This window comes from [Lactobacillus] timonensis, assembly GCF_900240275.1.
Taxonomy (GTDB): Bacteria; Bacillota; Bacilli; order Lactobacillales; family Lactobacillaceae; genus Limosilactobacillus; species Limosilactobacillus timonensis.
In genome coordinates this window covers 1217106-1332448 of sequence record NZ_LT964761.1, presented here as the reverse complement: position 1 = coordinate 1332448, position 115343 = coordinate 1217106, and the positions used below count along the sequence as shown (strand labels likewise).

The window sequence follows — 115343 nt, the reverse complement described above, 5'->3', positions numbered from 1 at the left end:
AGCTTCTATCGAAAGGATGATTCAGGATGACTCCTAATAATGATTCTATCTGTTTTGCACTAGGAATGAAAGACTCCAATCTGATTTGGATGGATTATTTCTATGCCTTTATCAATTTGGCTAAGGGCACTCGCAAAAAGCTTTATCCCGATATTCGTAAATGTCGGATTTACGAATTTAAACTGCGCAATCAGCTAATCTCTTGCCCCAACTGTCATCACCGCCGCCTGGTAAAGTTTGGGTATTCTACGGTACAAACTGTTTTTACCACCGATGACGCCAGTCATCCGGTGTTTCTACGAATCCATAAGCAGCGCCTGCGTTGTAAAGATTGTCGACGAATTTTTATGGCTCAATCGAATGTGGTCCGTAAATACTGCCATATCGCTAATAAGGTCACCATGAGTTTTCAAGACGATCGCTCGCTAGAAAGTATTGCCCGTGACAATACGATCTCTCCAAGCACGGTCCTGCGTTATTTAGACGCAAGTCGCTCCATCGCTCCCTTATACCAACGCCAGTTGCCTACTAACCTCGCGATGGACGAATTTCGCGGTGTTCATCGTCAACTGCACTTTATCTGTATTGACAACGATCACCATCGCATTCAAACGATCCTGCCGGATCGCTTTAAGCGGACGATTGAGAACTATTTTCTAAGCTTCACTCCTGCGGAAAGATCCCGGGTAAAGACCATTTCAGTGGACTTAAACAGTTACTACCAAGACATCGCTCGTCGCTTGTTTCCCCACGCCGAAATTATCATCGATCGTTTTCATATTATTGCCATGATGACTCGTGCTTTCAATCAGTATCGGGCCCAAGCCATGAAACAATTCCCGAAAACCAGTCGCCAGTACCGACTGTTAAAGTTTAGCTGGCAACTTTATCTCAAATCTGCGACGAATCTTTCTTACGAGCATGAATATTATGATCGTCACCTTCGTCAGAAGGTTACCAGTGGTGAGCGCGTGGATTTAGGGTTGGCTATTGATGATCGCTTACGAGCCGACTACCAGTTTCTACAAAATGTTATGCAAAACCTCAAACAACGCAATCTCGATCAACTGACCGAAAGCCTCTATCCGGGTACCAAGCTTAGTCCGCAGATGACCGCTGTTTTACACACCCTCAGACATAATCTCATGTACGTCCTTAACGCCTCACGATTTGACTACAGTAACGGGACCATTGAGGGGATCAATCGGATGATTAAACAAATTCAACGCACTGCTTTTGGTTTCAGAAATTACAATCACTTGGTCTATCGCATTCATTTCCGCCAAATGGCACAAAAAAAGAATCAAGCCGCTTAAGCTTGATTCTTACCTGTCAACAGGATTTGACAAAGAGCCCTTTTTTATAGCCAACGAGCAAAGGGTACTACGTATTTCGAATTTACGTAGTACCCTTTGCTCGTTATTTATTCAGGTTCATTAAATCCAAGACACTTTTGCTAAGCACTTCGGCTTTATCAGTATCTAAGTTATTTAGTAATTTAAGAAGCTTAGATTGAGAGAGTGTCAAGAATGTTGTGTAAAAAAGGAAACTTCGCCCGCGTGAATTGGCAATTCTAAAACATCGAATCAAGCGTGTCGTGACAATCTTTGAATCCCCGATGTGCTCGATTCTCAAATTTATCGTTGTACTCCATTACTTGCGTCATGATAAAGCGATCGAGGGCCCCTTCGTTTGGGAACTGCTCTTTACGTCGGACCATTTTCTTCAGGCTCTTATTGAACGACTCAATTAGGTTCGTCGAGTAGATGGTCTGACGGATCGCAGTTGGAAAACTGAAGAACGTGAATAGCTCCTCCATTTGGACTAGATTCTTGATTCGACGCTTATNTCGGACCATCTTCTTCAGGCTCTTATTGAACGACTCAATTAGGTTCGTCGAGTAGATGGTCTGACGGATCGCAGTTGGAAAACTGAAGAACGTGAATAGCTCCTCCATTTGGACTAGATTCTTGATTCGACGCTTATAACTGGACTCCCACTTAGCACTGAAAGCCGCCAATCGTTCTTTGGCGGCTTGTAGGTTCTCTGCTTGCCGAATAGCCTTAAAGTCGGTGATAATCTCCCTGCGATCGTTTTTGCGAACGTACCCTAAAAGGTTGCGCTCTGCGTGGACCCAGCACCGTTGAAACTTCGCCTGTGGGTAGTTAGCCTCAATCGCAGATTGAAGTCCAACTAAACCGTCGGCGATGAACAACTGAATATCTTTAATCCCCCGTGCGCGTAATCCCTGGAGTAGTTCAGACCAAGCGGCTCCGTTCTCGGTCGGTGCGATACTGTAGTCAAGAACTTCCTTACCGCCGTCACTTCGAATTCCGATCGCTACGTTAACGGCTTCTCGTTCAACGGTACCACGGCGTAACGGAATGTAAGTAGCATCGAGGAACACACAGACGTACTGTGAGTACTTGAATTTGCGCTCGTGGAACTCTTCAACCAGGTGTTCCGTCCGCTTAGTGATGTTTGAAACCGTGGTTGGTGAGTAGTAGTGGCCGTACATTCTCTCAACCATATCAGCGATTTCACGAGTTGTGACGCCCTTGGAGTACATCTTGATGACCATTTCCTCCAGTCCATCAGTCCGACGCACGTAAGGAGGGAAGAGGGCGTTTTGAAACTTGTTTAACCGGTCCCGTGGGATCGTCAGATTGATTTCACCGTACTCAGTGTCGATCGTGCGGGTGTACGTCCCGTTCCGGTAGTTCACGTCGTCTTTTGATCGGTCAATCCGAGTATGTGGTTCGTAGCCTAGCACCGCAGTCAGTTCATTTTGAAGGAACTGATTAGCGGCCACTTCGATTTGACGACGTAAGACTTCATTCAGGGTAATATCTTTGTCGGAAGATAGCGCTGCGATAATATCTTTGTTAAACTGGTTCATGGGGAAAGTCTCCGTATTCTGATTGGTTTTTAGCGATTTCAATCATACGGGGAAGGCTTTCCCTTTTTCAATACCCTCAAGGTATCAATTTACACAAAATATTTTACACTCCCTTAAAGCGTGTTGGAGAAGTTGTGTTGCTTTATCAAAATGAAGAAATAAATCTTCTGCTCTTTGTTGCGTCAGGATTGTCACTCCTCACCTAATTTGTAGTACGAAATAAGTTTATCATGTTCAACTGCAAATTCAAGCAGCGACCTACTGGCCCGCAAAACTAAAGTGGTAGTTATCTGCTTAATCTAACGATGATAAATTACGGTAAATTGCCTTTCTCATCTGTTGTTCTGCCTGCCGACAATTTTGCTGCTCAACCTGAAAGCAGCGATACTGGCAAATTAGGACTGCGCTAATAAAGGTCATCGTTAACAGCGTCGTGAAGATCACCTCACCTTTGTGCCGGCAATCCGTCCGCCACCGGGGAAAAACAAAGTGTCGCCTCTTGAAGATCTTGTCCACGCTTTTTCACCTGCACTTTCACTCGTTGTCCATCTAGTTTGGCTAGTCTCAAACCACCACTATCAACCGGCCCATAGAGTGGTAAGTAACCCTTCGCGCTCGTTGGCGTTTTCATCTTTCGCAGATAAATCATCCCCGAGCCACTGACTAATAGTTGATAAGTCTCACCACTAGTTTGACTCACTAATTTCATCCTACGACCACTCGGTTCCACTGCCAACAAAGAAAATTGCCAATGCTCACTTTCTAGCTTATTTAAGAATTGATACCAACTCACTGGTTGTTCAACCTGTTGATAGCTAATCCTGTTAGCAGAGCTAGCCAAAAGATAGCAACCCGTCATCACCAGGGCAATAACTAATAAGCCAATTACACATTCCACCAAGGTGAAAGCATTGTCCCGTCGCTTCATGGGCACCTAACCTCATAAATTGTTTGCCCTGCTTGTTTTACGACAACCTGTCGTCGGCTTACCGTTGCCACCATATGGTGGTTAGTTGTCGTGACACCATGGTGGCTTGCTGCCGCTAGGTCAGTAGCTTCCTTCGCTAACCTCGCTGCGCGTAAACTAGTCCTCATTTTTTCCCGCTGAATTTTTAGTTGCTGCTCACATAATCCCAACCAAACGCTTGCCATAATAATTAAAGTGGCGGCAATAACCCCGTTGGCAAGGATAAATGCTGGCCTTTTACCACCCATTGATTTTTTCAACCCGATAACCTCCCCACCCCATTTGAATTTTTACCACGTACCGACTGCGATCAACCTTAGAATAAAACACCCTCGTATGAGGCGATGTAAAGCCATCATCGTAAACATTAAGCACTGCAAAGTCGGGCGCCGAAAGGGTTGCCGGCATTTTAACTACTTTATTACCAATAATCATTTGCTGATCGTTCGTAAAAATGCTCATCCGTCGGTGCTCATTTCGAGCCCGATTTGTTTCCAATTCCCAGCATGATTTAAGACGAGTAAAAAACTGCCTCTCCGCTGCCGACTGACGGCTACGAGTCAATGACGGACTGGTTAATGTTATTACTAATAACACAATAGCAAAAACAATTACCGTTTCAACAAGGGTAAATGAGCTTCTTTTCATTTTTGCTGTGCCTGACCATTATTCACGGCAATGTGTTCTTCATGTGCCTTCTTAACCTGTGCTGCCGTCAGATAGTGTTCATTAACTAGTTGATCATAGCTGGTCGCCTTCTTTCCCGTATCATTTTCAAAAAGATCCAACTGGGTTTGAACAACCGTTACCATTGTCTTGCCATGCATTTTCACCGCTCGTTTACGTTGCGATGCCAAGTTAGGTAAAACGATTAAAATCAACAAACTGATGATAAACATCACAATAGCCATTTCGATTAAAGTAAAGCCTTCGCGTTTTTTCACCTCAATATACCCCCTGCAGTGAATGATAAATTGGCAATAAGATACTTAAATACATGCCGACAATCAAAACCGCTACCAAGACAAACAACAACGGTTGGACAAAGACTAACAATCTCTCAGTCATTGAGAGTAATTGCTGAAACAGGAGCTCATGATAAGCGGACAATTCTGCAGCAAGTTGTGACGTTGTTAATCCCCGCGCAAAAAACAAAGATAACTCTCGTGGCAAATAACAACAGTGCTGCACCTCCTCAAGAATGTTTCCACCATCACTACCAATTTGTGAGATCTTTTTGCCCCACCATGACAATAATGATTGTTGATCCAACTGTGCTGCTACTTGGCAACATTCTTTTAAAGAAAGGCCGTGGTCTAGCATCACTGCCAAATTACTGACTAGGTAATAGCTATAATACAGGTGAAACATCCTACCCACTACTGGCAGGTGGCAAAGACGACCCGCACGTCCGTTGGCATCAAGCTTTCGCCAGCGACCAACTTCACAGACCACAATTACTCCCATAATAGTTAGTAGCAAACTAACGATTAAACGCCAAGGAATCAACTGCCACCATCCCATTGTCGTCGTTGACTGCCACGATTTTATTTCTGGGAAAACAAATATTTTGAGCGCCACCATCAAACCTACCAGCATTATCAACAGGAGGAGTGGATACTGTAGCAAAGTCATGAGTTTTTGTCGCTGTTGCTGCTGCACGGTCAAGAAACGGCCAATCTCGTCTAAAGTCTCCCCGAGGTTTCCATGTTGCTCTGCTAACAAAAGTTGTGTTTTCAAGTCAACACTCACAAAGGATTCAACCGCATTGGAAAAAGAACAGCCACTTTTTAACCGCTTTTCCACGATTAATAGCTGTTCACGACTATCTGGGAACACCCTTGTCGTAAAGGTCACTGCTTGTTGCAACGAAAACCCCACTTTCATCAACTGGCCTAATAAACTCAACCAACGTGCAAGCTGGCGTGGTTTCAATTGACGATGATCATTAACCGTAGAGGAATTGCTGTTTCGTTTTCGTTGAAATAATCTTAGCCACTGACAACGTTTCCAAGTCTTGCCGCCATTGTGCACTAACCGCACCCCCATCCTCACTTGAATTAGTTTTTCTTTGCCGACCTACCAACAGATCAAAGAGCACTGCTAGCTTTCCGTTGATCGTTGGCAATAATCGCTGATAAGCAACAGCGCTTATCGCTTGGCTAATAACGTAATCGTCTACTCCTAGCTGGTACAGCCTCGCTATCACCCCAGTAGCACTCCGTGCGTGAATTGTCGCCATTACTAGGTGACCACTCAGTGATGCCTGAACTGCCATCATTGCTGTTTGCTTGTCACGAATTTCACCAATAATAAAAACTTGTGGCCGGTGACGAAGACCTACTTTTAATAGTTCTTGGTAACCCATCCCTGCTACTTCATTTACCTGTAACTGTAAAAATGATGGTTCTTCAATTTCTACCGGGTCCTCAATGGTCATAATAACTTGGCTATCTAACCGACGAGCCAACCGGTACATCGTGGTGGTCTTGCCTGACCCCGTGGGGCCAGCAAATAACATCAAGCCTCGTTTTTTTGCCGCTGCAGTAAGCTTTATCCATTGATCCGGAATCAATAGTGAGTACGCTTGATCAGTCAAACGGTAAATAAAACGCAGCACCAACGATTCACGACCACAGTAATCCCCAACCGTTGAGAGTCTGACATCAACCGTTGTGGTCCCAACATTCAACCGAATTGCTCCTGCCTGTGGACGCCGGTGTTCCGTAACAGACATATTCGCACGATATTTAAGGTGACTAATCCATCGGCTAGCGATCACCGTTGGCATCTTCTTAATGGCTACCCGCTTGCCATTGACGTTCGCTAAGATACGAACCCCTTCTCGCTGAGGCAAAAAATAAAGGTCAGCTGCTTGTTGATGGACTAATTGGGCTAATAGTCGTTCCAGTTCTGGGTCCATTTGACACCTCCTAATTAGGAGATACGACAATCACCGCCTAATTAAATGTTGCAAAATAAAAAGACCGTGGAATTTAATCCACGGTCTTGGTGATTCGCTTAAAAATTATTCATCTGTGTCGTCAGCCGGATCAATAAATCCTGCTTCATAGACGTCCGCAACATCGTCGTTGGCATCAAGTTCATCGATAAGGTGTTTGTATTGCTTAACCTTGTCAGCAGGAACTTTCGTCTTGTTTTCTGGAATCATCGTTACTTCAGCAGTTTCCAGATCGTAACCATCTTTTTGAAGGGCGTCACGAACGCTAGTCATGTTGTTTGGCGCAGTGAAAATGCGGAACAGATCGTCCGTTGATTTCATATCATCAGCACCAGCATCAAGAGCATCCATCAGAACGTCATCTTCACTCTTGTCTAGACCCTCGCGTTCGATTTCAATGAGTCCCTGACGGTTGAACATGTATGACACTGAACCGTTAGCACCCAACGAACCGCCAGCATGGGTAAATGCTGACCGAACTGCAGCAGCCGTCCGGTTCTTATTGTCGGTTAAGGCAAAGACCATCACAGCCACACCACCCGGTGCGTAACCCTCGTAGGTAATTTCTTCGAAGTTAGCGCCACCAGCACCAGTTGCCTTGTCGATCGCCCGTTGAACGTTTTGCTTTGGCATGTTAGCTGCACGAGCCTTTTCCATGACCAAACGCAGTTGAGGATTGTTCGCTGGGTCAGGATCACCTGCTTTAGCGGCTTGGTACAAGTCACGTGAAATCTTTTGGAAAATCTTGCCACGCTTGGCATCTTGGGCGTTCTTCCGCCCCTGAATGTTATGCCATTTTGAATGTCCTGACATTGCTTACTCCTCTTTTCTTAATGATTTAATAACAAACACGGAAAATTTTATCAGATTGTTTGCCAAAATTCAAGGCTTAGCCGCGACTTCCGTGCCGACGAGCCACGACAATCCGCGCAACCCAACATGCAGCGGCTAGGGCAACCGTTAAAATGACGAGATGCCAGCCAAACTGGGCAACATCACTCCACACAGAAATGATCGAACTACTAAAGTCAGGCACCGCTCGTGAAACCTGTTTAGCCACACTGCCAGAAACCATAATGAAACCAACCGCCAGGAGACTAACAAACGAAAGTGCCCAGCTGATAATTGGCATTAAATTGCGCTTTAGTAATGCGGACACCAGTAAGACAATCGTCAATATCCCGCTAATTGCCAAGGCTGCCATGTCGACGATCTTAGCAATATGAAGTTGTTTGGTAAAGGTCTTAACCTGTTGAGTATTAAGTCGTTGGTTAACAGCACTATTGAGCTGGTTGGTCAAAGCATTCAGTGAACTACCAGCGATGCTGCTAACATCCACCCCGTAATTGCCGGTAAGGCTACTTACTGATGATTCGAGACGATCAGTAACCGTCGACATATCAAGGTTAATCGCCTGGTTATCATAAACATCCTTTACCGCCTGCCGAGCCAATTTAACTGATTCCCGCTTAGTTAACACTGAACGAGGAACCGCGTAGTTTGCCAACACATTATCCACTTCCTGGTTAAGTTGGTCGGCAACAACCGTTTGTTTGACCTCTTCGGCAGCAAACTCCTTACTCAGAATGGTTCGGTATATCCAAAACGACACCAGCAACACCCACAAACACACTGCAAGGCTAATCACTGTCTTCCAATGAGACTGGTGTGGGGTAATTGGCTCCTCATAACTTTGTTGATTTTCGGCAGCAAATTGCTGCTGTCGATACTCTTCACGTGAAGTCACGTGGCATCACCTACCGAGTTGATTGACGTTTGATGAAGCCGTGATCAAGAAGAATTTCCTTTTGTTCGCTAACGTCCTCATCATTATCCATCAGTTTTGTTAATAGCCGCATTGAAACTGCACCAACGTCATACATTGGTTGTGTAACCGTCGACAGCATTGGCCGCGTCATAAGCGTTTCTTTTGTATCATTACCAGAAATAATGGCAAAGTCAGCCGGCACCTCAACACCCTTATCAGTCAAACCATTTAGCAGCCCTGCTGCCATTTCGTCATCAGTAACGAAGATTCCCTTCATTCCACTGCGGATCACTGCATCTGCCATCTTGTAAGCCTCATCATAGGAGTTGTGCGCCACATAAACCAGGTCCTCACTAAATGACTTACCTTGTTCTTGCATGGCTTCCTTATAACCAGCTAGCCAATGGTCATGGTAAATGGTTGTTTCGTTATTGCCAACCATCATTCCCACTGTCCCGTTAGTCTGACTAGCCAACTTTTCAATGGCTTCCTTCGTTGCCTCTTTGAAGTTGATCCGCACAGTTGGCAGCTCAGGATCGTTAGTCACAGAGCCAGCAACTACCACCGGGATTGTGGAGTTCCGGAATTCCTTAGCCAACTCTTCGGAGACATCTTGTCCCATGTAGATCATCCCGTCAACCTGCTTGGCAAACAGGCCACGAACTACTTGGATCGGTTTTTCGCCAGAAACGTTGGCATTAGCCAACAAGATATTGTACTTGTACATCGTCGCAATATCATCTATTCCCTGAGCCAACTGTGCATAATACGAGTTGGTAATTTCTGGAATAACGACACCCACTGTCGTCGTTTTCTTACTTGCTAAACCACGGGCAACAGCATTAGGGCGGTAGTGCAGTTTTTTAATTACCGCCATTACCTTGTCGCGTGTTTCTGGTTTAACGTTTGGGTTGCCGTTCACAACCCGGGAGACCGTAGCCATGGAGACCCGGGCTTCACGAGCAACCGTGTAAATGGTTACTGCTTGTTTTTCCATTATGATAAGCCCTTTCTTTGTTGATCTGAATTGTTTTCAGAGTGTTTTCAATTCCAGGGCCTAATATAACAAACATTTTTAGAAAGCGCAATCTTTTAAGAAAAAAGGAGAGGAACAAGCCAAAACCTTTCGTGTTTCGATGTTCCTCATTAATTAGAATGTTAGTTTGTGCGATCGTCATCGTGATCCATGTCAATAACGATATCATCTTGACCTTCACCACTGTCCTTGGCATTGGATAATGCATCACGAATTTCAGCAGTTTCTTCGTCGAAATCTTCGTTTGAGAAGTGATCGGCCACCCGATCCGCTTGTTGCTTAACCTGTGCCTTAGCTGATGCCCACTTTTCATTGGCAGCTAATTGGCAGTCAGCGGCAACACCATCTGCCCAATCAAGAAAATCCATGGCATAGTTGGTAGCAGCATCCATCGTTTCATCCCAGCCACGCTGAAGTTGTGAACTTAAACGCTGCTTTTTTTCGCGACTTAAGCTTTTCCATGTAAGCAAGGCGGTTGCCCCGCCAATGAGGAGTCCAGTTGCAAATTTCTTGCCCATAATATCATCCTCCATTTTAATTCTTGCGTTTATTACCGCGACGATTGAACAACCGACTAGCTAAACTCAGCGCGGCCATCTTTGAAACGCTCTTAATCATTCGTTCTGCTTTACTTGTATTCTGCCGTTGTTCAGCAGCCTTTTTGGCCAGACCACGGGCGGCTTCGTTAACGTCACTGACGCTCTGACCAACATCAGCAATTGCCTTCACTGCTGGTTCTAATTCAGCCGACTTGTCGTTAAGGTCAGATAACAGTTCATCGGTATTAACAACCACTTTTTCCACGTTCTTACTTAACGAGTCAGCATCCTTGGTCAGTTGGTCCAGACTTTGGGTTGCCTGCCGAACTGTTTGTCCCAAATGCTTGAGAAAAACGCCGATAAAGCACACTAGAATTAAAAACGCAATGGCCGCAATTAAAGCAGCCGTTTCACCAATCGTCATCTTCAGATTGCCTCCTTCATCCTTGTTAACAGCATAGCATGAACGGCTCTTAGATTTCAAACTAGCGGCTAGTCACTGGCCAACTTTCTTGTGATGACATTTTTCGTTATAATAACCACAATTATTATCTGGAGGAATTGTCATGTTTTTGGGTGTCAGTCTGCAGTTGAGTAAACAAGCAGACCAAATTAGTAACTACTTAACTAACCTGAGTTGGAGAGAGATTGGCCGGCGTCTGGCGAACCGTTGTCTTTCTTTTGTCTTAATTACACTGGCCTTCCTTTTTATTCTTTGGCTGGGTAAGAAATTAATTGACTACTCTTTTCGTCACTCCAAACGTTTTCGGGGATTAAACGTTCACCGCTTAGCCACTTTTCATTCATTAACCAACAATATCTTTCGTTATACCTGTTTCTTTTTCTACCTTTATGCTGTCCTAGAACTCCTGGGAATCCCTGTGGGCACCCTGGTTGCTGGTGCAGGGATCTTCAGTATTGCACTAGGTCTTGGTGCCCAGGGCTTTGTCTCTGACGTGGTCAACGGAATCTTCATCCTCACCGAACAGCAAATCGACGTCGGGGATACAGTTGAAATCGGGACAATTAAGGGGACGGTCACGGCATTGGGGCTCCGAACTACCCAGGTTACCAGCTCTAACGGCACACTTAACTTTATTCCCAACAGGAATATCAGTATTGTTCGCAACTTTTCCCGCAATAACATGGTGGCTACCGTCGATCTCAACCTCCCCACTGGCGCGCCGCTCGAAAAGATCACCCAGCTGATCCAGCAAGAAAACGACCAATTGGTTAAGCAACAGCCCAACTTATTAGAACCCCCACAAATTGTCGGTCCGGTGACAATCAACGGTCAATTGGTCTTCCGTGTTCTGCTAACTGCCAAAAACGGCACGCAAAACAAACTTGCTAGTCATGTCCTAGCGAATTACCTTGAAGTATTGAGACAAAATAAGGTAACACTCTAACCGCACAACGCCACCAAAGAAGGAATCTCATTGACTTTTTATACATACCAATACCTAAGCAATCACCAACAAATTAACTCCGTCATTAACTATGCCGTGATTTTGACCTTACTTTGCTTACTAATTGCCACCTTCATTTACTACCTCCGTCACCGTTTACAAACAAAATACCGCGACATCGGTATCATTATCCTAATTCTGCTAATGATTTTTTGCGGCCTCCAAGTGGGTAACATGGAAGAAAACTATACTCAGCAATCCGAGGCCACCCAGATGAAACCTTTCATTGAGGCAGTCGCACGGGACCATGGTCTAAAAAACAGCCAAGTGGTGGTGAACTCAACAAACTTGAAGGATGGTATTATTGTCCGTTTTCACAAAAAAGACTACCGTGTGAACTTTAGCCCTAACGGCGACAACTACACCCTAACGCGAACTCACGTCGTTGATCATCACGTATACCTTCAAAAGTAAGGAGTCGTTGAAAATGAACTACGGATTAATTGCCATTAAGTTTGTTCTCGGAATGTTGTGCCTGATTTTTCAAATCAACATTTTTGGCAAAAGTAACCTTGCACCAACGTCAGCTCTCGATCAACTACAAAACTATGTTCTTGGGGGAATTATTGGCGGCATCATCTACAACAGCGATATCACAATTCTCCAATTTGTGATGGTCCTCTTGATTTGGACACTGATTGTTTTCGTAATTAAATTTGCTAAAGAGCACAATTACTGGGTCAAAAAAATCGTTGACGGCCAGCCCAAGCTCTTAATTAAAAACGGCCACGTTCTCGTTGATGCCTGTATCCAGGCCGGAATTTCTGCCAATGACTTAATGTTTAAGTTACGTAGCCAGGGAATTTACGAAATTGCTAAGGTTAAAAGTGGTGTTCTGGAACAAAACGGCCAGATTACGGTCATCGAAAATGACGAAGCAAATATCCGTTTTCCATTAATTAATGACGGGCAAATCAACCAGGACGTCCTGGAATTGATTCACCACGATGAGGACTGGGTGATCGGCCAAGTTCACCGTGCTGGTTATGCTGACGTTCATGATATTTACCTTGGTGAATATGTTCATAGCAATGTCCGGTTGGTACCATATCCACGTCACTAATAACAAATTAATAGGGGAGCAACAATAGGCCTCTAGCGTTCGATTTTACCAGAACGTTAGAGGCCATTGTTGTACCGCCTGTTAACTTTTAGTGTGAATAGGAGGGATTATGTCACAACCCCTTTTGAAAAGACTAATATTTAGCTAAAACGCGTCCCATCAATAGCACTTATTTAGTACGCGTCGTCACAACAAACTAAAACAAGTGTTCATTTAGTGGAGAGTATGCATTACGTAATTGAGGGCATCCATCAACTTTCGTCGGGTAACAATTCCACAAAATTCCCCGTGCGAACCCACTACTGGGATAAAGGAACGGTCCATTAATAACCGATAATTGTACTCAAAATTATCAGGATCGTTAGTCACTGCTTTATCTTCTTCCATCGCGTCAGCCACCGTCAATTGATCAAGCAGGTTCACGTCAATCTTATCCGTCTTAATTATTTTTTCAGTGATCATGGATAGCGATAATTGACCACAATAGTGGCCTTCATTATCTACGACCACAATCTTGGAAAAGTGATCAGCAGTCAGTACTAAGAAGGCGTGATTTAACGGATTATCCACGTTGACAGTAGCAACACCCGATGCTGGGACCATGTATTTACCTGGCCAATGATCCAGCTGGCGTTGCATTGCGGGATTAATCAAACTGCGTCCCTCCTTTGGACTCTATAACTCAGGAACTTTAATCAGCATTCCACCACTGATCAAAGTGTTGTTCCAATTTCTTCATTGCCCGTGCACGGTGACTAATTCGGTTTTTCTCGGCATCACTCAAAAACCCCATTGACGTCTGCAATTCATCAACATAAAAGAGCGGATCATAACCGAAACCGTTCTCTCCTTCAAGCTGGTGAAGAATGTGCCCCCGAACTTCCCCATCAACAACCAGCTTGGCACCAATCGGTTTCAAGCAAACAATAGTGGTGTGAAAATGGGCCGTCCGCTTTTCGTCTGGAACATTTTTCATCTGCTGAAGCAGTTTGGCATTATTGGCTACAAAGTCATGATCACCAGCATAACGGGCCGAATGGACTCCTGGTGCCCCGTCAAGAGCGTCAACACAAATTCCTGAATCATCGGCTAACACTGGTAAATGAAGGTGGTCAACCGCTGCTTGCGCTTTAATCATCGCATTTTCTTCAAAAGTCGCCCCGTTTTCGTCAATGGGAAAGGCAGGAAAGTCAACCAACGTTTTGATAGTAATCCCCAGTGGTTCAAATAACTCAGCATATTCACGAGCTTTTCCCTGGTTTTTAGTCGCAATTATTAATGTCTTCATAGTATATCCCCTTTACTGAATGCCTTCATCCAGCGTCAAGTGATGACCAAACAGAGTCGAGTCATGCAGCCAAACTCGCGCACCCTGCATTAAATGATCGGCAGAACCCGTTGAAAATAGCCGAACGCGTCCCCGTTGGTTGGCGTCAGCCAATAACTTATGAGCTTGTAAATAATGATGTACCTGCTTAACAGTTTCGACCGCTGGGTCAATCAAAGTCACGTCACCGCCTAACGTTCGCCGAAACTCCGTCCTCAAAAACGGGAAATGGGTGCACCCCATAATCAAAGAGTCCAAATGTTGACCAACTAATGGGGAAAGCTGCCGGTTAACCAGCTGCTGAGCCCCCGGCGTTCCAGTCTGGCGGTGCTCCACAATTGACACTAATGGCTGCGTGGCTAGTGAAAAAACGGTAATGTCAGGTGATAGTTGGTGAAGCGTCCGGGGATAAATATCTGTTTTTGTCGTCGCCGTGGTAGCAATTACACCAACCCGTTGGTGGTTTTTAACGGCGATAGCTGCCTGAGCCCCAGGCTGAACCACCCCAAAGACAGGAATTGGCAGTTTAACCTGCAACAGTGGCAGGGCTTCCGCTGTCGCCGTATTGCAAGCTACCACCATCATCTTAACGTGATGGTGGACTAAAAAGTGGCCAATATTCAGCGCAAAACGGCGAATGTCAGTTGCACTCTTTGTCCCATAAGGAAAGTGCCCCTGGTCACCGACAAAAATCAGTGATTCATGCGGCATCTGCTGCCGCATTATTCTCATCACTGACAGCCCTCCTAGGCCGGAATCCATGACCCCGATTGGTCTGTTATCCATTGATGCCCACTCCTTCTTATTTCATTCATTTTTGTTTAAACTCTGAAACTTCATTATCATGTTTTTCGTTTTTTTTTTCAAGTTCTGCCTAATCCAGACTAGCGCAAAAAACTTCGAACAGTTATTATTAGAAGTGTTGAAACAAAGGAGCCAACCATGAGTCAAAAAATATACGATCGTTTAATTAACAGTCACCGGGGATTACAAAGTGGTGTAATCCGTGATGTTCTCCTCCCTGCCATTCTTGGGGACGAAACTGATGGCATTAGCTACTGGATCGGCAAAGACCTTGCTCGGGCCTTCCCGGTATCTTCTACCGAAGAGTTATGTCTCTTAACTGAACAACTGGGTCTCGCTCATCTGACCATGAAGAAAAGCGACCACCATCAGCACCTTTACCTACTTGACGGACCACTTGTGGCCGAAAGAATTGCCGCCGACCACGAAGAAACATCTTTCCAATTAGAAGCGGGTTTCCTAGCGATGGAAACTGAATTTCAGGTTGGTGCTGCTGCTGAAGCAGAAGTGGTTGGGCGGCGGAGAAAAAGTGTGGAAGTAATGGTTCAAAACGACCCTGTTGATCCGGATCATCCTGGTGAACAAGCTGAATTTATCCACCTCACAGCCAAAAAATAGTTTTTCCTGCAACCCCATAATAAATAAACGTCTGGTGTCCAATCACCAGACGTTTTTGTTACCGTAAAATATCAATTAAGTTCTTATTGGCAGCTTGACGGGCCGGCAGAATCCCAAAAATTAAACCAACGGATGCCGAAGTTCCAAAAGCAAGCAAAAACGAACCAATAGTGACGTGTGCATGCAAATGAACACCATTACCAATAGCGTGTGCCATCAACGGAGCAATCAAGTGAGCTAACCCTGCCCCACAAAGAAAGCCGAGTAATCCCCCCGTCACGGTAAGCACAACTGCTTCAATTAAAAACTGCATCATAATATTTCCTGGTGTCGCCCCAACAGCCAGTCGAATACCGATTTCTTGGGTTCGTTCTGACACCGAAATATACATCATGTTCATAACACCAATCCCGGCAATAAACAGCGAAATAGCAGCAATAAAGCTGATGAAGCTGGTAATGATCTTCATTTGAAAAGCAAATTGCTTTAGTTCCTTTTCCATGTCTTCATACTGGTAAAGACCCTTGCTGGCTGCCGAACCGTTCTTCTTTAAGTACTTTGCGACCCGGGATGAAACCTTGCTGGCGTGCTGCCCCTGGTCAAAGATCAGCTTAATCGTGTTACCACTAGTTGCCGACGATCCCTGGTAATACAGTTGTTTGGGCAGGAGGAGGTCCACCCCAAACTTATTTGCCCCACCTTCTAGGGTGTAAGCAGCCTGGTTGTGATAAACACCAACCACACGGTAAGTCGTTTTGCCCACTTCAACTGTTGTGCCCAGTGCATTTTGTGCTGTCCCATATTGCTTTTTAGCGACAGCCTCCTTCATCATTGCGACCGGTTTGCCCGCAGAATACTGTGCCCTGGTGGGCTGGTGACCAGCCACCAGCTTAATATCTTTAGTCGGCGACCTAAGCAGACTAACACTTATCCGTTTGTTCGTCATCCCCACCATTGCTGTTTGATTGAGGTTGGCCGTTTCATGTTCAATCCTGACGCTTTTAAACTGGCCCGCGAACTGCCGCTTAAGGTTGTCAATATCTTCCTGGTTGAATCCATTGACAGTCGAGTCATTGGTTGAAGCGAAGAAAATCTCGGTCGTCTGTTCACCAGTTTTAGAATGGTTACCAAACTGATCATACATTGTTTTGGTAATCCCGTTGCCAATCCCCAAAATGGTAATCACAGCTGCAATCCCGATTAGGATCCCGATAATGGTAAGAAAACTGCGCTTCCTATTAGCACGTAACGAACGAAACGCCGTCCGCAAGAGCTCACTGATCCCCATGGTTGTCCTCCTTCCTGCCAGAGTCACTGACAATCCGACCATCAATGATCTTCACAACCCGTTCACACTGCGCAGCTACTCGCGGGTCGTGAGTCACCATGATAATTGTCGTTCCCGCTTGGTTCAATTTTTTAAAGAGATTCATGATCTCTTGACTGGTTTCACTATCCAACGCCCCCGTTGGTTCATCGGCAATCAGAAAATGCGGATTAGCGACAATTGCCCGGGCAATAGAGACTCGCTGCTGCTGCCCGCCGGACATATTTTGTGGCAGCTGGTCTTCATAACCTGCTAACCCAACCTTTTGTAACACCTCAGTAACGCGATCTCGAACCTTACGGTGTGAATAACCTGCATAAAGCAACGGCAACTCAACGTTTTCAGCCACACTCGCATCGCGAATTAGCTTAAAGTTTTGGAAAACAAAGCCGACGTTCTTGTTCCGTAAACGGGAAAATTGGGATCGAGTCATTGAATGGATAGGTTGACCTTGATAAAAGTATTCACCGCTAAAGTCTTCGTCTAAAAAACCAACGATATTAATCAACGTTGACTTTCCGGAACCAGACTCGCCGATAATCGCCAGTAATTCCCCTTGATCAACGGCGAGCGCAATATCATGAAGGACGTGGTAAGAATTTTGCCCGTTATGGTAATACTTATTAACCTTGTTTAACTCGATCATCATTTAACATCAGTCCTTGTCCCGTTTTTAAGGTGACGATCTGGGTTAACAACCACCTGGTCACCATCATCAACCCCGTTGCTAACGATAAAGAAGGAATTTTCAGCATGACCGCTAACTCTAACTTTGCGGTAGTGATTACCATCCTTAATAAAAACGTGGTGGTCGATAACAGCAGATTTAGGAATCTGAACCCCGTCCTGGAAAAGTGCCGCCTTGGCGGTTTGACCGTCAATGAACTTTTTCTCGTCAACATTGGCGGTTAGTTCATATTGCGAATTATTGCCACTGGCTTTTGCCGGCACTCGAGAGATAAATGTGATTGGTGCCTTTTGTGAATGATGCGTTGCCAGTGCCCGCACCTTTAACGTTTCACCCTGATGAACTTTTGCGTAGTCATATTCAGAAACTTTACCGGCAAACTGCAAGGTATCAGAATAAATAGTGACTACTGGTTCGCTTGACTTGCTGGTGTCTACTGTGACGTACCCATCGTAAGGAGCCACCAGTGTTTGCTGAGCCTGGTTATTAGCCTCATTTAACCGGCTTTGTGATAGCGATAGGCTAGATTGCGCTTCCTGGTAAGCAGCTCGTGCTTGCGACAGCTGACTTTGCAAGTCAGCATAACCATCGTCGGTACTATTCATTTGTCCCAGTTGCTGGTTCAACTGGTTAATTGTTTGCTGCTGGTTTTGCAAGTCTTGTTGACTTTTGCTAACGTCACCCTGAATAGAGAGCGCATTATCTTTGCTCTCCTGGTTAGTCACCGTTAACAACGCCTGACCACGAGTAACATGGTCACCATTTTTAACACTCAAACTCTGTAGTTTGCCATCGGGTAAAGTTAACACCTGAGTCTGGGTGGGTTGAATTTTACCGCTAATGTTGAAAGAACCCTGTGCCACTGCCCTACTCGTTCGGTAGCGTGGTTTCTGGTGATCGCTAGCCTGTCGTTTGCCAACCACATAAGTCACCAGTCCCACCACTACCAGGATTTCAATAGCTAAGTACCACCAGCGATGACGGCTATGGGTCAGACGACGCAGACGCTGCGACCGTCCCTTATTGTCTTTTTCCTTCATTACAAATTCCCCCAATTCTGTCGGCAGTTAGTTAGTGATGTAGCTAACTATATCAGGCATTCAGCTCACTGTCAACGCGGCAAACAAAAACACCGCACCAGTGGTGATGCGGTGTTACTGACTTACTTGCTAATCAAGGTATGGTTTGAGGACCTGCATAAGCTGTTCCTTACTGTGGTAGCCAACAATAGTGTCTACTACCTCGCCGTTCTTTTGTACCAGTAAAGTTGGGATGCTCATTACCTGAAACCGACGAGCAGTTTCCTGGTTTTGGTCAACATCCAACTTATTAAATGTAACCTTCCCTGCCAAATCTTCAGACAGCGCTTCAACTACTGGGCTTTGCATCCGGCAAGGACCACACCAAGGGGCCCAAAAATCGGTAACTACCAAGCCCTTACTTGTATCAGCATCAAAAGTTTGATCGGTTGTAACTGCAACTGACATCTTCATTCCTCCAGTCATTAGCTTCATTCATTTACTATCATTAGTTTACCAGGAGCCGACTGATGGCTGCAAACCATTTGCTTATCTTTTGTAAGAAAACTACTGTTGTCACTAAAAGTAAACAATGGTTGCCCCGTCGCCCCCAGCATTAGGCGCGGCGTAATTAAAGGATTTCACCCGGGGATTACCAGCCAGGTACTGTTGTGTCCCTTTGCGAAGTGCCCCCGTTCCTTTACCGTGAATGATCGTCACTGGAGAGAGGTTGTTCAGTAACGCGTGATCAATAAAGTTAGCCAGTTCATTCATTGCTTGTTCATACCGCTTACCCCGCAAGTCTAAACGGGCAGTTGTATGCCGTGTTTGCGTCGTGTGCACGGCACGTTTGGAGGCCTGTTGCCCTTGCTTACTTTGCTGTGCCCGTAACTCCTTGACTGATATTTTTTCTAGTTGTCGCTCGTCGATCTCCATTTTTAGGATTCCAATTGCGACTTCCCACTTGTGTTGACCACGTTTAGCAACGAGACTCCCCTGCTGACCATAAGACTTAACCAGCACCTGGTCACCCACGTGAAAGTCGTGACGTTTCTTCGCTTTTTGCAAGACCTTATTGTTCTTCAAACGGGGATCATCACGGTGAAGGGCGTTGAGCTTGCCCTGCGCGTCAATCAATTCATTTTCCTTAACTACTCTGCCCTTGGTTTCTAGCTGCCGGAGTCGGTGAATAATCCTATTGGCCTCGCGCTTGGCACTGGCAACCTGGTGATTTGCTTCCCGTCTGGCATCATTCATTAACTTCTCACGGTTCTCAGCAAAACGATTAAGCTTTTCGTCCAATTCTGCCTGTTCTGACTGCTGCTTGGCAAGTCGGGATTGCAACTCTTCATTCCGCTCCCGGGCTTGACGCCGCTGGTCAACCAGGTCACCAATCATTTCGTTAAGGTCCTGACTGTCATCACCAATAAAAGACTGCGCTTCGTTAATCACATCATCAGAGATTCCTAAACGCTGTGCAATCTGGATCCCATTTGACTGGCCCGGTATTCCCAGCAACAGTTTATATGTCGGCTTGAGCGTCTCGTTATTAAATTCCATGGAAGCATTGATCGTCTGGGACCTGTTAAAACCATAAACTTTCAGTTCAGGATAATGAGTGGTGATAACCACCTTGGCACCAATAGTACCCAACTTATCCAGGATGGCCATTGCCAAAGCGGCTCCTTCTTTCGGGTCGGTTCCGGCACCCAGTTCATCCAGCAGAACCAAGCTCTGGCCACTCACCTGCTCCAGGATCGCCTTGACGTTGTCCATGTGTCCAGAAAAGGTTGACAGGTTCTGTTCAAGCGACTGCTCATCCCCGATATCAGCGAAGACATTATCAAAAACCCCGATTGTTGAGTTTTCGTTGGCTGGGATAAAAAGCCCCGCCTGACCCATCAGCTGAATTAAGCCGAGTGTTTTGAGAGTAATCGTCTTCCCACCAGTGTTGGGGCCAGTGATAACGATGGTTGAGTAATCACCGCCTAGTTTGATATCATTGGCAACCACTTTTTGCGGGTCAATTAACGGGTGGCGTGCCTGCCGCAAGGCTACCTGGTTATTGCAACTGATCTGTGGCAAACTAGCCTGCTGTTTAACCGCCAGCTTGGCCTTGGCATTCACAAAGTCGAGGTGTCCCAGAATAATGGCATTGTTGGCAATGTCATGGCGGTAAGGGGTGATCAACCGGGATAATTCTGCTAACACCCGAATCATTTCCTGCCGTTCCTCAATCTGTGCTTGTTTAAGACGATTGTTAGCATTAACAACGTCACCAGGCTCGATGTAAAGCGTTTGGCCACTTGCCGATTGGTCGTGAACCACCCCACCAAACTGGTTGCGGTAACGAGATTGCACCGGAAGGACGTACCGGTCGTTTCGCATCGTCACGGTCGGGTTAGAGAGGTACTTGGCTTTCTTCCCGTGAGTATAGGAACTCATTTGAGAGTGAATTTCATTTTCTGTCTTCACCATTAACTGCCGAATACCATGGAGCCTGCTGGAGGCCTCATCGTTAATCCGCCCATCTGGGTCAATCGACTGAATGAGCCGCTTAGTGATTGTCGGAATAGTCACTAACTGTTCAACCTGCTGGGGAAGTGATCGCAACTCAATCCCCTCTTCCAGCAAGTCATCAAAGAAGTTCTTGGTTGCTGCGCTCGCTCGCAGCACCTGGGTGATTTGCGCCAACTCGGTCCCGTTTAGCCGTGCCTTCACCTGCAGCCGCTTGAGTGGTTCCGTAATATCAACAAGTTTCGGGAGGGGAATGCCGTTTTTGATACGGAGCAAATCTGCACCGTCAGTTGTTTCAACTAACCGTGAGGCCACCTCGTTGGCGTCGGTCGATGGCAAAAGTGCCAGTGCCTCTTTTTTTCCGGCTGCAGTCACCATGAAAGGCAGTAATTGTTTAACTACTTGTGGAAATTCTAATGTTGTCAGTATTTTATTGTTCATGATTATTTCTCCTTAACCTAGCCAGCTAACGAACAGCGATGCCAGCTGAGGAGTATTGTTAACTATCCATTGTGCCACTTCAGACTGTGAAAACTGGTATTGCCACCAGCCATTAGGCCATAGTTGAAAAATTAGCAGTAAGACGTAAACCATTAGGTAGGTAATCGTCCCGGCGACAACCGCGCCAGCTAAACCATTGAGGCTGCCAAGAAGGGGCAAGCGCCGCAACCAGTTGAACTGCCGAGATGCCCAGTGAAGAATAAAACTAACGATGACAAAAATAACGGTAAAGGCCAGCCCATTATAAAAGAAAACGGTCGCGTTAGTGTGCGCCAGAAGAGCGTTCGTATAGCTCGTGGGACTACTTAATTCTGGACGGCCAGCAGCTAAAATTCCCCCAACCACCGGTGCCGTCGCCCGGGAAACCACCAGACTTAATAAGTAAATTCCCAACGATACAACCACTGCTAATAGTCCGCGGTGCCAACCATGAACTATCCCGGCCACGAGGATAATCAAAATTGCCGTTGATAAAATCATTTCTTCACGTTCCTCTTCATTAATCTAGGTCGTATTCTAGCATTCAATACATAGTTTTGCTAACCTTATGGGTAACAAAGGAGTATAAGCATGCAAAAAGTAATTACTGTCGATCCCGCAACCTTCACGAAGATGAAAAAAATTTACGTAACCAACACGACCCTCCCTGCAGGTGCTGCCTTTCGGATGAAAGGGAGCCGGGTAACTGTCACTGGCTACACCAAGTCGAAAAAGGTAATGTTTCAAGGAGCTGCAGCTGACGAGGAGGCTCAACGATGGGACCAGGAGAAGTCCCTTAGTAAGAAGAGCACCGTCACCCATCATCCTGACCTGCCAGCTGGATTTTCTTCGTGGAGCGTGCTTGGCAGTGACGAGGTTGGCACGGGATCTTACTTTGGACCGTTAACTGTGGCTGCCGTTTATGTTGCCGCTGACCAGGTGGACACCATTGCTGAACTGGGGGTCCGCGATTCCAAAACGCTGACCGATCCGGAAATTATCAAGTTGGCCAAAAAAATCACCAAGTCCTGTCCCTACCACATTGTCAACCTCAACCCCCGTGTATACAACGATAAAATCAAGGGGCGCTCTCAGGCAGCCTTAAAAGCGCTTTGTCATAACCTAGCTCTCAGCAAGGTCCTGACCAAGATGAAGCCGCAAGTTCCGGATGCAATCTTGATCGACCAATTTGAACAGCCGCGAACTTACTTTCGTCACCTGCATGGACAACAAACCTTGATCCGCGATCATGTTTACTTTCGAATCAAGGGTGAACAAGCCCACGTAGCTGTTGCGGCCGCTTCCGTCGTTGCTCGTGCTTATTCGCTAAAAATGATGGACCAGTTATCAGCGCAGGCTGGCATAACACTACCAATCGGTGCTAATCATCTCGTCGACGAAGTGGCAGCCAAACTTATTCGGCGGGGATATGATCTCCGTGATTTTGCTAAACTCCACTTTGCCAATACGCAAAAAGCCCAGCAGCTAGCTAAACATTAAACAATGATAAAAGCCCCTGACAAATGTCAGGAGCTTTTTCTTAAGCGTTGAAGTTGCCATCATCGTCAATGAAGGTATTGATAACCTCCTGCACCATTTCCCATTCAGCATCGTTGTCGATTGGCAACAGGTCAATGTCATCACCGTCGCCATTATCCTGAAACGAGAACGCTTGCAGGCTGACCTCATCGCTATTTTCCTCATCCAGCGGGTACAAGACAATGTACCACTTATGATTAGTATCCGCTTGAAAACGGAGTGCTTCCTTATACAGCTCCTCGTTTCCTTTTTCATCGACGAGTGTAAAAACCTCGCCATCGTAGTTTGAAGATTGTTCCTTACTCATATCTTACCTCAGTTTTTCAGTCAACTTCCCATGTCGGTCTAGGTAGTTTTGCAAAATCAAGCTAGCCGCCAATTCGTCAATCACTTTTTTTTGCTTAGCTCGCGAAATATCAGCCTCTTCGACTAACATTCGGTGTGCCTCAACGGTTGTTAGCCGTTCATCTTGAAAGTCTACGGGGATCTGCGGAAAACTTTTTTTCAGCAATTCACCGTAGTGTTTGGAGGCGTCCACCCGTGGTCCCTCAGTATTGTTCATATTCTTCGGTAGACCAACCACAAAGCCGGCCACCTGTTCACGGTCAACCAGCTCTGCCACCCGGTCGATTCCAAAGACCTCCTGGTCCTCATCGATCGGAATAATTTCTTCTGCTTGTGCTGTCCAGCCAAGTGGGTCAGAAAAAGCAACCCCGACAGTCTTCGAACCAACATCCAATCCCATCAAACGCATTATTTACTCTCCCCGTTTTCATTCAGGTAAAAACGGACAAGCTCTTCAATAATTTCGTCACGCTCGTGTTCCCGGATCAGGTTACGGGCATTATTGAGCCGCGGAATATATGCCGGATCTCCTGACAAGAGGTAGCCGACAATTTGGTTGATCGGGTTGTACCCTTTTTCCTGGAGCGCCTCATACACTGTCTTCAGGGTTTGTTGGATTGTTTTTTCATGTTCCTTGCCAAAGTCAAAAAACATGGTTTCATCATTATTAACTGACATTTTGATTGCACCTCCCGTGGCATTGATACCAACGCTCATTGTACTATACCGTCTGGCAAACAACAATCAATCTGGCTGCTTGTAATCAGCATTTAATATTAACCCAACTGCTCCCAGAGATCCTGCTTATAGCCTTCCAGGACAGTCGATCGCCGTCTTACCTTTGAAATATAAAACAATGGTTGCTGTTCATCCAATAATGGAATAAACACAACATCAGGATTAATGTGAGCCGCGAGCGACGTCAAAAAAGCAATCCCGATGTTTTCGGCAACTAAGGCCGCTAAAACGTGAACGTCTGCAGTCCGGTAAATAACCTGCGGGCGAAGGTGTGCTGCCCGTGACACTTGGTGGAATGCCTGGTTATGAATAAAACGCTCATTCAAGCCGACAAATAACTGTCCCGCTAAGTCTTTGAAGAAAACTCCTTGCTTTTTTTGAGCCAGCGGGTTCTTCGGTGACACTAGGATTCCAAAAGGCGACGTAGCAATTGTCGAAGCCACTAACCGCTGGTAAGTTAACGGTGCTAGTGATCCCAACAGTGCGATTTCCACGTCCCCTTGCTGAAGTTGGCGCAATACCTCGTTAGAGCCCTGTTCCACAATTTGCAGTCGGGTTAAAAGCTGATGCTGGAGCAGTTGCGAAACTAGTGATGGAAAGTAGTAACTGCCAATGATTGGTGGAAGCCCGAAGCGAACTTGCTCCTGACACTCATATTGTGCCTCCTTACTTGCCAGTTTGAGTTCATGAAGAATGGCAGCAACGTGATGGTCAAACTGTCGGCCAAAACTAGTTAGTTCTAATGCCTGGTGTGAGCGATCCCTAATAATGAGTGGCACACCATAATCGTTTTCCAACCGCTTAATGGCCATCGTAATTGTTGGCTGACTAACGTGAAAGCTGTCGGCGACTTGTGAAAAATTTTGCTGGCGTGCTAGCCGATGAAAGTATTTCAAATCCTTGATGTTCATCTCATTACCGTCCTAATAGCATTTCTAATTGTCATATAAATATATTTTATCACTTACTAGCCATTTGACTATTTTTTTGGCTGCTTGTTATACTGACCGCGAAATTTGAAAGGAAGGTAATCATAATGACGAAAGCAATGGATATATTAAACAACCCCTACCTCAATAAAGGAACTGCCTTTACTGAAAATGAACGTCAGCGATTGGGACTAGTTGGCAGTCTTCCTGCTAAGGTTCAAACGCTTCAGGAACAAGCGGATCAAACATACGCTCAGTTCAAGACCAAACCGGCTGGACTGCCGCAACGCCAGTTCTTAATGGAAATCTTTAATACTAACCGAACCCTCTTCTTTTATTTGATGGGTCAACACATTGTGGAATTTATGCCTATCGTCTACGACCCAGTAATTGCCGACTCAATTGAAAATTACAGTGATATTTTCGTCCAACCTCAACAAGCCGCTTTCCTCTCGGTAGACCACATCGACCAGGTTGAAAAAGGCCTCAAAAATGCTGCCGACGGCCGCGACATCCGTTTAATCGTCGTTACTGACGGTGAAGGGATTCTCGGAATCGGTGACTGGGGCGTGAATGGGACCGACATCTCAGTCGGCAAGCTGATGGTGTACACTGCGGCCGCCGGGATTGACCCATCGCAAGTACTTGCCGTTTCACTCGACGCCGGGACCAATAATCAGCAACTGCTGGCTGATCCGTCATACCTTGGCGAAAAGCACCAGCGAGTTACCGGTGACCCGTACTACCAGTTAGTGGACGCCTTCGTTCAAGCTGCCCGTAAGCTCTTTCCACAGGCCCTCCTTCACTTTGAAGACTTTGGTCGGGATAACGCCACCGTAATCTTAAACAAGTACAAGGATGATATGCCGGTCTTCAATGATGATGTTCAAGGTACGGGAATCATTGCTTTGGCCGGGGTGCTGGGCGCACTAAATATCAGTAAGGAAAAACTAGCTGACCAGAAGTTTCTGACCTTTGGTGCCGGAACTGCCGGCATGGGAATTGCCAAGATGCTCTACGACGAAATGGTCAGGCAAGGTGTTGAGCCGTCAGAAGCGAAGAAACACTTCTACCTGGTTGATGTCCAGGGACTACTCTTTGACGATACTGAAGAACTAACACCCGAACAGCAGCAATTCACCCGTTCCCGGAATGAATTTGCCAATGCCGACGAATTAACAGACCTGCTGAACGTCGTCAAAACAGTTCAGCCAACCGTCATGATTGGAACTTCTAAACAGCCAGGCGCTTTTACGGAAGAAGTGGTCAAGGAAATGGCTGCGCACACTGACCGGCCAATCATTTTCCCTATTTCTAACCCTACCAAGCTGATTGAAGCAATGCCAGCTGACCTGCTGAAGTGGACTGATGGCCGTGTCCTCACCGCCACGGGAATTCCGGTTGACGATGTTGAATACAAGGACACGACCTACACCATCGGTCAAGCCAACAACGCTCTGGTTTACCCAGGTGTTGGTTTTGGGGCGATCGCTGTCCATGCCAAGATTGTGAACGAGCAAATGCTGGCTGCTGCCGCCCACGCTCTGGGAGGAATTGTTGATCCTGATCAACCAGGCGCCACTGTCTTGCCACCAGTAGAAAAGCTGGAGGAATTTTCCACCAAGGTAGCTGAGGTCGTTGCCCAGTCCGCTATTGACCAGGGGCTGGCTGGTGATGGCATCACTGATGCCAAGCAGGCTGTCGCCGACCTGAAGTGGGTTCCCCGTTACTAATCACAACTTAAAGGAGCTGTTAACCACATGACTGTTTTTCTGACTTCTGTTTCAAGCGTTGTTGAAATTGTCTTGATCATGGCACTAGGTTATATTCTCCGCCGCAACGGCTGGTTTGGTGATACTTTTGGAGCCAACATTGCCTCTTTAATCACGAAGATTGCCCTGCCCGCTTCGATTTTTATGAGTGTCATGAAATATTTGACCCGTGATAAGTTGGCTAGCTTAGGAATTGGCATTATTTTTCCAGCACTGGCGGTGATCATTAGTTACCTCTTTGCTTTTGCGGCGGTTAAAATTTTTCGTATTCGCCGTGGCCGTCGGGGAATCTTTATCAACGCCGTTGCCAACGCCAATACCATTTTCATCGGAATGCCATTAAATAACGCACTCTTTGGTTCCAAAGCGATGTCTTACTTTCTGATCTACTACATCGTTAACACGGTTTCAACCTGGGCCTTCGGAGTTTTCCTGATCCAAAATGACGACCCGACCAGTAATGGGCAGAGCGAAAAACGCGAATTTAATTGGAAAAAATTACTACCAATGTGAAGTGCCCTAGAATTGTTAGACACGAATCTAACAATTCTGGGGTATTTTTATGTCTAAATATTCATATCAATTTAAAGTTAGAGCAGTTCAAGACTACTTGAACAAAAGTCATGACTATTCATTAGTTTGTCANTTTGAAGTGCCCTAGAATTGTTAGACACGAATCTAACAATTCTGGGGTATTTTTATGTCTAAATATTCATATCAATTTAAAGTTAGAGCAGTTCAAGACTACTTGAACAAAAGTCATGACTATTCATTAGTTTGTCAGAAATATGGCATTTCTTCCAACCATAGCTTAATGGCATGGGTACAGGATGTTCAAGCATGTGGTTATGAGAGTTTGGCTCCCAAGAGGAGCCATCGTATTTATTCACTTGATTATAAACTTCAGGTAATCACTTACTACCGTACTCACGAGTTAAGCATAGATAAAGTAGCTGCGAAATTTAATTTGAATCGCACACAAGTTTATTCATGGTATCGTAAATATAAAAATGAAGGGATCGTCGGCCTTCGGTCAAAGCCTAAGGGTCGACCAGCTAAAACTATGAACAAACATAAAACGATTAACAAATATAAAATCAAGCCTACTAAAGAAGAACAATATAGGCAAAAAATTGCCGATCTGGAAGCTAAGATCGCCGATCAAGAAATGGAGATCGACATCTTAAAAAAATTACAAGCCCTAAGACAGCAGCGCGGAAAGAACAAGCACTAGCGATCCAAGATCTTAGGGCTAAGTACCCATTATCTAAGTTGTTAACATATTTTGGTATTCCACGATCCACCTTCTATGAACGTCTTAAAGCCGCAAAGCGTATCGATAAGTATCATCAGGTAAAGCAGGAAATTGCGAAGCAATTTAAACGTAGTCAGGAAACCTACGGTTATCGCCGAATTTGGTATTGTCTCATCAAGAAAGGCTTCACATATTGTCAAGAAACAGTGCGTCGATTAATGACTAGCATGGGATTAAAGGTAACTGTGTACTCAGCCAAGAGTCACTATCATTCATATCGTGGTCATGTGGGCAAGGTTGCCCCTAATTACTTACATCAGCAATTTAATGCACAAAAAGCATATCAAGTTCTACATACAGATATCACACAAATTTCTATTAATGAACAGGTCAAAGGCTATTTATCACCAGTCATTGATGAGGCCAGTGGTGCCGTGGTCGCTTACGCGACCTCAACTCATCCTAATATGAAATTAGTTAGCACTATGTTGGCAAGTTTATTTAATAAACTGCCACAACGTAGTAACTCCATCATGCATTCAGATCAAGGATGGCAGTATCAACACCACTTGTATCAAATTTTATTACGTCAACACGGAATTACTCAGTCGATGTCCCGTAAAGGAAATTGCTTAGATAACTCACCAGCCGAAAGCTTTTTTAACTTGTTAAAACGTGAGTGTTTGAATCGGATAAAGATCACTTCATTTCAGCAATTTAAAACTGTCATTGAGCAATACATCTATTGGTACAACAACGTACGAATTTCAGCAAATAAAAAAGGAATGACACCGAATCAATATATTCGATATCATTCCAATCTTTAAAAGTTAGTAAAGTGTCCAACTTTTTTATAGCACTTCAATGCCGCTAGTCGGTTTTATTTTCTCCATCATTTGGCTGCTATTAGGCATCCCGGTACCAAACTTCCTGGGCCAGACGCTTGGTTACGTCGGTAGTTTGGTAACACCACTCTCACTGCTCTATATTGGGATCGTCCTGTGCGATGCCGGGTTAAATAACTTTCACTTCGAACGGGACTCGGTCCTCGCATTGATTGGTCGGTTTATCATTTCACCCCTGGTATTGATCATTTTGATCAAACTGGGAGCAGGTTCGTTGGGTATCACTCTGCCGAGCCTGATGCGTCAAACCCTGGTTGTTCAGTCTGCTACTCCAATGCTGGCCGTCTTGCCCATCCTAGGTGCCGAAGCCCACGGTGATGTTAAGTACGCCACCGACGTCGTTGTCATGAGTACCGTCTTATTCGTCGTTGTCGTACCAATTTTGATGGCGGTCCTGCAATTTGTTTAATTAACTTTCTGAAGGGAGCGTGACAAACCGTGAAACAGAAATCAGAATGATTTCGTTTTTGAACGGTTCTAACGCGGAAGTCATTTATGACTTCGTCGTCACGACGCGCAGCTAGGCTATCCGCCGCCTCTGCGAACAACAATGGCTCCTAGCGTTCGGCTTTGCCAGAACGTCAGGAGCCATTGTTGTACCGCTTGTTAACTTTTAGTATAGATAAGGGTATTGTGTCACATCCTCTTTTATTTTCGAACTATTTTATAACTATTTGATTTTTTAGGCTACAAATTACGAACTAACTATTGAATTTTCCTCTTAATTGTGCGACTATTGATAACAATTTGAGAGGGGAAGATTAACTATGCAGAAGATCAGTAGCTGGCTTGACCACCAATTTCAACTAAGCACTCAACAAACATCAATCCGTCGGGAAGCCGTTGCCGGATTAACCACCTTTGTGTCGATGGCCTACATTCTCTTTGTCAACCCGTCAGTCTTGGGCACCGCCGGGATGAATAAGGGGGCCGTTTTTACCGCAACGGCCCTCGCCTCAATCATCGGCTGCCTGCTCATGGCATTCTTGGCCAACTACCCGATGGCAATCGCTCCGGGTCTTGCCGATAACGCCTTTTTTACCTATTCGGTTGTCCTGTCGTTAGGTATTCCCTGGCAGAAAGCCATGACCGGGGTTTTTGTGGCCTCAGTTCTCTTTACCATCCTGTCATTCATGAAGGTTCGTGAAATTGTCATTAACGCTATCCCCCACGACCTGAAATTAGCAATGGCCTCTGGTATTGGCCTTTTCATCGCTTTTGTTGGTCTCAAGGAAGGTGGCTTAGTCGTCGCCAGCAAGGCCTCGCTCGTAACGTTAGGTAGTTTAGCCGTTCCCACCACCTGGCTTACCATCTGTGGGATCTTCGTCATCGGTATCCTCATGGCTCGCCAGGTCCCTGGTGCCATCTTCTACGGGATGCTGTCGACGATGATTATCGGCCTGATCACCGGCCTCATTAAGCTGCCATCACGTCTCATCAGTGTGGCTCCCAGCCTCAAGCCAACTTTTGCGGTGGGAATTCGCTACCTCCCCACGATGAGTGATCCGCAGATGTGGGCCGTTGTTCTCATCTTTTTACTGGTAGCTTTTTTTGATACTGCGGGAACCCTCGTTGGTCTTGCCCAGCAGGCAGGGCTAATGAAAAATGACCAGCTTCCGCGGATTGGCCAGGCCCTGATGGCCGACTCCTTATCAATGCTTGCGGGCTCCGTCCTGGGGACGACCCCTACCTCCTGTTACGTTGAATCATCAGCCGGCATTGCGGTTGGTGGCCGTACCGGATTAACCTCCTTCGTGGTAGCCATCCTGTTTGCCTTCAGTATGCTCTTCTCGCCACTATTAACCGTGGTGACTGACCAGGTAACCGCCCCGGCGCTGATCATTGTCGGCGTTCTCATGGTCTCAGCAATGAAGGATATCCACTGGGATCGCTTTGAAGTTGCTCTGCCGTGTTTTCTGACAATCATTGGGATGCCGCTAACCTACAACATTTCTTACGGATTGGCGTTTGGCTTTCTGACCTCGCCACTGATGCTGATCGCGGCGGGAAAGAGAAAAGAAGTCAACGGGGTGATGTGGGGGCTGTTCATTGTCTTTATTATCATGCTTTATATTCTGAACGTCCTGCCAACCACAAAATAAGTTTTGCCCATCAAAAGGGGGCTGCGGAATTACCGCAGCCCCCTTTTTGAGCATTCCCTTTACTTGTTTAAAATTTCTGCAGCCTGCTGAATTGCTTCATCAATTCCGGCAGGGTTGGATCCACCGGCCTGAGCCATTGTTGGCCGACCACCACCGCCACCGTTAATGGCTGGTGCTAGTTGCTTAATAATATCGCCAGCCTTTAAACCATTCTTCACGCCTTGGTCGCTAACAGCCACTAACATGTTAGCCTTTTCACCATTTGGCGTGGCCAAAACAAGCACGTCAGATAAGTTCTTGTTGCGCCATTCATCAGCTAACTTCCGCAACTGTCCCATACCAGCTACCTTAACAGCCGCTGCAATTAAGGTTCCGGCTGCAGTTTGTTGAACGTTACTGAAGACATTGGCAGCCTGTTGAGCAGCCATCTTAGCTTCAAGACTTTCTACCTTATTGTTGGCTGCCTTGAGTTGTTCGCTCAACTCGCTAACCCGGTGTGGTACTTCCTTCAGTTGGGCTACCTTGAGATCGGCAGCAACGTTTGTGAGAAGGTCAACCCGTTTTTGCATAAACTGGTAGGCATCGCTGGCCGTGACAGCTTCGATTCGCCGGATGCCAGCGCCAACCCCACCTTCTGAAACAATCTTGAATAACCCTAATTCGTTGGTATTCTTGACGTGGTCACCACCGCAAAATTCGGTGTTATAGTCGCCAATCTTTACAACTCGAACCCGGTCACCGTATTTTTCGGAGAAGAGAGCAATCGCACCCATTTCCTTAGCAGAATCAATATCAGTTTCAACAGTTTCTACTGGAATTTCCTTCCAGATCTGCTCGTTAACCATTTGTTCCACGGCTTGGAGGTCCTTGGCAGTTACCTGGCCAAAATGGTTGAAGTCAAAACGTAAGTAATGTTCCTCAACCAATGAACCAGCCTGCTGGGTGTGCCCGCCAAGAACGTTCCGCAGTGCCTGGTCAAGCAGGTGGGTTGCCGTATGATTCTTTTCAATCTTCAAGTGTCGTTGCCGGTCCACTACCAACCGGTAACGGGCATTGAGCTTGAGCGGTTCAGTCAGCTGTACCTCATGAAGATTTTGCTGGTGCGGAGCATGTTGGACGTCAACTACCCGGCCAACTGTCTTCCCGTAATTATCGATAATGTCACCAGTATCAGCGACCTGACCACCCATTTCAGCATAAAATGGCGTTTGATCAAAGATAACTTCCACATGAGAGTTATCAGCCGGTTGAGCTTCCTCAACGTGCTCACCATCCTGGACAAGACCGATCACCTTCGCATCATCAATCGTCAGCTGGTGATAGCCAACGTACTTGCTTGGTTCGGTAAATTCGGTCCAAACGTCTTTTTGGACCCCCATTCCGTTATCCATGTTGCGGGCATTACGGGCACGGTTCTGCTGTTCCGTCATGGCAGCATCAAAGCCTTCTTCATCTACCGTCAGCCCCTCATCGTTGGCATACTCGCGTGTTAGTTCGATTGGGAAGCCATAAGTGTCGTAGAGTTTGAAAGCTGTCCGCCCGTCAATCTGGTTAGTCCCATCAGCCTTAGCCTGAGCAATCACCTCGTTGAGCAAGTTTAACCCGCCGTTGAGAGTCGATGAGAACCGTTCTTCTTCGGACTTAATAACCTTTTGAATGTAGTCCGCATTTTCCAGGACATCCGGATAGTAGGACTTCATGATCTGACCCACAGTCGGGACCATCTTGTAGAGGAAGTTGTCGTTAATGCCGAGCTTCTTTCCAGCTACGACCGCCCGCCGCAGTAGCCGCCGAATAACGTAGCCTCTGCCCATGTTGGAAGGCAGTGCGCCATCGCCGATAGCAAAGGTGATCGTCCGGATATGGTCGGCGATAATCTTAAACTGAACATCGTCATCGTCGTCCTGGTGGTACTTCTTAGTACTGTAGCTTTCAGTCTGTTTGATCAATGGCAAGAAGAGGTCGGTTTCAAAGTTAGTTGGGGCGTTTTCAAAAATTGAAACAACCCGTTCCAACCCCATTCCGGTATCAATGTTCTTGTGTGGGAGTGGTTCATAAGTGTTTTCCGGCGTGTGATTAAACTGCGAGAAGACAATGTTCCAAATTTCCAGATAACGCTGGTTCTCCCCACCCGGGTAGTTTTCCACATCGTCCGCTGGAATGTCGTTAAACTCTTGTCCCCGGTCATAGTACATTTCAGTATCAGGACCAGATGGACCCTGACCAATATCCCAGAAATTGTCCTTATCTTGAACCAGGTGATCTTCAGCTACCCCCACTTGTCGCCACAAATCATGAGTTTCAGTGTCTTTCGGGTAGTAAGTGATGTAAATCCGGTCAGGATCAAAGGCAAACCACTTGTCACCAGTGAGCAGTTCCCAGGCCCACGGAATTACTTCTTTTTTAAAGTAGTCACCAACTGAAAAGTTCCCCAACATTTCAAACATTGTGTGGTGACGAGCTGTCTTCCCAACGTTCTCAATATCGTTAGTCCGGATACTCTTCTGTGAGGAGGTCATCCGGGGATTCTTCGGGACAACCTTGCCATCAAAGTACTTCTTCATGGTTGCAACACCAGAGTTGATCCACAACAGCGTCGGATCGTTGACGGGCACTAGTGAAGCACTCGGCATAATTGTGTGACCATGCTCCTTAAAAAATTCCAGGAACATTGCGCGAACCTGGCTACTGTCCAGGTGCTTTAATTCTTTCATTGTCTCTCCCTCCCGAGGAAAAGAAAAAGTCACCATTGCGATGCAGGGACGCCTATGACGCGGTACCACTCTGCTTGCAACGATGACTTATCGTTAGCCTCTTTAGCGGTCAATTGACCAATTAATTTTCTTTCCAATCTGGGGAGCACCATCCACGGTTCATCGTTTTTCCCATCAACCAAAACGTTTCTGCAAATTGCCGTCAGATGACATATCCCAAACACCAGTAATTATAACCACCATACTAACGAAAATCAATCCTGGTTTTCTTGTTGACGCCGTAATTCTCGTTCACGACGGTGTTTACGCTGACGTTGACGACGAGCGTGTCGTTCTTCGTGTTGTTTCTGTTTTCGCCACTTATATTCACGGTCATCGGCAATGGCCTTGCGAATGCGCTTCTTGTAACCCGGCTTGACCTTTTTCTTGGTCTTTTTAACAAAGCCAATCATGGTTGGGTCCAGTTGTTCGTGCTTTCGCTTACGGTTATTTCTGCGATTACGGTCATAACTGTCGACAACTCGTCCCCCACGAATTGCCTTCGGATGGAAGTGAATTCCCCGTTTTTCTAGTTGTTCAATCAGTTGGTCTTCAGCCGGCTGGTAAAGGGTAATCGCCGTCCCGTGCATCCCCTTACGGCCAGTTCGTCCTACCCGGTGAACAAAGTATTCCAGATCTTCCGGCAGATCGTCATTGATGACTAGCGAAACACCATCAATATCAATCCCACGAGCTGCTAAGTCAGTTGCCACTACGTACTGATAGTCCAGGTGGTGCACCTGACGCATCACCCGTTTCCGTTGACGCGGCTGGAGACCCCCATGAATCAGGGCCACGTCAAGTCCTTGTTCATGCAAGTAGCGAGCTAATTCGTTAGCCCGCTCGCGAGTATTCGCAAAGACTAGTGCCAAGTATGGTTCTCCCATCGTCAACAACTGGTAAATCAACTGGTTACGGTCACGACCCTTAGTATTAATCAACCAGTTATCGACGTTCGGGTTAATCACCGTTGCAACCGGAATCTTTTCCACGACCGGGTTAGCCATGTACTTCTTCAAAAATGGTTGGAGCTTTTTTGGAATAGTTGCCGAAAAGACCATCATTTGCAAGTCCTGTGGTAGTCGGCCGGCAATCTGATCAACGGTTGGCAAAAAGCCCATATCCAGTGTCATATCAGCTTCATCAATAACCAGCTGAGTAGCAGTATGGATGTCCAATGATCCTGAACTGACCATGTCCAAAATACGGCCCGGGGTCCCAATGACAACTTGCGGCTGTGCTTTAGCCAGCTGTTCAATTTGTCGTTGTCGATCAGCGCCACCGACGTAGTTATGAATCAAGAACTTCTCGGGAGCAAAACTATTAATCTGTTTGGCAGCACCATAGATCTGGTAAGCCAGTTCCCGACTTGGCGTCGCAATCACTACTTGGACTTTTTTTTCAGTTGCTTTCAATTGGTTAAAAATTGGCAGGAGGAAAGCGTGAGTCTTTCCGCTCCCCGTTGCTGATTGGCCGACCACCGATTTGCCAGCAAGAACTACTGGGATCACTTTTTGTTGAACCGGGGTTGGTTGGTCAAAACCAAGATCGGCAATTGCCTCATTGATAAATGGCTGGAACTGAAATGCGGCAAACTTTTTTTCTGTCGTCATCATTACTCCTTACTTCAGCTGCTGGCTAACTAGTTGATCCAGCTCGCTGACAATCTGTTGAGTCTCTGCTTTATTGGCAGCCTTAGCACCACTGGCCATTGGGTGCCCACCGCCGTGATGCTTCTTGGCCACACCGTTAATGGAAGGACCCTTAGAACGTAAACGAACCCGGAAACGGCCGTCTTCTTGTTGGACAAAGATCACCCAGGCCACCACATTAGCAATTTTGCCTGGCAGGGGAACCACTGCGGAAGTTTCTGCTTCAGTGAGTTGTAACTGGTTCAGCGTTTCTTTATCCAGGGTCACATAAGCGATACCGTGATCCGTAATCGCCAAGTGTTGGTAGACGAATGCTGACAACTTTGCTAGCGGCAACGTGATTTCGTCTTCTCGCCGGCAAATAGCTGCAGCGTCAGCCCCGGCAGCCATCAAGGCCCCCGCAACTAACATTGTTTGCGGTGTTGTTGCCGGGTACATAAAACGTCCAGTGTCACCGACAATTCCAGCAAATAATGCATTGGCTGCCTGCTGTGGCAGTTTGAGCTGCTTGGCAAAACGTTGATAGAAACGGTAAATCATCTCCGAACACGAAGAAGCCTGGTCATCAACCCATGACAAGTCACCATAAGGTTCATCATCCGGATGGTGGTCAATCTTAATCAGCATGTCCCCCATATTAAAACGCCGGTCATCAACTCGCGGCGCATTAGCCGTATCTGTGACAACCACCAAGGCATCGTCATATAGTGAGTTATCAATCTCATCCATTTGACCAATCCAGTCAAACTCAGGGATATCTTTGCCCACCACAAAAATTTCCTTGTAAGGGAATGACGACCGTAAGATTTCTGCCAACCCCACCTGTGAACCGATAGCATCCGGATCAGGACGTTGGTGTCGGTGGATGATGATCCGGCTGTATTTTTTGATTGCGTTCATTATGCTATTATAATTTTCCATCATCTACTCCTCCGTTCATTCATACTACTAGTATAACAAGTTGATAAAAAGAGTGCCGCTTGAAACCACTATGGCTCCAGGGGCACTCTTTGGTCATCTGAATGATGAACAACCAGCTTAGGACTTGGCCTCATCATTTTTGTCTTCTTTTTCTTCTTTAGCTTCATCGTTTGCCGAAGCAGCCTTTTCGTCGTCAGTTGAAGCCGCTGCCGGCTTTTCAGCAACGTGTTGTTCCTGCTCTTCACTAGTAGACTGGGCAGTCACCCGCATGATAGCTCCTAAATCAAAGGTCAGGTAAATGCCATCACAATCCAGCGTAACAGTCTTCTTTGCTTCGTTAAGGTCGTAGACGACACCATGGAGACGGCTGATCGTCACCACGTGGTCACCTTTCTTGAGCTTGCTCATCATTGACTGGTGAGCCTTCCGTTGCTTTTGTTGCGGCCGGATCATGAAAAAGTACATGAAGATAACCATCAGGACGATTAGGCCCAAACTTGATAAAGTGTTGTTATTCAAAACGTGACATCCTCTCAAAAATAAAGATTAATCAATACTAACGATGAATATTTTAACAGAAAATGCAGCGTAAAAACAGTTATCTCCCTAATTTAACCAGCAGAGTTAATGCTTATCCTCTGGTAATGGTAAGTGGAGGTGCTCATAAGCTGCCTTCGTCACTACCCGCCCGCGCGGCGTCCGGCTGAGGTAACCAATTTGTAACAAGTACGGTTCATACATTTCTTCAATCGTGTTGGTTTCCTCACCAATGTTTGCAGCAATCGTCTTGAGACCCACCGGCCCGCCATGGTAGTAGTTAATCATTGTCGTTAACATCTTACGGTCAGTCCCATCTAAGCCGCGGGAGTCAACCCGCAATAACTGTAAAGCCTGTTTAACGCTTGCCGTATCGATTGTGGACTTTCCCGCAACCTGAGCAAAATCACGAACCCGTTTCAGCAAACGATTTGCAATCCGGGGCGTCCCACGCGAACGCAGTGCTAACTCGTGGGCACCATCTTCATCAATTGTTGTCTTAAAAATTTTGGCTGAACGAAAGACAATCTGCTGTAATTCATTTTCCGTGTAATAGTTCATGTGCATGACAATACCAAAGCGGTCCCTCAACGGAGCCGATAAAATTCCTGCACGGGTTGTCGCCCCAATGAGGGTAAATGGCGGTAGTGGGAAGTGGATCGGGTGAGCAGTCGGCCCCTCACCAACCACGATATCAATATAGTAATCCTCCATCGCCGAATACAACATTTCCTCGACAACCTTCGGCAAGCGGTGAATTTCATCAATGAAAAGAACGTCCCCCGGTTGTAATTCGTTTAACAGGGCAACTAGGTCTCCCGTCTTCTCAATAGCTGGTCCACTCGTCGTTTTAATATTGACTCCCATTTCATGGGCAATCACCATCGCTAAAGTGGTTTTCCCCAGTCCTGGTGGTCCGTAAAGCAAAACGTGGTCCAGCGCCTCATCTCGTTCCCGCGCCGCCTTAATATAAATTTCCAGCTCGTGTTTCAACTGATTTTGGCCAATATATTCAGCCAGTGTTTGTGGTCGCAGTTGGGGCTCAAACTGCTCTTCTTGTGTGTCTTCTGTATCACCTGACAGAAGCTGGTGCTGCTTGTTTTCTGCCATCTGCGTCCTCCTTCTTCATTATCCTAATTCAGCAAGTGAAGTCCTTCCCGGAGGTATTCATCGGTAGTCTTGCCGGGTTCCTGAGCCAATTGCTTTTTCAGTTTGCCAATTACCCGTTCCTGATACCCTAGTGCCTTTAATGCTGCTAATGCATCGTCAAGCGCTGGATCAGTTTGCAAATCAGCCGGCGTAGTTGTTATCTGTTCAGTTAGCGATAACTGCCGCACCTTTCCTTGTAAGTCGAGGATGATCTGGCCAGCAGTCTTTTTACCAATTCCCGGGAACTTAGTTAAGTACGAAACGTCATTGTTGGCAATGGCATCAATCAGTCCCTGATGGTCTGGAATAGCCAAAATAGCCAGCGCACTTTTGGGCCCAATACCTGAAACAGCTAACAACTGCAAAAATAGCTGTTTTTCTGCTTCATCCACCAAACCATACAGTGAGATATCACTATCACTGACTGCCTGATAAATATAAACAGTGACAGGGTGCTGCCGGTCCACTTGGTAGTGGTAAGGGTTAGGACAGTGAACTTGATAGCCGACCCCCTGAACATCAATGACAATGTAATTCGGCTTAACTGCGGTAATCAAACCGGTTAAATATTCGTACATGTTCTCACTACTTCCTCGTTTAAGCTATTAATTAGTTTAACATAAAACGCTTGTTCCCCACCATCAAACAATTAAGCGGGCTGGTTATACCAACCCGCTTAAAAATTAATCATTGCCGTGCTCATCAAATTCATCGGCGTATGGAACGTGTGAATCCTGAATTCGTTTAAACATTTTTTCGAGGTCGTTATCCGTGAAGTGAATTGTTACCGGTCGTCCGTGTGGACAGTTAAATGGGTTCTGACATTGACGCAAATGAGCCAAGAGCGCGCGGGCCTGTTGTTCATCCAGGTGGTGATTGGCCTTGATTGCCCGTTTACAGCTCATCATGGCTGCCGTCTTAATACGAAACTGCTCTAAATTCAACTTCTCGCCACGTAGTACCCAGGAAATCATCTCCCGAGCAGTCGCCTCTTCCTGTCCTTCCACAAACCAAGTCGGGTGGGCAGCGAGCATGAAGCTATTTTGACCAAACTGTTCTAATTGCAACCCCACCTGGTGCAGGAGTGGCAGGCGGTCAATAATCTTGAGTGCCTCCGCCGTGGGATAAGTTAGCACCAGCGGTGTCAGAAAGGTTTGTTGATCAGCACTAACGTCAGCGATTTCCTTGCGATAACGTTCGAAATTAATTCGTTCCTGCGCCGCGTGCTGGTCGACAATGTAGAGACCATCAGATGCTTGTGCTAGCAAAAAGGTGCCTTGAAGTTGACCAATGTATTCCAACTGTGGAAAACGGTCACTGGTCTCGTCACCCTGATCGCTAATCCCCAGCGATTGCTGCTCAGCCTTCGCTGGTGAAACATGGGGGGCAGGCTGACTAACGCTATTATCGCCAAAAATACCGGAAAGATGCTCATACTGATAACGCTTATCAAACTCTTTGACATCGGCATTTTCAAGATCCTTTTGCTGGTGGATGACGACCGGATTGTCTACAAAGCTATCCGTTGCATCAGCATTGGCCGGATTAGTTGCTGACTGCTGACGGTGAGTTGACACTACCGGTGTTGCATTAAACCGTGGTTGCTCTTCACTAACCTTACTCTCGTCTTTCGACAGCAAGTTTGTTGCTTCTTCACCCACATCAGGAACCAGGTTAACTTGACTGAGAGAACGGTTGACGCCCGCTTCAATCAGTGCCGTTAACTGCTCCTCCTTACTAAGCCGAACTTCGCGCTTTGCCGGGTGAACATTCACGTCTACCAGTCGTGGATCAAGGTCAACGTTGATCACGGCTACCGGGTAACGCCCCACCATCAACTTAGAACGATAACCGGCTGTTACCGCTTTAGTCAGCGCAAAATTACGAACGTAACGGTGGTTAATGGTTAAGGTAATGTACTGACGACTAGCCCGGGTTAAATCCGGGAGTGAAATGTAGCCACTCACTTGAAAATCATCATCGGCGGCCTTGAGCGGGATCATCTCTCTCCCCACTTTTACACCGTAAATGGCCGCGATTACCTGGGGGAGGTTGCCGTTACCAGCCGACCGGAATAATTCTCTTTGGTCGTGAGTAAAGCTAATCGCCACTTCGGGATGTGCCAGCGCTAGGCGGTTGACAATATCAACAATTCGACTTAGTTCCGTATGCGGTGTTTTTAAATACTTCAAACGCGCAGGGGTATTGTAGAACAAGTCACGAACAGTAATATCCGTTCCCCGGCGAGCACCTGCAGGTCTTTTGCTAAGCTCTTCGCCACCACGCAAATGATAATCGACACCGGCCTGGTGTTCAACCGCGGTTACCATCTCAACATCTGCAACCGAGGCAATGCTGGGGAGCGCCTCACCACGAAATCCCATCGTGGAAACGGCAAACAGGTCCTGACGTGAACTGATTTTCGAGGTAGCATGACGCAAGAACGCTCGCGGCACATCATCCGCGGCAATACCGACACCATTATCAATCACCCGGATACTCTTTAACCCTGCATTAGCCGCAATCACATCGATCCGCGTACTATGGGCATCCAGTGAGTTTTCGACCAGCTCCTTAACGATGGATGCCGGCCGTTCAATCACCTCACCAGCGGAAATCTGGTCAGCGAGGACTGGGGTTAACTGGTGAATAATTCCCATCATTAATCACCTCACTTTAGTTGCTGCTGCCACTGGTAAATTTTATTCATCACGTCCATCGGTGTCATCGACATTAAGTTCAGGTCCCTCAGTTGTTCAATGATCTTCTGGTCAGGGCCTTCTGGCTTTTTTGTTGCCAGCTTAAACAACTCTAACTGTCCATTGTCTTCGGCTGATAAGGACGCTTGCTCGTCTCCTTGACCCGCCTCTTTGGTTTTTGGTTGTTCACTTTGCGCTGCTCCGGCGGCGACAATTGCTGAATCTGTCGTTCCCCGTTGCTCTAGCTGGCTCAAGATTGCAGTCGCCCGCTTCAGCAAGTCTTCAGGCATGCCTGCGAGTTTGGCAACGTGAATCCCGTAAGACTTATCAGCAGGGCCATCTTGAATCTGGTGTAAGAAGACCAGCTCGCCATTTTCTTCAGTGGCGCCCACGTGGATATTCCTTAGCTGCGGCAATGTTTGGTCGAGGGCTGTTAACTCGTGATAGTGAGTTGAGAAAAGCGTTTTCGCATGGACTCTGTTATGAACGTACTCAATAATTGCTTGCGCCAGGGCCATCCCGTCATAAGTTGCCGTTCCCCGACCAATTTCGTCGAACAAAATCAACGAGTTAGCTGTCGCGTGTTCAAGAGCGTGGTTGGCTTCCATCATTTCCACCATGAAGGTACTTTCACCGGAAATAAGGTCATCAGCAGCCCCGATCCGGGTAAAAATCTGGTCAAAAATTGGTAACAAAGCCTTTGTTGCCGGAACAAAACACCCCATCTGGGCCATGACGACGGTTAAAGCAATTTGCCGCATATAGGTACTTTTCCCCGACATGTTAGGTCCCGTAATGAGGAGAATTTCCGTTTGGGGATTCATCTTCACGTCGTTTGGTACGTATTCTTGGTGGCCAAGCACCTTTTCAACGACCGGGTGCCGGCCGTCTACAACGTCGATACTGCGCTCTTTAGTAAAGGTGGGCCGGACAAAGTGGTACTTTTCACTGACGACCGCAAAACTCTGCAAAACGTCTAATTCTGAGACCGCCTTCGCTAGTTTTTGCAAACGCGGAATTTGTTGTTTGATCTGGTCACGAACCTTAACAAACAAGTCGTACTCTAACGCAACCGACTTTTCCTGGGCACCTAAAATCAGTGATTCTTTTTCTTTTAGTTCCGGAGTTGCAAAACGTTCTGAATTAACCAAAGTTTGCTTCCGTTCATAACGGTCTGCTGGTAACTTGGCCAAGTTGGCCTTTGTCACTTCAATGTAGTAACCAAAAACGTGGTTATAACCGATCTTCAAGTTACTAATCCCGGTTGCCTGACGTTCCTTGGCCTGTAAATCAGCAATCCATTGTTTACCGTTAGCCATTGCATCACGGTACTGGTCAAGTTGATTGTTATAACCATCCTTAATCACCCCGCCTTCCGTAACAGCAATTGGCGGCTCATCCTTGATGGCCGTATCAATTAACTGGGTAACATCATTCAGGGGGTCCAGTTGACGGTTAAGGTCGTCGAATGCTGGTGAATCCAGTGTTTCCAAAACATACTTAATCTTGGGAATTTGTTGCAGCGATGTTTTAAGCTGAACCAAGTCACGACCGTTGACACTCCCGTAAGCAATCCGCCCCGCTAATCGTTCGAGGTCATAAACTTCGGTCAGTTCATCCTGTAAGTTGTTTCGTTCAAAATAATGGTCTAGTAGCTCTGCAACTTTGTCCTGACGGCGGCTAATCTGGTCAACATTCATCAGCGGCCGATCAAGCCACCGTTTTAGCAGCCGGCTCCCCATAGCGGTCTTTGTTTCGTCCAATAGCCAGGCCAGGGTCCCGCGGTGCTTGCCACTACGCATGTTAGTAATTAATTCAAGGTTGGTTTTCGAATAATGATCGAGTTTAAGGTAGGCACTGGGGCGGTAAGCAACCGCCTGCTGAAGGTGATCAAGCGACCGTTTTTGCGTGGTAATCAGGTAACTAATTAACAATTCCACAACGTATTGCTGGTGTTCATCCGGAATAAGCTGTACCAGGTGACTCATGTCATGGTACTCATCCACCTTAGCCTGGTGTGAAATCATCACGTTTAACCTAGTTAACTGTGTCTGTACCTTTTGTGCGAGTGAATCATCAGTCACCACTTCACGGCTCTGCAAGTTAATTAATTCATCCATTACACTTGCCTGATCGTCAACGGTCGTCACCTTAATTTCGCCCGTTGACAGGTCGGTATAAGCCAGATCAAAGTGTGACCCGCGTTGAACAACGGCTGCTAAGTAGTTATTATTTTTCGCAGCATCGCCTGTGAGATCCATCTGGGTGCCGGGAGTGACTAAACGAGTAACCGCCCGTTTTACCATCCCCTTAGCTTGCCGGGGATCTTCCATTTGGTCACAAATAGCCACCTTGTAGCCCTTGTCAATTAATATATCGATATAATTTTCAACCGCTTTATGCGGAACCCCACACATCGGCGTTGGGTGGGCTACCGCCTTGCTCCGGTGTGTCAGGGTCAGCTCCAGCAGTTGTGAGCCCTTAATCGCATCATCATTAAACAGCTCGTAAAAGTCCCCAATCCGGTAAAACAAGAAAGCATCCGGATACTGATCCTTAATCTGCTGATACTGTTTCATCATCGGTGTCAGTTTTGCCAAAAATCTCTCTCCCATCTAAAAAGCATAAAAAGGGTCGTGATGAGTGATCACGATCCCCTTTTCAGAAACTTTCCCGCTACTTTGCATAGTCAGTGGCCCGCACTTCACGGATAACCGTGACCTTAATATGGCCAGGATACTCAAGTTGTTGTTCAATCTCGTGCTTAATGTCATGCGACAAGGCCACCGCTTGGAGGTCCGAAACCTTCTTAGGTTTAACAATGACCCGTACTTCGCGGCCAGCCTGGATAGCATAACTATGATCAACACCGTGATGACGGTTGGCAATCTCTTCCAGCTTTTTCAGTCGCTGAATGTATTGTTCCAAAGATTCACTTCGTGCTCCTGGTCGAGCACCAGAAATAGCATCCGCAGCTTGTACCAGCACCGCAATAACCGACTTTGCTGGTTCATCTCCATGGTGAGAAGCAATCGTATTGATAACCACTGGGTCTTCCTTGTACTTACGAGTTAGCTCAACACCAAGTTCCACATGAGAACCATCAACTTCGTGATCAATAGCCTTGCCAATATCGTGAAGTAAGCCAGCGCGCTTGGCCATAGTGACGTCCTCACCGAGTTCGGCAGCCATAATGCCTGCCAGCTTAGCCACTTCGATTGAGTGCGTAAGTACATTTTGTCCGTAAGAGGTCCGGTACTTCATCCGACCAACCGTCTTAATAAGGTCCGGGTGCATAGAATGCAATCCCAGGTCAAAGATGGCTTCTTCACCCACTTCGCGGAGTTTGGCATCCATTTCGTCACGCGCTTTTTCAACGGCATCCTCAATCCTGGCAGGATGAATCCGCCCATCGGCAATCAACTTTTCAAGTGCCATCTTGGCAATTTCGCGACGAACAGGGTCGAAACCAGACAACACAACCGCTTGGGGCGTATCGTCAATAATCAAGTCGATCCCGGTAAGGGTTTCAAGCGTTCTAATATTACGCCCTTCACGACCGATAATCCGCCCCTTCATTTCTTCATTCGGTAAGTTAACAACCGAGACGGTGGCTTCGGTGACCGTATCAGCAGCGGAACGTTGAATAGCCTGCACAATCAAGCTCTTTGCCTGACGATCAGCAGTTAGCTGTGCTTCCTGTTCGCTATCCCTAATCATCACAGCCCGTTCAGTCGTCAGCTGGTCCTTGAGCTGGTTAAGCAAGAGTTCCTTTGCTTGCTCTTGAGTCATCTTGGCAACTTGTTGTAACTCCTCAGCCCGTTGCTGAACTAACTCGTCAGCCTTTTTCTGGGATAACCGTAATTTTTCTTCCCGCCGATCTAAGCGGTGTTCGCGGTCTGTGACCGTATTTTCTCGATTTTCAAGGGAACTATCCTTACGATCAAGAGACGTCTCTCGTTGTAGCAGCCGCTCCTCTTGCTTCTGCACTTCGTCACGACGACTCTTTAGTTCGCTTTCTACCTGTTCACGATACTGGTGAGCTTCATCCTTTGCTTCCACAATCGCTTCTTTTTTGGCAGCAGCGGCGTCTCTTTTCGCTTGGTTAATGATTCCCTCGGCACTATTTTGTGCATTTTCAATGTTGTGTTGGTGCACAGCATTGAAAATGGCATAACCAACAACGACGCCGATAATCAACGCCGCAATGCCTATCAGGATGCCGACAGAATTCATTATGACACCTCCATCATTGCTATTTTTTTAATAAATTATTGCTAAATTGGCGATTTTACTTTTAAAACCACACTGGTTAATTTTAAGCGCGTCTTCGTGGAGTGTCAATCAACAAAGATTAGCTGCAAAAGAAAAAACGATTGCCAGCGGCAATCGTTTGGTGTCACTACTTGTTTTTAGATGCTTGTTCCAGTGTCTCTTGCTGTGGTTCGCCGGTACCCTTTTTATCATCACCAGCACCCGGCGCTGGTTGCATACCATAGGCCACGCGCACCTTATTAAGTAGTTCACTGTATGACTCGGGATGATCGGCCAGCCATTTCTTAGCGTTCTCGCGCCCTTGACCAATTCGTTCCTTACCATATGAATACCATGCACCGGACTTTTTAACCATGTCCTTTTCAACAGCCATATCCAACAACTCACCGGTCTTGGAAATGCCCTTACCGTACATGATATCAACTTCAGCCCGCTTAAAAGGCGGCGCCACCTTGTTCTTAACAACCTTGATTTTAGCCCGGTTCCCAATCAAATTGGACCCATTTTTCAGCTGCTCACCACGCCGAATTTCCAAGCGGATTGTGGAGTAAAACTTAAGGGCACGACCACCAGGTGTTGTTTCAGGGTTCCCAAACATTACGCCAACCTTTTCACGGATCTGATTGATGAAGACGGCAATCGTCTTGGTCTTATTGATTTCACCAGAAAGCTTCCGCAGGGCTTGGGACATTAACCGTGCTTGCAGACCAACATGAGTGTCTCCCATTTCACCATCAATTTCCGCTTGGGGAACTAAAGCAGCAACAGAATCAATTACGACAATATCAATTGCACCTGATGCGATTAACGCGTCGGCAATTTCCAAGCCTTCTTCACCAGTATCTGGTTGTGATAACAAAAGGTCATCAATATTAACTCCCAGGGCTTGTGCATACTGTGGATCAAGGGCGTTTTCGGCGTCAATGTATGCAGCAGTGCCCCCTTCGCACTGAACCTCAGCCACCGCATGCAGCGCCACTGTCGTCTTCCCGGAACTTTCTGGGCCATACATTTCAATAATTCGACCGCGGGGGTAACCACCAACACCTAATGCTTCATCAATTGCTAATGAGCCGCTAGAAACGGTCGCAATTCTCGTATCGGCCGCGTCACCCATTCGCATAATGGAACCTTTACCAAAGTTCTTTTCGATTTTACGCAGGGCAGCATCAAGGGCCGCTTTTCGTTGATCAGCCAACTTGTCTCCTCCTTTATTTGACAGTTTCTCCTTAAATAATGATATCAGTTCTTATCTAAATTACAAGCGGGCTGCGAACAATTGTTCGTTTATTTTTGCAGATGATCATACAGCATCATTAGTGCTAACTGGGCACTATTTAACCTGATAGCTTGCCGGCCACTATGCGCGTCTAAGTGAAGACACCTTGTTCTCGTTGGTTCTCCCTTGATAGATAATCCCAGCCAGACGGTTCCTGCAGGTTGACCGTCTAATTCGTCAGGTCCGGCCACTCCAGTCAGTCCTAGTCCAAAATCAGCCCCCACCTTCTGACGGCAGCCATCCGCCATCGCTCCGGCAGTTTCTGAACTGACAACACCATACTTATCAATCACTTCTGCTTGAATCCCAAGCATTGCCGCTTTTTGGGCCGGTGCATACGTTACAAACCCACCATCAAAGACGGCCGAAGCACCCGGTACTGAACAAATCAGACTCTGGACAAGGCCGCCGGTAAGGCTCTCAGCGGCCGTCACGTGAAGATGTCTTTGTTTTAACAAACTAACAACTTCTCCAGCTAATGTAATTTGACCATCACCAAAGTATCCTTCCGGTTGCGCCGCTAAAATTGTCTGCCTGGTTGTCTGAAGTCGTGCATCAGCTTCTTGCTGGCTAGCTGCTGTCGTTGTCAACCGAACCTGGATCTCCCCCGGTTGAACATAAGAGGTTGCCACTACTGCTGAATTTTTCGCTAGTGCAGCATTAATCGTCGTCATTAGTTGTGATTCAGGAACGCCAACATAGTGCATGATTAAGTCAGCTACCAGCTGCTGACCTGGTATTAGTTGCCGAAGTCGTGGCAGTACCTCCTGATCAACCATTGCTCGAAATTCACGTGGCGGTCCTGGTAAGACAACCACCGTTTTCTCCCCCTGTTGCCACCAGCTTCCAACCGCTAAGCCGACTGGGTTTGTCAGTGAAGCCCCTCCCGCGAGAAAGCAGGCTTGGACAATATTGCTTTTCACCATCTTCTGGTGGCGGTTTTTAAACTCCTGCTTAATCCACCGCCAATGCCGTTCATCGATTGCCAGGTGGGTTCCCAGGGCGGCAGCCGTGGCGGACAAAGTATTATCATCTGTCGTCGGCCCCAAACCACCGCAAACAAAGACCGTCTTAACACGCGATAATGCATTCTGAACTGCAGTACAAATATGTTGTGGGGCGTCATCCGTCGTTGTTTGCCAGCGAGCAACGATTCCCTGTTGACGCATTCGATCCGCTAAAAAGCGAGCGTTGGTGTTATCAATTTCCCCCAAAATGATTTCCTCACCCACGGTGATTATCTCTGCTTCCATCAATGACTCCCCCTAATTCATATATACGCAAAATTCATCCTCGAACTACTATTCAAAATAAAAAAGCGGTGAAACCCGCCTGCTCTTATTCCTTCGGTGTTCCATCGTTGTTAAATAATGGCAAGTGCGCCAAGTAAGTAATGTCATTGCGAACCGCGGTCGGTCCTTCGGCAATTATTGCCAGTCGAGAAACGACTGTCGCTCCAGCGTGTTTCAAAGCCAGCTCACTCGCTGCCATGGTACTACCAGTATTGATAACATCATCAACGAGCATTATTTTCTTGCCCTTTACTCGTTGTGCGTCGCGCCCATCCAGGACCAGTTTTTTACCACTAGTGATAATGGAACTAACTGGTACTGCCAGCGGGTTTGTCATGTAGTCTTTTACTTCCTTACGAATGACAATTGAGCGGGAACGGTCCGCCAAAAGACTCAAGTCATGAGCCAATGGAACCCCATTGCTTTCTACTGTTGCAATGTAGTCAAAGTTGTGTAAATCAATTTTTTTGGCAAGCATCCGTGCCGCCGTGCGAGCCATTTGATCATCACCCAGCAGCATAAAATTAGCAATCATTGTGTCTTTATTAAGTTTGACCAGCGAAAGTTGTCGAGTTAATGCACCAACCTTTAACGTATAAAACCTTTTCATCATCAGGACACCCTTCCTGCTTAACAAGACACCAACACTATATCTTTTTTATTATGAACAAAAAGCCCGAGAATTGCAAGAGACTCCCGGGCTAAAAAGGCGATGCTAGTGCATCCCCAAAATGAATTATTCAGTTATTACTTAAACCCATCGCTAAAAACATCGCGGCCCTGGTAAAAGTAATCAATTCCGGAGTAGACCGTAAAGAACAGGCAAATATAAAGCATGATCTCGCCAAACGGAATATGAACGAGGGCAAAGAACGCGTTGTGGAGCAGCAAGAAAATAATCGCAATGAACTGCGTCGTGGTTTTAATCTTGCCAGGCATCTTTGCCGCCAAAACAATCCCATCCTGTTCGACAAGCAAAAGACGCAATCCTGTTACCGCCAATTCCCGCCAGAGAATAATAGCTGTAACCCAGGCTGGAACCGTCCCGTCAGCAGTAAGGACAACAAATGCCGTCATCACTAACAGTTTGTCAGCCAGCGGATCGGCAAACTTACCAAAGTTGGTTACAAGATGCTGGCTGCGGGCAATTCGGCCATCCAGGTTATCAGTAATAGTAGCAGCGATAAAGAGGATAGTGGCTATTAAGCGAGCGACGGTGACCGTCGCGCCACCAAAGGAAACAGTCCCCCACCCTGCTAATGGCAAAACCATTAAGCAAAGAAAAAAGGGAATAATAATTAACCGTACCACGGTGAGCTTATTAGGTAAATTCACTGTCATTCCTCCTATTGCTGATTGCCTTGCTGGCGATTGTCGGTAACAGTTTGCTGATTACTGTTATTTGGCCGCGTGGTCGTTTGTTGCTGGTTATTATTGTTGTTAGCCGTTGTTGTCCGACTAGTCGTTTGGCTGTTATTACTGTTGTTAGACGTCCGTGTTGACGAGCTCATGGACTGCCGATTATTTGTGGCCATGCTAGTGTTCCTTGCAGACGATTGGTGAGCATTACCAAAGTTAATCGTTACCGTCCGTGTTGACGGGTAACGACCGTTAGCAGTGATGTTGATCTTCTTACCACCGATCTTAACAGTTGTTTGAGATGCGTTACCAAGTCTGATAACGACACTCGACACTGTCTTGGCAATTACGACGTTGTCCTTATCACCAGCGTTCATCGTCTTCCCCAAACGTTGCGTGCCATCAACAGTGACGCTATTCCATGCCCGCGCGTTGGTGCTAATCTGTAAATTAGTACCCTTCTTTAAGGACTTGGTACTATAAACCACGCCGCTAGCATTTCGAGACGTTTCAGTCAACTTGATAGCTGCAGTCTTCTTTGTCTTCTTAGACGATGATGAAGCCTTCTTTTGGGACTTGTGGCTGGACTCTCCAGAGACAGAAACCCGTGATCGGTCAATCTTCGTTGAATTGTCATGGTGTTGGACAATAGCAACTACCCAAATAACAAGTAAAATGGCCAGGACGATCACCGCAATGATAATTGTTGGCAAGTATTTGCGGCGAGCATTCTCCATTTTCTCTGCCGTCCGGTGGTGACTGCTCCTCGTCTCGACTGCCTGAGTGATGTGTTTAGAATACTCATCCGCCTTCGTTTCTGGCAGTTCGTCTTCGTAATCTTTCAGTAGTTCGTTGCCATCCAAACCTACAGTATCAGCATACTGCTTAACAAAGGCCCGAACGTAAAAATCACCCGGAAGAGCCTTGAAGTTTTGGTCTTCAATCGCAATTAAATAACGTTTTTGAATTTTGGTGATCTGCTGGAGATCATCTAAAGTGTAGCCCTTTTGTTCACGAGCCGCACGCAGCTTTTTTCCGATATTGGCATGCCGCTTGCCGCTATCTTTTTGAGGCTGTTCATCAATTTGTGGTTGTTTATTTTCACTCATGGTTAATTCCCCATTTTATTCTGAAATCGTTAATCAATAGTATATCATACGCAACAGCCCCGGGCCGTCGTTGACTTCAGCCAACACTAACACCCGTAATACTGATCACGACTTGATATTTTAACACTATTGCTCGAAACTTGCTTGTCACTTTCATAAACAAGTTAGTTCGAAGGTAAAATCTGGCAAGTAGTCCATTGCTCTGGTTCGATCAGCGAATTAATAATCAGCTGTAAGTCATCAATAGTCAGTGAACGCAACGTTGTCACTTCATCGGTTATTAACCAGTCCCCGTTAGCCGTTTCAGCAAAACGGTCGGCCACTGCTTCAGGCGAGTCCATCATGCCAATTAAGCGTCCCAGCAGGGAGTGCTTGACGGTGTTAAACTGCCCAGCCGCTGCGGATAATTGGCGCTTACTATCACGCAGAATTTGATGAATTTCACTGATAAAACGGTCGGGAACATCAGTAACTGTTCCCAAACAAGCATAGTCAAACTGGTTAGCTACTTCTAACTCGTAACCGAACGAATCGTCGATAATCCCAGCATTATACAATCGTAGAAAGTTATCAGACGACTCATCAAATAACAATGAGAAGAACAATTCGCCAGCTAACTGGTATTTAAGTCGGTCCGTTGCTGGCCAGTTGTGTTTCCCCCGTAACCCAATCATCACCCGGGGACGTTGAACGGCCATTTTCTTCTGCCAGTTTGAAACAACCTGCCCTGCTGAATTGATAATCATTGACGTTGGGCGCTGATAATGGGATGAAAATTGTTTCCCTTCCTGATTTTCCTGCACCCACTCCAACACCGTTTGAGGATCAAAGCCGCCTACTACCAATAAGGTCATATTGGCTGGCTGATAGAAATTATCATAAAGTGTTTGAAGATCTTGTGGTTGAATTTGCTGAATTGAGGTCAGCGAACCGGCAATATCTTCTGCCAGCGGTGTGTGCGGATACAGGCTGGCCACCATCGCATCATACAGCCTCATCCCCGGCTGATCATCATACATCTTGATCTCTTCGCCAATAATTCCCCGTTCTTTATCAACCTTTTTCTGGGTGAAGTATGGCTGTTGAACAAAATTAAGCAACGTCTCCAGGCACTCCCTTAGCCGACCTGTCGTCGAAAACAAATAGGAAGTTTCGCACAGGTCAGTAAAAGCATTCGAATCGGCACCCAACCGGCCAAAAAGCTCGAAGGCATCATAATCTTTTTTTTCGAAAAGCTTGTGTTCTAAATAATGGGCTGTCCCAGCGGGTACCGTAATTAAGCCGTGATTTGCTGGCTGAAACCGGGTATCTACGGATCCAACGTTGACATTAATCATTGCATAGGTTTGGTGAAAACCGGGCATTGGTAACAGCTTAACTGTTATTCCATTGGCTAACTGGTAGTCAAGTACCTTTGCTTGATACAAGTCACTCATCAACATCACCACCTAGGTAATAAACTGCTTGTAATTTCAACTGTTTTGCTACCGCGACGACTTCCTGCTTGGTCACCAGACCCACCGCCTCTGGCACATTAAACAACTCCGGATGGCCACTCAACTCGTTGACCAAACGGTGTTCAATAATATTCAACGGGTTATCTAAACCCACCCGATAACTAGTAATTAGTGATTGCTTCACCTCTTCCAGTTGTTCGCTGGTAAACTGTCCGGCTTGTAGTTGCCTAATCTGCTGCTCGATTAGTGATCTAACGCGTTGGTAATTGTTGGCAGAAATACCAGTTTCGATAACGACATGACCACTGAAAGCACGAAGCTGGCTATCAGCATAATAAGCAAGACTTTCTTTTTCACGGACGTTTAAAAACAACTTGGAATAGGGGGTGCCACCGAGTAATCCGTTCATTACCAGACCCGGATAATAACCAGGGTCACGGTAGTAAACGGGCAAATGATAAGCTAAGTCCAGTTTTGCCTGTTCAATGTCATCACTATCCAGTTGTTGCCTTAGTCGGTGGTGAAATGATTGGTGGTAATCCGCAATAGCCGCTAGTGGTTGCCGGTCGCGAAAAGGCCACTTGGCAAAAGCCTGCCGAACTTTTTTAGTATTGACTTCTCCTAAGACAAAAATATCAACCTGATCTTCATCACGTAATGAACGATACGCTGACACCAAGCTGCCACCATTTAATGAGTCCAAATCACTGCTTGTCCCATAGCTGGGATAATACATCGGACTGGTTTGGTCATAAAACAATTGTGCTAAACGCTGGTAGGCTACAAACTGCTTGTCATCATTAATCGCCGCAAGTGAGCCTGCCAAACTCTTCTTTTGTACCGCAACGGTTGCGGCATCAAACCCCTTTTCATTCATCAATGGCCTAAAAACCAGCTCACGCAAAAGGTTAATTAATGGCATCAGGAGGGCTGTCTGGGCCTGACGGTCATTAACAACTTGCGCCCTCATTCGCAACGTATGAATCTGGCCAACCCGTGCCACGTTAGCGCTAACAACCGCGCCAAACAAGGCATCCAGCCGCCGAGCGAGTAATGTTTGGGTTGGGTACTTTTGACAACTTGTTTCTAAAACATTGGCTAGTAGATGCCGGGCCGTCGCATTATTAGTCGTTTGCATCGCTGAAAAATTAATCACAATATTAGTCAGTCGAAACTGTGATGATGGAATAATGTGTAGTTTTACACCCTTAGCAAGTTGATAATCCATAACACACGCTCCTTTTCAATCCTTGATCATCATAACGTTGCTTAATGCCAATAACAAGCCCACGCATGGCATTAGAGAAAAGATAAAGCCTCCTAGCGCGTTGCCACGCCGGAGACTTTAACCAATAATTCAAACGAGATATCCGCTTTTTATATTGTTAAGCATTACGCACGGCGCCGTTTACTCAACGCCCAGTGATAAATCCGGCTGACTGGCCAGAAAAAGATCACAAAATAAACCAGGTTAAGCGCCAGCGTTGGTGCCAGGCTATCAACCAAAAAATCGCCGAATCCCTGGTGGATAACGCCGATAATTCTGTAAGCCAGGTAATTCAATGACTCAAAAACTACTAAGTCAATAAAGAAAATCAAAATCATGTTTAAAAAGTTTCGATCCAGTAAACGATCAAGGGCCCGCGTTAATAAGATAATCAACGGGTACAGAAAAATAAAGAGCCCTAAAATGCCTGAGTAGTACAAGTCCGCCACAGCTCCAGCCAAGACAGCAAACCACACCAGCGGAATGTGAATGTTTTCTTCCAAGAAGAATGATAGTACTAGCCAGAGCATCACCAACTGACTACTCATTGAATATGGATAGGAAAACATGAGGGGCGCAAAAATTTTACTAAAGCTACCGTCTAAAAAAAGAGCAACAAACAGTCCCAACGGGAAGACGTATTTCAAACGTGAAAGTCTGTACATAGTCACTACTCCCCGCTATCTAACTCGGCCACCGTCACAATGTTGATGTCGTTAAAGTTAGTTGCCGGCTTGATATACAACTTTTGACTCAAACCGTAATCGTCCTTGCCGACACCGGCGACTTTCCCCACATAAAGTCCCTTAGGGGTAATGCCACCCATTCCACTAGTGGTAACTTTGGTTCCTTTTTTAACCTTTGCTTTCGTCGTGACTTGGCCCATTTCCAAGAGGTTCGCCGATGAATCGTAACCGGTAATCACGCCGTTAACCATCTTCCCGTTTTCGCCTTCAATACTAATGGCAAAACGGTTGGCAGATTCACTAGTATCACTTAGCAATTCAACCTTAGAATTAGTTTTGTTCACTTCTGCAACCCGACCAATGAGTCCAGCACCAGACATTACAGGCATATTCTTCTTAACACCACTGGTCTGACCCTTATTAATTATTAGCTGCTGTTGCCAGGTTGAAGGTGTTCTAGCCATTACCGAAGCAGTGATTGTCCGGTAATCAGTCAAGGAGCGATTCAACTTCAGTTCACGTTTCAATTGGCGGTTTTCTTTTGCCAGCGTCTGATCTCTGACCTTGGTCTGTGCCAATTCGTTAACCTGCTGCTTTAATTCACGGTTTTCCTGGTAAGTGTTAACTAGTTCGGAGACAGAATCCATCCCGCCCTGCACTGCATTGACTGGATAGGCGACTACCGCATCAGCAAAACCAACCACGTCGTTACCAAATTGTTGGATTAACGGCGGCGTATTTCGGCGATTTCGTAAAACCACGGACCCGGCCATTAACCCAAAACAGACTATCAGGATGACGACGGTAATCACCAGTCGGCGATTCGAAAAAAACTTGTGCATCCCTTTACCTCCAACTTAAAAACTTAAGATATTGAAACGGGGCTGGACAAAACAAAGCGTTTTGCAACCAGCCCCGCCCATCATTACCGGCTCACTGAGCAAACTGCTCAACCTCGCCTACTTTTTCTTCATAACATCAATGCTCTTGAGTGATTCACCAGTCCCAATTGCCACACAGTCAAGCGGGTCGTTAGCAATAAAGACCGGCACCTTCGTTGCATCGGCAATGACTTCGGGTAAATGTTTCAGTAAAGCACCGCCACCAGTCAGAACGATCCCGTGGTCAATCACGTCCGCCGCAATTTCCGGTGAAGTTTCTTCTAGCGTCCCTTTAATTGCTGCAATAATTTGTTCAACAACATCCTGCAGTGCCTTTGAGACGTCGACCGCTGAAACTTCCATCGTCTTTGGTAAACCAGTGACCAGGTCACGGCCACGCACTTCAGTGGTTCCCATTTCAGCAGCTGCCTCAGGAGAAGCAGAACCAATGTCCCACTTCAATTTTTCGGCAGTCCTTTCACCAATCAACAGGTTTTTCTCGTTGCGAACAAACTGGGCGATGGCATCATTCATCTTATCGCCAGCCATTCGAATGGAACGGCTGGAAACAATCCCGCCAAGAGAAATTGTCGCCACATCAGTCGTTCCACCACCGATGTCAACAACCATGCTCCCCGTTGGATCCATTACCGGAAGACCAGCACCGATTGCAGCCGCAAATGGTTCTTCAATGACGTAGGCGTCACGCGCACCAGCAACACGAGTAGCATCAATAACGGCCCGCTTTTCTACTTCGGTAATGCCAGTCGGAACACAGACCATCACATAAGGCTTGCCAGCATTCTTTCCCAGCGCCTTGTTCATGTAGTACTGCATCATGGCAACCGTCGTGTCATAATCGGCGATTACCCCATCCTTCATTGGCCGAATGGCGGTAATGCTGGCAGGTGTCCGCCCGATCATATCTCGTGCTTCTTCACCCACGGCAATCACTTCGTTAGTCTTGGTGTTGCGAGCAACCACGGATGGTTCGCGCAGCACAATTCCCTTACCTTCGATGTAAACAATTGTATTAGCAGTACCGAGGTCAATGCCAATATTTTTATTTCCCATTCCTAGCAATGTGTTTCTTCCCTTCGTTAACTATTCATGGTTTAGTAGTCAGATCAATATCTTTGTCATTATAACATAGGCATTTAGCCAATTAACAGTCATACTATACAACTTTCTCTCCGAAAGCTCACTGCTTATTGCGGAAGGTAAGCAAATCTTAAACTATCCAGCTACGCAACTGTTACTTTCCGTTTCACGCATCGAATAGTAGTCTTCTCGTCCTGTAATTAAACAATCAAGTAATTGCAAGCCGACAATGGAACAAGCTGATTGAAGTCGTTTCATCAATTTGAGGTCGCAACCAGATGGTGTGGGCTTACCGCTCGGGTGATTGTGTATCATAATCAAGCCGTGCGCACCATTCTTTAACGCATAACGAAGAATTTCCTCCGGGTAAACATGACATTCCGCCTGTCCACCCTTGAAAAGGGTCTCAAGAGCAATAATTTCATTGTGAACATCAGTACAAGCAATCACTACCATCTCACAAGCCTCACTAGCCAACCTGTCTACCATTGCCTCTCCTAAGGCACTGCTGGAATAAGCCGTTCCGTATGTAATTGGTTGACTAGTCAGCGTCAACTGGCCAAGCCGCATTGCGGCCAACAACGGTCCTAGCTGTCCGCGTGATTCCACCAGCAAGTCGTTTTCCTCATCTAAACTCAACCGCTTGAAATCTCCTGGTGTTGGACAAGATTTGATAAACAGTTCTCTCAATCGATCAGCGTTATCAGCGTATTGGAGTGATGCAGTCAGCAATTGGTCAAACGTGGTCGTTTCTTTGTTCATTAAATAAAACCTCCCTGCCAATTAAGTACGGGAGGTCCAATCGTTTCTAACTAATCCATCATCAGGTGACGAACGTCAGAGATAAAGTAAAGTGAGCCGGTAATAATAAACACATCATCTGTTGAAAGCCGGTGCGCAATGTCAACAAAAGCGGTTTGCCAATTATCAACCTCTTGGGCCGGATAATGGGTCCGTAACTGCGCTAAAGTGGCAGTTAAATCTGCACTGGGCCGCTTCTTGCCCGGACCAGCGAATCGTGTCACAGTTAAATGAACATTAGGTAACGCAGCCAGTTCGCCCAGCATGGCCTCATACTGCTTATCAGCCAGAATAGCTACCAGCAAGTAAACATCCCGGTCGGCAAAATCATCAGCGATCGTTTGACAAAGTGCTTGAATACCAGGAAGGTTATGGGCACCGTCTAAAATAACAGCTGGCGATGAATTCACTAATTCCATCCGCCCTGGCCAGTGCGTGGTCGTTAAGCCTTGAATGATCGCACGTTTATCAACCGGGACGCCAATCTTTGACAAAGCGAGGAGGGCTAGGGTAACTGCTACCCCAGCATTTTCCACCTGGTATTCACCGGCCAGCGATAAGGTTACCTTGGAAAGCGTTAGATCATCACTCTGGTAGTTGATCATCGGAAAAAGCGCACCATCCTGAAGACTCTTGACAGCAAAATCCGCTCCCGACAGTAGTAACTGCACATGGTGGTCGCCAGCAGCTTTTCTGACGACTGTCATTGCAGTTGCTGGTAGTTTGCCAACCACCATTGGCCGGCCGTCTTTCATAATCCCCGCTTTTTGCTGGGCAATGTCTGCAAGCGTCGGCCCCAAGTACTTCATGTGGTCATAACCCACACTAGTGATCGCCGTTGCCAACGGGTTAGTGATGACATTGGTCGAATCGTAAGTTCCGCCAATCCCCACTTCTAAAATGACCACATCGGGTTGGATTTCAGCAAAGTAACAAAACATAATCGCAGTGTCAATTTCAAACTCTGTTGGTCCCCCGCTAGCTAGCTGCTGGTCCAATGTGTCCACCACCGCAGCAACGCGGGACGTAATCCTCACGAGGTCGTCATCTGCAATTGGTTTACCATCAATGGCAATCCGCTCGTTAAAACGAGTAATGAAGGGCGAGGTAAATGTTCCTACACTCAAGCCGTGAGCCATCAAAATTTCCCTCATCATTGCTACAACTGATCCTTTGCCGTTCGTCCCGGTAACGTGCAGATAACGAAGACTAGTCTGCGGATTACCAAGCATCTTTAAAAATAGCCGCATCCGGTCCAGTGTTGGCACCTTTTTAAACTTGGTTCGTCCGTGAATAAAAGCAAGCGCCTGTTGATAGTTATTAATTGTCGTCATCTCAAACACCTCACTGGTATTATCGCGGTCAGAATCTGTCGACTCAAGTTTTTTAAGGAATTCTCATCATTTTTTAATTTTGCTATTGACGACCACCGGCTTTTACGTTATTATTTCAGCAATCAATTTCGTCGAAGTAGTAACGAGTGTTAAGCGTAAGAGAGTCAGCGGCTGGTGAAAGCTGATCAGGCGCCCGCTACGAAATACCGTGACGATCATGTTGATTCGGTTATGATCGGGCCCGTTATCTTCCGGTAAGAGTTGGCGGCTTAGCCGTCAGTCGGGTGGTACCACGGTATTCATCGTCCCGTCAGTCGCGTTGCGATTGACGGTTTTTTTATTGCGAGGAGGAAGGAAAATGAAAAAAATTGGTTTTACCGAAGCCATAATTGTCCTGTTACTGATGCTGATTATTTTGGGAACGTCCGTTATCCATCTTGGCCTCAGCCCACAAATCCCAGTTCTTTTCACGGTTGGTTTAATTGTCTTCTGGGCTAAAATCCGGGGAGCCAGTTGGGACGATATCCATGATGGGATCAAAGAAGGAATTGGTACAGCGATTATTCCTATCTTTATTTTCCTGTTAATCGGGGCGCTAATCGCCGTGTGGATTAAAGCTGGAATCATTCCCAGCATCATGGTTCTGGGTTTTAAACTGATCAGCGGAAGCTTCTTCGTCCCATCTGTGTTCATCGTTTGCTCATTAATCGGGGTTTCCATCGGGAGTGGGTTTACCACTATTTCTACTATTGGCATTGCCTTACTAGGAATGGGGATCACCATGCACGTCAATGATGCGCTTATTGCGGGGGCCATCCTGTCGGGAGCCATCTTTGGCGATAAAATGTCGCCACTTTCTGACTCAACTAACCTCGCTTCAGCAGTTGCCGGCAGTGACCTCTTCAAGCACATCAAAAACATGATGTGGACAACAATTCCTGCCTGGATCATCTCACTAATACTTTTCTGGATTCTCGGTGGTCACCATGAATCACTGGCCGCGAACCACGTTGCTAAAACGGTTGCTGTCTTAAACCATTCCTTTACTATCAGCTGGTGGGCTGCGCTACCGATCATCTTAATGTTTGCCTGTGCCTGGTTAAAGATTCCTGCTATTCCCACGTTATTTATTAACATCTTCACGGCTGTTATCATGATCTTCTGCAGTCAGCCGCACTACTCACTGAAGGCACTTGTTAACTTGATTACCGACGGGTTTGTGGCCCACACTAGCGACCAGTCAGTTAATGCTCTCCTCAGCCGTGGTGGAATTTCTAGCATGATGGGAACTGTCAGCCTAATTGTTATGACCCTTTCACTGGGCGGGGTACTAATGAAGTTCCACGTCATTCAAACGGCACTCAACCCGTTAATTAAACACCTGATGAACCCAGGCCGGTTAATCACCGCGACCATTTTATCTGGAATTGGCGTGAACGTCTTCATTGGTGAACAATACCTATCAGTTATCCTCCCTGGTCGGGCCTTCAAGGAACCGTTCTTCAAACTAGGGTTGGATCCACTGGCGCTATCACGGGTACTCGAGGACGGGGGCTCAGTAATTAACTACTTGATTCCCTGGGGTGTCGCCGGTTCTTTTGCCGCAGCAACACTCAACGTTCCAGTTTTACACTTCCTGCCCTTTACTTTCTTTAGCCTTCTGTCACCGCTGTTTTCTATTGCCAGTGGTTGGACCGGCATTGGCCTTAAGTGGGCTCAGCATTCAAATAAATAATTATGAAGTATTAAAAGCCGTCAGCAGTTTGAAGTGCCCTAGAATTGTTAGACACGAATCTAACAATTCTGGGGTATTTTTATGTCTAAATATTCATATCAATTTAAAGTTAGAGCAGTTCAAGACTACTTGAACAAAAGTCATGACTATTCATTAGTTTGTCAGNTTGAAGTGCCCTAGAATTGTTAGACACGAATCTAACAATTCTGGGGTATTTTTATGTCTAAATATTCATATCAATTTAAAGTTAGAGCAGTTCAAGACTACTTGAACAAAAGTCATGACTATTCATTAGTTTGTCAGAAATATGGCATTTCTTCCAACCATAGCTTAATGGCATGGGTACAGGATGTTCAAGCATGTGGTTATGAGAGTTTGGCTCCCAAGAGGAGCCATCGTATTTATTCACTTGATTATAAACTTCAGGTAATCACTTACTACCGTACTCACGAGTTAAGCATAGATAAAGTAGCTGCGAAATTTAATTTGAATCGCACACAAGTTTATTCATGGTATCGTAAATATAAAAATGAAGGGATCGTCGGCCTTCGGTCAAAGCCTAAGGGTCGACCAGCTAAAACTATGAACAAACATAAAACGATTAACAAATATAAAATCAAGCCTACTAAAGAAGAACAATATAGGCAAAAAATTGCCGATCTGGAAGCTAAGATCGCCGATCAAGAAATGGAGATCGACATCTTAAAAAAATTACAAGCCCTAAGACAGCAGCGCGGAAAGAACAAGCACTAGCGATCCAAGATCTTAGGGCTAAGTACCCATTATCTAAGTTGTTAACATATTTTGGTATTCCACGATCCACCTTCTATGAACGTCTTAAAGCCGCAAAGCGTATCGATAAGTATCATCAGGTAAAGCAGGAAATTGCGAAGCAATTTAAACGTAGTCAGGAAACCTACGGTTATCGCCGAATTTGGTATTGTCTCATCAAGAAAGGCTTCACATATTGTCAAGAAACAGTGCGTCGATTAATGACTAGCATGGGATTAAAGGTAACTGTGTACTCAGCCAAGAGTCACTATCATTCATATCGTGGTCATGTGGGCAAGGTTGCCCCTAATTACTTACATCAGCAATTTAATGCACAAAAAGCATATCAAGTTCTACATACAGATATCACACAAATTTCTATTAATGAACAGGTCAAAGGCTATTTATCACCAGTCATTGATGAGGCCAGTGGTGCCGTGGTCGCTTACGCGACCTCAACTCATCCTAATATGAAATTAGTTAGCACTATGTTGGCAAGTTTATTTAATAAACTGCCACAACGTAGTAACTCCATCATGCATTCAGATCAAGGATGGCAGTATCAACACCACTTGTATCAAATTTTATTACGTCAACACGGAATTACTCAGTCGATGTCCCGTAAAGGAAATTGCTTAGATAACTCACCAGCCGAAAGCTTTTTTAACTTGGCAGATTGTAAAATTTAAGTTGAACATTTAAGTGGACAGAAAAACCCATCAAGGTCTTTAATGGTGTTACCACACAATCCATTAGAAAGAAGGGCCTTGATGAGCACCACTATTTTATCATTCCAGAACCGTGTTGTCATTGAAACGCTTCATAATGAAGGACGTTCCTTGCGATACATCGCTAACTACTTAGGCTTTAGTAAGACCACCATCTTTAACGAACTTCACCGGCTAAATAGTGGGTATCAAGCTGAACTAGCGCAAACTGACTTTGAACGCAAGGTTAGTCAACGGGGGCGGAAGTCTTCGCTTACTAAAAGCCTTAAGCACTTGATTGAGGAAAAGATTCAAGTCCAGAAGTGGTCCCCTGAACAAGTTGCCCATGTAGTTGGTATTGCCTACAAGACGGTCTATAACTGGATTGATCAAGGATGGCTTGATGTACAGTTACCCGATTTGCCTGATCATGGAATTCGTCGTCATCGTGCTAAAGAAAAGCGTGGTACGTTCAGTCACGGCCGCTCCATTGAGGAGCGTCCTCATAAAGTCGAAACTCGCCAAGAATTCGGCCACTTTGAAGCTGATACCGTACTTTCTGGCAAACGTAAAGGTCAAGCTGTGGCGACTTTTGTGGAGCGTAAGAGTCGCCTGACAATTGTTAAACGGCTCCATGGTCGCGACAGTCAGTCCATGACTCAAGCCGTACTTGAACTAGCTAGTCAACTTCAAGACAAGCTCAAGACGCTTACCGTGGATCATGGGAAAGAGTTCGCTAACTATCAGGCAATTGAACAGCTAACGGGTACTCAGGTTTACTTTGCCCATGCCTATTCACCGCACGAACGCGGTAGTAATGAGAACCGTAATCGAGTTTTGCGACGGTTTATTCCCAAGGGACAAGCCATTGAAGAGCTGAGCGATCGCCAGCTGGTTCAAATCAATTGGTATCTGAATTCCCGACCACTTAAATGTCTTAACTGGCACACACCAATCGATATCTTCTTGCTTAATCTACGTCACTAAATTCGTTCAAGTTATTTCTTGCAATCTGCCACTTGTTAAAACGCGAGTGTTTGAATCGGATAAAGATCACTTCATTTCAGCAATTTAAAACTGTCATTGAGCAATACATCTATTGGTACAACAACGTACGAATTTCAGCAAATAAAAAAGGAATGACACCGAATCAATATATTCGATATCATTCCAATCTTTAAAAGTTAGTAAAGTGTCCAACTTTTTTATAGCACTTCAGTTTGTGCTGACGGCTTTTAATACTGAGAAATGGTCCCATCCGGGTTCGAACCGGAATCGACCGCTTAGGAGGCGGATGCACTATCCAGTTATGCTATGGGACCAAATCTCAAATATTATCGCATTGATGCCCGCTAATGTAAAGTTCAACAATCTCAATTATGAACGTTGCTGAGTTTCTTGCGCCTTTCGACGGTGCTTAAACCGCATTCCCTTATTCTTGAAATGACGATTTTTTTTGTGCTTTTTTCGTTTCTTCTCTGGGGTATTCCGCCGTCCAACCTTTCGCTGCTTGGCAGAAGAAACATGTTGACCCGATTCTTTTTGCTGGCGGCGAACCGTTGTTGTTCCTTCATTAGAAAAAGACCATTTTGTCAGCTGGTAATCAGTTGTGACCAGGGTCTTCCGTAAGTCACGAAAATCATGATCATCCCCCAGGTTATAAACACTCCCGGGTTGTCCCTGACGCCCCGTTCTCCCAACACGGTGAATATACTGGTCAGCGTGAGTTGGCAAGTCAAAGTTAATGACCGCCGGTAGTTTAACGATGTCCAACCCCCGGGCAGCAACATCTGTCGTCAACAGGAGTTTAACCTGGTGCTTTTTAAACCTACGGAGGGCCGCCTGTCGTTGTACCTGCCGTTGACGACCACCTAATGTCTCTACCGCAAAGTGACTGTGCACAAGACGGTTATAAGCATATTCCAGTGTTCGTTGACTGTTAAAGAACACTAATCCATAAAATCCAGGCTCCGCACTCAGTCTTTTTAAAACAGCAGTTTTTTGGGCGTTCGTACGAGCAACTACGGTATAGTGTTTAACATCGCCGCGAGACTTGTCCGTTTTGCGAACGTCGCACACTACCAATTGACGATGGAAAGTGTCAGAAAGCTCCTCCCTATCCTGCCCCGTGGTGGCACTAAAGAATGATAACTGGCAATCGCGTGGTGCCGCTTTAACCAAGTTCACCACCACTACCTTGGAGTGGTCATTGAGCAAATCATCCGCTTCATCGATGACAATGGACTTGATCCCACCTAATGACAGGTGATGGCGGTTTAATAAGTCATAAATACGGCCGGGAGTACCCACCAGTACCTCACTATGGTCACGAAGCTTTTCTATTTGCCGACGGACGTTAGCCCCGCCAGTCAGTGATTGAACGTGCAACCCCACCAGCGATGCCCATTCGCGCATAACGCGCGTTGTCTGCATCGCCAGTTCTTGTGACGGCTCCAATACCAGTAGCTGGCTACCACTGCCTGACGTTATCTGCGATAATAAGGGCCAAGTAAAGGCCAGTGTCTTTCCGGAACCAGTGGGAGCGATGCCGACAACGGACTGCCCACTGGCTAGCGGTTTAGCGACCGCCGTTTGGATCGCAGTTAATTGGGTAAAACCCTTTTCCTTAAAATGAGTCTCAAACTCTGTTTTCACAACATACTCCTAATAATTAGTGTCAGCCGGGAAAGTCAAATCGCAAGACTGCCTGAGATCATAAGTCACCTGGTTGACATCCTCAGCCAGTTGTAACCATTTTTGGTACCGGGCTTCATTGTCCGCATCCTTTAAGTTGTTCATAATCTCAGCAAAATCCTGTAGTTCGTAAATCATGTCGTTGTTTGCCACTTTGACGTCAAACGGGTGGGCTTGCTTGTCATCATCGTAGTAAATTCCCCGGCGCAGGTTAATGGCATTGTCAAGCCAAACAGTGTCACGACCACCGTAAAATTCAGTACCCAAGTAATTATTGCTAGTCTTGCCCACAACGATATTGACACTCTTACTGCCATAAGTTAAGGTTGCGACACCGTTACCATCAACCCCCGTTGGCAACATCATTGGTAGATAGTTGACACTATCAGGCTTGCCATAAAGAGCGACTATCATATTAATGCCATAAACACCAAGGTCTTCAATGGCCCCGCCAGCAAACTCAGGATTAAATATATTTGGCACTGGCTTGGTACCTTCATAAACTTTATCAATCCGTGAAGAGTACTTCATGATGTTCAAGGTGGCGCCGCCAAACTTCATTTGCTTGATTTTCTTTTGAACAGCCTTAAACAATGGCGTGTGGATATTACGAGCCGCTTCAAAGAGGCGGGCCTTCGGGTGAGCCGCCAGTAGCCTGGTAACTTCCTTAAATTCGTGAGGGTTAACAAACGCTGGTTTTTCTACTATAACGAACTTGTCATTTTCAATTGCCAACCGAACTTGCTCATAGTGAATACTATTGGGTGAAGCAATGTAAACAACGTCAAAATCGCCATTGGCGAAAAATTCTTCCAGCGAGTCGTAAAATCCCGTTGCTCCATACTGTTTACCAAACTCTTCCGCTCTTGCCATATGGCGCGAGTAAACTGTTGTCAGTCGGTATTCACCAGACTGTTTAGCAGCTGCCAGTAGCCGGTCGGTAATAATATGAGTGCCAATAATGCCCAACTTTAACATTTTCAGACCACCTTTGTTTTTATCCCCTTTATCTTAACAAGTGCTTCAACACTTTACCAATCACTACTGATTACTTGCCATCAGAGTTGTTGCCGTCTCGTGGATAGTCGTCAGTAAGAATGGCTCTCTGACGGCACCACGATTCCTAGTAATTAGTATCAGCCGGGAAGATCAAGTCACATGACTGACGCAGGTCATAGATGACCTTGTTGACATCTTCAGCCAACTGCAGCCAACGCTGGTATTGTGCTTCTTTATCAGCATCTTTCAGGTTGTTAATAATTTCAGCAAAGTCCTGCAGTTCATAAATCATATCATTATCGGCAACTTCCACGTCAAACTTGTGCCCCTGCTTCTGGTCATCATAGTAAATCCCCTGTCGTAAGTTAAAGGCACTGTCTAACCAGACCGTATCACGACCACCATAAAATTCAGTTCCCAGGTAATTGTTGCTGGTCTTACCAACTACGATCGTTACACTCCTCTCACCATAAGTCAGCGTTGCGACCCCGTTGCCATCAACACCTGTTTTTAACATTGTTGGCAGGTAGTTCACACTATCAGGCTTACCGTAGAGGGCAACTGCCAAGTAAACTCCGTAGACGCCCAGGTCTTCCAGTGCTCCGCCGGCAAATTCGGGATTAAAAATGTTAGGGATTGGTTGGACATCCTCGTAAACTTTATCAATTCGTGAAGAGTATTTCATAATATTCATTGTTGCCCCGCCAAACTTCATCTGACTAATCTTCTTGACAACGGCCTTAAACAGCGGCGTGTGAATATTGCGTGCCGCTTCAAACAGTCGCGCCTTCGGGTGAGCCGTCAGTAGCTTATTAATTTCCTGAAATTCATGCGGGTTCACCAGGGCTGGCTTTTCCAAAATGACAAACTTATCATTTTCAATTGCTAACCGCACCTGCTGGTAGTGAATACTATTAGGAGAAGCAATGTAGACAACATCAAAATCGCCTTCACTGAAAAACTTTTCCAGCGAGTCATAAAAAGCTGTTGCCCCGTATGGCTTGCCGAATTCTTCAGCCCGCTTCATATTGCGTGAGTAAACTGTTGTCAGCTGGTACTGACCACTCTTGTTAGCAGCGTCCAGTAGCTGATCAGTAATAATGTGAGTACCAATGATTCCCAACTTCAACATTCTCAATACTCCTTTAATTTAAATCCCCCTTATTCTAACAATTATTTCAATGTTTTAACAGAATTGAAACTTTCCCCTAATATTAACTGTGTATAATAAAGTTACATAAGCTGATAAGGTGAAATAAATAATCATGAGTACGATAAATAAATTGATAAGGAGAATGAAATCAATGCGGAAACAGGGAACATTGCTTTTTGGTGCGGGATTAATTGCGGGGATCAGCAGTACCCTGGGTTTTAATCATGCCAAAAAACAGCCTGCCCGTTCACTCCCCCTCTTCTACGCTGGTTCATGGCAATATTATGACCGGCAACGTAATCGTACTCACCGGCTGACAATTACGCCAGACCTCAAAATGAGTATTGACAGTCAGCTCTTTCCGGCAACGGTTCAACACGTCGACAGTCAAGAACTAGTTTACCTCGACCGCTTTGGTTACCACATCACAATTAAGGCTGATGGCGATCAACCGACAACGTTCATCGACGAGGCAGACGACCAGACATATTCAATTAAACCATTTTAACTACTTTAGTCCCCACACAGCTGGAGACTTTTTTCTATGCTCTGCTATAAGAAAAATCCATGATACAATAACTTTATCACTTGGATAAGGAACGTGTCTGTAATGATTAGATCACTAACAGTTTACTGCGGGGCTAACATGGGTAGTGACCCACAGCTTGTGGTAGCAGCAAAAGAATTTGGCCAGCAGTTGGCTCAACATGATATTAGCCTTGTTTACGGTGGCGGTCGCTTTGGCATCATGGGAACCATTGCCCGGGCGGTTATGGATAATGGCGGCACCGTTCACGGTGTCATTACAACCGAACTCCGTGACCGTGGAGCAGCGCTCGACAACCTGACCACCCTCGAAGTTGTCCCAACCATGGACATTCGCAAACAACAAATGATGAAGCTGGGTGACGGGATGGTTGCCCTCCCCGGCGGAGTTGGTACCCTCGAAGAAATTAGTGAAGCTGCTTCCTGGACAACCATCGGCGATAATCATAAACCGGCCGCTTTCTACAACGTTGATGGTTACTATGACCCGCTGAAAGCAATGTTTTACAAGATGCACGAAAAGGGTTTCTTAGAACAAAGTTACCTGGATAGCCTGTACTTCACTGACAGCTTGAATCAGCTCCTTAACTTCATGAACAATTACCACGCCCCGGATTATCGTCACTATCATGGCTAAAAAGAATGGTTCTACACTATTCGGTACTGATGGACTTTTCCATCGGTACCGTTTTTCGTTTATGATGACAATAAAAAAACGGACAATCACCCCAAAGCCTAAATCGTGGTGATTGTCCTCCAGAAAGGAAATTAATCCTCATGACTAATGATATCAACTTTTTAACCGGAATCCAAGACCCAGGGCTTCAGCTGGATAAAGAAGGGGCTGAGACTATTGATGACCAAACCAAAATCATTCATTTGGTCAAGACTGGTGAATGTCGTTGTCCTGTTTGTGGACGCCCGATGTTGAAGAATGGTTTTCGTCATCGCCCAGTAGTCATTACCGCCCTGTCGGTCGCTGGTGTAAAGACCATTCTCATGATTAAAAAACAGCAGTATATCTGTAAGCCGTCCACTAAATGTCCGCAAACCGTGACGAAAATCGCCACGATTAAAGGCATTAGCCGCGGCTGTCGGATTGCTAATAACGTGAAGCAATTCATTATCAAAGACCTTCACCGTAATATTTCACAGAAAGAGTTAGCCCATAACTATTACGTGTCTGCTAGTACCGTTGCCAGAACCATCGATACGCTAGAAAACACCTTTGTTCCTGAGAAAGATTGGCTGCCGGCAACGATTGCTTTTGATGACTTCAAGTCAGGCCAATTCGCTGATAGTGGGATGAGCATGCTCTTAATGAATCCGACTAATCATCGCACCATCGATATTATTAAATCCCGGAACTCGCGTTATTTAAAGCAATACTTTTATCGTCACTTTACCCGGCGGGCCCGATGTGCTGTCCGTTTGATTGTCGTCGACCTTTATCAACCTTACCGGAGCTTAATCAAGGAACTCTTTCCTCATGCCCGAATTATTGCCGATCATTTTCATATCGTTGCCCAGGCGTATCGGGCACTTCAAGCGGTGCGGATTAAAGTAATGAATCGTTATGGTCATGGCACCCACGAGTATCGCGTTTTAAAGCGTTTCTGGAAGTTACTTTTACAAAAAATCGCTCATTTAGATAATATTCACCACTATCCACGGCGCAACTTTCGTGGCGCCTGGTTGTCTGATAGTGAGGTCATTGATCGGCTTTTGTCCATGTCACCCGAATTGCAAATAGCTTATGACTACTACCAAACTTTGATAGAGGCAGTGGATCAAGGTCAAGCAGCAGAGTTAACGGCACTCTTACAACGCAAACTCACTAATCTGCCTAAACAATTACAAAAAGTCCAGCGGACTTTACGGCAACACCAGGAAGAAATCATCAGGAGCTTTCAATACCAGTTAACTAATGGTCCCATTGAGGGTACTAATAACAAAATCAAAGTAATCAAACGGACGGCTTATGGTTTTCGCAACTTTTTCCGGTTCCGGATTCGCATACTAATAGCATTAAAAAATTCGCACATCATGGTTCAGGCACCCATAATCACAAGAAAAACCAGCCCAAGCAAACTAGTTGCTTGAACTGGTCAAAATTAGCTATCAGTACCGATTGACAAAGAGCCAAAAGAATGGTGGCAGGAGTCGCAACGACTTCTGCCACCATTTTTATTTACCGCTGACTAGCTACCTGATCACTAATTGATGTTGCAGCCACGGTCAGCTGCTCTTCTTCGACTGGCAACAATTTGAGTAAGTTGAAGATTCCGCTTCCTTGACGACCAACAGCCACTGGGTATGAAAGGTAGGTCTTAAACTGGGGATGATAGACGGCAATCGGTAGAATTTTACCACTATCTGACATCACCGCTTTGATCACCCGCAAAGCAGCAAAACAAATTCCAGTAGCATCATATCCCAGACCATTAACTGTCAACCAACTGCTTTCTCGCGATTTTATCGCTAATTGGTGCTGATCCAAAGAATGACCATTAATTGCAGCAGGCATTGGCTGACCGTTAACATTCCAGGTGGACCATGGGAAAACTAATCGCCCGTCATGCTGACCAATAATAAATCCTTCAACAGCCGTTGGGTGAAGGTGGGCCTGTCGAGCCACCGCAACTTTTGCTCGTTGGGTATCTAAAAGGGTCCCAGTCCCAATTACACGCCGCGTTGGCCATGCTAGTTTCTGCTGCCATAATGCCGTTGTCGCTTCGTTGGGATTGCTAAGATTTAGCAAAACACCGGTAAAACCGCTTTGCTGAATTTGCTTTGCTAAACGGCGGATCATTGCCGCATTGGCGGACAGTTCCGCGAACCGTCCTGTGCTTAGCTTGCTGGCATCACCAGCGGCAATGATGATAATGTCTGTGTTTTTCAATGCCATGTAATCTTGTTGTATGATTTGTGGCTGGCTTGCCGGTAAGGCGTCTGCCAAATCAGCTGCCACCGCGTTAGTTCGCTGGTCATCCTGGTCGATTAGTACTAGTTGGTCAACTGCTCCCTGGGCAACTAACAAGTTAGCAAGCAAAATTCCGGTATGACCGAGGCCAATAATTCCAATACTACGCACACAGATTCTCCTCTCTCATTTAGTCCATTAAAGAAAAGCGTGCCGGGAACTTTACCCCCGTCACGCCTGGTTAATCAATAATCTATTCCTGATCCGCAGATTCTTTTTCATCAGCGTGGAAACTTTCCTTAATTTCTGGAAACTTTTCCATTAAGTAATGACGTGCGCCATGCGGAAATTCCAGATCGACATCTGCCGGAAAACTCTCGTGGTGGTCGCCAAACGATAGGTCCAGATCCTGGTCAGCGTTAAAGCTTAACCCTAATTCAATTGCCGCCATCACAAGATGGTGAGTCGACGTTGAGAAACGCTCATCTTCCTCAGCCAAGGGGTGACCAAACTGCAGGAAATCCGTATAACGATCATTAGCAATCTTGAGCCCAAACGACAGTAATGAATCATCGGCGAGCTTATCTGCCACTTGGCCCCCAATCGTCAGTGACGGATCTTCCAGACGTCGCTGAACAAATTGCAATGCCTGTTGGTACTTGCGTGGCGCATTGTATTCCATGACAAACTGTTCCAGCTTTGCCATCAAGGCACTTGCCCGCTCATGCAACCATTCTGGTTCTTCAAGCGGATCTTGCAAAGCAACCTCGTTGTTCTTCTTCTTCGCCTCTGCAAGGGCTTCTTGAATCGGTGACGGCAAAGTAGTTGTCAAGCCGTATAGCATGAGCAATTCCAGGAAGTTTAGAGTATCCTCACTAATCCCGGACAAAGCAAACGGATCAAGGTCAAAGGTACGAAACTCCAAGAACTTAACCCCGTTTTTAATAACCGTTGGCAAGTTGTGGCTATCACCACGTAGTCGCACCGGTCCAAAGAATTCCTTAAAACTAGCAAAGGTCCCATCGTCCACCATTTCAGTCAGTCGCTGAACGTGGTGTTCCAACGAATCATAAGGAACTTGTTCGGAAGGACGGTTGGTGTAACCAACGTCGGAAGAACGAAGACTACGGACCGGGTTAGAGACCCCTTCCGGCAAGTCATGCTTAACGTTTGACGTCGTTGGGCTTGCTCCGTAAAGGTAGGTAAATAGCCAGCGGTGGAGGTAGAAGAACTGGGCTAATTTGAAGTAGAGATGGTTTTTAAACTCAGCCAGATTATCATACTGATCGTAGTACAACTCTTGGTACATTTTCTCTACCAGGTCATTATGAAGACTATAGTTCACCCGGACCCCAGCAATCAGCTGGCGCTTAATCCCGTATTTTTTTACCAGGTAGGTATTGTAGTTAGAAATCCAATAGCGGGTAGAATGGTGAGCCAAAAAGTCAAGATCATTATCATAAACGGGCTTTGGCGGTAAACTCAGCGGCCATAACCGCTCTTCCGGCTGTAGTGAGCTATAGAGTGCCTGCTGAAGAAGGTCTAGCTGGCGAACAGCATCAGCACTCCCATGTTGTGGAGTCCCCTTTAATTCCATCATGTTATCGGAAATATCCGTCGTTAAGTACATGTGGGTACGTCGTGAACTTAACTTCGCTGGGTATGGGTAACGACTGGCACGCCCATCAGTTAAAATACGGTGGGTTTCCATCCTAATAGCAAATAACCCTGAATACATTAGACTATTAAATTCTGGCTTACGCAGAGCTGCTTGCAGCTCACCGAGCTTTTCAGCCATCTTTATTTCCTCCTCCGGGAAACACTTTCCCCCGCGAAAAATAATCACATTTCTATTATATAGTATATAGCTTTGCAAACATGCCGACAACGGACGATCCTTTACTGTTGTGGCTGAAGGGAACCATTATTTGATGCCTGCTGGTTATCCTGCGTCGTTTGTTGGGTCGTAATGGTCTTCCCGCTTACATCCTGAAGCATCTTAATCGTTTCGGTAAACTGCGCGTTATAATTTCCCTGAACATTTAAAACAACCGTGATATAACGCTTGCTGCCATCTTTCTCCGTCCCAGCAAAGCAGTTACCGGCTTTATCAGTCGTTCCCGTTTTGAGACCATCAACGTCCCAGCCTACCGGGGCTAGTGGGTTTCCTGATAACATCATATTGATATTAACAAGGTCGTATTGCTGGTGATCGTTTGCCCGAAAATTAACATGGTTCCCCTTGGTGATCGATAAGCTTTGCGGATAATGACGAATTAAGTAGCGAGAGATCTTTGCCACGTCCAGGGCCGAAAGCTGGTTTTCAGCTGAATTAGGAACACCCTTGAGTTTTAGTTTGCCAAGGGATCCATTATCCAAGCCAATCATGTTGTAGATCTTGGCGTCCTTCACTCCCGCTTTACGCGCTACCGCCTGCATTTTCTGGTTAAATTTGGCGGTGCTACCGGCATCCGCAATAGCTAACGCGGCCGCCGACCCGTCAGCAGAAACGATCATCATTGATTCAGCTAGTTCGCGAATTGTGTAACGATGACCGGCGTCTAATTCAACGTTGGAAAAGTGCCAATCGTTAGCAATTTTGGCTACCGGCTTATTAATTTTCACCCGTTGGTTCCACGATAAATGACCACTAGCTACGTCCTGTTCAATCACCGCTAACGTCAATATTTTGATAACTGAAGCGATTGGCATCTTTTGCTGGCCATTTTGGTTATACAGAATTCGCCCAGTTTTGGCATCAATGGTCACCGCCGCCTTGGCGTTGACGTATTGGCCAACTTTTGCGTGAGTACTCTTGCCAGAAACGATGTTATCATCACGTTTACTAGCAGCAACGACTGCCGTTAAACTCGTGGTGCCAACAAGAAAAGCAGCACTCATCGCAGTTAATAAATGAAATACCTTGCGACGTAAAGTCATCTCATTTCCCCCTATCCGTTATAATAAGTATTGTACGCGAAATAGCTGTTCTTAAACGTTAATTTTTCTTTACACGGCAAACAGTAAAAAAGGAGTTCTTCGAATATGCAGATTATCATCGCGCCAGCAAGAAAAATGACCACCGATACCGATTCACTGCCCGTCGGTCAGCTCCCCCTTTTCTTACCGTTTACCCGCCAAATTCTCGAGGCCATGCGAAAGTTAACCTACTCCCAGGCGCGGCAACTATGGTGGAATTGTAGCGAACGGATTGCCCGCCCTAATTACCAGTGGTTGTTCAAACTCGACCTGACAAGACAGCTAACCCCAGCTCTCCTCGCCTTCACCGGCCTCCAATACCAGCACATGGGAGCCGGCGTCTTTACCGACGAGCAACTGACTTACCTCAATTCTCATCTCAGAATTGTATCGGGTTTTTATGGCCTCCTCCGCCCCAATGATGGAGTGGTTCAGTACCGGTTAGGGATGGGAGACCGTCTCCAAGTGGGTTTAGCCAAGAACCTCTATCAGTTTTGGGGTGACCGATTAGCTCGTCAGTTAGCAACTGAAAGTAACCTAGTCTTGAACCTCGCTTCCAATGAGTATTCCAAAGCAATCACTTCTCACCCACAGTCTGGCCTCCGGATTGTTACCTGCCGCTTTGGCCGCCTCCATGACGGTCGTTTTTGTCAAGTAACTACCCGCGCTAAAATGGCCCGTGGCCGAATGGTCCGCTACTTAGCCGAACAGGCGGCCACTTCTCTCGAAACCGTCAAAGAATTTCATGAACTAGGTTTTGCCTACGATAAGCAGCGTTCCACCAATGATCGGCTTGTTTTTGTGGAACATCAATAATTAAAAGTGGCCACCAGCGTCCAAGGAGCACTGGTGACCACATCTTTTTACTAATGTCCCAAGAGATTATTTACCATGTGGTTTTCCCCTCATAACATGGTCAACATGGTCCAACATCTCATTGATGACATCCAAAATATGGGGATCGTCTAAGCGATAACAATTATTTTTACCCCGTCGCTGACAACTAACTAGCTGATGCTGACGCAAAGTAGCTAGTTGGTGCGAAACTACTGACTGTTCCACGTTCAGGAGCTCCACCAATTGTTTAACGGTTAGCTCACGTTTCTCTAAAACAACTAGCATTTGCATCCTCGTCGGGTTACTCAATAACTTAAAATTTTGCTCAGCTGCGAGCAGGTGCGATTCATCAATGAGCTTAATGTCAGCAACTTTCTTTGCCAACCTGTTCATCCCCTCAATAAGTTTCTTCTTACCATTGTAGCAGATGAGAAAATAAGCCACCGTCGTAAATCACGTAGCAACCAACAATTATGTAGCAAACCCTCATCAACGGTTCACCCCACTTGTCCATAACCTTGCCAACCACTGGTAGAGAACCGAGCCCAGCTACTAGAAAAACTGCTGCCACGGTAATTACCACCACTAATAAAATTAGCTGCCAGAAAGTACCAGCTGACTGATTTACCAAAACTGGTAAAAAGAGTGATAGGTTGCAACCAGCACAAACTGACAAGTAGGTGACAAAAACTCCACCAATTCCTTTAACAAGTGGACTACTATTACTATCCTCATCTTTACTCAGTGCTTGCCACAGGGGCAGAAAGCCTAGTATCCCGAGAACCCATTCTGGAAAAATTGAACTTAAAAAACGTCCTGCGACGAAACTAATAGTAACTAATAGAATAGTTCCCAGCAAGTAACCACCCAGCACTTCAGTAAAACGATACTTGCGTAAGAGAAACAACATCATCACAAAAAAGTCCAGGTTCACACTGATAAAGGTCAGAATAATTAATCCATAATTCAATCTATTCACTCCTATTTATGTCATAAATAACATATGTTAACTATAACATGGGAAGCGTAAATAAAAAAGCGGCAATTATGCTGCTTTATCGTCATTATTTACCCCAGAGAAAGTCAATCAGTACCCGGTCGACCTGCCGGTTACTGTGTAACTTACTATGCTGAGCTCGTTTGCCAAAGAACTCCTTTTCTTGGTATGACTTTGCCCGCTGAGCAACCAGGTACTTCAGTGACTTCGCTGAATTGACAGGAATCTCACTGTCAGAATGCGAACCATCTTGAAGGTCACCATACAGGTTCAATACTCGCGCAGTCGTCGGGTAAGTTTTTCGTAAGTCCTTGAGCTCAGTAAAGTGCTCTTCTTCAACGGATGGTTTTCCACTCTGATCAATCCGTGACCCCTTCGGGTAACCAAAACCAATCCCGCCGTTAAAGTGTCCCGCGATGGCGACCTGCTTTTTAAGAGTCGGCAACTGTGAGCTGTTAGGATAGTCACGCAACATGTACATAATACCTAAATTCCCCATAGAGTGACCAACCAGGTTCATCGTGGAAAAGCCCCACTTCTTTTTAGCAGCACTGATAACTTTAAAGACGTATTCGCCATCTTTTTTGTATGACATCTGCTTATTGTCAGCAAGATTAACCTCAATAATTGGGTTACGCGCTCCCTGTTTAATATGACCATGAAAAGTCACCTGGCCATCCTTAGCAATGTTTGCCCAGATAATTGTTTTTGTTACCCCTGCTCGTTTGGCAGCGTTAGCCATGTGTTGTTCTGCATGATAACTACTCCCCCAACCGTGAATAAAGAACGTGGGGGTCGTGGAGTTGACATAGTGGCGAGCCGCTTGAGCGCGGTAGACAAAGCCAACGCCACAAACTATTACCAATATGAATGACAGTAGTGAAACCCAAAAACGTCCTTTTCGCATTACTTATCCTCTCCTGTTTGAATATGTTAAACTACCAGCAGTATAATTCCTCAACCTCACTTGAGGGCAAGCAAAAAGGGAGAGTGTTTTTAATGGCAACTGACACTTATCAACAAACCTTCAGTATTGGCCAAGTGGCTCATCAATTTGGCTTAAGCATCCCTACCATTCGTTACTATGACACGCAGGGATTAATTCCGGGATTGCAGAGAACAAGAAGCGGTCAGCGAGTGTTTACCCGTGACAATTTAGAAACCATCAACATGATCGGCTGTCTCAAGAAAACGGGAATGTCAATTAAGGAAATCAAACAATTCATTGAGTGGTGTCGTCAGGGAGATAAAACACTGCCGCAGCGCCAAGCCATGTTTTACCGGCTGCGAAAATCATTATCAGCCGAATTAGATGCGCTCAAGGCAACCATGGATGTTGTCGATTTTAAGTGCCGCTACTATGACATTGCGGTAGAACACAACAGTGAGCAAGTGGCCCAACAAGAATTAGCAAATCAGCAACCCGCTGGCCTGCAAATCAAACTTGATGAATGAGTAGCTAGCTTGTCAAACATGATAATGATGACCAGTTCATTCCCTTTAGAAGGATAATCCATAATGCCCCCAGTTGATGGTCAATCCATCTTCTGGGGGCATTGGTTTTTTATAATTCCTTTTCGTTGAGATAAGTTGCCATCAGCATTCCCCGCCGACGAATAAACTCCTCGTTATCCGCCCGTGGGTGAACCCGGTTGGTCAAGAGTACAAGCCCCTGACCTTCTTGGCGGTCTAAAATAATCAGCGTCCCTGTGTACCCGGTATGACAAATTACTGGATGGTGGTCCACCGCCCAACTATGGTGTAACTTCCACCCCAAGGACCGTAAGTGTTGACCGCTTAATGGGGTCTGATCAACAAAAAGCTGGTCAATCGTTTTGTCTGTAAGGAGACCATTGAGATTTGTCTCAATTAACGCGCGACCAAACTTAGTCAGGTCCTTGGATGTTGAAAACATTCCCGCTGATCCGCAGTGCGCTCCGAGAACAAATCCCTTTGGATCATGTGTTTCCCCGCGAATAAGTCCCCGCTTTCTGGTGATAGCCGTCGGAACAGCCCGCCTTTTTTGCGGTCGAAACGTAGTCTCCGTCATCTTTAATGGTGCCAATACCCGTTGCTCAATCAATCGGTGAACCGGCTGGTGCAGTAACCGTTCCGCTATCCAACCAAGGTAAATAAAATTAATATCAGCGTAATGGATTTTTTTGTTAACACTGGGGCCTACCTGCTGAGTTTTCAATAATGCAGCCGTTAACTGTTTTGCAGACAGTTCATCACGGTGGGGAATCCAGCCACCAATGTCAGACGTGTGGGTAAAGAGGTTCCGAATCGTTGCCACCGAGCTGCCAAGTTCCGGCAAGAAATCACTCACCGGTTGGTCCAGTTCATAAGCCCCCTCCTGCCAGAGTTGGAGCATTAATGGTACGGTTCCCACCACCTTCGTTAACGAAGCTAAGTCAAATTGCATGTCAGCTGTCAGTTTCTCGGGCTGTGGCCGCCACTGTGACAGGCCACGAACCGCTTGCCACTGCTGTTGGTGGTCAAACAAGACCCAGCTCATTCCGGGAACTACCTGGTCAGTAACTAGGTCATTAAGTATCTTCATTGTTTTTCGATATTTTTCCATCTTAGCTCCCCCGTTAGGCTAATTATAAAACCAAAGTGTCCATCTCAGGACACTTTCGTTACAGGGCATTGCCAATAAATTGGCTGTTGTAGAGATCAGCATAAAAGCCATTTTTCGCCATTAAGCTTTCATGATCACCAGTTTCAATAATGTCACCATGATTCATGACAATAATCCGTTCCGCGTTGCGGATAGTGGAAAGGCGGTGAGCTACCACAAAACTAGTCCGGTCGTACTGTAATCTATCCATTGCCCGTTGAATTAGTGATTCAGTTCGTGTGTCAACAGAGCTGGTGGCTTCATCAAGAATCAAAATATCCGGATCAGCTAGAAAAGCACGAGCGATTGTTAGTAATTGCCGTTGCCCCTGCGAAATGTTAGAAGCCGCTTCGTCAAGCTTGGTTTCGAACCCCTGTGGTAAGTCTTGAATGAAATCATACGCGTAAGCTATTTTTGCAGCTGCATACACTTCTTCATCAGTCGCATCATCACGACCATACTTAATGTTCTCAAAAATGGTGCCGCTAAAAAGCCAGGTCTCCTGGAGAACCATTGCAATATGCGACCGAAGTTCGTGGCGACTCATATTACGCGTATCCTGCCCATCCAGGTAAATATGACCACCGTCAATATCATAAAACCTTTCCAGTAAGTTGATAATTGTCGATTTTCCCGCACCGGTAGGCCCGACGATCGCCACCATGTGGTTCGCAGGGGCTTTTAGGTTAAAGTCTTTAACAAGCGGTTCCTGACCGTAAGAAAAGTTAACGTGGTCAAACTCAATTTTTGGCAACGACCGTCCTTTTTTAACGGGAAAGTTGGTCCGTTCAGTGGTCATTTCGGGTTCATCAAGGATTTCAAAAATCCGTTCTGCTGAAGCAATCGTCTGCTGCAGCGTACTGCTCAAGTTAGCAACCTGGGTAACTGGTTGGGAAAACTGGTTGACGTATTGCAAGAAGGCCTGAATATTACCAATAGTGATTTGGCCGTGGATCATCCGAATAGCACCCACAACTGCCACCATCAAATACCCTAAGCCACGGACAAAGTTCATCAACGGCCAGATCAGAATGGAGAAAAATTGTGCCTTCCATGCCGCCTGGTAGTAATGATGGTTAACCCGCCGAAATCGTTGCTCTTCATCTTCTTCGTGGTTAAAAGTACGGACGATCGTGTGTCCGGCATAAGTTTCCTCCACCTGGGCATTAATATTTCCTAAAACATCTTGTTGACGGGTAAAAAGCCGCTGGGCTGTCGGTGCGACGAAAGCAACAATTACTAAGCTCAGCGGTACCGTAATTAATGCGACCAGAGTTAACTGCCAGCTAATCGAAAACATTAACGCCAACACCCCAACAAAAGTCAAGGCAGACGTCAACAGCTCAATCAAACTTGACTGTAATGTACCAGCAATGTTGTCCATGTCGTTAACCATCCGGCTCATTAAATCACCATTGGAATGAGTATCATAAAAGCGAACTGGCACCCGTGCCATTTTTGCTTTAAGGTCCTGACGCAACGTGAAAACTACCTTTTGGGAAATCCAAGTCATCATGACTTGTTCTGCCAAACTAAGTAAACCTGAGACACTGTAAAGGAGTACTACAACCAGTGCGATCTGCCCAATTCGGTGAAAGTCAATTGGCAGCTGGTGAACAGTCTGGCCTGCTTGCATCATGCGGTATCCTTTCATAATACCATTATAAATAGTTGTCGTGGTATCCCCTAGAACTTTTGGTGCAATAATAGAAAATAACACTGACGCAATGGCTAAAATAACAGAAAGTAGAACGCCACCCCACCATGGTCGTAAATACATCAGTAGTCGCTTAGTAGACGGCCAGAAATGCTGGGCTTTTTTCGTCTCATGCCTCATGACCGCCATCTCCTTCCTGTAACTGGGAGTTAATAATTTCTTGATAAACCGGGTTGCGTGCGGCTAGTTCTTCGTGAGTACCCTGCCCAACAACCTGACCATCATCAAGCACAAGAATAAGATCAGCATCGGCAACTGTTGAAATTCGTTGGGCAACAATGACTGTTACTGCTTGGGAAACCAGCGCGTCATCTTGAAGTGACAGCCGCAATTGAGCATCGGTCTTAAAGTCAAGCGCTGAAAATGAATCGTCAAAGACGTACACTGACGCCTGCTTGATAATGGTCCGGGCAATTGCCAACCGTTGCCGCTGGCCACCAGAAAAGTTGCTGCCGTCTTGTTCCACTTTCATATCAAGTCCGCCTTGTTCTCTTACAAAGTCAGCTGCCTTAGCAACTTCTAGCGCACGCCACATTTGTTCATCTGTGGCGATCGAGTTGCCAAAAGCAAGGTTGCTGCGAACCGTTCCACTGAAAAGAACTGCTTTTTGCTGGGTAATGGAAATTAAACTATGAAGGTCATGTTGACTAATTTTAGCGATGTCTTGTCCATTGACCAAAATCTGACCACGTTCAATATCAAACAAGCGCGGAATCAGGTTAACCAGGGTTGACTTTCCTGAGCCAGTTCCACCGATAATCGCTAAGGTTTGACCAGCAGTAACCCTAAAGTTTAAGTCGCTCAAGGCCAGATGCTGGGCACCTTCGTAACGGAAGTCAACATCCTTAAATTCTAGTGATGCTACTTGGCTTTTTTTCAATGGTTCCAACTCATCTACTGGTAAGTCACTAACACTGATTGGCTGATCTAAGACAGCATTAACCCGCTTAGCCGAAACTTGCGCACGGGGAATAAAAAAGAAGATGAAGCTCAACATCATGAAACTCATCAAAATTTGATTAGCGTAGGTCATAAAGGTAATCAAGTTACCTACCTGCATTGAACGGCCGGCGATTAGGTGACCACCATACCAAATAATTCCCACGTTAGTCATGCTCAACACCAGGGTCATAATTGGAAACATGAATGACATCAAAGTAAACGCGCGAAAACCGACACGGGTGTAGTCCTCGTTTACCTGTCGGAAGCGGTCTTGCTCACGCTGATCCTTGTTAAAAGCCCGAATGACGCGAACACCAGTTAGTCCCTCCCGAAAGACACGGTTAATATTATCAACCTTTTGCTGCATAACACGAAAATATGGCATAGCAAAGTACATCACCACGACCACAGCAATAATCAGGACAGGCAGGCTGATAGCTAACACCCTGGTCAATCGCGGTTCCCGACTGTAAGCCATCACACAGGCTCCTACCAGCATAATCGGTGATTGCAACATCATTCGCATCATCTGCAACATCACATTTTGAATTTGCACAATATCATTGGTACTACGGGTAATGAGCGAAGAGCCACTAAAGCGCGTCATTTCGTTAGTTGAGAAATGTAACACCCGTTGATAGATCGTGTTACGAATCCGCTCCCCCACTTTCATTCCCTGGGTGGAGGCAAAAAAGACGTTTCCCACTGCTGCCAGTAGCCCTAGAAAAGCCACCAGTAACATTACGCCACCAATATGCCACACATAGTTGAGATCTTTTTGCATAATCCCTTTGTCAATCAAGTTGGCCGTCACCGTTGGCAAATATAGGTCACAGGATACCTGAACCCCCATTAACAAGAGGGCTGCCAGGGCCGCCCACCAGTTTAAAAAACGTCTTGCAATTTTGATCATCAACTGGTTCCCCTTTCAAAACAAGAACCGTCAGCCAGCTGACGGGACAATTAAAACTATTATACCGGCTTAAAAAAAGCTGGTAAAGAAAAACGCAGTTAAAATAAAAAGGAGCGTGACCGAAGTCATTTATGACTTCGTAGTCACGACGCGCAGCTAGGGCAGCTAGGCTATCTGCCGCCCCTGTGAGCAACAATAGGCTCCTAGCGTTCGGCTTTGCCAGAACGTTAGGAGCCATTGTTGGACCGCTTGTTAACTTTTAATATAGATATAGGCAATTATGTCACGGCCCCAATACTGTTCACGATTCCGGGGGCACGAAAAGGTGAACCACCGAATCTAAACTAGTTATGTTGAACCTGAACACCCTGTGGCAACTGGCCGGACCAGTCACTGTAGTGAATAGTGGAACTACCATTAGTAGTCTGACGGTCCATCCCATCACTGTCAACGTGGTGAGTAACACCGTTTTCAGTCCAGACAGCCACGTCACCAAGACCTAATTGAACACGTTGTTCACTGTGTGATGAAGCAGTGGCTTGGTGGTTACTGCCATTATTAACAACAGCCTGGTTAGTGCTACCCTGGTTGCTGTTTTGAGTAGCTGCTTGGCTGGTAGCATTACTCTGCTGAGTTGTCGCATATTGACTAGTTGCAGTCTTTGCACTGTTCTGGGTCGAAGATACACTAGCTGACGATTCGTGCCGGCTTGACTTGTGCGAACTACTCTTGGCAACCCGTGCAGAACGAACATGCGACTCATTCGTTGCCGGTGCGCTTGACGACTTGACACAACCGGTTAATCCTAAAGCCACCATCAACATTACTGTTCCTGCTAAAACCTTCCGTTGCATCATTTTCAAAGCCCCCGCTTCATTTAAAATCTCTTTGATTTCCTTTGATGATTCTATTGTAACCTATTTGAAACATAAATGTAACAGTTTTAAGAAAATTGTTAGGAACTTTTTTGAGTTTCTGTCCCAGCAATGCCGACAAACGCCGTGATAACGCTCTTTAGCTGTCAAGTAATTTATCATTTTGAAAGTATTAACACTTGTAAATTGACTGCAATCTTTGCCTGTAGCCAACCCCCATCACCAAATTCGGGTAAAACTGGTGATGTTCAATATTTTTCTTCCTTTATTTCTTAATAATTAATTGGCAAAGCAAACAATTTACGATAACCTAATCTGCGGAACATATTTTTCGTTATAGAAAGGAACAAATGACAATGAATCAGCCAAATTCAAGTCATGTTATGAAGGGCATAATCTACGCTGCCCTGGCGTCAACAATGTGGGGTATCTCAGGAACTGTTCTCCAACTCATTTCACAAAACCTTGCCATTCCTGCTACGTGGATGTTATCAGTCCGGACGCTGGTCACTGGTATCATCCTGCTATCGATTAGCGCCTTTCGTTATGGAAAGACAATTTTTAATGTTTTCAAGCGTCGAGATTCGCTTATCTCTGTCGTGACTTACGCTATCTTTGGACTGATGGCCAACTTACTCACCTTTTACTACGCGATTCAGTTGGGTAACGCCTCAGCAGCCACCATCCTTCAGTACCTCTCGCCACTCTTTATTGTCCTCGGCAGTGTGATCTTCATGCATCACCGACCATTTCGTACTGACGTGATTTCATTTATCCTGGCTCTCATCGGGGTTATCATGTGTATCACTCGCGGTAATATCACTGAACTATCAATTCCTTTTGACTCACTGCTCTGGGGAATTGGTTCGGGGATTACAGCCGCCCTTTATGTTGTTCTTCCCAAACGTGCCGTCGTCCATAACCCACCAATCATCGTTCTTGGGTGGGCCTCAATGATTGCTGGTATTCTGTTTAACATTATTCGTCCTTTCTGGGTCGGCACACCTCATATCTCCATCACCCTGGTGGCCTCTGTTGGGACCGTCGTTTTATTCGGAACAATCTTGCCGTTCATTCTATTAATGCACGCAACCCGGTTTGCTCCATCCGACGTGGTCAGCATTATGGATGCCCTCCAGCCAATCGTGACCTCTGTTCTTAGCGTCATCTTTTTCCACCTCAAGATGAACTGGGTAGAAGTACTTGGTATTATCCTAGTGATTGTTGCCATCTACATCTTGCAACAGGGGCGGCGCGTCCTACGAGAACAATCTGAATAAAGCTTCCCTCTAACGGTGACAAGCACAAATCGAGTAGGAGGTAATTGATTAGTTCAATTACCGACCTCTCACACCACCGTACGTACGGTTCCGTATACGGCGGTTCGACAATTTAATCGGCTCTTTGTCAAATCCTGTTGACAGGTAAGAATCAGGTCTAAGCGGCTTGATTCTTTTTTTTTGCCATTTGACGGAATTGAATACGATAGACCAAGTGGTTGTAATTTCTGAAACCAAAGGCGGTGCGTTGAATTTGTTTAATCATCCGGTTGATCCCCTCAATAGTCCCGTTACTGTAGTCAAATCGTGAGGCGTTAAGGACGTACATGAGATTATGTCTGAGGGTGTGTAAAACAGCGGTCATTTGCGGACTAAGCTCGGTGCCCGGATAGAGACTTTCGGTCAGTTGATCGAGATTACGTTGTTTGAGGTTTTGCATAACATTTTGGAGAAACTGATAGTCGGCTCGTAAGCGATCATTAATAGCCAAACCTAAATCCACGCGCTCGCCACTGGTCACCTTCTGACGAAGGTGACGATCATAATATTCATGCTCGTAAGAAAGATTCGTCGCAGATTTGAGATAGAGTTGCCAGCTAAACTTTAACAGTCGGTACTGGCGACTGGCTTTCGGAAATTGTTTCATGGCTTGGGCCCGATACTGATTGAAAGCACGAGTCATCCTGGCAATAATATGGAAACGATCGATAATAATTTCGGCGCGGGGGAACAAGCGACGAGCGATGTCTTGGTAGTAACTGTTTAAGTCCATTGAAATGGTTTTTACCCGGGATCTTTCCGCAGGAGTGAAGCTTAGAAAATAGTTCTCAATTGTCCGCTTAAAGCGATCCGGCAGGATCGTTTGAATGCGATGGTGATCGTTGTCAATACAGATAAAGTGCAGTTGACGATGAACACCGCGAAATTCGTCCATCGCGAGGTTAGTAGGCAACTGGCGTTGGTATAAGGGAGCGATGGAGCGACTTGCGTCTAAATAACGCAGGACCGTGCTTGGTGAAATCGTATTGTCACGGGCAATACTTTCCAGGGTGCGATCATCTTAAAAACTCATGATCGCCTTAGCCCTAACCTTATTAGCGATGTGGCAGTATTTACGGACTACATTCGATTGGGCCATAAAAGTTCGTCGACAATCTTTACAACGTAGGCGTTGCTTATGGATTCGTAGAAACACCGGATGACTGGCGTCATCGGTGGTAAAAATAGTTTGGACCGTAGAATACCCAAACATTACTAGGCGGCGGTGATGACAGTTTTGGCAAGTGATTAGCTGATTGCGAAGCTTAAATTCGTAGATCCGACATTTACGAATATCAGGTTGAAGCTTTTTGCAAGTACCCTTAGCCAAATTAATAAAGGCATAGAAATAATCCATCAAAATAAGATTGGAGTCTTTCATTCCTAGTGCAAAACAGATAGAATCATTATTAGGAGTCATCCTGAATCATCCTTTCGATAGAAGCTATTTGGTCGTAGATTTTTCCTGAAGGGAGTCAGTGATGGCTCCCTTTTTGTACGAAAAAATCCCATTAACAGATTACCACGTTGGCAATCCATCAACAGGATTTAGTGTAGAGCCTTTATTTTTCCGCAATTTTTCCGCAAAATCTGTTTTTAATAGCTTTTATAGGTTTTCCGCAAAATCAAGAATGCTGATATATCAACGTTTGTAAGCTACTGGAAACTATGAAAACACAAAAAAATCACCCGCACGGGGATCGAACCCGTAACTCCGCCTTGAGAGGGCGACGTCTTAACCAATTTGACCAGCGGGCAATCAAACATACAAAACGTAGTATACCGACTGCGTCCTAATTTGTCAATATTAACTACTCAAAAGATAATTCCAGAAAGTAACGGTGGTGGTTAGTAAAATGTGAACTTGTTACCCACACGTTATGATAATCAGGAATGGTATTCTTGGTCTGCTCGTAGAAGTAATCTAACAGGTCACCATTCTGGGCCACAAAGTCTCCCGAAAGCCGGTTCACCATTAACTGGTTGTCCGGAAAGTAAAAGGCAGAATCCGACACCTTGGTACTATCCGGCACGGACAAGCCAATCACGTTTGAACAATCTTGTTCACTAATTTCAGCCATTTCAGGATGGCGTTTAATTTGGTACAAAACGTTATAAATACTATCGGAACTGCTTGCCATTAGTACTAACCTCCTGGATCAAACTTCTCTCTTGCCAGCTATTGTAGCAGATTGTTGCAAAAAACGCACAAAAAGCCTGCTTCTTCCTTGCTTCAACAATAATAACCATCGTAAAATCGATCCGAAGGGAGGAAAAGTCATGAACTATCAACACGAACCTCACGGCCTCTTTCTGGTCGTCGACAATAAATCTTTTTTTGCTAGTGTTGAGTGTACTGTTCGCGGACTCGACCCGTTGACTACTCCCTTAGTCGTGCTGAGAGAGGTGCCACATACTGCCCATGGCTTAGTGGTGGCCGCTTCACCAATGGCCAAGAAAATGTTTCACCTCCACAACCGCGGAACTAAGAGCCAACTTCCCCACGACGATCGCTTGATTATTGTGCCGCCGCGAATGGAACTCTATGAAAAGCGTAATCAACAAATCAACGAGCTGTTTTTAAAGTTTGTTGGCAAGAAAGAATTACTCCCCTATTCTATTGACGAATCAATTCTCGACGTCAGCCATCATTGGAAGAAATATGGTCCCTCAGTCGACAGCATTGTCAAAGCCATCAGACAAGAAATCTACCAGCAGCTGGGGCTCATTACGACAGTTGGTATCGGTGATAACCCACTACTGGCTAAATTAGCGCTTGACGTGGTAGCTAAGGAACAACCTGATTCTGTAGGCCGCCTCCAGTACCGCGACATTCCCGCTAAGCTGTGGCCAATTCACCCGTTAACTAACGTTTGGGGTATCGGTAAGCAAACTGCTGCCAAGCTCAATTCACTTGGCATCCACACCCTCGGGGATATTGCTCATACCGACCCGCATGCCTTACAAGCAGCCATGGGAAAAGTTCGCGGAACAAGTCTCTATGCGACTGCCTGGGGAATCGACCGGTCACACCTTGACGATCCGCGCCCGCACCGGTCACATAGCATTAGTAATTCCCACGTCATTACCGAAGGGTCAAGTAACGAACATGAATTACGGCAAACACTCGCAAAGGTCGGTCAAAGTGCGTTCCGCCGGGTAGAGAAACAAGGACTCGTGCCTGGTAATATTTCCGTGAGTCTGACCTTCCAGGATAGTCCTGAAGACTTTCATGGCCACTCGGTTTCCAAGACCCGTAACTTTGTTGGCGTACCCGACCAACAATCTGCATTAGCCATTGCTGTTCGGCTCTTTAACCAGTTGTGGCATGGTGAAGATGTGCGGATTGTCTTTGTCGGTTTCGGTAACCTGCAACGGCTAACCAGTGAGCAGCTCGACCTCTTTGCACCAAAGGAGTAATTGTTATGTCCACAAAGATTGGTCAACAACTAGTCAGCCGGGTAAATCAATACTTCCATCGCTTACCCGAAACCCGCTACCACTTGTCAGTGGTAAACGTCAACGCTGATCAACAATACCACTACTTTTTCTATATTCGCCGGCGGGGCGTGTCCACCCGGTCACTCCCCCTTGCTGCTGAACCAGCAAAAATCGACCTATTGATGGATAGTCTGAGTATTTTCCGGCAAAGCTACCAACTGCCGATCATTCTGACCGGTTTTAGTTATGATGAGCAGCGACGACTTCACCAGCTAACACGTTAAAAAGGAGTGTTTGGAATGGAACTACGTCTTTATAGTGATGAGGAAGCTGGCAGGATTGCCAGAAACTTTTTCGAAAATGAATATCATGATCCCGGTATTCAGAAGTGGGGCGGCTTTCGTACTGGCCACTGGGGAGCCACTCTGAAGACGCAACAAGGCAGTCAAAAAAATTCAAAATAAGTATTGCGTTTAGTTCTTTTTTTCGCTATACTATTAATCGTTGTTAAGGCAACACATTAAATATTGGGCATTAGCCAAATTGGTAAGGCGGTGGACCCTGGATCCATAATGTACTGGTTCGAGCCCAGTATGCCCAACTTCTAACGATCAGCTTCGGCTGGTCTTTTTTATTAAACAATGAACCCCTGCCGCGATTGCTCAGCGACGGGGGTTCTCTTTATTTCAAATATCGTTGGCGAAACTTGTCAATCTCTTCTGCACTTAATCCTAACTGCCGAATCAAAAAATGGTCAATCGATCCCCAGCCCTGCTCTAAGGTTGTTAAAAAGCCCTTCATCACCGGGCCATCCCCCTTGGTTGTATTCATCTTAGCAACCATCTGCCCCAACTGATTAGCAGATGGTAATTGCCTCGCCGCCGAAAAGTCGTAAAGTTGGTTAGTCAGTAGGTAATCCTTAATGATCGTCTGGTCATCGACACCCAGTGTTTTTAAAATCAACGCGGCCATCACTCCTGTCCGGTCTTTGCCAGCACTGCAGTGAAAGACGAGTGCTTCATCAGGCGCAAGGTTGACCAGTTCACGCATTACTTTACCAAAAGCATGCTGAGAGTGAATGTTCAGCAAAATGTGCTGATAGATGCTGCCCAAATAATCTGTCGGCAAAATTTCACCAGGAACATCGGACTGCTGGTCAGTATCCCCCTCTTCGGCATACACATGACAGTCAATATATTTCATTTCCGTAGTTAGTTGATCAGGCATTGCTCGTTGCTCAAAGGCAGACCTCAGATCACAATCAACAGTGACATGTCGTTTTGTCAACTGCTTTAAATCACCAGTTGACAAATCACTTAGGGAATCCGCACGATAAATTTTATTCCAGATTACCGTCTGGTGATCCGTAGTTTGATAGCCTCCCAGGTCACGAAAATTCATTGCGCCATCAAGCGGCACTAATCGTTGCTTTGCCATTTCTGATCCCTCCTCTGCCATTATACGCAAAAATGACGAGACCAAAAAGTCTCGCCATTTTTCATTAGTTCATTAGGCCGCTCTTAGTACCAGCCGTTAGCTTGCCAGTGAGCCTGGGCATTTTGCCATGAACCGTAACGACTTGCGACGTATTGGTCAGCAACCCGTTCCTGGTTTGCTGGTGAGTAGTCCCCACCAAGGTATGAAGCAGACAGTTGGTACTTACCAATGTACTGGCCATTAGTAGCACCGTAGTTACCACCAGATTCGCGGGCAGCAATCCAAGCCTTCGCAGCTGCTTCACTACCAGAAACACTTGAAGTGTATGAAGAGCTGTTAGTGTTTGCAGTGTTGTTAGCACTTGGCAGAGTAGCTGCCTGCTTTGCAGTAGCTTGTTCAATCTGACCATCGCTAGTAATCAGCAACTTTTGACCAACATAGATGACGTTAACGTCCTTGATGTTATTCTTTTGTGCCAGTTCGTTGACGTGGTTCGTGTCCTTAGCGAACTTCATCGAGATCCCTGACAGGGTGTCACCGCTTTGAACAGTGTAAACAGTGTCGGCATTAGCAACTGCAGTCGTTGCGGCAACACCTGCACCTAAAGCAGCAACACTAGCAACAATCTTGGTTAAGTTCTTCTTAAACATAAAATCAATCAACCGTCCTTTTATTTTTTGTAACTTGCTTATCAATTTCAACGGTTACTATGATAGCTATTTAATATTACTATAAAGTAACAAGACAATATCGAAATTGGCTGAACCATCGCATTTTCTGTAATCTTTTGTAACATTAGCTATCCAATACAAAGCCTATTTGTGACTTTATCTGGAGGCAACTGCGTCACCATCGTTTTCTTTGGTGAGCCTAAAAAATTAATTAAGAAGCATCATTTTTGATCAAAAAAAGGGCTTTTTTCACAAGAAAAAGATAATTTAACCCTTCTTCTTGTTTTTAAAGCCCGTTAAATTGCCATTTGTTACAGCCGTGTTGCAAAATAATCTTCTAAAAAGACTGCAACCCCGTCTTCGTCATTTGACTTTGTCACCTTAGTGGCCGCCTGTCTAACCTGGTCAACGCCGTTGGCCATCGCCACCGCAACACCGTTACCACCATCAACTGCCTTTGTCATCCCCAGGTCGTTATCGCCATCGCCGAAGCTCATGACGTTGCTAAAGTCCCATCCGTAATGATCTAGTAACTTTTGCAAACCAACTGCCTTATCTACTTGCGGCGGTAAAAACTCGAGGACATATGGCTGTGACCGTGTGACCGTGAAAACGTCCTTAATCGTCTGCGGTACGTTCTGTTGAGCTTCTTCGACCACATCAACATTCGTACAGATAATCAATTTGCTATATTCCTTGTCATGAGGTAGCTGGCTAAACGGCATGTGGTGGTATTGAATGTGGTGAATAAAACCAGAGTAGCCTGACTCGGCCAGGTCAGTCATTTCATAAACCGATTCAAAATCTAAAACGTTGAGCGGGTAGTGATTCTGCTTACAGTAATCATAAACACGGTGAATATTCTCGTAACCCATCCCCTGGCGGAACAGGACCTGTTTGCTGTTATTTTCCACAACCAAGCCACCATTGAAGTTAATCGTACAGTCGTCATCATTCGTCAATCCAAGTTGTTGAATCAGTGGCCAAATGGCGTTGATTGGCCGGCCAGTACACAAAACAACCTTAATGCCTTGTTCATGAAGTGCCCGCAGATCCCGTTCATTTCGGACACTAATCTTTTTATGGCTATCGAGTAGCGTATTATCCAGATCTAATGCGATCATTTTGATGGTCATAATAATCCTCCTAATGGTGCTTCAAAATAGTAGTAACAATTAAACGAGTAAACTGAATATTTCCCCGCTCATTCATATGAACATTGTCATTAGCAAACCAGTTTTGGTGGTTTTTACTCAATGAATACCAGTCTACGAGGTAGACGTCGCCTCGTTGCCGGGCTACCTGTAAAATCAACTTATTCACCGCTCCTTGCCAATCCTTGGTTGGAATATGTGAATTGATCCAGTATATTTCGTGTCCCGGACCGATTGCGTGAATAATCTTGCTAACGGTTGTCGTGGACATCATTCCGTTAGTCCCTAGGTTCAAGACCACAATCTTTTGCAAGTGCCCCTCTTTTTTGAGGTTCTTGATAATCTCCGGTGCCTGCGCACCCTGGCGGCCAACCTGCGCGTCAACATATGCTGTCGGCATTACCTGCTGAATACTTTTCGCTGCATCTGCCATCACAGAATCACCAATGACAGTGACCTTCAGCTTTTTGGCCGCTGCTAGTTGGCTAGCACTGAGAGCGTATTTTCGGCGAAGAGAGTTGCTGCTGACTTTGACCTTCGCCGCTTTTCCTGCAGCTACCCGTTTATTTTGGCTCGCGGTTTCATGTCTTGCCTGCTCAATATGTCTTTGAACTGCGTTCTTTTGTGGTGCTTTCTCCGGCGCGCAAAGGGCTGCAGTGAATAGTTCCAACAATAGTAAGGAGGGAATCACCCGCAACCAAACCTTTAATTGCCCCGGTTTAACCCAGGAACAAATCGTGGATTGCCAATTTCCCCAGTCATAATGTGCAAAGGGCTGTTCAATAAGCCGGTATGACAGTTCACTGATGCCAAGAATTAGTAGCAACTCAATCAAGGCGTTGGCCCAGGGATGAAGACCAATGGGAACTACTCGTTCATAAAACACCATTACTGGGTACTGATAAACGTAAATCCCGTAGGACCGGCGGCCAACCCACTGACAAAACGGGTTAGCAAACCACTTGCTAAGGTTGCTGCCAGGATGGACGATCGTTGCGAGAAGCAGCATCCCCGCGACGCTGTAGCCAAAAATCCCACCATTGTAGGCTGCTTTCCCTTCACCATGCATCATGCCAAAGCCAATCAGGGTTACCAGCAAGCTACCGATTCCAACAATATCTAAAAAGCGTTGGCTTTGCTGGTTAAGACTGGCTTTCAGCCTTTCATGAGGCCACACGAACGCTAACCAACACCCGAGCAAGAGAGAAAATGCCCGTGTATCTGTCCCGTAATAAACACGGTTAATGTTGTTCGGTTGGTACAGGATGGCCATTTCGATTGCCGAGAGAAGTGCTAATAGGAAAGTCAGCCTTCTGGCAACCGAACGTTTACCAAACAGTTTCAATAGTCCCCATAGGATAAGCGGCCATACTAAGTAAAACTGCATCAGTACGCCCATGGTCCAAAGATGAGTAAACGGTGATTGTTGGGAAAAACGGTCAAAATATGACTGACCATTATAGATTTCCCACCAATTGTAAACACCAATGAGGTTGGTAAAGATAATCTGGCGTAGGTGATACAATAAGTTCCGTGCAAATAAGAGGATATATACCGAGGTTGCCGCCAGCATTGTTATTAAAACAGGGTAAAGCCGTTTAGCCCGTCGCCGGTAAAACGTTGTCGCCTGCAGTTGTTTACCATCTGTCCAACGCCGCAACAACTGCCCGGTTACAAAGTATCCCGAGATGAGCAAGAAAAGTGGTACGCCGAGAAAGCCACCGGGTAAAAAAGTGGGCAGTAAATGGTAGCCAATAACCCCTATAACAGCAAGCGCTCGTAACCCATCAACACCATGGACGTAGTGACGATGTGGTAACTGTTTTGCCGAAAACGCTGGTTTCATTTGCACCTTTTTTCCTCCTTAATTTGTCAAATTACCAATCTATTATAGTCAAAACAACAGTGCCCGTATAGCCATAGTTTTCGTGTTTTGGCTGTTATTGTTTGCTTCAACCGATGTGCAATGCTACGATTAATTTATAGCAAGCTTATCAGTCAATTACAAAAGGATCTGACAATATGTGTACATCCATTATCTATTCTGCGGGTGACGGCTACTTTGGCCGCAACCTCGACTTAGAAATGAACCTCGGACAAAAAGTAGTCATTATGCCCCGTAACTACCCATTGCACCTGAAAAACTTATCAACGATTAGTCATCACTTTGCCATTACTGGAATGTCAATTATTCAGGATAACTATCCCCTTTATTTTGATGGTGCCAACGAAAAGGGACTGGGAATGGCAGGTTTAAACTTTAATGGTCCAGCTCACTTCTTTTCGGCGCAAGACGGCAAAGTTAACGTCGCTTCATTTGAAATTGTTCCATATATCTTGGCCCAAGCAGCGACAGTGGTCGAAGCAAAAGAATTACTAGCAAACGTTAACCTAACCAACCAAAGTTTCTCTTCGACAATGACTAATTCGCCACTTCACTGGCTGGTAGCAGATAAAGGTGGTGCGGCCATCGTCATTGAATCTACTAAAACTGGTTTGCACGTCTACGACAACCCCACAGGCGTTTTAACCAACAATCCAGAATTTCCGCAGCAAATGACAAACCTGGCTAATTACCGCAATGTCTCCGCTGGTGAGCCGCAAAATACGCTTGCGCCAGAAATTGACATTCCATCTTATAGCCGTGGTATTGGTACTAGCCACCTTCCTGGTGGAATGGATTCTGAGAGCCGGTTCATCAGAGAAGTATTCACCAAAGCTCACGCGCCGGTAGGGACTAACGAAGACGAATGTGTCAGCAATTACTTCCACTGTTTAAATAATGTTGCCCAGCCAAAGAACCTCGATGAGGTGGCACCAGGCAAGTTTGAATATACTCTTTATACTGACTGCATTAACTTAACAACTGGTACCTTCTATTACACGACTTATAGCAACCAGCAAATTAATGCTATCTCACTAAACAACATTGATCTCAATAGTAGTGAATTGAAGTCCTTTGAACTAGCAACTCAGCAGGCGATTCACCACCAAAATTAACAACTAAAATCAGCCTCCATGTTTGGATTAACCAAACGTGGAGGCTGGCTTTTTAAGATAGGTGGTTTTCCTTCATGATTTCACTAACCAGCTTGTCTGCTTCCGGCGTGCGTTTCCACTCTTCCCAATGATCCAGGTTTTCCGGCTGCATCTGGTAGTGACTATTGATAAAATCTTCATATTTTTGAACAGTTTGCGAATGAGGAATATTCAGCTTAAGAATTCGCACTTCCTTGATATAGCCCCTGTCGGCCGCCAATTCAGCCCGCCCGTTGTGGACCATATTGCCGATTTCGTAGTATTTACTACCATCATTCCTTGTAATCTGCTCAATCATATCCAGGATTTCGTGTTGCTTTTCCATCCAACTCTCGCCTTGCCTTTCATTAATACAAGTATTTTACAACAGAAATCCATCAAATAAAAAAATCACCACCATAGATTGGTGGTGATTGGCATAAGAGAGAAAGAGAATTGATTAGAAGGTAATATTGATACCTTATGACATTATAATAACCGATCGTGTAAGCGCTGTCAAACATTATTTGCTTTTTTTTCGAAATTACACCTAGTTGTGAGCTGAAGTCGGTTCCGGCTGCGGGTGAATGATTGCCCCGTTATGTGCTTGCTGATGCCAGAGAAAGGTGCCAATGCACTGGTAAACTGCCGGACTCTTCCGCAAACCACTATGCTTGTAAAGAGGTCCTGTAAAACGAACATTTTGGACCTTCAGAATTTGGTGACGCAGGATATAATTCAGCGACAGCGCTGACTGAGTCGTCACCTTACCATCAGAATTGGTCCCGTTTCCTAGGTCACCGTAGATGTTTAACACCTGAACATCTTTGGGAAAGTATTTTGCTTGGCGCACGAGGGTCTTAAATGCTGGGTACTGACTATCCGCCTGATACCAGTGATCTGGCCGGTAGTGGTCATCCAAATGAACAGCATGTGGAAAATCATTTTCCTTTAACAGGCCATTATAACAACCTGCAACCGAGACAAATTTTTCCATGATGGGCAATTGTTTTCTGGAGAGCATTTCTGTTTGCAGTAAGGTAACACAACCTGCAGAATGTCCCACCGCATAATACCGGTCAACCCCGTCCTTGATTTTGATGTAATGAAGAGCCTTGGCCAACCAAATATTATCCTGAGGTATCGAAGCATTACGGTTAACAAAGTTGATCTGAATAAGCGGGTGGTCAATCTCTTGGTACTCACCCTGAACATTTAGCTCACCATCGGGTTCAATATTGATAGTTTGCACTCGGGCGGCGCCATAATAACGGTGACTGAAGTAGGAAATCATCCCGTTCGTCGATTTTGCCGATCCCTTTAACCCGTGAACAAAAACGGTTGGAATGGGCGCTGTATCCTGCTTGCCAGGCCCCGCTGCCTTTACTGGGGTAGCTAAGAATAAAGTGAAAAAGGCGACTACGATAGCCACCTTCCCCATTATTCGGACAATTAACTTCATCATTTATTAACACGCCTACTGAACAGTGACAGACTTAGCCAGGTTACGCGGCCTGTCAACATCTAACCCTTTCCCCAGGCTAGTGTAGTAAGCCAGCAGCTGAGTTGGCACAACGCTTAACAGTGGTGTTAGTAATGGATCCACATCTGGCAAAACAATATTATCGTCTTCGTTTGCTAGGTGACGCGAAACAATCGTCAGTGTAGCAGCTCCCCGGGATGCAGTTTCTTCCAGGTTGGACCGGGTTAAACCAGCGGTCCGGTCCTGGGTGATGAGCCCAATTACCGGCGTCCGGTTCTCAATCAGAGCAATCGTTCCGTGCTTCAGTTCTCCAGAAGCGAAACCTTCTGCCTGAACGTATGAAATTTCTTTCAATTTCAGTGCCGCTTCCAAAGCCACAGACCAGTCCATTCCCCGCCCAATATAGAAAGCATTCCGCGGCTTACTCAGGTAATGGGCGGCTATTTCGGCCATCTTATCCTTGCTGTCGGTGATTGCCTGCATTCCATTGGCAATAATTGCTAGTTGTTCCTTTAAGGCAAAGTCAGCGGCTGCTTGTTGTCCCATCTTCATGCCAAGGGCTTTTGCCAAGATAGCCTGTACTGCAATTTGTGCCGTGTACGCCTTTGTCGACGCAACCGCAATTTCCGGCCCAGCATAGATCAGCATACTAAACGAAGATTCCCGACTGAGCGTCGACTTGTCGACGTTAGTGATCGTCAAACTTGGCCACTGGTGTTTCTTGACATTTACCAGTACTTCGCGGCTATCTGCCGTTTCACCACTCTGCGATAAAAAGATAAAGAATGGCTTTTCAGACAGCAACGGGTGCTCATAAGCAAACTCTGATGAAATATGAACAGACGTGTGGATTCCTGTCAGCTTTTCAAAAGCACGTTGTGCAACCAAACCAGCGTGATAACTAGTCCCGGCGCCAATGATGTACAGGTGGTCGGATGATGCCATTGATTCCAGTAGGGCATCTTCAACTTGCGGCTTACCATCCGCTGGTAGATATTCAGACACCAATCGGCGCATTACCGCCGGCTGCTCATCAATTTCCTTAAGCATGTAGAACGGGTAAGCACCCTTATCAGCAGCTGATGGGTCCATGTCCACTGTAAATGGCTGACGCTTCTTTTCCTCACCATCAAAACTGGTAATGGAAATGTGGTCTGGCTTAACAATAACCAATTCATGGTCTTCCAACTCCATGAAGCGGTTAGTCTCTTTAATCATGGACATTGCGTCAGAGCCAGCCATGTTGTAACCATCACCTAGCCCGATCAGCAACGGGCTCTTATTTTTTGCAACAAAGAGTGTGTCCGGTTGTTGACGGTCCATCAAAACGAAAGCATATGATGAATCACTACTGATTAATCGCAAAACCTTCAGCATGGCACTACGAGTATCCATGTGGTTATTAACCACAAAACGGTCAACCAGTTGGACAATCACTTCCGTATCCGTCTGGCTCTTGAAGTCGACATCTGCCAGGTATTCGCTCTTTAATTGCTGGTAGTTTTCAATAACCCCGTTGTGCACCAGATAAAAACGGTCATCATTAGAGAACTGCGGGTGGGCATTGGCTTCACTCGGTTCCCCGTGCGTTGCCCAACGCGTGTGACCGATCCCGGCAGTCCCGTGAACATCCCCTTGCTCGTTGATCGCCTGCTCCAAGTTCTTGATTCGGCCGGTCCGCTTAACAAGGTAGTCGTGTCCTTCCTGGTCATTGACATAGATACCTGCTGAGTCATATCCTCGATATTCCAAGGATTTGAGACCGTTGAGCAAGATGTTAACACTTCGCTTGTTCCCGGTAACACCAACAATTCCGCACATAATGTTCACCCTTTACTTTTAAGTCCATTCAAATAGAAAATTATTAGCTTTTTATAATTTAGAAACCAGGTAACATGATACAAAAACGCGTTTGCTAATGTCAACCAATCAGTGATCTAGCAAACACGATTATTTCATCTTCTATTCAACACCAACTGTGGCCTTCGCCACTTCGAATATCTCGGTCACAATATCATGGCATTGCTCCTTGGTTGGGGCCTCTGCCATAATACGAATCAGTGGTTCAGTACCGCTAGCCCGTACCAGTACCCGTCCGTCACCGTGAAGCCGGTGTTCTACCTTATCAATGGCTGCCAGTAGCGTTTCGTTCTTCATCGCTGCCTTCTTATTCTCGACCTTAACGTTAACTAGCTCCTGCGGGTAATCATGAACCGGGGCTGCAAGCTCAGCCAGTGTCTGTCCAGAAGATGCCACCACAGACATTAACTGTAATGCCGTCAGCATCCCGTCACCCGTTGTATTGTAATCAAGGAAGACAACGTGCCCTGACTGTTCACCACCAAGGTTATAGCCATCCTTTAACATTTCCTCCACAACGTAACGGTCGCCAACTTTTGTCCGTACACCATGCATTTCATTGGCTTCCATTGCCTTGTACATCCCCATGTTGGACATGACAGTAGTGACAATGGTGTCCTTTTTCAGCTTACCCTTTTCGTCCATGGCAGCGCCGCAGATATACATCACCTTGTCACCATTAATGAGGTTGCCATCCGCATCAACCGCAATGCAACGGTCACCATCACCGTCAAAGGCAACTCCCATGTCAGCTCCCTGTTCAACCACTGCCTTTTGTAAGGATTTAGGATGCGTTGAACCACAGTTGAGGTTGGTATTTAACCCGTTTGGCGTATCATTGATGGTACTGAAGTTAACGTTTAAGTCCGCAAAGAGGTTGGAAACAAAGGGACTCGTCGCACCGTTAGCAGCGTCAACGACAATCTTCAAACCACTTAAGTCGGTCGAAACCGTTTGCTCTAAGAATGAAACATACTTCAAACCGCCTTCGCGGTAGTCCTCAACTGATCCCAAACCTTCTGCTGATGGTCGCGGCAGACGGTCAGCTGATGCATCCAGCAACGTTTCAATTTCGGCTTCCATCTCATCAGAAAGCTTAAAACCATCTGAGCCAAAGAACTTAATCCCATTGTACTTAATTGGGTTATGAGAGGCAGTAATCATTACCCCAGCATCAGCTTCCTGGGCGCGAACTAAGTAGGCTACGCCTGGGGTGGTAACAACGCCAAGTCGCAGCACTTCGATGCCGACAGACAGCAGTCCGGCTACCAACGCGTTTTCCAGCATTTGCCCAGAAATACGGGTATCTCGTGAAACCAGCACCTGTGGCTGCTTACGCTCAGAATGCTGAGTTAACACGTAACCGCCTGTCCGTCCCAACTTAAAAGCTAGTTCAGGACTAAGGTCTTCGTTCGCTACACCGCGAACACCATCCGTACCAAAATATTTTAAATCCATTATCAATATCCTCGTTTCTTAAGTTGTTAGTTATTATTGCTGGTCGAGTTAGCATTACTGCTTTCCGTGCTACTATCGTCGTTATTTTGATTATCCTTTGCCGACGAACTATTCGAACTGTCAGACGACGTTTCCTTGTTACTACTGCTTGCCATCCCGTTTGAACTGATCGGCACGGTTACGCTGACACTGTTTGGACTGATAATAACGTTGAGAATATGTCCGTGTTTATCCAGTGCCTGCAGCGTTACCTGGCGGTGAAGGTCACTAGTAGCATCCTTAGGAACGTTGACTTCTGCCACTACCTTGGCCACACGCCGCACTTCATCACGGGCACCGCTGACCTGGACGTTGGTCATCGAACTCTTCGGTGTCCCAACTTCATAGCCGCCGTTAACGCTCTTTGAACTTAAACGCACCTCAACAGGAACAGTAGTCGTTGCCCGGGGTTGAATATTAACTTTAATCTTCTCTGGTGTCAATGCAGTCCGCAATTCAGAATTCAATCCCGATGTTCGTAACTTGATCGTATGGTGCCCCACTCCTAGGTTGGAAAGGTCGGCATAAACTTTAAAGTTTTGGGTGTTAACGGTCGTCGTCACCAGCGCTGATGGCCCACTAACCTTCACCCGAACATATTGTGGGTAGCCAGTAATCACATAACGCTGGCTGTTAACTTTTAGCTGCAGGGGCATCTTGATTGTGGCCGACCGGTTCGACATCAAAGCGCTGTTGTTACCAGTTCGCGTATTTTGCCGCAAAAAACCGTCCTTACTTCCGTTAACGTAAACGAATAAGAAAAGTGCCAAAATCAGCGACGAGATCCGCAAAACCCAGATGTTACTAAAGAAGGAATCATTATTGCGATTACTTTTCATCGCTGCCACCTCCTCTGCCGAAGAGGCGCCCGAAGGCACCCACAACCCAACTACTCGAAGTTTCTTCCGTATGACTGTAAAGTTGCGAACGCATGAACTTAATATAATCCTTTTGCGACATGTTACGCATCAGTTCATTATCCTTTGTCAGAGAGACCTCGCCAGTTTCTTCCGAAATGACGATAGTTAGCGCATCGGTCACTTCACTGATACCGACCGCTGCCCTATGACGCGTCCCCAACTCCTTAGGGATCAGCTTGCTATCAGACAATGGCAAATAAGCCGCAGCAACAGCAATCCGGTCATCCTTAATAATGACCGCCCCGTCATGGAGCGGCGTATTGGGGATAAAGGTATTGATTAACAATGCTCCCGTTACCTTTGCGTCAAGCGGGATCCCCGTTTCGATATATTCTTCGAGCCCGGTATCCATCTGAATACTAATCAAGGCCCCAATCCGGCGTTTCGACATGTATTGGATTGCCTTATCAAGTTGCTGAATCAAGTCCTCTGCCTCGGCGTTTCCACTGTGCTTATGAGTGAAAACATTTCCACGACCGAGTCGTTCGAGTCCCCGTCGTATTTCTGGCTGAAAAATAACAACGATTGCGATGACACCCCAGTTGATGATCTGATCCATCAGCCACGAAACGGTGCTCAGGCCGACATACCAGCTGATCAGCTTGATGACGAGGATGATAATTATTCCCCGAAAAAGCTGAACCGCCTTCGTTCCTCGGACTAGGAGGAGCATTTCGTAGATCAGCAGCCAAATAAAAAGAATGTCAACTAAGCTGACGAGCGAATGCCAAGTCAGCAATGACGAAAAAATCTGCATTGCAATGCCTCCAGTTAATATCACTTTCATATTATATCATCATCCCTACTCTCCTGACCGAAAACATTCACCGCCGGGTCTGGGAAACTCTGGTAACATGGAGGGAATGGAGGAAAGAAAATGAAGAGAATAAGTACAAATTGGCAAATCCGTCTTTTCTTACTCGGTTGGATCATATTACTCAAGCTAGTGATGAAATTACCTTACAATTTTATGGCCTTTAACGTCTTCTTAGCATATGTTCCTATTGAACTAGGCTTTCAATTACGCCATTTTGCAGACCGCCGTTCGTTGGCCTTCTGGGTCCTGCTAATTTTATGGGTCGTCTTTTATCCTAACGCTCCTTATGTAATGACTGATTTATTTCATCTTGCCTGGTTACATCCGCATACAAGTATCTCAGGGATTCTTAGAAGCGACCCACATACGTGGTTAATGTTTTCACTAATGGTCATCAGTGCTTTTGCTTGTGCGCTATTCGGTGCGATTTCCCTGCTGCAAACCAGCAGGTTGCTAACCATGATGACTACTCCTCGCCACCTGCAATGGCGGCTCGTATGGATTAGCTGCTGCTCATTTATTTCCAGCGTGGGCATCTACATTGGCCGTTTTCTCCGGCTTCATTCGCTATACATACTGATGACACCTGGTTGGTTTATCAAACAACTATTACGCATGTGGAACGCAGAAATGATCCAATTTGTCATTATTCTAACCATCACCCAGTTAATCTTGGTTTACTTAATTCACGTCATCGCTGGTTACCCGGTAGACGACTGATTAACTAGTATTTTATAATTAAAAATGTTATTGTAACGTTAACCGAAAAGCGACGAAAGGAGGATTCTTAAAATGAACAACGAACACTTGGTACCATCTACCGCTAACCGCATCATCGCGGCATTAGCATACGTAAGCATCATTTTCATGCCGGTTGTCTTTCCACTGATCGTGTGGATTATTGGTGCTGCCAACCCCTTTGTTAAGCGTCACGCTAAGCAGGCCTTCTGGTCACAACTGATTCCGGCACTGATCGGCCTCGTTTTCCTGATCATCCTTGGTATTGTTGGAACTGCCAGTGGTCATGTCTCTCTTGGCAACTCTGTCCATTACGTTGGTGTCTCCATGGGATGGCTGACTGTTACCCTTTGTGCAGTCACGATTCTTGCAGCCTTGATCAGTTTTATCTACAACATTGCAATGGCTGTCAAAATTTTTGTCGAATAAATGAGTAACATACAACAAAACCGCCATCTCAAGGGATGGCGGTTTTCTCGTTTATTGAGTATTTATTATTTGTCACGGCCGATTATCCGAACTTCTCGCTGCAATTGAACCCCATATTTTTCCTTAACGGTATCCTGGACGTGTTTGATTACCGCCTGGTAGTCAGCGGCAGTCCCGTGGTTAACGTTGACAATAAAACCAGCGTGTTTCGTTGAAACCTGTGCGCCCCCAACGGTGTACCCTTGCAAGCCTGCATCGTGAATCAGTTTGCCAGCATAGTAACCAGTTGGCCGCTTAAAGACACTTCCGCAAGATGGTAATTCCAGCGGTTGACGAGCTGCTCGCCGAGTATTCAGCTCATTCATCTTGTTACTAATTTTTTCTTGATCACCTGGCTGGAGGGCAAAAGTGGCAGCTAAAACAATTCCCTGGTTATCCTGAACAACACTATGACGGTAGCCGAAAGCAAGTTGGTCATTGTTAAAAGTCCGCACTTCGCCGGTTGGTAAAAGCACAGTTGCCGCACTAACAACGAAACGTGTCTCACCACCATAAGCACCAGCATTCATAAAGACTGCTCCGCCGACACTGCCTGGAATTCCCGCAGCAAACTCCAGGCCGGTCAAAGCAGCATCACGGGCGGCTTTGGTGACATCAATGTAAGCAGCCCCCGCCTGCGCCTCAACCTGGTTGCCGCGAACAGTAATCTTTGTCAGTTCGGTAGTAATGATCACCAATCCATCAATGCCGCCATCCTTAACAATTAAGTTGCTAGCATTCCCCAGAACGGTGAGTGGCAACTGGTGAGCTGTACAATAGCTAACTAACTGCTGAACCTGATCGACCGTCGTTGGCAGTGCCAACCAGTCAGCATTGCCACCCGTATGGGTAAAGGTGTACTTGGAGAGCGGCTCATCTTTGAGAATTTTAATTGCGGGAAATTCCTGCCGTAAATTTGTGTTCATTATTTATCTCCTATTATTGGTTTTACTGAACTAATCTTAACGGTGTTGCCGAATGGTTTCAACTCTTTGCGTTTCGCGGAAAGGCGCTAAATTGGTAATTTTTGCTGTCGACTGTATAATTTAATTGATTTAGCAAAAGGAGGACCACACATGAATTTTGTGGCAATGGATTTTGAAACCGCTGCGGGGCAACGATATAGTGCTTGTTCGTTGGCTTTAGCGGTCGTCCGTAATAGTCAAGTAGTTGACGAATTTTATACCCTGATCAACCCACAAACTAAGTTTTTTTGGCGAAACGTTCAAATTCACGGCATTCACGAACAAGACGTGGCTAACGCTCCGCTATTTCCGGAAGTATGGCAGCATATCAACCAATTTTTTACTCCCGACCAATTAGTCATTGCTCATAATAATAGCTTTGACAACAGCGTGCTGGCTGCTACCCTTACCCACTATGGTCTTGTCACCCCTGCGTATTTGACCCTCGACACTGTCAAAACTAGCCGGTACTTCTTACCAAACCTGGTCAACCATAAACTGGATACCGTTTGTGATGCGTTAAATATCAACTTGCACCACCACCACAATGCTCTTGATGACGCCCAGGCTTGTGCTAATATTCTGATTACCGAAACGCAACAATATGGTGCTCAACAAATTCGGCCGTTTATTACCATGCGCGGCTAGCTTCAGGAGGAATGACCATGTTCAAAGCAGTCGCCGTCGATATTGATGGCACCTTTTTAACCGATCAGCGTGACTACGATCGCTCACTCTTTACCAAAGTGCTTCGCAAAATGCAACGCCAGCAAATCCAGTTCATCGTTGCTAGCGGTGACCAGTATGCCTTCTTAAAAGGGCTTTTTCCTGAGCATGCTGCTGAACTAGGTTTTGTCGCGGAAAATGGCGTGTTGGTGGTCGACCGGCACGGCAAGGAAATTGCTAGCAGCCAGTTACCACCCGCAGTGGTGACAGCCGTCTTCACTTTTCTCCGTCGTCAACCAGCGACTTACTTTACAATGTGTGCTCGCCATTCTGCCTACATCATGGATGATGTTCCGCCAAAGCAACACAATATGTTCCAGCAATACTATTCACGTCTCCAGACTATCCAATCCCTTGCCGACATTCCCGAGAATGTCTTTAAGTTTGCCTTGACACTGCCAGCCAAACAAACTTCCACATTTATCAAACATTTCAACAATAAGTTTGCGGGGCTAATCCAGCCAACGGTCAGTGGATATGGCGCAATCGATCTCATTATTCCGCACATGAACAAGGGCAATGGCCTCCGAAAACTCCTGCATCACTGGCAATTAAGTGGTGATGACCTGTTAGTCTTTGGTGACAATGAAAATGACCTCTCAATGTTTAAATTAGCAGGCGAATCATACGCGATGGCCAACGCACCACAGCACGTTCGGAAAGTTGCTACCCACGTTGCCCCATCCAACAATCAGCAGGGCGTTCTACTCACCCTTGCAGATAAGCTCAAGATATAGTCTCATTCACTATCTTTTACCACTCAACAGTTGTTGGGTGGTTTTTTGTTTTTTAAGAAAACGTTTTAATTATTTCCATAATAGCATTGACAACGCTTACCAGGTTTTGTATATTATCGGGTGTAACGATAAACCAAAACGCTTTCATCAGCCGAAAGGAGAAACCAATGAACTATTTAATCGGTGTGGATGTTGGGACAACCAGCACCAAGGCGATTTTATATGACGAACACGCCCACGTTATTGGCAAATTTAGTCAGGGCTACCCTCTCTACCGTGATATTAACGGAATGGCGGAAGAGGATCCTCAACAGATTGGGACGGCAGTAGAAAAGGTTATTCATGACGCGGCCGCACAGCTTAATTTTGATAATGACCAGTTAACGGCTGTCTCTTTTTCCTCAGCTAACCAGAGTTTGATCCTCCTGGACAAGCACTTGCAGCCCCTCACTCGGGCGATGACCTGGGCAGACACGCGAGCCCGTCACCAAGCTGACCAACTTAAAAAGACACCGCTGGGTAAGCAGTTATATGAACGTACCGGGACTCCCATTCACCCGATGTCGCCATTGACGAAACTGCTCTGGTTGAAGGATGAACACCCCGACCAACTCGCAACAGCTGATTTCATTGGTGATATTAAATCGTATCTTTTTGCCCGTTTCTTTGGCGTCTTCAAAGTCGATATTTCAATTGCCAGCTGCACCGGGATGATGAATATCAAAACCTCCAACTGGGACGACAAAGCGCTGAAAGAAACTGGAATCGCTCGCCAGCAATTACCAACCATTGTTTCGGGGACAACTCAGGAGCGAGGCCTCAATTCCAAAGCTGCAACGGCGATGGGAATTCCAGCAGATACTCCATTTGTTTACGGGGCCTTCGACGGTGCGCTTTCAAACTTGGGGGTCGGCGCGATCAAACAAGATACCGTTGCCATCACAATTGGTACTTCAGCTGGTGTCCGGGTAATAAGCAATCAACCACTAATTGATCCCCAGCAACGCTTATTCTGCTACGCTCTGGATCGCGGTTTGTGGGTTATCGGTGGTCCACTTAACAACGGCGGTGATGTTTTCCAGTGGGCTGTTGAACACCTGGTGGACGCCAGTGCCGTTAAGAACGAAAAAACTGACGCCTACACCTTAGCTAACGACGTCATTGCAAACGTTCCTGCCGGTGCTCATGGTCTTATTTTCCACCCATTCCTCGGTGGCGAACGAGCACCGCTATGGAATGCTAGTGCCCGCGGCAGCTTCTTTGGCTTAACCAACCTGCACACGCGAGCCGATATGCTTCGAGCAGTTCTGGAAGGTATCAATATGAATATTGCGACGGTATTTGAAGCCGTCTGCGACCTGGTGGGACAACCAACTAGTGTCACCGCAACCGGCGGATTCTCACAATCACCAGTTTGGCGGCAAATGTTGGCCGATATCCTGAACTGTCCCGTCAATATTCCCCAGGCATTTGAGTCTGGATGTCTCGGCGCAACCATGGTGGCAATGAAGTCGCTCGGGATGGTGGAAAACTATGCTGCCGTTCAAAACTTCATCGGCGATCAACAATCATATCAGCCACAAAGCAGCGCTGTGGACACTTACCAGCGATACCTGCCACTTTTCAAGTCGCTGGAAAAGGTCCTGACTCCCGCTTACGGTCAAATTGCTCAATTACAGCAAAACTAACTTTTAGGAGGATTTAAAATGCCCTTACTCATTGTGTTAATTGGTGTTCTGCTGCTTATCTTTATGATTATCAAGCTGAAGCTCAACACCTTTGTTGCCCTCATCATTACGTCCTTTATTACCGCACTCTTACTGGGGTTGCCTCTGACTAAGATCCCTACGACAATTGAAGCTGGTATTGGCGGTCAACTCGGCCACTTGGCAATTATCTTTGGTTTTGGGTCAATGCTCGGTCAACTGGTTTCAGATGCCGGTGGTGGTTACCGGATTGCAACGACCTTGATTGACAAGTTCGGTCGGCGCTGGATTCAGGTTGCTGTTATCCTGGCTTCCTTTATTATTGGGTTGGCCCTCTTCTTTGAAGTTGGTCTGGTTGTTGTTTTACCAATTATTTTCATCATCGCGCGTGAACTGGACATGCCGTTAATATACCTGGGTATTCCAATGGCGGCAACGTTGAACACAACCCATGCGTTTTTACCACCGCACCCGGCACCAACAGCAATCACCGACATCCTTGGCGCTAACCTCGGCCACGTCCTTTTGCTCGGAATTATTGCTGCTATTCCAACGATCCTAATTGCCGGTCCAGGCTTCAACTGGTTTTTGAAGAAAGTTTACCCGCAAGTCTACCGGAAGAACACGGATATTTCAGTTCTTGGTGAATACCGTGAATTTCAGCTAGATGAAACACCAGGTTTCGGAATCTCGGTTCTGACAGCCATGATGCCTGTCATCCTGATTGCCTTTGCAACCATTTGCTCATTTGTTTTGTCAAAACATAATCCAGTAAACGAATTTATCCAGTTTGTCGGTGCTCCTGACCTAGCAATGCTTCTTTCACTACTATTGGCGGTGTACACGATGGGAATCCACCGGTCAAAGACGATGAAGGAAGTTACCGATTCAATGGTCTTATCAGTAAAGCAGATTGCGGTCATGCTACTGATCATCGGTGGTGGTGGGGCCTTCAAGCAAGTCCTGGTCGACGGGGGAATTTCCAAGTACATTTCCACCCTCTTTGCTTCTACCCACATGTCACCAATCTTAGCTGCCTGGATCATTACCGCACTACTGCGGGTATCGCTCGGTTCATCGACCGTTGCCGCCATGACTGCTGCTGGTCTGGTTGCGCCAATGGCCCAGCAATATGGTGCTAACTCGGCAATGTCAGCACTGATGGTTCTCAGTATTGGTGCTGGTTCGGTGTTCTGCGACCACGTCAACGACGCGGGTTTCTGGATGATCAAAGAATACTTTGGCCTTTCACTGAAGGAAACACTTCTCTCATGGTCAACGTTAACATCTGTCCTGGCCATCGCTGGTCTGGGTGCGGTTTATGCCATTTCGCTCTTTGTTTAAGCGACGTTTAAGCAACGAAAAAACACCACCGTAATGGTGGTGTTTTTCTTTGACTGGTGTATCCTATTACTAGACAGAAATGAAGGATGAATAAAACATGATTGAACGTGTCACAATTAAGGACGTGGCAAATAAGGCCGGGGTCTCAGTCACCACGGTTTCCCGGATTATTAATGGGCATTACGAAAAAATGCGCCCAGCAACCCGCCAAAAAGTCGAGGCAGCCATTAAGGAACTTCACTTTTTCCCCACAGCCTCGGCCCGTCGCTTGCGGACCCGGAAAAGCCATACGGTGGGAGTTCTCGTTGGTGATATCGGTAATGTCTTTTCGACTCTGTTAGCAAAGGGAATTGGTGATGTTCTCCAACCAGTAGGGTACGATATTGTTCTGATGAACACTAACAACTCACTCTTAAGTGAAAAACGGTCCCTGGAACGGCTGTACGAGCTTCAGGTAGATGGCATTATTGTCCAGCCGGATTCACGTTATTACAAGCAGTTTGCGTCCATCGTTGACCGCAACATTCCCCTAGTGGTGGTCGACAGAGAGGTAGACGATCTTCCTGCTAATATCAGCATGGTTACCAGTGCTAATTGTGATGCCTGCTACCAAGTTGGCAGAACTATCCAACAGCGCGGCTATGACAACATTTTGGCTATCAGTGCTCACTTTGCTCAAGCTTCGGGGCAAATTCCCCGCATCAGTGGTCTGCAATCCATCGCTAACGAGCTGGGCCTCAGTTTTCACAATATTGAAACTCGTGGCCACGATCGTCAATGGCTGGCAGACGTCTTTCCACAACAACTAGCTCGTCTTCGTGGACGGACAGCCGTTATTTCCCTAATGGGCCCAGTCTTATTTGATATTCTCAGTATCTGTCAACAGCGGCACCTTAACTTTCCCCAGGACTTTGGTTTAATCAGTTTTGACGACTGGTCTTGGTCACAGTACGTCAGTGATGGAGTTTACCTGTTGAAACAAGATATGGAGTTAATGGGTAACATTGCCGCCCACCAACTACTCAACCAAATTCAGACCAGAAAATGTGGTGGTCCAACTACCATCTTGCCAGTTAACGTTGTTGACCGGCCTTCCCTTTAACAAAAAATTCCTGGACTAGTGGTGACTACCACTGATCCAGGATTTTTTATGCTTAATTACTTTTTTTCATGTATACCATGTGAACTAGTTGCCGAGGACTGCCCTTTTCAGTCGAATAATTGCTGATACCATTCTCAACAAAGCCGTAACGGTGGTACAAGTCGATTGCCCGCTCATTATCCGCAAACACGTCAAGTACCAATGATGTTAATTCACTACCGTGACTATACCAGTCAAGGATGGTTGCTAGCAAGACCGTACCTAAGCCCTGGTGCCAAAACTCTTTGCCAACCAGTAACCCTAGCTCCCCGGTAGTGGGGTCATCAGCGTCAACCATGATTGTTGCCACCCCGATCACTTGCTTGCCGAGACGTGCGACAACAACTTCACAGCTATTACTTCTGCTAATGGCCCGCAATTGGTCCATTTCATTAGCAGCCGTCAGCTGCTGTAAGTTGGTAATCTGAACGGCGTTGCTTTCCTTGCTGGCTTGTTTGAGAAACGCCACCAGTGCGGACGCATCAGCTGGTTTTGCCGGCAAAATTCGTACTTCTGTTTCTTCTTCAGTCATTACTTTTCCAGTCCCTCTACCAGCCGTTCAAAGTGTTTTCCGTGCGGCTGCAGACTAATGACCCGCGAACTTTCCTTGGTGGTTCGTTGAAAGTTAATTGCGAGGTATTCGGCCGGCAATTCATCAGCCACGTACTGGGGCCACTCAACAACAGAAACCCCGTCGCCATCGAAATACTCTTCTAACCCGAGCTCGTCACCACCACCATTTTCTAGCCGGTATACGTCCATGTGATAAAGCGGCAGCCGCCCATTCCGGTATTCACGAATAATGGTAAAGGTAGGACTCTTAATCATGTCGGGGATCCCTAAGCCAGCAGCTAGTCCCTTAGTGAACGTGGTCTTTCCCGCACCAAGGTCGCCTTTGAGAACAATTACGTCCCCAGCACGTAACTGACTAGCAATTTTCCTGCCGAGGTTAATGGTAGCATCTCGACTAGTCATCATTAATTCTTTCATCAAACCGCCTCCGGTTAAAGGGCTTGGGCAGCAGTGATAATTGCTACCTGATAGATATCATCAGCACTTGCTCCCCTTGACAAGTCCGCAATTGGCGCATTCAGTCCCTGTAAAATCGGTCCAACAGCGGTAAAGCCACCTAAACGTTGAGCAATCTTGTACCCAATGTTGCCGGCTTCCAAACTTGGGAAGACGAAAACATTCGCATGACCCGCAACAGCGGAATCAGGTGCCTTTAACTTTCCAACTGCTGGTACGATTGCTGCGTCAAATTGAAGTTCGCCATCTACTGCCAGGTCAGGTTCTTGGCGGTGAACCAACGCAGTTGCTTCTTGAACCTTAGTTACCATTTCACCCTTTGCAGAGCCCTTAGTGGAAAAACTCAGCATGGCTACTGCCGGATCAATGCCAAATAATTTAGCGGTCTGTGCACTTTCAATCGCTACTTCTGCCATGGTAGCCGCATCTAGTTCGATGTTAATTGCACAGTCGGCAAAGACGTAGCGTTGGTTACCCTTTTGCATAATAAAGGCTCCACTAATCCGCTTAACACCCGGTTTAGTTTTAATGATTTGTAATGCAGGACGGACCGTGTCCCCAGTAGAATGAACCGCGCCAGAGACCATCCCGTCAACTTTGCCCATGTAAACAAGCATGGTGGCAAAGTAAGAAACATCCGCGAGCATCTGGTCCACTTCTTCAGTCGTGTTCTTACCCTTGCGCCGCTTGAGGAGGGCATCATGCATTGCTTGCCTGTCAGCTGCCGGATAAGATGCGGGGTCTAAGGTTCTCACCCCACTTAAGTCCAACTGGGCTTCTTGAGCCGCCTGTTTAATTTCATCGTTGCTTCCCAACACTAGTGGAACAATTAGTTTTTCATTGGCTAACTTGGCAGCAGCAGTTAATACACGGGGATCCCCGCCTTCGGGGAAGACGATCGTTTTTTTCTGTTGACCAATTTTAGTTTTTAATGTATCAATGAAACTCATGTGTATTCCTCCTCTTATTCAGTAACATGGTCCGGCAGTTGCCAATCAATAGGCTGTTCTTCCATTGACTCGAGCGCACGGTTAGTTTTCGAAAATGGCTTGGAACCAAAGAAGCCGTGGTAGGCCGACAACGGGCTAGGGTGTGCTGATTCAAAAATAATGTTGCGTGACCGATCAATCAGCTGAGCCTTATTACGCGCTGCCCGTCCCCACAAGATGAAGATCACCGGCCGTGGACGGTCAGACAAGGCTGCGATGGCCGCATCGGTAATTTGTTCCCAGCCGTGGCCACGATGAGAATACGCTTGCCCAGCACGAACCGTCAACACCGAGTTGAGTAGCAAAACTCCCTGGTCAGCCCATTTTTTAAGATAACCATGGTTGACCGGGGTACAACCCACGTCATCTTGCAACTCCTTATAAATGTTTTTCAATGAAGGGGGCACAGCAACTCCAGGCATTACAGAGAAGCTACAGCCATGCGCCTGGTGAGGACCATGGTAAGGATCCTGACCCAGGATAACCACCTTAGTTTTACTAAAGGGAGTCCACTCAAACGCCTGGAAGATGTGGTGCATCTCCGGGTAAATGGTCTGATGAGAGTACTCCTGAACCAAAAAGTCATGCAACTGGGCATAATTTTGGGACTCAAATTGTGGCTCTAAAACTGGCCACCAATCGTTATTAATCAACTGTTTCACTTTCAGCACCTCAACGCTATTTTATCATAAGTTAGTCGGCCTCACGCAGTAGTACCACTATCATAACGTTTCCGTTAAATTCTAACTAGCTACCTATCTTTCCCTCTTCACCCCTGATAAAATAAAGTTATGATTAATGATTGGGGGCGTTTCCAGGTGAGAAAGTTATATCTACGCAGCCAGACGGCTAGTGGGCGAAGTGTCACTGTGGTTCATGACTTGCATGGCCAACAAGCCTACTTGCTAACGGGTCGCTGGGGGTTACGTGCCGACGTCTTATCGCTTTACACCATTAGCGGACAACTGCTCGCTGAAATCAAGCAGGCGTCCCTAGGATTACTTCCCCGTTTTCACCTCTTCCAGCACAACCAACTCGTCGGCTATGTCGGGCTATCTCTCGGTTTTTCACGGGAATTAGTTTACATTCGCGGTTTAAATTGGGTCATCGTTGGTAGCGGTACACAGGGGCGCTACCGTATTTTTCAGGGGCGTCGCTTGGTTTGCGAAATTAAGCCCGTCGAGAAAAGTGGTCTGACCGTGAGTGAACTGACTATTGACCGTCCAGTAGACGAACCACTCGCCCTCCTAATCGCAGCCGTACTCAACCACTACGCTCATCGTGGCAGCCGTGTGCCGTTACGGATGAAAATAGCTCAACGCTGGAAAAAATGCCACCCACAATTAGGCCATGCATAAAAAAACGCCATCGCGCTTTTCTCTCGGCACTATGTCCCGTCAAGTCTACAGTTGAAATAGAATAAATTTAGTTTATGCGGCTTGGCTGCGGAATTGTTCCGCGGTCAAGCCGTTTCTTGTTGCGTACGCGCGCTTTGTGTTGAAATATTCGATGCCGTCTTGGACTAGCCGTTCAAGTTCGACCATCGTTTTTGGCCGTGGATGTCTGGCTAACCAGATTAATTTAAAGTCATTCCACCAGCGTTCCATCGGCGAATTCTCCCATGGATGACCGGGATGTGACATGCTATGAACACAATTCTTTGATGCTAAATAATTATTGAATGAACCTGAACAGTAGGCTGCTCCACGATCTGTATGAATCATAGGATGCACATTTGGTTCACTCTTAAAAGCTCGTTCAAAGGCTTCGATCACTGCTGGTGTTGTTTCAGTTGCCGAAATATTGTAACTAAGTGCATAACGGCCATACAAATCTAAAACTACATGGAGACGTGCTTTGTGAACTGTTTGGTTACCATACACAACTTCCGTTGTGTCTGTAACCCAAACTTCGTTCTTGCCCTGACGATCAAATTGTTCATTGAGTAAGTTATCACTTACATATTCTTCATGACGTTTAATTCGATTACGTTTCTTTTTGCGGATGTTGGTTTGAATATGATTGTCGCGCATACAATGCGTAACTCTCTTCAGGCCAGCGGCGAATGATAATTTACCTTCTGCTTTGAGCTGAGTTGTCATACCCAAATAACCTAGTGTCCAATTGTGTTCCTCTTCTAGCTCCAGAATAGCCGTTACTAACTGAGTTTGCTCTTGATGATAACGGCTCGGTTGCCGTTTTAGCCACTTATAATAGGCATCGCGTGTAATGCCAGCAGCGCTAGTCAACTGAACAATCGTCCATCCATACTGCTCTTTCATTTCTTGAATTGCTTGGTATTTGTTCTCTTTTTCGCCTCCCGATTGCGTATTTCGACCAATTTTTTTGCGAAGGCAATCTCTATTTCTTGTTGTTTCAGCTTGGCTTTAAGCAGTCGATTTTCTGCCTTTAATCGATCAACTTCCGTCCATTCTGACTTAGGCTTGGCTTTGCCCCGGCGATCACGAAGTGATTCCGGGTTATTGCCACTTTGCTTATATTTCCGATACCAACCGTAAACTTGTTGGTAACTGACGTTGTAGTGTTCAACGGCCCAGTTATAGTTCAAATCATGCTTAATCAGTTCTTCAATAATTGTTATTCGTTCTTCAAAAGTGGTCTTTCTACCAGTCATTTTGGAATCTCGCTTTCTTGGCGTGTAGGCCCTTAAGTTAGATCCATTATACTGGTTAATCCAGTCAGATAGTTGCTTATGGCCGCGTAAGCCATGCTTGATCGCAAATTCTTCCATAGAATCATTAGACTGCTGATATTGTTTCACTAATTGTATTTTGAGTTCCTTAGAATAACTTTGATTGCGATGAAGCGGATTAAGTCCTGCTAATCCTTGATATTGATAGAGTAGTCGCCAACGCCAGATGGTTTTTTTATTGATGTAATAGGCCTTTGCAGCTGCTGAATCACCAAATAACTTAGCTTCATTGATTATCTTTAGCTTTTCCATCGCAGAATATTTAGATTTGCGACCCATAAAAAATGCCCTCCCGCGATGACGTTTTTATTGTTTTATCTAAGCAATATGGCCTTCAACAGCTTCAATATCCCCCTTGCCATCACAGTCCACAATTGCCCCGATAGCAGCTGTAATTCCCTTCACATCATCGGTCAACGACATCGCTGGTGTTTGAGGACGGTGAATTACCTGGTCTGGCAAAAATGGAATGTGGATAAAGCCGGCCTTAATCTCAGGGAAGAACTTATCCCGCATGTACTGAACCTGGTAGAAAATGTGGTTGCAGACATACGTCCCCGCCGTGTAAGAAACTGTGGATGGTAAGCCAGCTTCGCGAATTGCCCGTGCAATGGCCTTGACCGGCAACTGGGTAAAGTAGGCCGTTTCTCCGTCTTCGTGAATGGTGTGATTTAACGGCTGATATCCAGCATTGTCTGCAATCCGGCCGTCATCCAGGTTAATGGCCACGTATTCCGGCGTAATTCCAAATCGTCCACCGGCCTGGCCAACATTAATAACGTAATCCGGGTGGTGCTCTTCGATTGCTTTTTTAACGACCTCAGCACAGTGATTAAATTCGGTTGGAATTTCTAACTTAATAATCTCAGCACCGTGGATAGTCCCTGGCAACTGCTTAACCGTTTCGATTGCTGGGTTAATCTTGTCGTCACCAAATGGATTAAAACCTGTCACTAAAATTTTCATTTAAAGTCCCTCTTTCAAGTTAAAAGGCTAGAAAGTACATCAACACAATATGAATCAGTAACATCACAATGGCTACTGGGACTTGCTCCTTAATAACGCCCATCTCATCGTCCATATCCAGCAGGGCTACCGGAAGGCTGTTAAAGTTAGCAGCCATTGGTGTCATCAACGTCCCACAGTAGCCAGATGTCATCCCAAGCGTCGCAACAATTGCCGGGTTACCACCCTGGGCAACAACAAATGGAATCCCAATTGCAGCAGTAATTACCGCAAAGGCCGCAAAGGCATTCCCCATGATAACCGTGAAGATTGCCATGGCAATACAATACAGGGCAACACCCAGTAGACGATTACCCGTTGGGAAAATACCAGCAATAATTTGAGCGGTCAGGTCACCAATTCCAGCAGCAGTGAAGACAGCCCCTAGCATGGCCAACAGCTGTGGCAAAACACCGGCTGTTCCCATTGCCCGAATAGAACGGTGAGTATCAAAGAACACCTGCTTAGCGCTAGCACGAGTTTCTACCCAAGCAATGACGAGTGAAACAATGGACGCAATCCCAATCGCAATTTGTCCGCCTAATTTAGTGTACTGGGAAATACAAAAGGCAACAATCGCCAGGATAATGCTTGGGAGGAAGATCCACCAGCCAAGCCGCTTAGCAGACTTTTCTGCCTTTTGTTCGTTAACTTCCGGAATCGTCCCAATCTTGATCTGCTTAAACAGCGCCAACAAACCGATAATAACTACCAGCAATCCACTAACGACGTTGGGCAGCATATCGCCAAACCCAAAAATAATCGCCATGATCACCCAAAACAAACCAGTACCGATTCGTGCGGGGTTCTTTTTGTCACGGAAAGATTCGATTCCCGCTACCAGCAGGATTAAACCCAATAAAAGGTAAAGAGCTAACAATAAATTTTTCATCAACATTATTTGTCAGCCTCTTTTCCTGTCAAATAACGCTTATCACAAAGGTAGTTATAGATGGCTACAACGATAAAGGCAATAATCGCAATGGGAACTGCCCAAATAACAATTTGGCTTGGCTTTACCGGGTGCTTTAAATTGGTCATTGTGCTGGCCATTAATAACACACCACCACTGGCAACAAACGTGTTTTGGCTAAAGAAGTTGGCAAAGTTGTCAGTCGCCGCAATCCGGGCCTTCATCTTTTCCTTCCCCTTCGCCGTTAACTTATTATTCTTTTCCGCAGCCGCCATCGTCATTGGTGACAAAAGTGGCCGAACCAATGCAACTTGGCCGTTCATGTTAATACCAAAGAACAATAAGATTTCACGCAGTACCATGTAAACATCTAGCAGCCCGCCAGCTGTTAGCCGCTTCAGCTTGCTAATCCCGTTAACAGCCATGACCTTCATCCCATGACTTTCAACTAAACCGATCATTGGCAATGTCAGAAAGAACAACGTTACCATCCGGTTGTCCACAAAAGATTTACCAATGACCGACAATGTTTGGGTAATACTCATCCCCGAACAAAGTGCCGTTACTACCGCAGCCACGACCACCGTTGCCACAGTATCAAGTTTAAAGGCAAACCCTAAAATAATAATTAAAATACCAATCAGTCTTAAATATTGCATCATCACACCTCTTTGACGTCCATTTTATCATTCTTTGAGAATTTAAGAACAATTATCTCATCTAATTTTAACGATTGATTTTGACCGTGATTATCCTTCCCCGAATCAGGAAGTTGATCATCAATGCATTGCAAAAACTCCCCACCTTGCATCGCAACGTGAGGAGTTTAACTTAATTCTAGTAATGCTTCATGACACGATCAATTTGTCGTGCCGCATCCCGGTTCTTAATTGCTTGGCGCTTATCATACTGGTGCTTTCCCTTAGCTAAGCCAAGGAGGACTTTGGCGTAACCATTCTTGATGTACATCTTCAGTGGGATAAGCGTCACTCCACCGACACTGAGTTGCCCCGCCAGCTTATTGAGTTGCTTTTTATGCAGTAACAGTTTCCGGTTACGTAACGGATCCTGGTTAAAAATGTTGCCATTAGCGTATTCACTAATGTGGACGTTCATTAACCAGCCTTCCCCATTACGAATCTGGGCATACCCATCCTTTAAGTTCACGCGACGGGCCCGGACAGACTTAATCTCTGTCCCGGTGAGTACCAGCCCGGCTTCCACCGTTTCAATAACGAAATAGTCATGCCGTGCCTTCCGGTTTTGGGCGACTAAATTGTCATTTTTTTGTTGGTGTTTGTGTTTTGCCACTTTCATCGCCTCCTAACAGGTATCAGGCACATTAGTGACGGCGCTCCCGAATCGTAAAGCGGTGACCACCATGCTGCTTATTATGCTGGTGTTGACTCCCCTGCGATTTACTGTGGTAACGCTTTTGCCCGTTACCATGACGCGATCCCCGATGACCACTCCGGCTATGTGATGATTGTTGACGATTATTATTATTATTATTATGCGAACGAGAGTGGCCATGTCCATGACGAGAACGACGATCCCGGTCGGGGGAAGAAACCCGCAGTTTGGTCGTTGGAGCATCATCAGCATTGACGAGGGCAAAATCAACTTCTCGCTGATCCTTATCAACCCGCAGCAGCTTGACCTTGACTGGTTGACCGATCTGGAAGATATGGTGGTTATGACGCCCGACCAATGCCATGTGCTTTTCTTCGTACTCGTAATAGTCATCGTCCATGACGCTGATATGAACCAGCCCTTCAACGGTGTTTTGCAGTTCAACGAAAAGACCAAACTTCATAACAGAACTAACGACAGCATCAAAAGTTTCGCCGATGTGATCTTCCATGTATTCTGCTTTCTTCATCGAGTCAACATCACGTTCTGTATCGATTCCCCGCCGCTCAGTTGTCGACGTATGTTCCGCAATTTCTTCTAACCGATCACGAAACTTACTCTTCGAATCTTCACCTGTACCGTGTTCAGCATAATACTTGATCATCCGGTGCACCATGGTATCCGGGTACCGACGAATCGGTGAAGTAAAGTGCGTGTAGTACTTTGCCCCCAAGCCAAAGTGACCCAGTTCTTCGTCGCTGTAGCGTGCTTGCTGCATTGATCGCAGCATCATGACCTGCACCATCTGCTCTTCGGGTTCACCAGCCACTTTTGCCAGCACCCGCTGTAACATCTTTGGAGTCACATT

The 115343-nt window shown here is 46.0% G+C and carries 118 protein-coding genes, 3 tRNA genes and 2 pseudogenes (1 of these 123 only partly in view); 36 read left to right on the top strand and 87 right to left on the bottom strand.

Going from position 1 to position 115343, the window contains the following annotated elements; translation table 11 throughout:
- The first annotated feature begins 26 nt into the window (after window positions 1-26).
- The gene (locus tag C1710_RS06465; protein WP_102281201.1) at window positions 27-1316 is read left to right on the top strand and encodes an ISL3 family transposase; all 1290 of its coding nucleotides are present in this window, start codon (window positions 27-29) and stop codon (window positions 1314-1316) included.
- A 257-nt stretch (window positions 1317-1573) separates the two neighbouring features.
- Here the strand turns inward: C1710_RS06465 and C1710_RS06460 are convergent, their stop codons facing one another.
- From C1710_RS06460 to C1710_RS06405, 13 genes are all read right to left on the bottom strand, one after another.
- Window positions 1574-2899 (bottom strand): IS256 family transposase, encoded by a 1326-nt coding sequence (locus tag C1710_RS06460; protein ID WP_180961321.1) that lies wholly within the window; start codon window positions 2897-2899, stop codon window positions 1574-1576.
- 294 nt (window positions 2900-3193) lie between these two features.
- Window positions 3194-3319: a hypothetical protein gene (locus C1710_RS08455; protein ID WP_268874826.1), complete on the bottom strand. Its 126-nt coding sequence runs from the start codon at window positions 3317-3319 to the stop codon at window positions 3194-3196.
- Window positions 3320-3344: 25 nt separating this feature from the next.
- The gene (locus C1710_RS06455; RefSeq protein ID WP_102281200.1) at window positions 3345-3827 is read right to left on the bottom strand and encodes a prepilin-type N-terminal cleavage/methylation domain-containing protein; all 483 of its coding nucleotides are present in this window, start codon (window positions 3825-3827) and stop codon (window positions 3345-3347) included.
- A complete protein-coding gene (locus C1710_RS06450; protein WP_102281199.1) occupies window positions 3824-4126 on the bottom strand; it encodes a hypothetical protein in 303 nt (100 codons plus the stop codon). The genes C1710_RS06455 and C1710_RS06450 overlap by 4 nt, the downstream gene beginning before the upstream one ends.
- The gene (locus C1710_RS06445) at window positions 4104-4328 is read right to left on the bottom strand and encodes a hypothetical protein (protein ID WP_102281197.1); all 225 of its coding nucleotides are present in this window, start codon (window positions 4326-4328) and stop codon (window positions 4104-4106) included. Before C1710_RS06445 ends, C1710_RS06450 begins: the two co-directional genes overlap by 23 nt.
- A 182-nt stretch (window positions 4329-4510) precedes the next feature.
- Entirely contained in the window at window positions 4511-4810 is a 300-nt protein-coding gene (gene comGC, locus C1710_RS06440; protein WP_102281196.1) for a competence type IV pilus major pilin ComGC, read from the bottom strand.
- A 1-nt stretch (window position 4811) separates the two neighbouring features.
- Window positions 4812-5915, bottom strand: coding sequence for a competence type IV pilus assembly protein ComGB (gene comGB / locus C1710_RS06435; protein ID WP_102281195.1), 1104 nt, complete (start codon window positions 5913-5915; stop codon window positions 4812-4814).
- Window positions 5815-6789 (bottom strand): competence type IV pilus ATPase ComGA, encoded by a 975-nt coding sequence (comGA, locus tag C1710_RS06430; protein ID WP_102281193.1) that lies wholly within the window; start codon window positions 6787-6789, stop codon window positions 5815-5817. Before comGA ends, comGB begins: the two co-directional genes overlap by 101 nt.
- Before the next feature lie 105 nt (window positions 6790-6894).
- Window positions 6895-7641, bottom strand: a complete 747-nt coding sequence (locus C1710_RS06425; protein ID WP_102281191.1) for a YebC/PmpR family DNA-binding transcriptional regulator — start codon at window positions 7639-7641, stop codon at window positions 6895-6897.
- Window positions 7642-7717: 76 nt separating this feature from the next.
- Complete coding sequence (locus C1710_RS06420; protein WP_102281189.1) at window positions 7718-8575, bottom strand: hypothetical protein; 858 nt, start codon at window positions 8573-8575, stop codon at window positions 7718-7720.
- A 10-nt stretch (window positions 8576-8585) separates the two neighbouring features.
- Window positions 8586-9593, bottom strand: coding sequence for a catabolite control protein A (gene ccpA / locus C1710_RS06415; RefSeq protein WP_102281186.1), 1008 nt, complete (start codon window positions 9591-9593; stop codon window positions 8586-8588).
- A gap of 161 nt (window positions 9594-9754) precedes the next feature.
- On the bottom strand, window positions 9755-10150 hold the full coding sequence (locus C1710_RS06410; RefSeq protein WP_102281184.1) for a YtxH domain-containing protein: 396 nt from the start codon (window positions 10148-10150) through the stop codon (window positions 9755-9757).
- A gap of 16 nt (window positions 10151-10166) precedes the next feature.
- Complete coding sequence (locus tag C1710_RS06405) at window positions 10167-10595, bottom strand: DUF948 domain-containing protein (protein WP_102281182.1); 429 nt, start codon at window positions 10593-10595, stop codon at window positions 10167-10169.
- Between the two features lie 142 nt (window positions 10596-10737).
- Here C1710_RS06405 and C1710_RS06400 point away from each other — a divergent pair, with 142 nt between their 5' ends.
- Genes C1710_RS06400 through C1710_RS06390 form a run of 3 tightly spaced genes read left to right on the top strand, consistent with a single transcriptional unit; the run spans window position 10738 to window position 12703 of the window.
- Window positions 10738-11580 (top strand): mechanosensitive ion channel family protein, encoded by an 843-nt coding sequence (locus C1710_RS06400; protein ID WP_102281181.1) that lies wholly within the window; start codon window positions 10738-10740, stop codon window positions 11578-11580.
- A 30-nt stretch (window positions 11581-11610) separates the two neighbouring features.
- Entirely contained in the window at window positions 11611-12054 is a 444-nt protein-coding gene (locus tag C1710_RS06395; RefSeq protein ID WP_102281179.1) for a DUF3290 domain-containing protein, read from the top strand.
- A gap of 13 nt (window positions 12055-12067) precedes the next feature.
- Window positions 12068-12703 (top strand): DUF421 domain-containing protein, encoded by a 636-nt coding sequence (locus tag C1710_RS06390; protein ID WP_102281177.1) that lies wholly within the window; start codon window positions 12068-12070, stop codon window positions 12701-12703.
- A 213-nt stretch (window positions 12704-12916) separates the two neighbouring features.
- Here the strand turns inward: C1710_RS06390 and cbpB are convergent, their stop codons facing one another.
- The 3 genes from cbpB to murI are packed head-to-tail and all read right to left on the bottom strand — an operon-like array spanning window position 12917 to window position 14816.
- Window positions 12917-13357, bottom strand: a complete 441-nt coding sequence (cbpB, locus tag C1710_RS06385; RefSeq protein WP_235857984.1) for a cyclic-di-AMP-binding protein CbpB — start codon at window positions 13355-13357, stop codon at window positions 12917-12919.
- Window positions 13358-13394: 37 nt separating this feature from the next.
- Window positions 13395-13991: an XTP/dITP diphosphatase gene (locus C1710_RS06380; protein ID WP_102281174.1), complete on the bottom strand. Its 597-nt coding sequence runs from the start codon at window positions 13989-13991 to the stop codon at window positions 13395-13397.
- Between the two features lie 12 nt (window positions 13992-14003).
- Window positions 14004-14816, bottom strand: coding sequence for a glutamate racemase (gene murI / locus C1710_RS06375; protein ID WP_102281172.1), 813 nt, complete (start codon window positions 14814-14816; stop codon window positions 14004-14006).
- Between the two features lie 156 nt (window positions 14817-14972).
- Here murI and C1710_RS06370 point away from each other — a divergent pair, with 156 nt between their 5' ends.
- Window positions 14973-15452 carry a DUF2507 domain-containing protein gene (locus C1710_RS06370; protein ID WP_102281169.1) on the top strand — a complete coding sequence of 160 codons (480 nt, stop codon included), beginning with the start codon at window positions 14973-14975 and terminating at the stop codon, window positions 15450-15452.
- Between the two features lie 58 nt (window positions 15453-15510).
- On the opposite strand, the gene C1710_RS06365 is transcribed toward C1710_RS06370, so the two are convergent.
- The 6 genes from C1710_RS06365 to C1710_RS06340 form a co-directional block, all read right to left on the bottom strand.
- Window positions 15511-16740, bottom strand: a complete 1230-nt coding sequence (locus tag C1710_RS06365) for an ABC transporter permease (protein ID WP_102281166.1) — start codon at window positions 16738-16740, stop codon at window positions 15511-15513.
- Window positions 16727-17425 carry an ABC transporter ATP-binding protein gene (locus C1710_RS06360; RefSeq protein WP_102281791.1) on the bottom strand — a complete coding sequence of 233 codons (699 nt, stop codon included), beginning with the start codon at window positions 17423-17425 and terminating at the stop codon, window positions 16727-16729. Before C1710_RS06360 ends, C1710_RS06365 begins: the two co-directional genes overlap by 14 nt.
- The gene (locus tag C1710_RS06355) at window positions 17425-18507 is read right to left on the bottom strand and encodes an efflux RND transporter periplasmic adaptor subunit (RefSeq protein ID WP_102281164.1); all 1083 of its coding nucleotides are present in this window, start codon (window positions 18505-18507) and stop codon (window positions 17425-17427) included. The genes C1710_RS06360 and C1710_RS06355 overlap by 1 nt, the downstream gene beginning before the upstream one ends.
- Window positions 18508-18636: 129 nt before the next feature.
- A complete protein-coding gene (trxA, locus tag C1710_RS06350; RefSeq protein WP_102281162.1) occupies window positions 18637-18954 on the bottom strand; it encodes a thioredoxin in 318 nt (105 codons plus the stop codon).
- A gap of 111 nt (window positions 18955-19065) precedes the next feature.
- Entirely contained in the window at window positions 19066-21444 is a 2379-nt protein-coding gene (locus tag C1710_RS06345) for an endonuclease MutS2 (protein ID WP_102281160.1), read from the bottom strand.
- A 12-nt stretch (window positions 21445-21456) separates the two neighbouring features.
- Window positions 21457-21984 carry a CvpA family protein gene (locus tag C1710_RS06340; protein WP_102281158.1) on the bottom strand — a complete coding sequence of 176 codons (528 nt, stop codon included), beginning with the start codon at window positions 21982-21984 and terminating at the stop codon, window positions 21457-21459.
- A gap of 90 nt (window positions 21985-22074) precedes the next feature.
- On the opposite strand from C1710_RS06340, the gene rnhC reads away from it, so the two are divergent.
- The gene (gene rnhC, locus C1710_RS06335; protein WP_102281155.1) at window positions 22075-22983 is read left to right on the top strand and encodes a ribonuclease HIII; all 909 of its coding nucleotides are present in this window, start codon (window positions 22075-22077) and stop codon (window positions 22981-22983) included.
- Between the two features lie 40 nt (window positions 22984-23023).
- Here the strand turns inward: rnhC and C1710_RS06330 are convergent, their stop codons facing one another.
- The 4 genes from C1710_RS06330 to C1710_RS06315 all read right to left on the bottom strand — a co-directional run bounded on the left by C1710_RS06330 (window position 23024) and on the right by C1710_RS06315 (window position 25016).
- A complete protein-coding gene (locus C1710_RS06330) occupies window positions 23024-23329 on the bottom strand; it encodes a DUF1292 domain-containing protein (RefSeq protein ID WP_102281152.1) in 306 nt (101 codons plus the stop codon).
- Window positions 23330-23332: 3 nt separating this feature from the next.
- Complete coding sequence (ruvX, locus tag C1710_RS06325) at window positions 23333-23776, bottom strand: Holliday junction resolvase RuvX (RefSeq protein ID WP_102281149.1); 444 nt, start codon at window positions 23774-23776, stop codon at window positions 23333-23335.
- Entirely contained in the window at window positions 23776-24045 is a 270-nt protein-coding gene (locus tag C1710_RS06320) for an IreB family regulatory phosphoprotein (RefSeq protein ID WP_102281147.1), read from the bottom strand. The genes ruvX and C1710_RS06320 overlap by 1 nt, the downstream gene beginning before the upstream one ends.
- A gap of 98 nt (window positions 24046-24143) precedes the next feature.
- A complete protein-coding gene (locus tag C1710_RS06315) occupies window positions 24144-25016 on the bottom strand; it encodes a LysR family transcriptional regulator (protein ID WP_102281145.1) in 873 nt (290 codons plus the stop codon).
- A 119-nt stretch (window positions 25017-25135) separates the two neighbouring features.
- Here C1710_RS06315 and C1710_RS06310 point away from each other — a divergent pair, with 119 nt between their 5' ends.
- The 6 genes and pseudogenes from C1710_RS06310 (at window position 25136) to C1710_RS06285 (ending at window position 31068) form a co-directional block, all read left to right on the top strand.
- Window positions 25136-26767 carry a malolactic enzyme gene (locus tag C1710_RS06310; RefSeq protein ID WP_102281143.1) on the top strand — a complete coding sequence of 544 codons (1632 nt, stop codon included), beginning with the start codon at window positions 25136-25138 and terminating at the stop codon, window positions 26765-26767.
- Between the two features lie 27 nt (window positions 26768-26794).
- Window positions 26795-27316, top strand: a pseudogene (locus C1710_RS06305) (AEC family transporter); the annotation flags it as partial.
- 190 nt (window positions 27317-27506) lie between these two features.
- Window positions 27507-28040: a helix-turn-helix domain-containing protein gene (locus C1710_RS06300; RefSeq protein ID WP_102281098.1), complete on the top strand. Its 534-nt coding sequence runs from the start codon at window positions 27507-27509 to the stop codon at window positions 28038-28040.
- Complete coding sequence (locus C1710_RS06295; RefSeq protein WP_146002377.1) at window positions 27998-28888, top strand: IS3 family transposase; 891 nt, start codon at window positions 27998-28000, stop codon at window positions 28886-28888. The genes C1710_RS06300 and C1710_RS06295 overlap by 43 nt, the downstream gene beginning before the upstream one ends.
- A 37-nt stretch (window positions 28889-28925) precedes the next feature.
- Window positions 28926-29375, top strand: a pseudogene (locus C1710_RS06290) (AEC family transporter); the annotation flags it as partial.
- Window positions 29376-29733: 358 nt separating this feature from the next.
- Complete coding sequence (locus C1710_RS06285) at window positions 29734-31068, top strand: NCS2 family permease (RefSeq protein WP_102281139.1); 1335 nt, start codon at window positions 29734-29736, stop codon at window positions 31066-31068.
- A gap of 59 nt (window positions 31069-31127) precedes the next feature.
- On the opposite strand, the gene alaS is transcribed toward C1710_RS06285, so the two are convergent.
- The 21 genes from alaS to C1710_RS06180 all read right to left on the bottom strand — a co-directional run bounded on the left by alaS (window position 31128) and on the right by C1710_RS06180 (window position 57620).
- The gene (gene alaS, locus C1710_RS06280; protein ID WP_102281137.1) at window positions 31128-33782 is read right to left on the bottom strand and encodes an alanine--tRNA ligase; all 2655 of its coding nucleotides are present in this window, start codon (window positions 33780-33782) and stop codon (window positions 31128-31130) included.
- 254 nt (window positions 33783-34036) lie between these two features.
- Window positions 34037-35434, bottom strand: coding sequence for a DEAD/DEAH box helicase (locus tag C1710_RS06275; protein ID WP_102281135.1), 1398 nt, complete (start codon window positions 35432-35434; stop codon window positions 34037-34039).
- A gap of 9 nt (window positions 35435-35443) precedes the next feature.
- Window positions 35444-36394, bottom strand: coding sequence for a DHH family phosphoesterase (locus C1710_RS06270; RefSeq protein WP_102281132.1), 951 nt, complete (start codon window positions 36392-36394; stop codon window positions 35444-35446).
- 117 nt (window positions 36395-36511) lie between these two features.
- Complete coding sequence (yajC, locus tag C1710_RS06265; protein ID WP_102281130.1) at window positions 36512-36913, bottom strand: preprotein translocase subunit YajC; 402 nt, start codon at window positions 36911-36913, stop codon at window positions 36512-36514.
- Between the two features lie 105 nt (window positions 36914-37018).
- Window positions 37019-38041 carry a Holliday junction branch migration DNA helicase RuvB gene (ruvB, locus tag C1710_RS06260; RefSeq protein WP_102281128.1) on the bottom strand — a complete coding sequence of 341 codons (1023 nt, stop codon included), beginning with the start codon at window positions 38039-38041 and terminating at the stop codon, window positions 37019-37021.
- A gap of 23 nt (window positions 38042-38064) precedes the next feature.
- Window positions 38065-38658, bottom strand: a complete 594-nt coding sequence (gene ruvA, locus C1710_RS06255) for a Holliday junction branch migration protein RuvA (RefSeq protein WP_102281125.1) — start codon at window positions 38656-38658, stop codon at window positions 38065-38067.
- Window positions 38659-38763: 105 nt separating this feature from the next.
- Entirely contained in the window at window positions 38764-40740 is a 1977-nt protein-coding gene (gene mutL / locus C1710_RS06250) for a DNA mismatch repair endonuclease MutL (protein WP_102281123.1), read from the bottom strand.
- A gap of 11 nt (window positions 40741-40751) precedes the next feature.
- On the bottom strand, window positions 40752-43394 hold the full coding sequence (gene mutS / locus C1710_RS06245) for a DNA mismatch repair protein MutS (protein ID WP_235857982.1): 2643 nt from the start codon (window positions 43392-43394) through the stop codon (window positions 40752-40754).
- A gap of 61 nt (window positions 43395-43455) precedes the next feature.
- Window positions 43456-45015 carry a ribonuclease Y gene (gene rny / locus C1710_RS06240; protein WP_102281120.1) on the bottom strand — a complete coding sequence of 520 codons (1560 nt, stop codon included), beginning with the start codon at window positions 45013-45015 and terminating at the stop codon, window positions 43456-43458.
- Between the two features lie 166 nt (window positions 45016-45181).
- Window positions 45182-46252 carry a recombinase RecA gene (gene recA, locus C1710_RS06235; RefSeq protein ID WP_102281118.1) on the bottom strand — a complete coding sequence of 357 codons (1071 nt, stop codon included), beginning with the start codon at window positions 46250-46252 and terminating at the stop codon, window positions 45182-45184.
- An 89-nt stretch (window positions 46253-46341) separates the two neighbouring features.
- Window positions 46342-47586, bottom strand: a complete 1245-nt coding sequence (locus C1710_RS06230; RefSeq protein ID WP_102281117.1) for a competence/damage-inducible protein A — start codon at window positions 47584-47586, stop codon at window positions 46342-46344.
- An 85-nt stretch (window positions 47587-47671) separates the two neighbouring features.
- Window positions 47672-48238, bottom strand: a complete 567-nt coding sequence (locus C1710_RS06225) for a phosphoribosyltransferase family protein (RefSeq protein ID WP_102281115.1) — start codon at window positions 48236-48238, stop codon at window positions 47672-47674.
- Window positions 48239-48372: 134 nt separating this feature from the next.
- The gene (gene pgsA / locus C1710_RS06220) at window positions 48373-48960 is read right to left on the bottom strand and encodes a CDP-diacylglycerol--glycerol-3-phosphate 3-phosphatidyltransferase (RefSeq protein ID WP_102281114.1); all 588 of its coding nucleotides are present in this window, start codon (window positions 48958-48960) and stop codon (window positions 48373-48375) included.
- Window positions 48961-48971: 11 nt separating this feature from the next.
- Window positions 48972-50093: a helix-turn-helix domain-containing protein gene (locus tag C1710_RS06215; protein WP_102281112.1), complete on the bottom strand. Its 1122-nt coding sequence runs from the start codon at window positions 50091-50093 to the stop codon at window positions 48972-48974.
- A gap of 164 nt (window positions 50094-50257) precedes the next feature.
- Window positions 50258-51529 carry an EF-P 5-aminopentanol modification-associated protein YfmH gene (gene yfmH / locus C1710_RS06210; protein WP_180961319.1) on the bottom strand — a complete coding sequence of 424 codons (1272 nt, stop codon included), beginning with the start codon at window positions 51527-51529 and terminating at the stop codon, window positions 50258-50260.
- Window positions 51522-52778 (bottom strand): EF-P 5-aminopentanol modification-associated protein YfmF, encoded by a 1257-nt coding sequence (gene yfmF / locus C1710_RS06205; protein WP_102281108.1) that lies wholly within the window; start codon window positions 52776-52778, stop codon window positions 51522-51524. Before yfmF ends, yfmH begins: the two co-directional genes overlap by 8 nt.
- Before the next feature lie 164 nt (window positions 52779-52942).
- Entirely contained in the window at window positions 52943-53482 is a 540-nt protein-coding gene (gene mreD / locus C1710_RS06200; protein ID WP_102281107.1) for a rod shape-determining protein MreD, read from the bottom strand.
- Window positions 53483-53487: 5 nt separating this feature from the next.
- Complete coding sequence (mreC, locus tag C1710_RS06195; protein WP_102281105.1) at window positions 53488-54345, bottom strand: rod shape-determining protein MreC; 858 nt, start codon at window positions 54343-54345, stop codon at window positions 53488-53490.
- A 117-nt stretch (window positions 54346-54462) separates the two neighbouring features.
- Window positions 54463-55467: a rod shape-determining protein gene (locus tag C1710_RS06190; protein WP_102281104.1), complete on the bottom strand. Its 1005-nt coding sequence runs from the start codon at window positions 55465-55467 to the stop codon at window positions 54463-54465.
- A 153-nt stretch (window positions 55468-55620) separates the two neighbouring features.
- Window positions 55621-56247, bottom strand: a complete 627-nt coding sequence (locus tag C1710_RS06185; protein WP_102281103.1) for a JAB domain-containing protein — start codon at window positions 56245-56247, stop codon at window positions 55621-55623.
- Window positions 56248-56297: 50 nt separating this feature from the next.
- A complete protein-coding gene (locus tag C1710_RS06180; RefSeq protein ID WP_102281101.1) occupies window positions 56298-57620 on the bottom strand; it encodes a bifunctional folylpolyglutamate synthase/dihydrofolate synthase in 1323 nt (440 codons plus the stop codon).
- Window positions 57621-57978: 358 nt separating this feature from the next.
- Between C1710_RS06180 and nhaC the strand changes: the two genes are divergently transcribed.
- The 5 genes from nhaC to C1710_RS08535 all read left to right on the top strand — a co-directional run bounded on the left by nhaC (window position 57979) and on the right by C1710_RS08535 (window position 62014).
- Window positions 57979-59355 (top strand): Na+/H+ antiporter NhaC, encoded by a 1377-nt coding sequence (gene nhaC / locus C1710_RS06175; RefSeq protein WP_102281100.1) that lies wholly within the window; start codon window positions 57979-57981, stop codon window positions 59353-59355.
- 219 nt (window positions 59356-59574) lie between these two features.
- Entirely contained in the window at window positions 59575-60108 is a 534-nt protein-coding gene (locus C1710_RS06170; protein ID WP_102281098.1) for a helix-turn-helix domain-containing protein, read from the top strand.
- Window positions 60066-60815: an IS3 family transposase gene (locus tag C1710_RS06165; RefSeq protein ID WP_146002376.1), complete on the top strand. Its 750-nt coding sequence runs from the start codon at window positions 60066-60068 to the stop codon at window positions 60813-60815. Before C1710_RS06170 ends, C1710_RS06165 begins: the two co-directional genes overlap by 43 nt.
- A gap of 81 nt (window positions 60816-60896) precedes the next feature.
- Entirely contained in the window at window positions 60897-61820 is a 924-nt protein-coding gene (locus C1710_RS06160; RefSeq protein WP_102281095.1) for an IS30 family transposase, read from the top strand.
- A gap of 32 nt (window positions 61821-61852) precedes the next feature.
- A complete protein-coding gene (locus tag C1710_RS08535; protein ID WP_408065700.1) occupies window positions 61853-62014 on the top strand; it encodes an IS3 family transposase in 162 nt (53 codons plus the stop codon).
- A 68-nt stretch (window positions 62015-62082) separates the two neighbouring features.
- Here C1710_RS08535 and C1710_RS06150 read toward each other — a convergent pair.
- The 4 genes from C1710_RS06150 to C1710_RS06135 all read right to left on the bottom strand — a co-directional run bounded on the left by C1710_RS06150 (window position 62083) and on the right by C1710_RS06135 (window position 65658).
- Window positions 62083-62155: transfer RNA gene (locus C1710_RS06150), tRNA-Arg, on the bottom strand.
- Window positions 62156-62210: 55 nt separating this feature from the next.
- On the bottom strand, window positions 62211-63488 hold the full coding sequence (locus tag C1710_RS06145) for a DEAD/DEAH box helicase (RefSeq protein WP_102281092.1): 1278 nt from the start codon (window positions 63486-63488) through the stop codon (window positions 62211-62213).
- Between the two features lie 9 nt (window positions 63489-63497).
- The gene (locus tag C1710_RS06140; protein ID WP_102281090.1) at window positions 63498-64505 is read right to left on the bottom strand and encodes a Gfo/Idh/MocA family protein; all 1008 of its coding nucleotides are present in this window, start codon (window positions 64503-64505) and stop codon (window positions 63498-63500) included.
- 145 nt (window positions 64506-64650) lie between these two features.
- Window positions 64651-65658, bottom strand: a complete 1008-nt coding sequence (locus tag C1710_RS06135) for a Gfo/Idh/MocA family protein (protein ID WP_102281088.1) — start codon at window positions 65656-65658, stop codon at window positions 64651-64653.
- A 172-nt stretch (window positions 65659-65830) separates the two neighbouring features.
- Here C1710_RS06135 and C1710_RS06130 point away from each other — a divergent pair, with 172 nt between their 5' ends.
- The 3 genes from C1710_RS06130 (at window position 65831) to C1710_RS06120 (ending at window position 68328) form a co-directional block, all read left to right on the top strand.
- Window positions 65831-66187, top strand: coding sequence for a DUF4828 domain-containing protein (locus C1710_RS06130; RefSeq protein WP_102281087.1), 357 nt, complete (start codon window positions 65831-65833; stop codon window positions 66185-66187).
- A 102-nt stretch (window positions 66188-66289) separates the two neighbouring features.
- Window positions 66290-66862: an LOG family protein gene (locus C1710_RS06125; RefSeq protein WP_102281085.1), complete on the top strand. Its 573-nt coding sequence runs from the start codon at window positions 66290-66292 to the stop codon at window positions 66860-66862.
- Between the two features lie 140 nt (window positions 66863-67002).
- On the top strand, window positions 67003-68328 hold the full coding sequence (locus C1710_RS06120; RefSeq protein ID WP_102279250.1) for an ISL3 family transposase: 1326 nt from the start codon (window positions 67003-67005) through the stop codon (window positions 68326-68328).
- An 88-nt stretch (window positions 68329-68416) separates the two neighbouring features.
- Here the strand turns inward: C1710_RS06120 and C1710_RS06115 are convergent, their stop codons facing one another.
- The 3 genes from C1710_RS06115 to C1710_RS06105 all read right to left on the bottom strand — a co-directional run bounded on the left by C1710_RS06115 (window position 68417) and on the right by C1710_RS06105 (window position 72088).
- Window positions 68417-69319 (bottom strand): lactate/malate family dehydrogenase, encoded by a 903-nt coding sequence (locus tag C1710_RS06115; RefSeq protein WP_102281084.1) that lies wholly within the window; start codon window positions 69317-69319, stop codon window positions 68417-68419.
- Between the two features lie 82 nt (window positions 69320-69401).
- Window positions 69402-70946 carry a glutamate--cysteine ligase gene (locus tag C1710_RS06110; RefSeq protein ID WP_102281083.1) on the bottom strand — a complete coding sequence of 515 codons (1545 nt, stop codon included), beginning with the start codon at window positions 70944-70946 and terminating at the stop codon, window positions 69402-69404.
- 101 nt (window positions 70947-71047) lie between these two features.
- Complete coding sequence (locus tag C1710_RS06105; RefSeq protein WP_235857981.1) at window positions 71048-72088, bottom strand: D-alanyl-D-alanine carboxypeptidase family protein; 1041 nt, start codon at window positions 72086-72088, stop codon at window positions 71048-71050.
- Window positions 72089-72193: 105 nt separating this feature from the next.
- On the opposite strand from C1710_RS06105, the gene yaaA reads away from it, so the two are divergent.
- Window positions 72194-72943 carry a peroxide stress protein YaaA gene (gene yaaA, locus C1710_RS06100; RefSeq protein WP_102281080.1) on the top strand — a complete coding sequence of 250 codons (750 nt, stop codon included), beginning with the start codon at window positions 72194-72196 and terminating at the stop codon, window positions 72941-72943.
- A gap of 66 nt (window positions 72944-73009) precedes the next feature.
- Here yaaA and C1710_RS06095 read toward each other — a convergent pair whose 3' ends face one another.
- From C1710_RS06095 to C1710_RS06085, 3 genes are all read right to left on the bottom strand, one after another.
- Window positions 73010-73348 (bottom strand): ArsR/SmtB family transcription factor, encoded by a 339-nt coding sequence (locus C1710_RS06095; RefSeq protein WP_235857980.1) that lies wholly within the window; start codon window positions 73346-73348, stop codon window positions 73010-73012.
- Between the two features lie 28 nt (window positions 73349-73376).
- Window positions 73377-73934 (bottom strand): cadmium resistance transporter, encoded by a 558-nt coding sequence (locus C1710_RS06090; protein ID WP_102281076.1) that lies wholly within the window; start codon window positions 73932-73934, stop codon window positions 73377-73379.
- A 94-nt stretch (window positions 73935-74028) separates the two neighbouring features.
- Window positions 74029-74868, bottom strand: coding sequence for an alpha/beta hydrolase (locus C1710_RS06085; protein WP_102281074.1), 840 nt, complete (start codon window positions 74866-74868; stop codon window positions 74029-74031).
- A 92-nt stretch (window positions 74869-74960) separates the two neighbouring features.
- Here C1710_RS06085 and C1710_RS06080 point away from each other — a divergent pair, with 92 nt between their 5' ends.
- Window positions 74961-75416 (top strand): MerR family transcriptional regulator, encoded by a 456-nt coding sequence (locus tag C1710_RS06080; protein ID WP_102281073.1) that lies wholly within the window; start codon window positions 74961-74963, stop codon window positions 75414-75416.
- 109 nt (window positions 75417-75525) lie between these two features.
- Here the strand turns inward: C1710_RS06080 and C1710_RS06075 are convergent, their stop codons facing one another.
- From C1710_RS06075 to C1710_RS06060, 4 genes are all read right to left on the bottom strand, one after another.
- Window positions 75526-76545, bottom strand: a complete 1020-nt coding sequence (locus tag C1710_RS06075) for a serine hydrolase domain-containing protein (protein WP_102281072.1) — start codon at window positions 76543-76545, stop codon at window positions 75526-75528.
- A 58-nt stretch (window positions 76546-76603) separates the two neighbouring features.
- Window positions 76604-78421 (bottom strand): ABC transporter ATP-binding protein, encoded by a 1818-nt coding sequence (locus tag C1710_RS06070; RefSeq protein ID WP_408065699.1) that lies wholly within the window; start codon window positions 78419-78421, stop codon window positions 76604-76606.
- The gene (locus tag C1710_RS06065) at window positions 78411-80156 is read right to left on the bottom strand and encodes an ABC transporter ATP-binding protein (RefSeq protein ID WP_102281069.1); all 1746 of its coding nucleotides are present in this window, start codon (window positions 80154-80156) and stop codon (window positions 78411-78413) included. Before C1710_RS06065 ends, C1710_RS06070 begins: the two co-directional genes overlap by 11 nt.
- A 344-nt stretch (window positions 80157-80500) precedes the next feature.
- The gene (locus C1710_RS06060; protein WP_235857979.1) at window positions 80501-81013 is read right to left on the bottom strand and encodes a hypothetical protein; all 513 of its coding nucleotides are present in this window, start codon (window positions 81011-81013) and stop codon (window positions 80501-80503) included.
- Between the two features lie 368 nt (window positions 81014-81381).
- Here C1710_RS06060 and C1710_RS06055 point away from each other — a divergent pair, with 368 nt between their 5' ends.
- Entirely contained in the window at window positions 81382-82311 is a 930-nt protein-coding gene (locus C1710_RS06055) for a DMT family transporter (RefSeq protein ID WP_408065698.1), read from the top strand.
- A gap of 157 nt (window positions 82312-82468) precedes the next feature.
- Here C1710_RS06055 and C1710_RS08355 read toward each other — a convergent pair whose 3' ends face one another.
- The 4 genes from C1710_RS08355 to C1710_RS06040 all read right to left on the bottom strand — a co-directional run bounded on the left by C1710_RS08355 (window position 82469) and on the right by C1710_RS06040 (window position 84491).
- Window positions 82469-83359 (bottom strand): ISL3 family transposase, encoded by an 891-nt coding sequence (locus tag C1710_RS08355; RefSeq protein ID WP_328587354.1) that lies wholly within the window; start codon window positions 83357-83359, stop codon window positions 82469-82471.
- A gap of 12 nt (window positions 83360-83371) precedes the next feature.
- A complete protein-coding gene (locus C1710_RS08350) occupies window positions 83372-83770 on the bottom strand; it encodes a hypothetical protein (protein ID WP_235857978.1) in 399 nt (132 codons plus the stop codon).
- Window positions 83771-84035: 265 nt separating this feature from the next.
- Window positions 84036-84108, bottom strand: a tRNA-Glu gene (locus C1710_RS06045).
- Window positions 84109-84161: 53 nt separating this feature from the next.
- Window positions 84162-84491, bottom strand: coding sequence for a hypothetical protein (locus C1710_RS06040; protein WP_102281064.1), 330 nt, complete (start codon window positions 84489-84491; stop codon window positions 84162-84164).
- A 139-nt stretch (window positions 84492-84630) separates the two neighbouring features.
- On the opposite strand from C1710_RS06040, the gene C1710_RS06035 reads away from it, so the two are divergent.
- The 4 genes from C1710_RS06035 to C1710_RS06025 all read left to right on the top strand — a co-directional run bounded on the left by C1710_RS06035 (window position 84631) and on the right by C1710_RS06025 (window position 86392).
- Complete coding sequence (locus tag C1710_RS06035) at window positions 84631-85770, top strand: Y-family DNA polymerase (RefSeq protein ID WP_102281063.1); 1140 nt, start codon at window positions 84631-84633, stop codon at window positions 85768-85770.
- 5 nt (window positions 85771-85775) lie between these two features.
- Window positions 85776-86075 carry a hypothetical protein gene (locus tag C1710_RS06030; protein ID WP_102281061.1) on the top strand — a complete coding sequence of 100 codons (300 nt, stop codon included), beginning with the start codon at window positions 85776-85778 and terminating at the stop codon, window positions 86073-86075.
- 15 nt (window positions 86076-86090) lie between these two features.
- Window positions 86091-86255 carry a hypothetical protein gene (locus C1710_RS08265; protein WP_180961317.1) on the top strand — a complete coding sequence of 55 codons (165 nt, stop codon included), beginning with the start codon at window positions 86091-86093 and terminating at the stop codon, window positions 86253-86255.
- Between the two features lie 64 nt (window positions 86256-86319).
- Window positions 86320-86392, top strand: a tRNA-Gln gene (locus tag C1710_RS06025).
- Window positions 86393-86472: 80 nt separating this feature from the next.
- On the opposite strand, the gene C1710_RS06020 is transcribed toward C1710_RS06025, so the two are convergent.
- From C1710_RS06020 to C1710_RS06005, 4 genes are all read right to left on the bottom strand, one after another.
- Window positions 86473-87228: a tyrosine-protein phosphatase gene (locus C1710_RS06020; protein WP_102281060.1), complete on the bottom strand. Its 756-nt coding sequence runs from the start codon at window positions 87226-87228 to the stop codon at window positions 86473-86475.
- Between the two features lie 83 nt (window positions 87229-87311).
- Window positions 87312-87878, bottom strand: a complete 567-nt coding sequence (apf, locus tag C1710_RS06015; RefSeq protein WP_102281058.1) for an aggregation-promoting factor — start codon at window positions 87876-87878, stop codon at window positions 87312-87314.
- Between the two features lie 332 nt (window positions 87879-88210).
- The gene (locus C1710_RS06010; RefSeq protein ID WP_102281057.1) at window positions 88211-89035 is read right to left on the bottom strand and encodes a Cof-type HAD-IIB family hydrolase; all 825 of its coding nucleotides are present in this window, start codon (window positions 89033-89035) and stop codon (window positions 88211-88213) included.
- Between the two features lie 10 nt (window positions 89036-89045).
- A complete protein-coding gene (locus tag C1710_RS06005) occupies window positions 89046-90899 on the bottom strand; it encodes an acyltransferase family protein (RefSeq protein WP_102281782.1) in 1854 nt (617 codons plus the stop codon).
- A gap of 176 nt (window positions 90900-91075) precedes the next feature.
- Here C1710_RS06005 and bsh point away from each other — a divergent pair, with 176 nt between their 5' ends.
- On the top strand, window positions 91076-92053 hold the full coding sequence (gene bsh, locus C1710_RS06000) for a choloylglycine hydrolase (protein WP_102281056.1): 978 nt from the start codon (window positions 91076-91078) through the stop codon (window positions 92051-92053).
- Between the two features lie 52 nt (window positions 92054-92105).
- Here bsh and C1710_RS05995 read toward each other — a convergent pair whose 3' ends face one another.
- The 6 genes from C1710_RS05995 to cdaA form a co-directional block, all read right to left on the bottom strand.
- Entirely contained in the window at window positions 92106-92417 is a 312-nt protein-coding gene (locus C1710_RS05995; RefSeq protein WP_102281054.1) for a hypothetical protein, read from the bottom strand.
- A 204-nt stretch (window positions 92418-92621) separates the two neighbouring features.
- Window positions 92622-93536: an alpha/beta hydrolase gene (locus C1710_RS05990; protein WP_102281053.1), complete on the bottom strand. Its 915-nt coding sequence runs from the start codon at window positions 93534-93536 to the stop codon at window positions 92622-92624.
- Window positions 93537-93548: 12 nt separating this feature from the next.
- Window positions 93549-95375, bottom strand: coding sequence for a glutamine--fructose-6-phosphate transaminase (isomerizing) (glmS, locus tag C1710_RS05985; protein WP_102281051.1), 1827 nt, complete (start codon window positions 95373-95375; stop codon window positions 93549-93551).
- 141 nt (window positions 95376-95516) lie between these two features.
- Window positions 95517-96872 (bottom strand): phosphoglucosamine mutase, encoded by a 1356-nt coding sequence (glmM, locus tag C1710_RS05980; protein ID WP_102281050.1) that lies wholly within the window; start codon window positions 96870-96872, stop codon window positions 95517-95519.
- A 26-nt stretch (window positions 96873-96898) separates the two neighbouring features.
- Complete coding sequence (locus C1710_RS05975; protein WP_102281048.1) at window positions 96899-97750, bottom strand: CdaR family protein; 852 nt, start codon at window positions 97748-97750, stop codon at window positions 96899-96901.
- A complete protein-coding gene (gene cdaA / locus C1710_RS05970; RefSeq protein WP_102281047.1) occupies window positions 97740-98588 on the bottom strand; it encodes a diadenylate cyclase CdaA in 849 nt (282 codons plus the stop codon). Before cdaA ends, C1710_RS05975 begins: the two co-directional genes overlap by 11 nt.
- Window positions 98589-98708: 120 nt before the next feature.
- Here cdaA and C1710_RS05965 point away from each other — a divergent pair, with 120 nt between their 5' ends.
- Both C1710_RS05965 and C1710_RS05960 read left to right on the top strand, forming a co-directional pair.
- Window positions 98709-99368, top strand: coding sequence for a DUF1361 domain-containing protein (locus C1710_RS05965; RefSeq protein WP_102281046.1), 660 nt, complete (start codon window positions 98709-98711; stop codon window positions 99366-99368).
- 72 nt (window positions 99369-99440) lie between these two features.
- The gene (locus tag C1710_RS05960) at window positions 99441-99815 is read left to right on the top strand and encodes a DUF4870 domain-containing protein (protein WP_102281044.1); all 375 of its coding nucleotides are present in this window, start codon (window positions 99441-99443) and stop codon (window positions 99813-99815) included.
- 65 nt (window positions 99816-99880) lie between these two features.
- Here the strand turns inward: C1710_RS05960 and murB are convergent, their stop codons facing one another.
- Window positions 99881-100780, bottom strand: coding sequence for a UDP-N-acetylmuramate dehydrogenase (murB, locus tag C1710_RS05955; RefSeq protein WP_102281043.1), 900 nt, complete (start codon window positions 100778-100780; stop codon window positions 99881-99883).
- A gap of 150 nt (window positions 100781-100930) precedes the next feature.
- Here murB and C1710_RS05950 point away from each other — a divergent pair, with 150 nt between their 5' ends.
- The 5 genes from C1710_RS05950 (at window position 100931) to C1710_RS05930 (ending at window position 106434) form a co-directional block, all read left to right on the top strand.
- A complete protein-coding gene (locus C1710_RS05950) occupies window positions 100931-101467 on the top strand; it encodes a 3'-5' exonuclease (protein ID WP_102281041.1) in 537 nt (178 codons plus the stop codon).
- Window positions 101468-101484: 17 nt separating this feature from the next.
- Entirely contained in the window at window positions 101485-102282 is a 798-nt protein-coding gene (locus C1710_RS05945; RefSeq protein WP_102281040.1) for a Cof-type HAD-IIB family hydrolase, read from the top strand.
- Window positions 102283-102449: 167 nt separating this feature from the next.
- Window positions 102450-103970, top strand: coding sequence for a gluconokinase (locus tag C1710_RS05940; protein ID WP_102281038.1), 1521 nt, complete (start codon window positions 102450-102452; stop codon window positions 103968-103970).
- 18 nt (window positions 103971-103988) lie between these two features.
- Window positions 103989-105332 carry a gluconate:H+ symporter gene (locus C1710_RS05935; RefSeq protein WP_102281037.1) on the top strand — a complete coding sequence of 448 codons (1344 nt, stop codon included), beginning with the start codon at window positions 103989-103991 and terminating at the stop codon, window positions 105330-105332.
- A gap of 97 nt (window positions 105333-105429) precedes the next feature.
- The gene (locus C1710_RS05930) at window positions 105430-106434 is read left to right on the top strand and encodes a LacI family DNA-binding transcriptional regulator (RefSeq protein WP_102281033.1); all 1005 of its coding nucleotides are present in this window, start codon (window positions 105430-105432) and stop codon (window positions 106432-106434) included.
- 52 nt (window positions 106435-106486) lie between these two features.
- On the opposite strand, the gene C1710_RS05925 is transcribed toward C1710_RS05930, so the two are convergent.
- From C1710_RS05925 to C1710_RS05910, 4 genes are read right to left on the bottom strand one after another with little or no spacing between them, the layout of a single operon-like run.
- Window positions 106487-107005, bottom strand: a complete 519-nt coding sequence (locus tag C1710_RS05925) for a GNAT family N-acetyltransferase (protein WP_102281031.1) — start codon at window positions 107003-107005, stop codon at window positions 106487-106489.
- Window positions 107005-107463: a tRNA (adenosine(37)-N6)-threonylcarbamoyltransferase complex ATPase subunit type 1 TsaE gene (gene tsaE, locus C1710_RS05920; protein WP_102281030.1), complete on the bottom strand. Its 459-nt coding sequence runs from the start codon at window positions 107461-107463 to the stop codon at window positions 107005-107007. Before tsaE ends, C1710_RS05925 begins: the two co-directional genes overlap by 1 nt.
- Window positions 107464-107477: 14 nt before the next feature.
- The gene (gene pta / locus C1710_RS05915; RefSeq protein ID WP_102281028.1) at window positions 107478-108452 is read right to left on the bottom strand and encodes a phosphate acetyltransferase; all 975 of its coding nucleotides are present in this window, start codon (window positions 108450-108452) and stop codon (window positions 107478-107480) included.
- 14 nt (window positions 108453-108466) lie between these two features.
- On the bottom strand, window positions 108467-109153 hold the full coding sequence (locus C1710_RS05910; RefSeq protein ID WP_102281027.1) for a uracil-DNA glycosylase: 687 nt from the start codon (window positions 109151-109153) through the stop codon (window positions 108467-108469).
- Window positions 109154-109309: 156 nt separating this feature from the next.
- Here C1710_RS05910 and C1710_RS05905 point away from each other — a divergent pair, with 156 nt between their 5' ends.
- Window positions 109310-109849 carry an LURP-one-related/scramblase family protein gene (locus C1710_RS05905; RefSeq protein WP_146002375.1) on the top strand — a complete coding sequence of 180 codons (540 nt, stop codon included), beginning with the start codon at window positions 109310-109312 and terminating at the stop codon, window positions 109847-109849.
- 72 nt (window positions 109850-109921) lie between these two features.
- On the opposite strand, the gene C1710_RS05900 is transcribed toward C1710_RS05905, so the two are convergent.
- The 7 genes from C1710_RS05900 to rnr form a co-directional block, all read right to left on the bottom strand.
- Window positions 109922-110833 (bottom strand): IS3 family transposase, encoded by a 912-nt coding sequence (locus tag C1710_RS05900; protein WP_146002374.1) that lies wholly within the window; start codon window positions 110831-110833, stop codon window positions 109922-109924.
- Window positions 110770-111483, bottom strand: a complete 714-nt coding sequence (locus tag C1710_RS05895) for a helix-turn-helix domain-containing protein (protein WP_102281023.1) — start codon at window positions 111481-111483, stop codon at window positions 110770-110772. The genes C1710_RS05900 and C1710_RS05895 overlap by 64 nt, the downstream gene beginning before the upstream one ends.
- A 39-nt stretch (window positions 111484-111522) precedes the next feature.
- Window positions 111523-112170 (bottom strand): pyroglutamyl-peptidase I, encoded by a 648-nt coding sequence (gene pcp / locus C1710_RS05890; protein WP_102281021.1) that lies wholly within the window; start codon window positions 112168-112170, stop codon window positions 111523-111525.
- 19 nt (window positions 112171-112189) lie between these two features.
- Entirely contained in the window at window positions 112190-113104 is a 915-nt protein-coding gene (locus C1710_RS05885) for a DUF979 domain-containing protein (protein WP_408065707.1), read from the bottom strand.
- Window positions 113105-113106: 2 nt separating this feature from the next.
- Window positions 113107-113781, bottom strand: coding sequence for a 5-oxoproline transporter, DUF969 family subunit (locus tag C1710_RS05880; RefSeq protein WP_102281020.1), 675 nt, complete (start codon window positions 113779-113781; stop codon window positions 113107-113109).
- 178 nt (window positions 113782-113959) lie between these two features.
- Window positions 113960-114433: an SsrA-binding protein SmpB gene (smpB, locus tag C1710_RS05875; RefSeq protein WP_102281019.1), complete on the bottom strand. Its 474-nt coding sequence runs from the start codon at window positions 114431-114433 to the stop codon at window positions 113960-113962.
- Between the two features lie 31 nt (window positions 114434-114464).
- Window positions 114465-115343 carry the final stretch of a ribonuclease R gene (gene rnr / locus C1710_RS05870; protein WP_102281017.1) on the bottom strand. The gene runs 1533 nt beyond the window's last position, so 879 of the gene's 2412 nt are visible here — the last part of the coding sequence; the start codon falls outside the window, past its right edge; it ends in the stop codon at window positions 114465-114467.

What these genes read in the sequence shown, in the direction of transcription:
- C1710_RS06060 (WP_235857979.1), bottom strand. Translation starts at nt 81,013, where the DNA reads ATGATGCAACGGAAGGTTTTAGCAGGAACAGTAATGTTGATGGTGGCT.
- C1710_RS06030 (WP_102281061.1), top strand. Translation starts at nt 85,776, where the DNA reads ATGTCCACAAAGATTGGTCAACAACTAGTCAGCCGGGTAAATCAATAC.
- C1710_RS06185 (WP_102281103.1), bottom strand. Translation starts at nt 56,247, where the DNA reads ATGAACAAAGAAACGACCACGTTTGACCAATTGCTGACTGCATCACTC.
- C1710_RS06380 (WP_102281174.1), bottom strand. Translation starts at nt 13,991, where the DNA reads ATGAAGACATTAATAATTGCGACTAAAAACCAGGGAAAAGCTCGTGAA.
- C1710_RS06040 (WP_102281064.1), bottom strand. Translation starts at nt 84,491, where the DNA reads ATGGCAAGCAGTTCCGATAGTATTTATAACGTTTTGTACCAAATTAAA.
- rnhC (WP_102281155.1), top strand. Translation starts at nt 22,075, where the DNA reads ATGCAAAAAGTAATTACTGTCGATCCCGCAACCTTCACGAAGATGAAA.
- mutS (WP_235857982.1), bottom strand. Translation starts at nt 43,394, where the DNA reads ATGGGAGAGAGATTTTTGGCAAAACTGACACCGATGATGAAACAGTAT.
- C1710_RS05940 (WP_102281038.1), top strand. Translation starts at nt 102,450, where the DNA reads ATGAACTATTTAATCGGTGTGGATGTTGGGACAACCAGCACCAAGGCG.
- C1710_RS05935 (WP_102281037.1), top strand. Translation starts at nt 103,989, where the DNA reads ATGCCCTTACTCATTGTGTTAATTGGTGTTCTGCTGCTTATCTTTATG.
- C1710_RS05930 (WP_102281033.1), top strand. Translation starts at nt 105,430, where the DNA reads ATGATTGAACGTGTCACAATTAAGGACGTGGCAAATAAGGCCGGGGTC.
- C1710_RS06180 (WP_102281101.1), bottom strand. Translation starts at nt 57,620, where the DNA reads ATGACGACAATTAATAACTATCAACAGGCGCTTGCTTTTATTCACGGA.
- C1710_RS06080 (WP_102281073.1), top strand. Translation starts at nt 74,961, where the DNA reads ATGGCAACTGACACTTATCAACAAACCTTCAGTATTGGCCAAGTGGCT.
- C1710_RS06410 (WP_102281184.1), bottom strand. Translation starts at nt 10,150, where the DNA reads ATGGGCAAGAAATTTGCAACTGGACTCCTCATTGGCGGGGCAACCGCC.
- C1710_RS06345 (WP_102281160.1), bottom strand. Translation starts at nt 21,444, where the DNA reads ATGAACAATAAAATACTGACAACATTAGAATTTCCACAAGTAGTTAAA.
- alaS (WP_102281137.1), bottom strand. Translation starts at nt 33,782, where the DNA reads ATGAAAGAATTAAAGCACCTGGACAGTAGCCAGGTTCGCGCAATGTTC.
- C1710_RS06105 (WP_235857981.1), bottom strand. Translation starts at nt 72,088, where the DNA reads ATGACTTTACGTCGCAAGGTATTTCATTTATTAACTGCGATGAGTGCT.
- C1710_RS06065 (WP_102281069.1), bottom strand. Translation starts at nt 80,156, where the DNA reads ATGATCAAAATTGCAAGACGTTTTTTAAACTGGTGGGCGGCCCTGGCA.
- C1710_RS06315 (WP_102281145.1), bottom strand. Translation starts at nt 25,016, where the DNA reads ATGAACATCAAGGATTTGAAATACTTTCATCGGCTAGCACGCCAGCAA.
- C1710_RS06455 (WP_102281200.1), bottom strand. Translation starts at nt 3,827, where the DNA reads ATGAAGCGACGGGACAATGCTTTCACCTTGGTGGAATGTGTAATTGGC.
- apf (WP_102281058.1), bottom strand. Translation starts at nt 87,878, where the DNA reads ATGTTTAAGAAGAACTTAACCAAGATTGTTGCTAGTGTTGCTGCTTTA.
- C1710_RS06330 (WP_102281152.1), bottom strand. Translation starts at nt 23,329, where the DNA reads ATGAGTAAGGAACAATCTTCAAACTACGATGGCGAGGTTTTTACACTC.
- C1710_RS06130 (WP_102281087.1), top strand. Translation starts at nt 65,831, where the DNA reads ATGCGGAAACAGGGAACATTGCTTTTTGGTGCGGGATTAATTGCGGGG.
- trxA (WP_102281162.1), bottom strand. Translation starts at nt 18,954, where the DNA reads ATGTCAGTTGCAGTTACAACCGATCAAACTTTTGATGCTGATACAAGT.
- C1710_RS06135 (WP_102281088.1), bottom strand. Translation starts at nt 65,658, where the DNA reads ATGTTGAAGTTGGGAATCATTGGTACTCACATTATTACTGATCAGCTA.
- bsh (WP_102281056.1), top strand. Translation starts at nt 91,076, where the DNA reads ATGTGTACATCCATTATCTATTCTGCGGGTGACGGCTACTTTGGCCGC.
- ccpA (WP_102281186.1), bottom strand. Translation starts at nt 9,593, where the DNA reads ATGGAAAAACAAGCAGTAACCATTTACACGGTTGCTCGTGAAGCCCGG.
- yfmF (WP_102281108.1), bottom strand. Translation starts at nt 52,778, where the DNA reads ATGGATTATCAACTTGCTAAGGGTGTAAAACTACACATTATTCCATCA.
- C1710_RS06075 (WP_102281072.1), bottom strand. Translation starts at nt 76,545, where the DNA reads ATGGAAAAATATCGAAAAACAATGAAGATACTTAATGACCTAGTTACT.
- C1710_RS06270 (WP_102281132.1), bottom strand. Translation starts at nt 36,394, where the DNA reads ATGGAAAATTATAATAGCATAATGAACGCAATCAAAAAATACAGCCGG.
- C1710_RS06170 (WP_102281098.1), top strand. Translation starts at nt 59,575, where the DNA reads ATGTCTAAATATTCATATCAATTTAAAGTTAGAGCAGTTCAAGACTAC.
- C1710_RS06160 (WP_102281095.1), top strand. Translation starts at nt 60,897, where the DNA reads ATGAGCACCACTATTTTATCATTCCAGAACCGTGTTGTCATTGAAACG.
- C1710_RS08455 (WP_268874826.1), bottom strand. Translation starts at nt 3,319, where the DNA reads ATGACCTTTATTAGCGCAGTCCTAATTTGCCAGTATCGCTGCTTTCAG.
- mreD (WP_102281107.1), bottom strand. Translation starts at nt 53,482, where the DNA reads ATGTACAGACTTTCACGTTTGAAATACGTCTTCCCGTTGGGACTGTTT.
- C1710_RS05965 (WP_102281046.1), top strand. Translation starts at nt 98,709, where the DNA reads ATGAAGAGAATAAGTACAAATTGGCAAATCCGTCTTTTCTTACTCGGT.
- C1710_RS06020 (WP_102281060.1), bottom strand. Translation starts at nt 87,228, where the DNA reads ATGGCAAAGCAACGATTAGTGCCGCTTGATGGCGCAATGAATTTTCGT.
- C1710_RS06300 (WP_102281098.1), top strand. Translation starts at nt 27,507, where the DNA reads ATGTCTAAATATTCATATCAATTTAAAGTTAGAGCAGTTCAAGACTAC.
- glmS (WP_102281051.1), bottom strand. Translation starts at nt 95,375, where the DNA reads ATGTGCGGAATTGTTGGTGTTACCGGGAACAAGCGAAGTGTTAACATC.
- cdaA (WP_102281047.1), bottom strand. Translation starts at nt 98,588, where the DNA reads ATGCAGATTTTTTCGTCATTGCTGACTTGGCATTCGCTCGTCAGCTTA.
- C1710_RS06110 (WP_102281083.1), bottom strand. Translation starts at nt 70,946, where the DNA reads ATGGCTGAAAAGCTCGGTGAGCTGCAAGCAGCTCTGCGTAAGCCAGAA.
- C1710_RS06445 (WP_102281197.1), bottom strand. Translation starts at nt 4,328, where the DNA reads ATGAGCATTTTTACGAACGATCAGCAAATGATTATTGGTAATAAAGTA.
- C1710_RS05990 (WP_102281053.1), bottom strand. Translation starts at nt 93,536, where the DNA reads ATGATGAAGTTAATTGTCCGAATAATGGGGAAGGTGGCTATCGTAGTC.
- C1710_RS05880 (WP_102281020.1), bottom strand. Translation starts at nt 113,781, where the DNA reads ATGCAATATTTAAGACTGATTGGTATTTTAATTATTATTTTAGGGTTT.
- C1710_RS06360 (WP_102281791.1), bottom strand. Translation starts at nt 17,425, where the DNA reads ATGATCGAGTTAAACAAGGTTAATAAGTATTACCATAACGGGCAAAAT.
- nhaC (WP_102281100.1), top strand. Translation starts at nt 57,979, where the DNA reads ATGAAAAAAATTGGTTTTACCGAAGCCATAATTGTCCTGTTACTGATG.
- C1710_RS06125 (WP_102281085.1), top strand. Translation starts at nt 66,290, where the DNA reads ATGATTAGATCACTAACAGTTTACTGCGGGGCTAACATGGGTAGTGAC.
- C1710_RS05960 (WP_102281044.1), top strand. Translation starts at nt 99,441, where the DNA reads ATGAACAACGAACACTTGGTACCATCTACCGCTAACCGCATCATCGCG.
- C1710_RS05975 (WP_102281048.1), bottom strand. Translation starts at nt 97,750, where the DNA reads ATGAAAAGTAATCGCAATAATGATTCCTTCTTTAGTAACATCTGGGTT.
- comGA (WP_102281193.1), bottom strand. Translation starts at nt 6,789, where the DNA reads ATGGACCCAGAACTGGAACGACTATTAGCCCAATTAGTCCATCAACAA.
- ruvX (WP_102281149.1), bottom strand. Translation starts at nt 23,776, where the DNA reads ATGCGTTTGATGGGATTGGATGTTGGTTCGAAGACTGTCGGGGTTGCT.
- pcp (WP_102281021.1), bottom strand. Translation starts at nt 112,170, where the DNA reads ATGAAAATTTTAGTGACAGGTTTTAATCCATTTGGTGACGACAAGATT.
- glmM (WP_102281050.1), bottom strand. Translation starts at nt 96,872, where the DNA reads ATGGATTTAAAATATTTTGGTACGGATGGTGTTCGCGGTGTAGCGAAC.
- yfmH (WP_180961319.1), bottom strand. Translation starts at nt 51,529, where the DNA reads ATGAGTGACTTGTATCAAGCAAAGGTACTTGACTACCAGTTAGCCAAT.
- C1710_RS06010 (WP_102281057.1), bottom strand. Translation starts at nt 89,035, where the DNA reads ATGACCATCAAAATGATCGCATTAGATCTGGATAATACGCTACTCGAT.
- comGB (WP_102281195.1), bottom strand. Translation starts at nt 5,915, where the DNA reads ATGGGGGTGCGGTTAGTGCACAATGGCGGCAAGACTTGGAAACGTTGT.
- C1710_RS08350 (WP_235857978.1), bottom strand. Translation starts at nt 83,770, where the DNA reads ATGACTCCTAATAATGATTCTATCTGTTTTGCACTAGGAATGAAAGAC.
- C1710_RS06390 (WP_102281177.1), top strand. Translation starts at nt 12,068, where the DNA reads ATGAACTACGGATTAATTGCCATTAAGTTTGTTCTCGGAATGTTGTGC.
- C1710_RS06005 (WP_102281782.1), bottom strand. Translation starts at nt 90,899, where the DNA reads ATGAAACCAGCGTTTTCGGCAAAACAGTTACCACATCGTCACTACGTC.
- murI (WP_102281172.1), bottom strand. Translation starts at nt 14,816, where the DNA reads ATGGATAACAGACCAATCGGGGTCATGGATTCCGGCCTAGGAGGGCTG.
- C1710_RS05925 (WP_102281031.1), bottom strand. Translation starts at nt 107,005, where the DNA reads ATGACTGAAGAAGAAACAGAAGTACGAATTTTGCCGGCAAAACCAGCT.
- pta (WP_102281028.1), bottom strand. Translation starts at nt 108,452, where the DNA reads ATGAGTTTCATTGATACATTAAAAACTAAAATTGGTCAACAGAAAAAA.
- C1710_RS06340 (WP_102281158.1), bottom strand. Translation starts at nt 21,984, where the DNA reads ATGATTTTATCAACGGCAATTTTGATTATCCTCGTGGCCGGGATAGTT.
- C1710_RS06225 (WP_102281115.1), bottom strand. Translation starts at nt 48,238, where the DNA reads ATGATGAAAAGGTTTTATACGTTAAAGGTTGGTGCATTAACTCGACAA.
- C1710_RS06140 (WP_102281090.1), bottom strand. Translation starts at nt 64,505, where the DNA reads ATGTTAAAGTTGGGCATTATTGGCACTCATATTATTACCGACCGGCTA.
- mreC (WP_102281105.1), bottom strand. Translation starts at nt 54,345, where the DNA reads ATGCACAAGTTTTTTTCGAATCGCCGACTGGTGATTACCGTCGTCATC.
- C1710_RS06275 (WP_102281135.1), bottom strand. Translation starts at nt 35,434, where the DNA reads ATGACGACAGAAAAAAAGTTTGCCGCATTTCAGTTCCAGCCATTTATC.
- C1710_RS06085 (WP_102281074.1), bottom strand. Translation starts at nt 74,868, where the DNA reads ATGCGAAAAGGACGTTTTTGGGTTTCACTACTGTCATTCATATTGGTA.
- mutL (WP_102281123.1), bottom strand. Translation starts at nt 40,740, where the DNA reads ATGGGAATTATTCACCAGTTAACCCCAGTCCTCGCTGACCAGATTTCC.
- C1710_RS06120 (WP_102279250.1), top strand. Translation starts at nt 67,003, where the DNA reads ATGACTAATGATATCAACTTTTTAACCGGAATCCAAGACCCAGGGCTT.
- C1710_RS06215 (WP_102281112.1), bottom strand. Translation starts at nt 50,093, where the DNA reads ATGAGTGAAAATAAACAACCACAAATTGATGAACAGCCTCAAAAAGAT.
- C1710_RS06055 (WP_408065698.1), top strand. Translation starts at nt 81,382, where the DNA reads ATGACAATGAATCAGCCAAATTCAAGTCATGTTATGAAGGGCATAATC.
- ruvA (WP_102281125.1), bottom strand. Translation starts at nt 38,658, where the DNA reads ATGTACGAATATTTAACCGGTTTGATTACCGCAGTTAAGCCGAATTAC.
- C1710_RS06230 (WP_102281117.1), bottom strand. Translation starts at nt 47,586, where the DNA reads ATGGAAGCAGAGATAATCACCGTGGGTGAGGAAATCATTTTGGGGGAA.
- C1710_RS06070 (WP_408065699.1), bottom strand. Translation starts at nt 78,421, where the DNA reads ATGAGGCATGAGACGAAAAAAGCCCAGCATTTCTGGCCGTCTACTAAG.
- rny (WP_102281120.1), bottom strand. Translation starts at nt 45,015, where the DNA reads ATGAATTCTGTCGGCATCCTGATAGGCATTGCGGCGTTGATTATCGGC.
- C1710_RS06035 (WP_102281063.1), top strand. Translation starts at nt 84,631, where the DNA reads ATGAACTATCAACACGAACCTCACGGCCTCTTTCTGGTCGTCGACAAT.
- C1710_RS06285 (WP_102281139.1), top strand. Translation starts at nt 29,734, where the DNA reads ATGCAGAAGATCAGTAGCTGGCTTGACCACCAATTTCAACTAAGCACT.
- C1710_RS06355 (WP_102281164.1), bottom strand. Translation starts at nt 18,507, where the DNA reads ATGAAGGAAAAAGACAATAAGGGACGGTCGCAGCGTCTGCGTCGTCTG.
- tsaE (WP_102281030.1), bottom strand. Translation starts at nt 107,463, where the DNA reads ATGAAAGAATTAATGATGACTAGTCGAGATGCTACCATTAACCTCGGC.
- C1710_RS05895 (WP_102281023.1), bottom strand. Translation starts at nt 111,483, where the DNA reads ATGGGTCGCAAATCTAAATATTCTGCGATGGAAAAGCTAAAGATAATC.
- C1710_RS06320 (WP_102281147.1), bottom strand. Translation starts at nt 24,045, where the DNA reads ATGTCAGTTAATAATGATGAAACCATGTTTTTTGACTTTGGCAAGGAA.
- ruvB (WP_102281128.1), bottom strand. Translation starts at nt 38,041, where the DNA reads ATGGCAGAAAACAAGCAGCACCAGCTTCTGTCAGGTGATACAGAAGAC.
- C1710_RS05945 (WP_102281040.1), top strand. Translation starts at nt 101,485, where the DNA reads ATGTTCAAAGCAGTCGCCGTCGATATTGATGGCACCTTTTTAACCGAT.
- C1710_RS06370 (WP_102281169.1), top strand. Translation starts at nt 14,973, where the DNA reads ATGAGTCAAAAAATATACGATCGTTTAATTAACAGTCACCGGGGATTA.
- murB (WP_102281043.1), bottom strand. Translation starts at nt 100,780, where the DNA reads ATGAACACAAATTTACGGCAGGAATTTCCCGCAATTAAAATTCTCAAA.
- C1710_RS08265 (WP_180961317.1), top strand. Translation starts at nt 86,091, where the DNA reads ATGGAACTACGTCTTTATAGTGATGAGGAAGCTGGCAGGATTGCCAGA.
- C1710_RS06365 (WP_102281166.1), bottom strand. Translation starts at nt 16,740, where the DNA reads ATGGGGATCAGTGAGCTCTTGCGGACGGCGTTTCGTTCGTTACGTGCT.
- yaaA (WP_102281080.1), top strand. Translation starts at nt 72,194, where the DNA reads ATGCAGATTATCATCGCGCCAGCAAGAAAAATGACCACCGATACCGAT.
- C1710_RS06400 (WP_102281181.1), top strand. Translation starts at nt 10,738, where the DNA reads ATGTTTTTGGGTGTCAGTCTGCAGTTGAGTAAACAAGCAGACCAAATT.
- C1710_RS06425 (WP_102281191.1), bottom strand. Translation starts at nt 7,641, where the DNA reads ATGTCAGGACATTCAAAATGGCATAACATTCAGGGGCGGAAGAACGCC.
- C1710_RS06465 (WP_102281201.1), top strand. Translation starts at nt 27, where the DNA reads ATGACTCCTAATAATGATTCTATCTGTTTTGCACTAGGAATGAAAGAC.
- C1710_RS05950 (WP_102281041.1), top strand. Translation starts at nt 100,931, where the DNA reads ATGAATTTTGTGGCAATGGATTTTGAAACCGCTGCGGGGCAACGATAT.
- C1710_RS05995 (WP_102281054.1), bottom strand. Translation starts at nt 92,417, where the DNA reads ATGGAAAAGCAACACGAAATCCTGGATATGATTGAGCAGATTACAAGG.
- C1710_RS06405 (WP_102281182.1), bottom strand. Translation starts at nt 10,595, where the DNA reads ATGACGATTGGTGAAACGGCTGCTTTAATTGCGGCCATTGCGTTTTTA.